This is a genomic window from Achromobacter sp. ISS7 (genome assembly GCF_056523125.1).
The window spans coordinates 6,636,317-6,746,218 of sequence record NZ_JAWRZD010000001.1 but is presented as its reverse complement, the minus strand read 5'-3'; the positions used below and the strand labels follow the sequence as shown (position 1 = coordinate 6,746,218).

Sequence of the window (109,902 nt, the reverse complement as noted above, 5' to 3'; positions counted from 1 at the left end):
TGTCTATTAAGAACATGGTCCCACGTTGTGCTTCGGGGTTGCTGTGTTCTAGCGGCGTGAAAAAGGAAAATGCGTTCACGGTACAGAAGGTGAGTATCGAAGTCTTCCCCTGGAATATCCTCCAAATGCATGAGTGCGATATCCAGATTGTTTTCTCGAATCGCCTGCAGCAGGGAAGAAGCGCCGGAGACCAGAATTGATTGTTGAAGTAAAGGTGTTTTTTCGGCAAGGGCGATGCTTAATGTGGGTGCTACGCCGGCAGTTCCTGGGAGTATCCCTAGCCGGAATTTCCCCTCTATACCCCGCCGTAGTGCGGAGATTTCTCGCTCCAGTCCTTTGCAGTCGTCATACATCTGCTGAGCCCAAGACAGTACGCGCATTCCTTCAGAAGTGAGCCCGTCGTAGCGTCGGCCATGACGCACGATCTCGACACCCATGTCTTCCTCCAATTGCTTGATGCCCGCGGAGAGTGTCGGCTGAGAAACATTGCAGCTTTTTGCCGCGTTGCCAAAATGGCCTTCACGGTGCAAAGCAAGCAAGTATTCAAAGTTTCTTACGATCATAGATTTTCTTCTGATAGAGTTGATTGAATTTTATACTTTTATGAAAAAACCTGTGCACGCTTCGATCTGCGTTCAACCTTGATCACGCAGGTGGCACGCATGAAAGGCTGTTGTGCGCAGTGCCCATTCAGTAGGCTCGGCTCGTCATCGGCGGCCAGCACCACAACGCACGGGACAGCCAATAGCGCGAACACAGGTGCTTCGCGCTGTAGGGCGAGTCGTCCTCATGTAGCTTAGCAGTTGGCGCGTTCTGGAAGGGAAGAAGCGGGAGTGGTGAAGCACGCAACCGCAAAAGGCGGTGCTAAGCTCTTGAGCTGCTCGGGTCGTGGCCGCGAGTCGTTGAAGCGGCCAGAGAATGGAGCCTGCCGTGGCCGTTGTGGAGTAGCTAGTACGCCATGCCCCCGGCGTTTCCTTGGCTGCGATTGACGGGCGTACCTGGCGGCAGATCAATAACAGCCATTTATGGATGAAGGAACGAGTGGAGTAAGGCAGATGAAGATATTCACGATTGGATTCACTAAGACCTCCGCGCGATCCTTCTTCACCAAATTAGGTGATTCTGGTGCCAAACGCCTAGTCGATGTTCGTCTGAATAATGTTTCGCAATTGGCCGGCTTCGCAAAGCGCGAGGATCTTCGGTATTTTTCCGAGGCGTTGTGTGGGATGGAATATGAGCACCTGCCAGCACTTGCTCCAACCAAGGACATGTTCGAGGCATATAAAATAAAAGGGGGAGATTGGGATATCTACGCGAGGAAGTTTCTGGATTTAATGTCGTCCCGAAAGATTGAGTCAATCGATAAAGAAAAGATTGATAACAGTTGCCTGCTTTGCAGCGAAGACAAGCCCCATCACTGCCATCGGAGGCTAGTGGCCGAGTACCTTGCAGGCAAATGGCCGAATGTTGAGATCGTGCATCTTTAGCAGGTGACGTAGCTCCACGCCTCCGGCGTCTCGTCTTGATGGCTGAGAGAGGCAAAGGCGCGCATCGGCGGGAGCCGCCGCCACACATGGGGCGTACAGAGCAATCTCGCCCGCCACGACTCGATGTCGGCGCTGAACGAGGCGAGTAGCTCCAGGTGCATTGGCAGACGGGCCGCTGGCTGACGTCGTGGCGCTCGGCGGATATGCACTGGGAAGCCCGCCCGTGTGTTGGGCTATCATGTTGGCGACGCCTACGCCCAGGTGGGGCGTGGCAGGATCGCCGTCATTTACACCCCAGTTTGGTACTGCTATAGGTCTTCCGAAATAGCCGATACATCAGGACAAATTGAAGTAGCTCAATTAGGAGATATCTAATGTCAACCGGTACGTTCATTCTGCACTCCAGCTATACGCCGGCGGGGGACCAGCCAGAGGCGATAGCGCGCCTGCTATCGGACATAGAAGAAGGTGCGACACACCAGACGCTGAAGGGTATCACCGGCTCTGGTAAGACCTTTACGATGGCCAATGTGATTCATCGTCTGAAGCGGCCCACGTTGATCTTGGCTCCTAACAAGACATTGACCGCGCAGCTTTATGGTGAAATGAAGCACTTCTTTCCTGAGAATGCTGTCGAGTACTTCGTTTCCTACTACGATTATTTTCAGCCCGAGATTTATATGCCGGGCACCGATCGTTTCATTCCAAAGGACTCGGCCATCAACGATCACCTTGAGCGCCTACGCCTGTCCACGACCAAATCCTTGATTGAGCGCCGCGATGTGATCGTCGTCGCTTCGGTGTCTTCAATCTACGGCCTGGGTGACCCGGAGGCGTACCGAGCGTTGCAGATCGCTCTGTCCCCTGGGGTCAAACTAAACCAGAGAGAGCTGATTCGTCGTTTGGCTCTGCTGCAATATGATCGCACTGAGCGCACTCTCAAACGTGCAACGTTTCGCGCTCAAGGTGATGTGATCGATATCTTTCCTGCTGATTCCGAGCATAGGGCAGTTCGGGTGGAACTGCTGGATGACTCTGTTGCGTCTGTTCAATGGCTAGACCCTGTTACAGGTAAAACGCTTGGGGCAATTGACCATTACTTGGTTTCGCCAAAGACGCTTTTTGCACCGCCCACGAATAAAATAGATTCCGCGTCCAAGAAGATACTCGCTGATATGGAAGAGCGGGTTGCCGAGCTGAACAGGAATAATCGCTTGGTCGAGGCAAACAGGCTGTACGAGCGGATCACGCATGACGTGGAGATGATGCGCGAGGTAGGCTATTGTTCGGGCATGGAAAATTATTCCTGCTACTTCAGCGAACGGGACCCGGCCTCGCCTCCGATCACATTGCTGGATTACCTGCCGAAAGATGGGCTTCTGTTCGTCGATGAATCCCACGTCATGGTGCCACAGATATCCGCAATGTACCGGGGGGATCAGGCGCGCAAGGAGACGTTGATAGATTACGGGTTCCGCTTGCCTTCGTCTAAGAACAATCGCCCGTTGAACTTTGGTGAATTTGAGAAGGTCAAGCCTCAGACCATCTTTGTTTCCGCTACTCCGGGAGACTACGAGCTGAGGGTGTCGAAAGACAGGGTTGTCGAACAAGTTATCAGACCAACGGGACTGCTTGATCCCAAGGTTGAGGTGCGGAAAGCGGACGGATACATAGATGACCTGCTTGCCGAAATATCGAAGTGCGTGAAGAAGAAAAATCGCGTGCTCGTGACTACGCTGACGAAGGTCAGTGCAGAAGAGCTAACGGATTTCTTGACGGACAACGGGATTCGAGCGCGCTACATGCATTCGGACATAAAAGCGGAGGATCGTGTTGAGATCATCAATGGCCTGCGCGCAGGAGAGTTCGATGTTTTGATTGGGATTAGTCTTTTGCGCGAAGGGCTGGATATTCCAGAGGCATCATTGGTTGCTATTCTCGATGCAGACCGTGCAGGATTCTTGCGTTCGGCCCATGCTCTCATTCAGATGATAGGTCGAGTCGCTCGGAATGAAAACGGCAAGGCGATCTTGTACGCCGACGCGGTGACTCCGGCGATGAAACAGGCGATCGATGAAACCAATAGGCGCAGGCAGCTTCAAATTGCCTTTAACGAGGAAAATGGGATTTCTCCGGCCTCGTCTGTGCGAAAACTAGCAGGAGAAGAGACGAATACGGAGGAGCCCACCGTTCACTCCGAGGCTTTCTGCGAGAATTTGTCCGACCTTTGCGATCAGATCACTGCCAAGGAACAGCAGCTACTCGAATTTACCGATACCGGTGACGAGCAGCGCGTCGAAGATATTCGTCGTCAGTTGGATGGTTTGTACCGGCAATTCATTTACATCTAATCGTTTGCCGGCATAGGGTTGCATGGCCGACCGATCTGCACCTGGCGCAAGCGGGCAGACGGTCGGCTCATCATTCAACCGGAGGGGCGAGCCGCCAAGGCTCAGTGCCCCGCTTTCCAGGGCGTGTGCCTTTCAGTGTCTTGCGACGTGTCAGCGCAAAGCTGGCAACGATCCAACGGCGACCAGCATTTCATCAAATACCGCTCGAACCCTTCCCGGAATGGGGCCACGCTGAGGCCGATAGACGTACAACCCCCATGCCGGAGGTTCTTCGCTCTCCAACACTCGCACGAGCTTCCCGCTGGCAATGTAGGGGGCGGCCATGTAGTCCGCCAGTTGCGCGAACGCGATCCCGGCCAGCGCCGCTCCCATTTCCATGTCGGCATTGTCGGCGACGAGAGTGGGTGCGGCAGGTGTCCACTGGCGTCCCGCCTTGAAGTGCCAAGGCCAGGGACGGCCGGTATTGATATCCAAGGCCACGGTAGCTGGCAGGCTGCTTAGCGCATCGATGTTTTCAGGTACGCCCACTTTCTTGATCAGGCGCGGAGCGGCAACGATCGGAAGTTTCATGTCGGCTGCCTTGCGTGCGACGAAGCGGCTATCACGCATGAATCCGACCCTGATTCCGACGTCAATCCCTTCGTCAACCGTATTGCTGATGCGATCGGACAGGCGCACATCCAGCGTGATGTCGGGATGACGCGCGGCCACGCGCTCCAGTGCCGGCAGCACCGCTCTGGTGCCCAAGCTGTGCGGTGCGGTGATGCGAACCGTACCGGACAGGGATGCCTGCTGGTCGGAGCCAGGCGTTCGCCACAGATCCTCGAACCGCTCCAATGCCGGGCGCACCTGGTCTAACAGCCCTTCGCCGAAGGCGGTGATGCGCACCTGGCGCGTGCTTCGATGAAACAACACCTCGCCGTAGTGTTGCTCCAGTTGCTGGATGGCACGGGTGACACCTTGCGGAGAAGTCCCCAGCCGGACGGCTGCATCGCGAAAACTGCTGCTTTCGGCCGCCACCCGAAAGATGCGCAGTAGTTCCATTTCCTTGTTCATGACGCACGCCTCATGGTCGGTTTCGCCGCTCGTTAATTGTTCCAGATGGTGGAATTATAAAATCGCAACAATTCCATATACAAGGGAGGCGCGGTTGCCCAGACTGACAGCACCCCGGAATGCTCCGCTCCGAACAACCCAACAAGGAACGCGAATGAACGCTGCGACTCTCATCACTGCCTACTACGACGCCTTCAACCGCGGTGACCGCGAGGCCATGCTGTCAATGTTGACCGATGACGTCGCGCACGATTTGAACCAGGGCGCTCGTGAGGTCGGTCGCGAAGCCTTCCGCGCCTTCCTGCAGCGCATGGACCGCTGCTATGGCGAGCAACTCCGCGGGATCGTGGTGATGGTCAGCGCCGACGGCCTGCGCGCAGGCGCGGAGTACGTGGTGCATGGCGAATACAAGGTGACGGACGACGGGCTGCCGGACGCCCAGGGCCAGCGCTACGTGCTGCCGGGTGGCGCGTTCTTCGAGATCCGCGATGGCAAGATCGCTCGTGTCACCAACTACTACAACCTCGGCGACTGGATCGCACAGGTCGGAGGGGACGCCTGAAATGACCAGCGACGTGCAGGTGCTGGTTCGTCGTGGGCCGGACATTGCCGAATGGTTCGACACCGTGGCACATCTGCGGGCGAAGGTCTTCCGCAGCTTTCCATACCTGTACGAGGGCGACATCGAATACGAGAAGCACTACCTTTCCATGTACGCCCGTTCGGCAGACAGCCTGTTGGTGCTCGTGCTCGCTGATGACGTGGTTGTGGGTGCGTCCACGGGGTTGCCGCTCGGCGATACGGAGCCGGCCTTCCAGGTACCGTTCGCCGATCGAGGAATCCCGATGGAGGCAGTGTTTTACTGCGGCGAATCAGTCCTGCTCCCAGCCTTTCGGGGCCTTGGCCTGGGCCATCGCTTCTTTGACGAACGCGAAGCGCATGCCCGTTCGTTGGGCGGCATGCAGTGGACATCGTTCGCGTCGGTGGATCGAGCAGACGACGATCCCCGGCGTCCTTCCAACTACCGCAGTAATGATGCCTTCTGGACCCGTCGTGGCTACGTGCGACAGTCGGACATGAAGGTTACGCTGCCCTGGAAGGAGGTGGGTGAGCCGACCGAAACCGAGCAGACGCTCACGATGTGGCTGCACTCTCTGGAGAACGCGAAGTGAAAGTAGCAGTTGCGAAATATGCAGTGGGTAAGCCGACGGACTTCGAGGCATTTGCTGCGCGGCAGCGACTGGTTCTGGAGGAGGCGCGCCGTGGCGGAGCGGAACTGGCCGTGTTGCCCGAGTATCTATCCCTCGAACTGGCTGCAACGTTCAAGCCTAGCATCCGCCGTGATTTCAACGCCTCTCTGGCCGCGCTGCAGGCCTTGCAGCCTGCTTGGCTGGCACTGTATGCCGACCTGTCGCGCGAGTTGTGCATGACCATTCAGGCCGGTACGTTTTTGACCCAGGTTGGTTTGGACCGCTACCGCAACCGAGCTTGGTGGTTTGCGCCTGACGGTACACGCGACTACCAGGACAAACTGCAGTTGACGGGGTTCGAGAAGGACACCGGCGTCATCGAAGGTGGCGACGAACTCAAGGTGTTCGACCTGAACGGTGTGCGTGCCGGCATCGCTGTTTGCTATGACAGTGAGTTTCCATTGCCCGTGCGAGCCCAGAGAGAGGCGGGAGTGCGCCTGCTGCTGGTCCCGAGCTGTACCGACACCCAAGCAGGTGCAACCCGGGTCCGTGTGGGCTGCATGGCGCGGGCGCTGGAGAACCGAATGTTCATCGCGCAGGCCGTGACGACCGGAGCTGCTGACTGGAGTCCGGCGTTGGACACGAACACTGGCGAGGCCACGATCTATGCACCAATGGATCGTGGATTCCCGGATGATGGCATTCTCGCGACGACTTGCGGCACGCAGACATGGGCGATCGGTGATCTTGACGTTGAAGCACTCGAACGAAACCAGGAACAGGCCCAGGTTGCGGTCGATCGTGACTGGGACGGCCAGATGTTGCCTGCACTGCGGAAGGCTCGGTATTCGGGTCGTCAGGTCGCCTAGCCGGTCTCATCTTGTTAGCTTCAGTTCGATGAGTCGGCTTAGATAGGCCACGTCTATCTGCGCATAGATTTTTCCAGTTTGACCAGTTTTGAACTTGCCCCGATGCTGTCGATACATGCAAGAAATATTCATTAATTTGAATGTTTTGCGCTTCTTGGGAACAAATCTGTACTAGCCTGTAAGCGTGCTCGAAGAGCACAGATTTTGTGGCGAAGTTCGGCCGCATATACTATGGGGGAGTATTGTATAATGCGGCTGTGTACCCAAGTAGAGAGGTGTTCGATGCCACACAGCCCTGACCCGTCCTGCCCTAGGTTGACACCTATGGGCCGGTATCCGTAGCAATTACGGACTGAGCACCCGATGAACTTCATCGGGTGTTTTGCATTGTAGGGATAGATGTGGGCGCTCGGTGTTGTAGATCTGGACAGACTGCCTGACCATGAGTCTGGCTTGGGCCAGATCAGCGGGTCTTTGGAGCAACAGCTCTCCCTTCAGGATTCCGTTGACCCGCTCGGCCAAGGCATTCTGGTAGCAGTCGTAGCCGTCGGTCATCGAGCAACGGATACCATGTCGGGCATGCAGGCGTTGGTAATACGTCGAGCAGTACTGGATGCCTCGATCCGAGTGGTGCACCAGCGGTTGGTTTGAACGCCGCGAGCGCAACGCCATCTCCAGCGCGCGGCGCACCCCTTCGGTCTGCAGATTCTCCGCTACGTGGTAGCCCACGATCTTGCGCGAGTAGGCGTCGGTCACCAGGCTCAAGTAGGTGCACCGCTGGGCGGTCGGCAGGTAGGTGATGTCAGCTACCCAGACCTGCTCGGGACCGGTCGCCACCACCTGGCCTTGACCCGCCTTGAGCAGGTTCGGGTGGCGCCAGAAGCGGTGATGGCTGTCCGTGGTCTTGTGATACGCCCGGTGCGGTCTGACTAGCATCCGGGCGCTACGCAGGATGTCGAACAGCGCATCGCGCCCCACCTTGATCCCCGCCTCGCGCAGCGGCTGGCGCAACACGTGATGCAGCTTGCGCGTGCCCAGCTTCGGTTGCCGTACCCGCAACGCTGTCACCATCGACACGACTTGGCACGCCTGCTGCTGGCGCTCTCGCTCCCTGTGCCTGCCCTTGTAGTAGGCCTGGCGGCTGTGACCCATGTAGCGGCAAGCCCTCGCCACGCTCAACCCTTGGACGAGCTTTTGCGTGAGGACTTGCCCGAAGGCTTTTTTACGACGCGCACCCCGTAGTCCTTCTCCAGCACGTTGACCACGGCCTCGAACAACTGCGCCTTCTCCCGCGCCTCCTTGAGCTGAACCTCCAACTCCTTGATCCGCTGCTCGGGCGTGAGCCCCTTGCCCTGACGATCCATATCCACTCCTCTGACCGTCGGCAGGCTCCAGCCACTCCAGCCCGGGCGACCATGCTTGCGCAGCCACACCAGCACCGTCGACCGACCTTGAATCCCATAGCGACGCTGCGCCTCTTTGTACGTCAGCTCGCCTTTTTCCACCTGCTCGACCACTGACAGTTTAAAAGCCAGACTGTAGTCACGCTGCGTCCGCTTGATCCTTGATTCCAATTGACTCTCCTTTTTTCTCTCAAAAAGGTGTCAACCAAATTCAGGACGGGTCACCCGGAAGAAAAGAAGCAAGCACTGACGCGCATCAGGCGCATCAAAGGTCAGGTAGCGACTCTTGAGCAAGCGCTTGATGCAGGTGCGGAATGTCCTGCAATTCTTCAGCAGCTTGCGGCCGTTCGTGGGGCAGTCAACGGATTGATGGCAACGGTTCTGGAGAGCTATCTGCGGGAAGAGTTTCCCAGTAGCGAAATCAGGAGCGATTCGCAGAACAAGTCCATTGACGAGACCATCTCTATCGTCCGCTCCTATCTGCGGTAGAGGCACCAGGGTGCCCTCGGTGAGGGCAAATTTAGTTAGCTAGTAAAGGAAGCGACATCATGAAATCACGTGCAGCAGTTGCCTTCGGGCCAGGAAAGCCGCTGGAAATCGTCGAGATCGACGTCGAGCCGCCGCGCAAGGGCGAGGTGCTCATCAAGATCACGAACACCGGCGTTTGCCATACCGACGCCTTCACCCTGTCGGGCGACGACCCCGAAGGTCTCTTCCCGGTCGTGCTGGGTCATGAAGGTGCGGGTATCGTCGTGGAGGTGGGTGAAGGTGTGACCAGCGTGAAGCCTGGCGATCACGTCATTCCCCTCTATACCGCCGAGTGCGGCGAGTGCCTGTTCTGCAAGTCCGGCAAGACCAACCTGTGTGTCGCGGTTCGTGCAACCCAGGGTAAGGGGCTGATGCCCGATGGTACGACTCGCTTCTCGTACAACGGTCAGCCGCTTTACCACTACATGGGCTGCTCGACCTTCAGCGAATACACGGTCGTCGCCGAAGTCTCGCTGGCCAAGATCAACCCGGACGCCAATCCCGAGCACGTCTGCCTGCTGGGCTGCGGCGTGACCACCGGCATCGGCGCCGTGCACAACACGGCCAAAGTGCAGCCGGGCGACTCGGTGGCCATCTTCGGCCTCGGCGGCATCGGTCTCGCCGCGATTCAGGGTGCACGCCAGGCCAAAGCGGGCCGCATCATCGCCATCGATACCAATCCGGCGAAGTTCGAGCTGGCTCGTACCTTCGGCGCGACCGAATGCCTCAATCCGAAGGACTTCGACAAGCCGATTCACGAGGTTCTCATCGAGATGACCGGCTGGGGTGTCGATCACACCTTCGAGTGCATCGGCAACGTCAACGTGATGCGTTCGGCTCTGGAAGCTGCCCATCGTGGCTGGGGCCAGTCGATCGTCATCGGTGTCGCCGGTGCCGGCAAGGAAATCTCGACCCGTCCGTTCCAGTTGGTCACCGGCCGGACTTGGAAGGGCTCTGCTTTCGGCGGGGTCAAGGGGCGTACCCAACTTCCGGGCATGGTGGAAGACGCAATGAAAGGCGAGATCGATCTCGCCCCGTTCGTCACCCACACCATGGGTCTCGACGAGATCAACCACGCCTTCGACCTGATGCATGAAGGCAAGTCGATTCGCACGGTGATCCACTACTGATCACCCACTATCCATTCAACACCAACCATCAAGGAAACTAACCATGTCCACTCCTGTCATTTCCGGCGACGGCATCTTCTCGCACGTCTTCATCGGCGCCGCCGACGTCCAGAAGTCGGCCGCGTTCTACGACGCCGCCCTGGGTGCTCTCGGCATCAAGAACCTCGGTCCTTTCGGCAACGGATGGGTGCTTTTCGGTCGCGAAAAGCCGGCTTTCATCATCGCCCGTCCGGGCAATGGTGAAGCGCCTTCGAGCAACGGCGTGACGGTCGGCTTTGCGGCCGCCACTCCCGCCGAAGTGGATGCCTTCCACGCCGCCGGCCTTGCCGCAGGCGGCACCGACGAGGGCCAGCCTGGCCCGCGTGGCCACCTGCCGGGTGCCTATGCGGCCTACCTGCGTGATCCGGCGGGCAACAAGGTCTGCTCGTACACCTTCGTCTGAAAGCTAGGAAGCTGAGGGCGTTCTGAAAGGGCCAGCACAAGCCTCTACACGGCGAGCCTATTAGACGGACCGTGTAGAGCGGTGTCTGCTCATGAAGATCGGCCCGCAGCCATGTGCGAAACGCATGGCTGCGGGCATTTGCTTTGAAGCGTGTTTTTCAACCAAGAAGAAATGAGGTCGTTATGAAAGAGCCGGCCAACATAAATACGACGACCGTACAACCCACCCCGACCGCCACCGTGTACGGCATGCCGGCCTACACCGATCGTGCTGCCGCCGTGGGTGAAGTGCATGCGCGCCCGCATCTGTTGATTCAGGCCCCGCGCGGCATATTGCAGCTCGCTTTCATGACCGAAGGCGACCAGGCCAAGGATCAGATGGCGATGAGCGAGTTGTCTCATCGCTTCGGCGTTGCCGAACCCGACCATGCTACGCCGCTTCACGGCGTGACATGGGACGAAGGAGACCTGCACTGTGAAAAGCACACCGAGTTCTCGACGTATCTCTGGTGCGCTTCGCTGGATTCCGAGACGGGAGAGCCGTGCGGCGAAAACCCGTTCAGGCATGGATTTGTGCCTCCCGGCCCGGTCGTATCCGGCATCCGTTTGAGACTTCTTCCGTGGACGCCGGAAACGGAGAAGGAGGCCGATCGCTTCGATCCTGCCAGCCTGTGCTACTCGCTGGTGGAGAACGGCTCTGCCGCCATTCTGACCGACTTCCGACAGGATGAGGATGGCCTGACGCAGATCCTCGTCCTGGCCCGCGATTTGACCCCGGCGCGGGCGGGTGCGCTGGCTCAACGTCTGCTGGAGATCGAGACCTACCGTACCTTGGCGTTGCTGTCCCTGCCGTTGACACGATCGATGACGTCGGAGCTGCGACGCATGGAGTCGCGCCTTGCGGCGATCACCGACGAGATGTGTACGAGCTTGGTGGAACGGCGCGACAGCGACGTGCTGCTGTCCGAATTGACCGGCCTGGCTGCCGAGCTGGAAGCTGGAGTTGCGGCGAATCTCTATCGCTTCGGTGCCAGCCGTGCCTACTACGAGATCGTCGAGGAAAGGCTGGCAGCGCTTTCGGAAGAGGCCGTATCCGGGTACTGCACCTGGGCGGATTTCCTGCAGCGCCGCATCGCTCCAGCCATGCGGACATGCCAATCCGTAAAGGAGCGCCAGGCCAAGCTCTCAGACAAGCTGACCCGGGCCATCGCGTTGCTGCGTTCCTGGATCGACGTTGAGCTTGAACGCCAGAACCGCGATCTGCTGGCGTCGATGAACAACCGGGCCAAGATGCAATTGCGCCTTCAGCAGACCGTCGAAGGCCTGTCGGTCGCGGCAATTTCTTATTACGTCGTGAGTCTTCTCGGCTACTTGCTCAAGGGCATTCCGATGGTTCACGACAGCGTGGCGCCGGTGATGGCGGTTCTGGTGCCTGCGGTGATGCTGACGATCTGGTGGATCGTGCGCAGGATCAGGCATGCCCACGGCGACACGGTGGCGGAAGAGAAATCTTCCTGACGAGCTGCCGTCTTGGCGCGCGAGAGCTGCGCCGTTCCTTTGAACATAGGAGAACTACATGGAACGCATCGAACATCACGCCAGCTTTGATGGTTGGCAGGACGTTTATCAGCATGAATCGACGACGCTCGGTTGCACGATGAAGGTCGGCGTCTATCTGCCTCCGCAGGCGCAGCACGGCAAAGTGCCGGTGCTGTACTGGCTTTCGGGCCTGACCTGCACCGAGCAGAACTTCATCACCAAGTCCGCCGTCCAGCGCTACGCGGCCGAACATGGCATTGCCGTCGTCGCGCCCGATAGCAGCGCTCGCGGCGAAGGCGTTGCCGACGATCCTGCCTATGACCTCGGACAGGGCGCGGGGTTCTACGTCAATGCCACACAGGAACCCTGGGCTGCGAATCATCGGATGTACGACTACGTCGTGCAGGAACTGCCGGCGCTGATCGAGGCCCACTTTCCCGTGACAGCGGAGCGGAGCATCAGCGGCCATTCCATGGGAGGACACGGTGCTCTGGTCATCGCCCTGCGCAACCCGGGCCGTTATCGAAGCGTCTCGGCCTTCTCGCCCATCGTCGCCCCCACCCAGGTTCCCTGGGGGCACAAGGCCTTCGAGGCGTACCTGGGCAGCGATCGGGAGGTGTGGAAACAGTACGACACCGTGGAGCTGATTCGCACCGTGCAGGAGCGTTTGCCGTTGCTGGTGGACCAGGGCTTGGGCGACGAGTTCCTGGAGAGCCAGCTTCAGCCCGACCTGCTGCGCAAGGCCTGCGACGAGACGGGGCACCCGCTCACGTTGAATCTGCGCCCAGGCTACGACCACAGCTACTACTTCATTGCCAGTTTCATTGGCGAGCATATGGCACACCACGCATCGGCGCTGAAACGCTGAGAGAGAGGAGATCAGGTCATGACAAAGACCTCCAAAAACCGACATCACGTCGTCATTATCGGAGCGGGCTTCGGCGGGATCGAGGTTGCCAACCAGCTTGCTGGTGCCGAGGTCGATGTGACGATCATCGATCGGCGCAATCATCACCTGTTCCAACCCTTGCTTTACCAGGTTGCAGGGGCGTCACTTTCGACATCCGAGATCGCCTGGCCTATTCGCTATCTCTTCCGAAATCGCCCGGAAGTGAACACCTTGATGGCGGAAGTGGAAGGTATCGACCAGGACGCGCGTCAGGTCATTCTCAACAATGGATTGCGGCAAACCTACGACACGCTCGTGCTCGCGACAGGCGCTACCCATGCCTACTTCGGACACGACGAATGGGGGGCTTTCGCGCCGGGGTTGAAGACGCTGGAAGATGCCACGACCATTCGGGGCCGAATCCTCGCGGCTTTCGAGGAGGCTGAGCGCACGAGCGATCCTCAGCAGCGTGCCGCGCTGCAGACGTTCGTCATCATCGGTGGTGGTCCCACCGGGGTTGAATTGGCCGGAACCATCGCCGAGCTTGCACGAGACACGCTGGCGCGTGACTTTCGCTCGATCGACCCGAGCACGTCGCGGGTTGTACTGATCGAGGCTGGCCCGCGTCTGTTGTCCGTCTTTCCAGAGGATCTTTCGGCCTATACGCGCCAGGCGCTCGAAAAGCTCGGCGTCGAGGTCGTGCTGGGTACGCCGGTCACCGAATGCTCGGCCGATGGCGTGGTGTACGGTGGCAAGCCCCTTTCGGCCAAGACCATCGTCTGGGCCGCCGGAGTCCAGGCGTCTCCCGCGGCTCGCTGGCTGGGCGCTGCGTCTGATCGTGCGGGTCGGGTGGTCGTTGGCCCTGACCTGACGGTGGCCGGTCGGCCGGAGGTCTTCGCCATCGGCGATACAGCCTCGTGCACCATGGCCGATGGGAAGCCCGTGCCGGGCATCGCCCCGGCCGCCAAACAGCAAGGGAAGTACGTCGCCAACCTCATTGGACGGCGTTTGAAGGGCAAGCCCGCTGACGGACCTTTCAAATACCGGCATCAGGGGAACCTGGCCACCATCGGCCGCAGCCTGGCGGTGATTGACATGGGGCGGGTGAAGCTGCGTGGTGCCTTTGCGTGGTGGATCTGGAAGCTGGCGCACATCTACTTTCTGATCGGTACGCGAAATCGTCTCAGCGTCGCTTTGAGCTGGGTATGGAACCACAGCATCGGCTACCGCGGCTCTCGCATCATCATGCATGCGATTAGCGACAAAGAGCCCGCGGCGTTGGACAAATCCGGCTCCCTGGATTGAGGTGCCAACGTTATCGGAACGTCAACTATCAGAAATGCCAGGGAGAGGAACTTGACCGATCTATTCACGACAAAGCCCAAGCCTCCCTTGGCCGAACTCCTGCGGCCCAAGACGCTGGATGAATTCGTCGGGCAACGGCACTTGCTCGGCCCCGGCAAGCCGCTTCGTCTCGCGTTCGAGGCGGGCAAGTTGCACTCGTTCATCCTCTGGGGGCCGCCAGGCGTGGGCAAGACCACCCTGGGGCGCCTGGCCGCCAGTGCGACCGACAGCCGATTCATCGCCATCTCGGCCGTGCTTGCCGGGGTGAAGGACATCCGGCAAGCCATCGACGAGGCCCAGGCAGAACTGGACAACCATGGTCGATCGACGGTGCTTTTCGTCGATGAGATCCATCGCTTCAACAAGGCGCAGCAGGATGCCCTACTGCCCCATGTCGAGTCGGGGCTCCTGACCCTGGTGGGGGGGACGACCGAGCATCCGGGGCTGGCGGTCAATTCCGCGCTGCTCTCGCGCGCGCAGGTCTATACCCTCGAACCGCTGTCCGGCGACGAACTGAACCAGCTCTACGAACGCGCACTGCCGCATCTCCAGGGCGTCACGTTGGACGCGGACGCGCTGGATCTGCTCAAGGGCTTTGCCGATGGCGATGGCAGGCGCTTCCTCAATCTGCTTGAGCAGGTGACGAATGCTGCGTCGGGCGCGGGCAAGGCCGTGGTCGATGGCGAGTTTGCCAAACTGTCCACCAGCCCATCACTGCGCAGGTTCGACAAGGGCGGCGACGAGTTCTACTGGCAGCTCTCCGCCTTCCACAAGTCGCTGCGGGGCTCCGACCCCGACGCGGCCCTGTACTGGCTGGCCCGCATCCTCGACGGCAGCGGCGACGTCAGCCAGGTGACGCGCCGCATGATCGTGGTGGCCAGCGAAGACATCGGCAATGCCGACCCGCAGGCGCTGCAACTGGCGCTCAATGCCGCGCTGGCTTATGAGAGGCTGGGTTCCCCCGAAGGCGAAATACCGATTGCCCACGCGGCGACCTACCTTGCTGCCGCCCCCAAGTCGAACGCTGCCTATGCCGCCTGGAACAAGGCGAAGGCCTTCGTCAAGAACAACGGCTCCCTGCCTGTGCCTCTCCATCTTCGCAATGCGCCGACGAAGCTGATGCAGCAGATGGGGTATCACGAAGGCTACCGCTACGCCCATGACGAGCCCAACGGCTATGCCGCTGGGCAAAGCTACTTTCCCGAGGGCGTGGCGCGGCCGGGCTGGTATCAGCCAACGGACAGAGGTGTTGAGCGCAGGCTGGGAGAAAGGCTTACTTGGCTGCGCTCGCTGGATGATGGGACGCTGCCAGAGGCGGACGCCTGACTGGTCGTCTCCGAAACCGGCTCATCGCGACTTCACGAACTACAGGAACAGGATAAGAACATGTCAGCCACTTCTTTCGGTGCATCCTCGGCGAAGATCAGCCGGGGACGCGTTGCCCGCTATCTGCGCACGGAGTCTGGTGCTGCGGTGCTGCTGGTGATCGTCACGGTCGTGGCGCTGGCGTGGGCGAACTCGCCGCTATCCGATGCCTATTTCGAGTTGTGGCACCTGGACGTCGGGTTTGACTTCGGGCCGCTGGGCCTGCACATGGACCTGCATCACTGGGTCAACGACGGCCTGATGGTGGTCTTCTTCTTCCTGATCGGCCTGGAGGTGCGTCAGGAGTTCGCCCACGGATCGCTCCGGGATCGCAGCCGTGCCCGTCTCGCTCTGATCGCGGGGGTCGCGGGTGTCGTGCTTCCCGCGCTGGTGTATGTCCTGATCGTGGGGCTGGCCGGAAGTGAGGGCCTGCACGGGTGGGGGGCGGTGGTCGGCACCGATACGGCATTCATGCTGGGCACCCTGGCGATCGTCGGCCCGCGGCTATCCGGTCAGTTGCGCGTGTTCCTGCTCACCCTGACCGTGGTCGATGACTTCCTCGCCGTGTCCATCATCGGCATCGTCTATAGCGATGAGATTCGGATCGTCCCGTTGTTGATCGCCCTCGCCAGTCTCGTTGCGTTGTGGCGGCTAGGGCGCACCCGCCAGTGGCGGGCAATGCCGTATGTGCTGATCGTGATCGTGCTGTGGCTCGCAACCGTGTACTCCGGCATCCATGCCTCTCTCGCCGGGATGGCCGCGGGGCTGCTGATCCCCGCCTACGCGACGCAACGTCACAAGGTCGTCGCGGCAAAACAACTGTTCCGCGACTTCTGGCAGTCTCCGAGTGCCGCATCGGCCCGCGCGGTGGACTGCGGGCTGTCCCGGGGTATCTCGGTGAACGAGCGATTGCACGAGTTCCTGCGGCTGCCGACGGCGCTGCTGATCGTGCCGGTGTTCGCCTTGGCGAACGCCGGAGTGGACGTGCGTGGCGGGCTGCTCGCCGAGGCCTTCGGCTCGCCAGTCACGTGGGGCGTCATCGCAGGGCTCGTGCTCGGCAAGCTCCTGGGCATCGGGCTCATCACTCTCATCGCCGTCCGTCTCGGCCTGGGCCGGCTGCCCGAGGGCGTCGGGGTGGGCAGCGTGTTCGGTGGTGCGGCACTGTCCGGGATCGGGTTCACCGTGTCGCTGCTGATCATCGGGCTCGCGTTCGGCACGACCTCCGACTTGGGCCGCCAGGCGACGGTCGGCGTGCTCGTGTCGATGGTGTTCGCCACGTTGCTCGGGTGGCTGATCTTCAAGGTCGCCGCCCAGCGGTGGGGTGAGAAGACCGCTGACCTGCCGATGGTGCTTGAGCCACCGGTCGATCCGGAGATCGATCACATCCGCGGGCCGGAGGACGCCCAGCTCACACTCGTCGAGTACGTGGACTTCGAGTGCGCGTACTGTGCGCACGCCACCGGTTCGTGGGACGATCTGCGCGCCCACTTCGGGGACGACCTGCGGTATGTGGTGCGCCATCTGCCGCACCACCCGCACGGGCCGATTGCCGCGCGGGCGTCCGAGGCAGCGGCGAACCAGGGGATGTTCTGGCCGTGGCTGGACTTCGTGTTCACCCGTCAGCATGCGCTGGAGCGCGAGCATCTGATCGGCTACGCCGCCGAGCTTGGGCTCGACGTCGAACGGTTCATCGCGGATCTCGACAGCACCGCGGTGATCGAGCGTGTCGAGCGCGACCTCGCCAGTGCCGTCGCCAGCGGTGCGCACGCCACGCCGACGTTCTTCGTCGAGGGTCGTCGTCTGCGCGGCAGCTACGACGCCCGCACTGTCACCGCGGCGCTCGAAGCCAGTCGCCGCGGCCCCCGAACTCAGGAAGTCCCGTCCTGAGCGGGACGAACTACAGGATAAGAACATGCCAAACAATTCTTTCGGTGAATCCTCTTGTACCGCTGCGGCCAGCGGCATGGTGGAAGTGCGCGGCGCGCGCGAGAACAACCTCAAAGAGGTGGACGTTTCCATCCCGCGTAACGCGCTGGTGGTGTTCTCCGGCGTTTCCGGCTCCGGCAAGTCCTCGCTGGCCTTCGGCACCATCTACGCCGAGGCGCAGCGGCGCTACTTCGAGTCGGTGGCCCCCTATGCGCGGCGCCTGATCGACCAGGCCGGCGTGCCGGACGTCGATGCGATCGACGGCCTGCCGCCGGCGGTGGCGTTGCAACAGCAGCGGGGCTCCAGCAACGCGCGTTCCTCCGTGGGCAGTGTGACCACCCTGTCCAGCCTGGTGCGGATGATGTATTCGCGCGCCGGCGCCTACCCAGCCAACCAGCCGATGCTGTACGCCGAGGATTTTTCGCCCAACACGCCGCAGGGAGCGTGCCCGACCTGCCACGGCCTGGGCCATGTGTACGAGGTGACCGAGGCCATCATGGTGCCCGATCCCTCCCTGAGCATCCGCGAGCGGGCGATCGCCTCCTGGCCCCCCGCCTGGCAAGGCCAGAACCTGCGCGACATCCTGGTCAGCATGGGCTACGACGTTGACCGACCGTGGAAGGACCTGCCGAAGAAGGACCGCGACTGGATTCTGTTCACCGAGGAAACACCGACAGTGCCGGTGTACGCCGGCTTCACGCCCGCCGAGACCCGCACGGCGCTCAAGCGCAAGATGGAGCCGAGCTACATGGGCACCTTCACCGGCGCCCGGCGGTATGTGCTGCACACCTTTGCCAATACCCAAAGCGCACTGATGAGAAAGCGCGTGTCCCGGTTCATGGAGGGCAAGCCGTGCCCCACCTGCCACGGCAAGCGGCTCAAGCCCGAGGCGCTGTCGGTCACCTTCGCCGGCGTGGACATCGGCGCGTTCATGCAGATGCCGCTGGACCAGTTGGCGGCCTTGCTCGAACCCATTGCCCAGGGCGATTTCCGCGCCCATGCAGCGGGGGCGGCTACGGACAAGGAAGCGACCCGACGCGACCGTGCCGAACGCGCGGCCTCCGGCCGTGCCGTCCATGCGGTATCGCCCGACGTGCGCCGCACCTCCGCGCTGTCGGAAGAAAAGCGCCTCGCCGCGCAGCGCCTGGCCGGCGGTGTGATGGCGCGCCTGCGTCAACTGCGTGGGCTGGGCCTGGGTTACCTGACGCTGGACCGGGCCACGCCGACGCTTTCGGCCGGCGAGTTGCAGCGCCTGCGGCTGGCCACGCAATTGAGTTCCCTGCTGTTCGGTGTTGTGTACGTGCTCGACGAGCCCTCGGCGGGGTTGCACCCCTCCGACAGCCAGGCGCTGTACGACGCGCTCGACCGGCTGCGTGACGCGGGCAACTCGGTGTTCGTGGTCGAGCACGACCTGGACCTGATGCGCCGCGCGCAATGGCTGGTGGATGTGGGGCCGGATGCCGGGGAGCGTGGCGGCCGCGTGCTCTACAGCGGCGAGCCGGACGGCCTGCGCAAGATTGCCGAATCGCGCACCGCCCGCTATCTGTTCGACGAAATCGCCGCGCCGGGAAGCCGGGCACGCGAAGCGACCGGCTGGCTGGAGCTGCAGGGCATCCATCGTCACAACCTGCATGGCGTGGACGCACGCATTCCGCTGGGCGTGCTGACGGCCGTCACCGGCATCTCCGGCTCGGGCAAGTCCAGCCTCGTCGCGCAGGCGCTGCCGGAGCTGGTGCTACTGCACCTGGGCCACGAGCCCGAGGACGACGCGGCCGAAAGCGCCACCAGCGAAGGGCCGGCAGTGATCGAAGCGACTGGCGGTCATCTGGCGGGCGACGTGGACGCCATACAGCGCCTGGTGCAGGTGGACCAGAAGCCGATCGGGCGCACGCCCCGGTCCAACCTGGCCACCTACACCGGCCTGTTCGACCACGTGCGCAAGCTGTTCGCCGCCACGCCCGATGCGCGACGCCGCCGCTATGACGCCGGGCGCTTCTCGTTCAACGTGGCTAAGGGGCGTTGCGAGACCTGCGAGGGCGAGGGCTTCGTCAGTGTGGAGTTGCTGTTCATGCCCAGCGTGTACGCCCCGTGTCCGACGTGCCATGGCGCACGCTACAACGAGGCCACGCTGAAGGTGCAATGGAACGGGCGCAACATCGCCGAGGTGCTGCAGATGACCGTGGACGAAGCCAGCGAATTCTTTGCGGGTGAAGACGCCGTGGCCCGGCCCCTGCAATTGCTGCGCGATATCGGATTGGGCTATCTGCGCCTGGGGCAACCGGCCACGGAACTTTCCGGTGGCGAGGCGCAGCGCATCAAGCTGGCGACCGAGCTTCAGCGCAGCCAGCGCGGCCGAAGCCTGTACGTGCTCGACGAGCCAACCACCGGGCTGCATGCGTCCGATGCCGACCGGCTGCTGGTGCAGTTGCAGCGCCTGGTCGATGCCGGCAACACCGTGGTGATGATCGAGCACGATATGCGCGCGGTGGCTCAGGCCGATTGGGTGATCGACGTGGGGCCTGGTGCAGGCGCTGCCGGCGGCAGCATCGTGGTGGCGGGCTCCCCTCAGCAGGTGGCCCGAACGTCTGGCAGCCGAACCGCTCCGTTCCTTGCGCAGGAGTTGGCGCGGGCCGAGTAGCTCAGTTCGCCAAATGTTGCCAGCTTTCGCGGGGTATTGATCGTCGCCAAACGACGGTGGCGATCAATGCCCGAATCGCGTCATCCTTCCTGAGTCAGAGCAAGATAGGGATTGTTGGGCGGTATTTCGGGGAATGCCAAGGACCCATCTTCAAGGAGGTAGCCATGCAGTCGGCGGGACTTCCTCGGGCCCGTGACTTCACAGGTCCAAATGTTCAGGCCATTGGGGTGCTTGCGATGTAGCTGCAGCTTCTCGAAGCGCTTCTGCACCCACTGCCAATCCTGTTGATTCTCCTGCTTGGCGAGCGCGGCCACTTCGGGATGCTCCTGCGCATAGCGTTGGAACACACCCGGGCTGACCAGGTAGGCCGTGTCATTCACCGTATGCACGAGCGCCTTCGCGTCGTTGATGATGAGCCGTCGTGAGGTGATTCCCTGCTTCAGCCAAACCATGAACTGTTCCGTGGATGGCTTCGTTGCCGATGACCCAGGCGTAGGCGCGGGTACAGGTGATGGAATGGACGTCGCGGCTGTTGCTGGCGCGGGAGGGTGGAGGAACTCTTCGGCATCCTGTCCAACGCCGGCCGACTCACCTAAGCCCACCATCGCGAGCAAGTCCTCCATGACGTCGGGCACGGGCTGGGCCGCGGGCGGTGAAACGATGGTGGTGCTGTCGTCCTCCCAAATTGGAGGCTCTTGACCTCCCTGCGCTGGGTTCACCGAGACGGTTGGCACGGGAGCCGACATGCTGGCGTCGTTTTCTGCGGGCGTCGCGTCGATCTCTACCGTGCCTGCGAAAGGTGCTGGTCGCTCGCCAGACTCCCAGATCAGCGCGGGAGCGAGACGCAACAGGGTGAACGAATGGGACCAGCCGGTCGTGCTGGTGACGGTCGCGCGCCAGACCGCTTTGCCGTCCGAGGTGGGCTGGAGCATGCCGTGGTCCTGCAGCACGTTGAACACGGCGGTGTTGTTCGCAGGAATGCCATCGATCCCCTGAGACAGGAGGTGTGCGCGCAGTTTGTCCGAGACCGTCTTGCTCACCAGCCACAAACCATCCTCGGTGAGCCAGCCATCGGAGGCTTCCGGCTGGTTCAGCTTCAACTGTTCCTTGAGCAGGTAGCGCAACCCGTCCAGCAGCTTGCGTTGCAGTGCGTGCTTAGGCGCGGCCATGGCGCGCGCCGGATCGCCGCCCAGCTCCTGGGCCACCGACGCCCGGTCTGCTTGCACGACGAGTTCCCCCAGTACACCGGCATGTTCGTACTGACCGGCCAGCACATAGAGCAGCGGTGCCCAGAGAGCCGGATAGTCGCTGAGCCAGTCCAGGACGTGGCGGTCGAGCAGTTGGCGATAGAGCAAGCCTGTTGCGGCGCTGTGCAGGCGGTATTCGCGGTCGTCACGGTAGCGAAATCGGTACGCCTGGTGCAGCGGGCCATGCCACGGATGCCAAGTACTGCCGTCGGCCAGTTCGACGTGTAGATCGACGGCGATCTTGCCAATATCGTGGAGCAGCGCAGCATAGGCGACGGCGGCGGTCCAGGCTTCGGACTGCGCCGCCTGGTCTTCGGGACTGGCACCGATGGGCAGCAGATGGGACTGCCGCAGTTTCAGGCTGTAGGCCACGATCTCCAGGCCGTGGTCGAGCATGCCGCCCGGATAGGCATGGTGATGCGCTTCGGAGGCCGGAAAGGCTTGGACCAGTTCGGCGTAGCGTTCCAGGGGCGTGCGGTACAGGGTGACGAATTGCCGGTGTGAGAGCGACGTGCGCTGCCAGATGTGCTCCAGCAGCTTCTGCCGGCGTGGGGTGGCCAGCAGCGATGCGGCCGACTCAGGACGCAGCAGCCCTTTCGGGAGGTCGGTGACGGGTGATGGCGTCGGTGCGGCAGCGACCGGGGGCCGTTTTCGCTGGAACAGGGAGAGCATGTGAGGTGTCCTAATGACGGGCCGACCGGGAGGCCTTTTGGCCTTTTCGAGGTAGGGCCTTTCCCCTTGCACCCCATTCCCTTGCCATTTCGACCCTTTGGCCTTTAACCGTTTCGGTATAGCGGGGCCTGGATCGCGGCTCCACCGTCAATGTGGAACCCGCTCGAATGCATTGGACGGCGACCAGGCGCTGGCCTCGGTCTATGCTGCGAAGGCGCTGCTTCCGCCGGGTAGGTTGCTTTCTAGGCGTCAAAGTTGACAAACGCGACAAAGGCGACTAGAGTGAAACCTGTCTCAAACCTACTTGGGAGATGACCATGCCCACTGCCATTGAATTCATTGCCGACCGTCTGCCGCGCGTCACGGTGGAAGATGTACGCCGCTTCGCGGATACCGTCGAAATCCGGGATGCCACGGCTTTCGCGGCCGAGTTGCAGGCGTTCGTCCACGAGCGCGTGGAAGCGGTAACACTGCCCGCCAACTTGCAGGGGGAGACCGTTGGGCAGGCCCTTGCACGCAAGGCGGCCGCGCTGCGCGCCGACACGCGCTGGGCACCGAATGAAACCGACGTCCAGCGAGGCCGTGCGGTGCTACTGGAAACCTTCAACCAGCCGCACAACCTGCCGCCCGCGGAGTTCGCCAAGCTGGCGGACAAGTCGCGCCAGCAGATCTACAAGGACATCCTCGCGCGTCGGCTGCTGGCGCTGAACGTGGGGCCGCGCGGTCAGAAGCTGCCCGACTGGCAGCTCGACCCGGTAAAGCAGCAGTTGACCCAAACCGTGCTTCAGGAGGTCGAGGGTATCGATCACTGGACGATCTACCGCGCACTGTCCGAACCGCTCGAAGGCTTGGGCGGTCGCTCGCCGGTGGATGCGGTGACGCATGGCACGATCGACGCCGTGGCCGAGGCCGTGTTTAACGTGCTGGGCGTTCAGGTGCATTGAAGCGAGACTGCCATGAACCACGAGCTGCCTTCTTTTCTGATCGATGCCGGTGAACTGCTCCAGCATGTGAGCCGCGTCGTCTATCGGGGCAGCCCGCTGTACTATGGTCGCAGCAGCACCAATCGCTACGACGACCCGGCCCGAGCCTACGGCGTGCTCTACCTGGGGCGCGACCTGCCCACGGCGTTGATGGAGTCGGTGTTTCACAAGCATCAGTGGCTTGATGACGCGAAGCGCTCGATCGCATTGAAAGAAGTCCAGGGCAGGATGGTGCGCGCTGTAGGGGTGGTGGCCGACGTGCTTCTGGCCGATCTCACGGCACCGAGCGTCATGGCGGGCTACTTTGGCCTGAACCTGGAGCAGTTGGCCAGCCGCGACTACACGCACACGCAGCAGGTGTCCGCTCAGGTGCATGCGATGGTCGGCGACGACGGCCAACCTCTGTTCGACGGAGTGCTCTATCCGTCGCGCAACAACTATCCCGCCAAGAGCATCGCCCTGTTCGAGCGTGCGGGAGCGAAGGTCAGCGTCATCGAGGACATCGATCTGGTTGACCATGTGGATTGGCCGCGTTTCGTTGCCACCTACCGCATCGGCGTGGAACCCGACCCGGGCCCGGTGGAACCGGATGACGAAGCGTCCTGAAGCAGCGAGAAAACACATTGAAGCCTGAAACGGAATGAAGTGGAGCACCCTGGAATAGACATCCCTCAGTAGCAGGAGACGACCATGAACACCACAACTCGTACCAGCACCGCAGAACGTATCGGCCGCGCATTTGGCCGTGTATGGCGTGCCTATGCGCGTGGCGAACGGCGGGTATCGAATTGGTTGATGGTCAAAGGGGTGCCTTCGGTTGGTGCCACAGTGCTGCTGTGGGCGGTCAAGCTGGCTGTGCTGGGCGCGCTGCTCTACGTCGCCTTCTGGTTCGCACTCGTGTTGTTGGGAGTCGTGGTGGCGGGATGGGCTGCTGCTGCCAATACCTCGGATGAAGACGAGTGGCCTTTCACCGACCTCACCGAACTGCGCAAGACGCCGGGCTACGATCCCAACCTGTACAACGATACGTCGCACGAGTTGTACACCGACGACTGACCGGCGCCGCGCTACTTCAGCTTACCTCCGGTAAGGGCCCCAGCGCCCTTACCGCCTGCTTGGCCGGCACTCTTGCTGCCATCCGAAAGCCCTTGGATGACGTGTCCAGCCCGAATCCCAACCCAAGTAAGGCTCGCAAGCCAAAAACCCGGCAAGACCAGGAACATCGTGCCCATGACGAACATCAGGAGCAGGTCGCCAAAGGCATTGTTCAACCCCACCAGCGGATCGAAGTTAGTGTGCGGCCGGTTCCAGCCGAAGCCCCACCCATAGAGCGCATCGAGGATGGTGCTGTCGATCCAGCGAGCGAGTTGGAACCAGAAATCGGTGAAGAACAGCGCGAACTGCACGACGCTGACGGTGACGACCGTCTTCAGGTCATAGGTGCCGACGACCAGCACGAGCGGGATGCAGATGACCAGCGCCATCTTGAGCAAGGCAAGCACCATGGGCAGCGCCTGGCGCACCACGTCCATGGCAGGGAATGCGGCAAGTGCCCCGACCGCCATTCCTACGTCCCCCGTGGCCCGCGTCACGATGTTCGGCAGGGTCTTGTCGATCTGGCCGCCGTAGTCGGTATAGACCGAACCCTGGTTGAGCTTCTGCTGTCGCGGTGACGCGATGGTACGGACCACCGAATCGTCCACCTCGGTACGGCTGAGGAACCCGGCCCAGCCCGCCAAGCGATTCAACAGGCTGGGGTCCACCTGGCTCAGCAGCCGTGCTCGCAGGCCGTTGCTGCCATCGGCCCACCACTGCCTGCAAGTCGGGTAGCCGCCGCCACTGGCCACCTGCGCAAGCCCTGCGTCGCGAGTGTCGTCATAGGGCCATGACTCGCGCGCCGTGCTGGAGCGGTAGCTGTCGTAGTAGCCGCCGGTGTCCGTGAAAAACCTCGAACCGATCCATGTCACGTCGTTCATTTGAGCTTCGTCCAGCTCCGGTCGCGCCATGAACAATTTAGCGCGTGCTGGCCCGTAGCAGTCGTGTGTGAAATCGGCCACTTCCTGAGCCAGCACCGGGTCGTTGATGCGGGTAGCGTCGATCTCCATGCGCATCTGTCGCAGGTCTGTTCCGCACGGGATCGCTGCCACCGAGGCACTGGTGACGGCGCGCGAGAGCGCGTGCATGAATGCCCACCAGACCGGCACCTTGGCACTCTGGTTGTTGATGGTGCTGAAGGACTGGGACCAGCCGGTATCCGTGGGCTGCGGCACGCTGACCTGGCATTGAGCCGAGCGCGAGCTGTCGTACTGAATGGTGTTGAGGTCCACGTCGATGAAGGGGATGCCGGCGAACATCACGACCACGATGGCGACGAACACCCGGTTCTCAATGCGTGCGGCCGAGAGCACGCCCTTATTGCCTTCGTCTGCACCCTCCCCACGGGCCTTGAGCCATTCCTGCACGATGATCGCCACGAAGGGCAGTGCGAATACCCCGCTGGATACCAGTACCGCCCAGATGCCGTTGTTGACGATCCAGGAAACCAGGGTCAGGTAGTACTCCAGGTAGTCGGTCGCGAAAAGCGTCATGGCTCGGATCTCCCCTCAGCCCTGCATCAACAGGCTGGCTTCAAGCGCCACGATGGCAACGACGCCGGCGATCTCGCTGCGCACCAGGCGGCGCCGCGCTTGCGCGTCGTCCTCGCGCGCCAGCAGTCGGCGACGCATCCAGACCCAGCCGTAGGCCGTCGCGCCGTACAGGCACAGCCGCCAGACCAGGAAGTAGCCCGCTGCTGCCGCCAGCCAACGCTCCCAGCCTGCGACGCTTCCGACGAGGTAGATGCCAACGATGTTGGCGCACACGGCGACGGCCGCGAGTACCACCGTCCACAGCAGCGCCTTTGCTGCGCGCCGGCTGAACAGCCAGCGCGGGCGCAGCCAGGCCGCACGCATCGGGCTCATGGCCGGCCTCCCGGATTGCCCTTCTGCAACTGATCGAGGCGGTCAGGCACCGGATCGCCTTCGTAGATCCCACGCGAGCCCGCCGCGCGCGTGCCGTGGCGCTGGATGATCGCCATGGGCGAATTGTTTGCCAGCTCCCGGCGCAGCTCCAGCTCGGTCTTGAGGTTGCGGATCTCGCGATCGAGCGTGTCGCTCTCGTGGTTCACAGCTTCCACGGCGAGCTGGTTGGCCGCCACGTTGGGCTCTTTCTTGCCGGTCAGCAGCGTGCGTTGCAGCAGTAGCGCTTTCTCCAGCACCGACGCCAGCGCAACCTCGGACGCCAGGCGCTGCGACAGCAGGTGCTGGTCCGGCTCGTCGCGCAGTGCCTCGATCACTCCGCGTGTGATGGGCAGCGACGCGCTGCCGGCCTCGCGCAGGTTTTCGGGCGTCGTGTTCTTCGCCTTGGAGACCAGGTCCTGGAGCGCCTGCAGCTTGGCATCGTACTCATCCTGGATCAGCGGCGTCAGCCCGACGCCGGGCACCGTCTCCGTCTTGGTGCAGGCGTCGCAGGTGCGCTGCTCCTTCTCGCCGAGCACCCGCGTCGCCCACTCGACGGCCGCTTGCGGCGTGGTCCAGGTCTGGCACGACAGGCTCGCGCAACTTGCCGGTGCGATTGCCGATGTGTCGGTCACACCGCGGCCATTGACCAGGTTGTAGCCCGCGCGGGTGACGTCGCCGACCACCTTGATCGCGGGCTGACCGGAGCCGCCGGCATTGCTTCCCCCGACCCAAGGCACGCCGTCGTTGCCACGGCGCGTCTCGGCTTGCTCGACGGCCGAGACGGCATCCGTGCTCGAAACAGCATCGCGCAGTGCCAACCCCTCTGCCATCTGGCTCCAGCCGAGCTGGCCGCCGGCCGTTTCGGCCATCTTTTCGGCCATGGCGCGGCACGTCAGCTTCGAGCGGTCGAAATCCAGCCGCGCTTGCAGAACGCCGTTGGTGAGCAGGTTGTAGAGGCCCGGATCAGCCCGTTGGATGATCAACGCCGGCAGGGAGGCCACAGCACTCGTAGCACTCTGGATCACCGAGGACATGATCTGCTGAAAGCCATTGGTCACGCCGTTGAGCTGATTTTTCAACGTGGTCTGGATGCTCATGTCACCGCAGATCAGATTGCTGTTCCAGCCGACACCCACGCCGAGCGAGCGCATGCCGGCTGCGCGACCCATCGAAACGGCGCTGCCGCCGCCGATGGAGTACATGACGTCATCGCCGATGACGTTGCCGCTGGTCTGGTAGCCCAGTTGGCCCCAGGCCACGCCGCTTGCCAGAACCAACGCGCCGGTGAGCGCCAAACAGATCCTCTTGCCACGAGCCGGAGGGGAGAACTGCATAGAGTCGAAACGCTTCATCGCGGCACCTCAAAGGAAATCAACGCTTCCAAGGAACACCTGTCCACGGCGTTCGCAGCAGGCATACGGCCGCCACAGTGCCCAGGCGTAGTCGCCTTGCTGGGCCTGGGTCAGGAAGCCGGTGCGTGGGAAAACCGTGCAAGACGAGGACAGGACGGGCGTGAGTTCCTGCCACTTGCCAGTCGAGGCATCACCCTCCATCAGCGCGCCGGCGGGCCAGTAGCCATCGCGGGCGTTGGCAAGCAGCGGCTGGTACACGTGCAACTGCCCCCGGCGAGTGACGATATCTCCCGCACGCTGGGCCACCACGGCCCCCGATTTGTGGTCGTCGGTCTGGTGCAGGAAGCCGCCGCGGGGATACACGTTGCCCCAAAGGTTCATCGTGGTGCGTGCGCCGACCTCGCGCATGCCGGGAATCAATGCCTCCGGGTAGGCCATCTCGGGCACGTTGTAGCGCCAGGCAAGCGTGTCCAAGGTGCTGAGCAGATACGGCATGAATGCCGTTCCTGCGCCCTCGCAGAAGTAGCCCGAGGACGAAACAAACTGGTTGAACACCTCGACGCCGGGATGGCCGATCACGTCGGCGTTCTTGAATTTCGCAAGATTGTTTTCGTGATCCTCGTTCGTCGTTCCATCGCCCCCCGCTTGGGCGGACGGATTGGCCGTACTCATCGCCCGGACTTCGACCCACGGGTTCTCGCCCGTGTTGCTGTAGCTGGAGACGACCGCATCGGGGATGTAGTGGCGCACCTTGACAGAGGTGCGCACCGTGCATCCTCCCCAGGTGCAGTAGAGCCAGTAGCAGATACCTACCACCCGGTACTCCAAGCAATCGGGCGAGGCCACCGAGGCAACGATGGCGGTGGTGTTCAAGGCGTAGCTACCCGTGGCGCTGAGCAGCAGCAAGGAAGCCACGCCGGCCCGCATGCGGCGCATCAGGTCGAATGGTCGCGTCATGGCTGGGTCCTCCGACGCTGCTCGATGCGCGCGACAGCGCGGGCCACATCCGGCTCGCCATAGACCACGTAGCGCTGATCCACCACGACAGCCGGGATGCTGGTGATGCCCAGGCTCCATGCGTCGGTGACGCCCTGGTATGCGGAAGCGATGCGGCGCTGTAGGTCGGCGCCGCCTTGGCTCAGCCGACGCTTGACGGTGGCCGCCGCCTGTTCGGGGGCGGCGGGCAGTTCCGCAGAAAGCTCCGCTTCAATCCGGCGGGCTTCGTCCAGCTCGATCAGCCGCTCGCCGCCCATGGTCTTGACCGGGTGGTGGCTGTCGGTGACGACCAGTACGTCGGCTGCGAAGGCGACGGGGCTGAACACGGCCAGGGACGCCGGCAGCGCCACGACGAGACCAAGGGTTCGCCAGCCCGACGCGAACGTGGAAAAGGATGCCGGCATGTCGCGTGCCCCGAAAGTTGATCAGGGCCATAGTCAAACGCGAACCCGATGCCACCCCAACAAACAATGCGCATCGCGGGCTGCCCGCATACCTGCTTGTCCCGCGCCATAAAAAAACGGAGGCCGAAGCCTCCGCGGGGATCAATGAAGCAATGCGACCGTTACAGCAGGCCTGACTCCGCAAAGGAGAACGGGGAACCTTGGCCTACGATGATGTGATCCAGTACCCGTACATCGATGAGCGCCAGCGCGGCCTGCAGTTGCTGGGTCAGCACACGATCCGCGCTCGACGGCTCGGAGATGCCCGAGGGGTGCTGGTGCGCGAAGACCACCGCGGCGGCGTTCAACTCCAGCACACGCTGTACGACGACACGTGGATAAACAGAAGTCGAGTTGATCGTGCCCCTGAACAATGGCTCGTAGGCCAGCACCTGGTGCATGCTGTCCAGGAACACAGCGGCGAATATCTCGTTGGGTTCAGCGACCAGTTTCACGCGCAGATAGTCCCGCACAGCGGCCGGTCGGCTGAGGCACGGTCCAGCTTTGAAAACCCGCCTCTCCAGCAGCACGATGGCTTGCTGGATGATCCAGTCCTCGTGTTGGGCAGCGGTGACGGAAAGCGACTCCGGGCAGGAGTCGTTGACGACAAAAGACATGGCGAACCTCCAGACGGTGAGATCGGAGGGCGCGCGCCCTAGGAGGGCCAGCCCTCCTAGGGAACGAACAAGGTGCATCCATCACCGCGGCAGCGGCGATCGTTCGCGACCAGGATGCGAGGCGAACGGGTTGCGGTCAGCGCAGCGGACTGCGCCGTAGCCTTGAAGACCGGGGCTACCTGGGCATGTCGCCGACGACGTCGGCAGGCATTTCGGATGTGGGTGTGCCGGTCGGACCGTCAGCCGTCAGCATGTCCATGGCAGACAACAAGGCGTCGCCCTCGATTGGTCCCTGCAGCAGGATGGCCTGGCCCGTCTCGCGATCAAGCAGACGCAGTGACGGTGTGGCGGTAACGCCGCTCTTGGTGGCTTCCGCGGCCTGGGCGCGGATAGCGGCACTGGACCTTTCGCTTGACATGCACTGCTCGATGGCTGGCGTCGATTCGGGGTAGCGCAAGCCATCCGGCAAGCCCAGGCCGTCGCTGCGCGTGTGGGCATAGACCCATTCGACCGCCTGCCAGAACGCGGCATGCCCGCCAGCTTCGGCTGCGCATTCGGCCAGACGTGCCTCGGCCGACGCGGCCGGCTCGTGCGCGGCTAGCGGCTGGTGGTGCCATTGCAGCGCCACGTCGGCGTTGGTGCCCACCCACCGTTTGAGCTGCGGAAAATATTCCCGGCAGAACGGGCACTCCAGGTCGGCATAGAGCGTCAGCGTGAAACGGCCTTTGGGGTTGCCCATTAGCCAGGGCGGCCCGGCCACCGGTGCCATGCTGACCGGCGTGGGCGGCTGCGGCGGGGATTCGCCGGGCGACCTCGGCACAAGCCAGATCAGCAGCAGCGCGACCAGCACAGCAACCAATGCCCAGGGCCAGCGGGGCCGCCCGTTGCGGCGGCGGAACGCCTGGACCTGCATCGGAATGGAAGGACGTTTCTGTTCCATGGCGTTCTCCGTCTTACGACAGTTCCAAGGCCGGCGACTCGATGCCGCGCGCCTGGTCGATCTTCTCGGCCACCTTGAAGGCCGCTTCCAGTTCGGTGCAGCCGTAGTGCTGCATGAGCTGGTAGCGCTCGGCCTTCTCTTCGGGTTCGGTCTGCGCCAACGCCAAGTACAGGCTGGGCGGCACGGCACGGAACAGCACTTCCATGCTCTTGGAAAGGATGACGCCCTCGGTGAACTTGCCCGCTTCTTTGCGCGCCGAGAGCATCAGCGCTTTCTGCGCGGGCGAGAGTTCGCGGAAGCGTGCAATCTTCTCGACCTCATCGGGCGGCATCGACAGGCAGATCCACCACTCAATCATGTTGAGCATGGGCTCCGCGGCACGCGGCAGATCGTCGATATTTTGTGTAGCCAGCCAGAACCAGGCCCCTAGCTTGCGCCACATTTTTGTAATTTTTACAACGTAGGGCGCGAGCAGCGGGTTCTTCGTGATGATGTGGCCTTCGTCGGTCACATTGATGATCGGACGGCCCAGGTACTGGTCGCGCTCGGCGATGTTGTTCACCGTGCTGATCAGGCTGATGTAGGCGATGGAGAGCTGCGCGTTGTAGCCCTCCCGGGCATAGGTCGCGAGATCCACCAGCGTGATGTCGGCCTCGGGCCACGGCGTGCCATCGCGATCGAACATCTCGCCGTCCGTGCCTTGGCAGAACATGTCCATCGCGTCCGCCATCTCCAGCAGCCGCACGCGCCGCATCTCGGGCAGCGTCGGGTCCTGGCCGCGCGTGCGCAGCGCGTTGCGCACGTCGCGCGTGAGCACCGTGCGTTTCTCGGCCACGCAGTGTTCGGCGGCATCGAGGATGCACTGGCGGATCAGCGAGCGATCGGCCCGCGTCATCCGGGCTTCTTCCTTGTCCTCGCCGCCTGTGATCATCAGCCGTGCCGTGATCTCCAGTTCACCCAGCACGTCGCGCTGCTCGTCCTCCTCCATGACCGAGGAATCGGCTGGCAATTCTTCATCCAGTGCATCGGCATCAAGCGTCTGCACGTTGCTGGGCGTTTCGATCAGCCGGCGAGCGTCGGCGAACGGCGCCAGGCTGATGCCTGAGCCAGGAGCCAGCTTGACCCGGTTTACGGTCAGACCCAGGCGCTTGGCGAAGTCGCTGAACAAGCCGAAGCTGTTGCCGGCTTCCACGATGAACAGCCGCGGCCGGTAGATGGCCGTGACCTGATTCAAGAGGTTGTTGAGCGTTGCGCTCTTGCCCGAGCCGGTGGGGCCGAATAGGAACAGATGGGCGTTCATCTGCCTGTCCAAGCGGTTCAGCGGATCAAACGTGATCGGCCCGCCACCGCGGTTGAAGAACGTGTTGCCCGGATGGCCCGTACCCTGGCTGCGTCCCCACGCCGGCGAGAGATTCGCCACATGCTGGGCGAACATCAGTTGGGTGAACCAGTTCCGCCGATCCTGCGCAGGGTTGTAGCAGCACGGTAGCCAGCGCAGGTAGCTGTTGAGCGGCGCAACTTCATCGTCCTCGCGCACGGGCTGCAACCCCGCGTTGAGCATCACGTTGGCGAGGTCCAGGCCGCGCCTGTCAAGCTCGGCTTCGTCGCGCCCGCGCAGATAGAAGGCCAGCGTGCCGCGGTAGAGCTTGTGCGCGCTGCCGATGAGCGAGCGCGCCTCCTGCACATCCTTGAGCGTCTGCTCCGATGCCAGTGTTTCGCCGACAGCCTTCTTCGCCAGGTGATTCAGGTGCGATTCGAGGATGTCCTGGGGCGTCGCCACCATGGTCAGACACATCGTGGTGTCTTCGGGCATCTGATCGAAAAGCGTGTTGATCGCATCGCCCTTGCGGGTTTCGCCAGTCAGGTGTCCCGTACCGGGCGGCATGCGTAGTCGGTCGGTGACCAGCACACGGTGCGGCATGCCGTCGAAGTACCAGGTACCGTGCCCGGCATCGGAGCGAGGCTGACCGAAGAACAGCCGTTGGCTGAAATCCCGACCACTCGCCAGCTCGATCTCGCCTTCCTCCACCTCGTCGGGATAGCGGGCCAGCGCATAGAAGCGCTCTCGATTCTCAGCGCTTGGCCCGAGCATCGTTGGGCGTGGGTTGAACCACCGCAGCAACCAGTCGTGAACATCGGCCGCGACCATGCGCCGGGCCTGGATGCCGGCGTTCGCCAGGCCGCCGCAAAGGCGATCGCAGACGATGTTCAGCATTTGCTCGGGTGTCTGGCCACGGCGGTTCGCCTGGCCGGTGGCCCGGCGATAGACCACCATGCGCACGCGCCGCGTCTGGCCGCGCCAGCGCAACCGCGTGACCACCGTGTCCTCGAACAGGCCGCCGGGCTTGGCCACCGCGCGCAGGTGGTGGCCGAAGAAGCGAAGATAGAACTCGGTGAAGGCTGTGCCGCGAGCGCGCGGCTGCACGTAGTTGCGCAGGGTCTGCATGTACTGGTCGAAGCTGGGTTCGTCCTGGGCGTAGAGCTGGAGCACCCAGGGGTTCTCGTCCAGCTCATCGAACGAATCCTGGAGCGCGTTTTCGAGCGCATCGCGGGCATGCGCGAGCCAGCCAGGCTCCCGACCTTCGGTGCCCAGCGGGACCAGCTCGTAGAAGGCTGCGACCGATTGCCCGTCCTCCAGCAGCATGGACTTCGACGGCGGCAGGAACTCCACCCACGGCAGCAGCTCCGCGAACGACTGCGCGACGTCGTACAGCGCCTGCTCGTCCGCCACGGTCGCCGGCTTGCGGCCCTGGATCGTCGCTCCGGGTTCGGCGATGCCGGCTTGGCGCAACGCCTCGACGTGGCGCTGCCAGCCGTCCGGCTGCTCGTCATTGCCACCATCGGATGCAGCCAGCTTCGGCCAAGGGAGTTTCCAGCGCATCAGTAGTCCTCCACGCGCTCGCCCGGCATGGCGTACTGCACGCGCTGGTACAGGGGGAAGACTGTCGTGTAGCCCGGAACAGGCACGGGGTCGGTACCCGCCAGGTGCGGGTACACATACATGACAAGATCGGGGTTCGGGAGGCGGTGGAACTGGCGATAGACCTCGTTTCGCGCCGTGCGCGTGTAGCGCATCTGTTCGGCGGGCGCGGCCTCCACGTCGGCCTCGGTCAGCGGCCGGCGCAGGCTCTGGCGTGCATCGAGCAATTGCCTGCGCGCCACCTGGCCGGCGCCACCGCTGCCGTCGCCGGCGTTCTGCTGCCAGATGTCCATCATCGTGCTGTCGCCGTGCGGGAGCAGCTTTTCCTTGCTGGTGGCACAGCCGCCGAGCACCGCGACGGCGAGGGCCAGCGCCAGGCCCTTATTCAAGTTCGAGAGCATGGCTTTCTCCTGCGCGGTGATCGACCTTGCGGCCTTCGGGATCGAAGTCGATGGCAAGCGGCTTTTCGAGGTGGACGGCGACCTTCGCGCCGGGCTGGACATAGACGGCGGCGAAGGCCTGGCCGTATAGCTTGTTCACCCAGTCGGCCATGTCGCGCACGCCACCGGCCAGGATGCGGCCCACGGCTTCATTGCCCGAGATGCCGACGCTCCCGATGGAGCCGTCGGCGCCGACGTAGGACATCTGGCCGCTGTCGCTGTCGATCAGCGAAGCGACGCCGGCACCGGCGGCGGTAATCAGGGCTTGCGAGCCGAGGTACTGCTGGGCGTTGCTGCGCCGCTCCCCGCTGACGCAGGGAATGCCGTATGGGTCGCTGATCCAGCCCAGGCCGTCTCGCTGCTGGTTGTTCTGCTGGTTGCCGTCGCGGTCTTCGGGGATGGTGCGGATCGTGCCGTCGTGGAAGACGAAGGTGATGCTGCGCACCTGGCCGCGCACGCACGAGAGCGTCCAATCTCCCGATGCGGTGCCGCTGAACACGGCACCGGCCACGTCGGGAATGTCGATGCCATTGGCGGTCAGGTTGTCCGGTCCGACCAACACCTTGAAGGGGTATGGATCGTTAACGGTTCCGTCGATCGGCACGCGGCCGATCAGCGCCGTCATCGCCACCGACCCCATCAGCGTCGAATTGGTCGGTACGGTATAGACCGCCTTGGCGCTCTTGACGCCTGCTGCGCGTGCGCCCGCGTTCGCCACGGTTTCCGCCGTGGTTTCCAACGTGCTCTGCGCGGGGCCGAAGCTCGTCGGGAAGCTCATGCCGCTACCCGTGCCACGACTGCTGTTCCGCCCCTCGGCCTTCCTCGCATCGTCGGGTTCGACCCATCGCACGCCGCCTTCCATGCCGGCCTCGTCGCCGTCGCGCAGCCCCAGACCCACCGGCAGGTCGGCATGGCCGCCGCCACGTCCGCCGATACTGTCCAGACGCCGCTGCAGGTCGGCAAGCAACCCTTCGGTCTGCTGGCGCGCGCTGGCTGCCTGCTCTTGGTCGCGACGCAGGTTGGTACGCTCGGAGTCGAGGGCCGAATTGATGCGCTGATCAATGGAGTTCTCGCGCTGGCGCAGTCGCTGGTTTTCTTCGCGCTGGGATTTGTTGTCCGAGAGCGCGGTCTGAAGCTCGGTGCGCAACTGCTTCACTTGGGCAACGAGCGTCGCCACGGTGTCGCGCGGGGTATCGCCCTCGATGCCCAACGCCTTCATTTCCGCTGGCGTGAGCTTGGCACCGGCATCCGCGGCCGGTGGCGCCGAACTGCTGCCACCCGAGAACAGCCGGATGGCAACGAACAGCACCAGCAAGGCAACCGGGACCATCAGCCACTTCAGGAGTCCATTACTGCGCATGGCGGGCCTCCTTGCGGTCTTCCGGTTGCGGGAGATGCACGGCCGGGTCGAAGCGGTTGATCGCCGGTAGCAGCGATTGCGCCAGGCCGCGCCCGCGCGTCACCAGGTACAGGACGGTCGTGTCCTCGGGCGTGCCACGCGGGCCAAGTGCCTCGTGTTGGAAGGTGGCGGTGAGGAAATCGCCTTGCAGGATGCGCGGATCGAGAGTGATCCAGCCGCTGCTGTTGTTGGTCAGTCGCACGGCAGTGACCCACTGGTCTTCCAGACGCCACGACGCGAGCGCGACCGCGCGCACGGGCAGCGTCGGCATCAGCGTGCCGAGGTCGAGGTCACGACGCAGGTTCACCCGCATGACGCCGGGCAACGGCTCCACAGTGCGCAGCGGAGCGTAGAGGTTCTGCGCGGCGAAGCGCGTCAGGACAACCGGCACCGGGGTCTCGCGTCGCGCCGCCCGCGCACCTGCCTGGTCCTGGGCGCGCGCCGGAGCTTCGTTGTCATCGCCGGGCTGATCGCCATAGCGCGCCGGGGTGCTGTTGCCCTCGACGATGCGCACTGGTTCCAGCTCGGCTTCGCCGTCCTTGGCTGGCTCCGCCGCAATGTCCAGCAGGATCAGCGCGCCCGTGTCGGCGTCCTGCAATTGCAGCCGCGTGGGCTCGATCGGCTCGCTGGCGCGCAGGTACACCGCGCCGCCCGCGCTCTGCACCCGTAGGCGCTCGCCGACGCCCGAGGGTACGCCCACGCGGACGTTGCGGTCGATGAACACGATACGCTCCTGGCCGACCTTCAGCGGCACCGCCAACGGCATACGTTCCCAGCGCAGGATCTCCACCGCCTGGACAGCAGGAGCCGCGGCCACGGCCAACAGCCCCAGCAGCGTGAGTACAGGATGCTTCATGGGGTTTCTCCTTGGGGCGCTTGCGGAGACAGGCCACCAGACGCCGGGCGCGTCGGCTCCGGCGTGCTGATGCGCTGGGGCGCGCCCTCATAGCAGTCGAGCGCCAGGCCGAACGGGTTGCGGGCAGGATCGACGTCCACCCGCGTGACCTTCACGGGATAGCGCACCAGAGCGCGCTTGACTTGCTCGGCGCCGTAGTACTCGTCGGCGGTGATGTCCAGCGTCACTACCCAGTCGCGGTCGGAAACCACGCGCACGCGGGCCGTGGGGTCGTCGCCGTAGCCGCGGCCGGGGATTTCGTAGATGCCGCGCACGCGCTGGCGCAACTCGCCCGTGCTGCGGCGGTAGTCGTAGTCCGCGCGCAGGAAGGCCTGGCAGGATGGGGTGAGGTACGGCGAGAGCGTGTGGAGGTTGCGCGCGTAGTCCTCTTCGCCATTCGTCGGCCAGCGGTTGAGCGTCTGGAACACGTAGAACGTGAACGCATAGACCGATTCGGGCGGCACTTCCCACCACTTCCTGGTACTGCCGGAGCGCAGGTCAGGCGGAACGTGGATGGTCAGATCGCGGGGAGCGCTCCACCAGCCGCCACCCATGACCAGGGCGACGATGATCAGGGCGCCAGCACCCAGGCGAAGCGTCTTGATGTGCGCCTGCAGGTGGGTGATCTCGTTCTTGAAGCGGCTCATCGTGCGCTCCTTCGGGTGGTCCAGAAGCCGGAGCGCGAGATCAGCACATGGCCGCCTACCCAGCCCGCCATCAGCGGATGGCGTGTGGCAATGCGCCATTGCAGTTGCCGATACAGCCAGGTGTCGGGACGCCCGCGCTTGAGGCGGCGAAGAATGCCGCCGCCGATGAACACGCCGAAGGCCACGCCCAGGACGACGAACGTGGGTGCTAGCGCGATCGTGCGGAACACCCACGACAGCGGTGCGCCGACCAGCAGACCGGCGGCGCCGGACAGGCCGCAGCAGATCCACAACTCGTCGGCGGTGAGACCGCGCACCACAACGGGATGTCGATTGAGCCGGTGCGGAAGGAACGTGACCGTCCCGTCCGCACGGACGTGCTGCTGCTCGGACATACCGGCCTCGCTTACAGGATGCCGGTGGCTTCGGTGAGCAGCCAGATGCCGATCACGAGCAAGACGGCGCCGATGGCGACCGTGAGGCCGAACTGGCCCCACGTCTTGCGGCCTGTGTGGATTTCCGCGTAGGTCCCGTAGGCGTGGTAGCACACGCCGATGAACATGGACGCCACCACCAGCAGAGCCACGAGCATGATGATGTCGTAGCCGTAGTTGCGGATCGTTTCCATGATGCCGTTGCCTGTGCCGCGGGTCGGGTTCTCCAACTGCGGCAGACCCTGCGCGAACGACAGGGCGGGCAGCGCTGCGGTGCCCAGGGCCACGGTGGCGCGCTGGGCAAGACGGGAAGTGAGGATGCAGTTTTGCATGGTCATGCCTTTCAGGTCAGGAGAGGAGGAAGAAAGTCAGGACGAGGTACATCGCGACGAATCGGATGCAGACGCCGAGGAACTGGCGCTGGTTGAGGCGGCTTTCGGACCACCCCACGTAGGCCGTTCGCATGGCCCAGACGCCCCAGACGAGCAGGACCGCGAACACGACGCCGACCAGGACGGTCGCCATCGCTGAAGGCGCGATGCCGCTGTTGGCTTGAAATGCCGAGACCTGGGCGCCGTTCATGGCTTGCCCTCCGTGGTCGTCGGCGGTGATGGCGGGACGACCCGCTCCGTGCGGTAGTCGCCGATCAGTTCGGAGGCGTCGCGCGGCTGGGCGCGCGACGGTGTGAGATGGGCCTGGATGCCGGCGCGCACGCGCGCCAGGTCAGCCAGCAGCCTCGGGTAATCGAAGTGGTAGCGCTCGCCCGGCTGGATGGGGGCATGCGTAGCGCTGTCGGCGACGGTGCGCTCCAGCGCGTCGAGCTGGCGCAGCGCTGCGACCAACTCCTGACGCTGCGCCGGGGACTCGGCCAACGCCATCGAGGACTGACCCAGTACAAGGGCCGTCACGAGAAAAGTGGGCACGCCGCGATGCGCGGCGCGCAGCCAGATCGGAGCCAACATCGCGCCATTCCTGTGTGATCAGCAATGGCTAGATCGTGGAGATCGGGGCTGTTTCAGGCCGCAAACAATAGGAACCTGCAGATGACCGGATTGATCTGCTAGAGGTACTTCTTGAAGCTGCCCGCAGTCAGGCTCACGGCCAGTCCCAGCAAGGCGGCGCTCGGCAACAGGATCAGCAATGGATGCACCGAGATCGGCAGCGCCAGGTACGTGATCCACGGCAGCACGGCCAGCGGCATGAGGCTGGCTTTTGCACGGTGGTAGATGAACCCGGATTCGCGGCCCGCGCCGAACCTGCGCACGTCGCGTCGCACCAGACCGTCAATCAGACCGACGAAGGCGGCCGTGAAGATCAGTGGCAGCGTGAGCACCAGGACCAGCAGGCGCACTAGGAAGGTCAGCGTCGTGAAGGCTGCGGCGATGAGGTAGCTCTCGGCCCAGACATAGACTTGGCTGATGTAGTAGCGGAAGTTGCGCGCCTGCTCGTGGCTGGGCGCGCGGACGCGCTCGGCGGTCTGGCTCATGCGCGCCAGCAGCCCCGAGCGAACGAACACCCATTCGTAGCCTGTATCCACCAACTCGTGCGCCGTGCGCCCTGGCTCCTGCACGACCACGCTGCGCGTGAAGTGGCTGGACAGGTGCCCAAGCTCGTACTGCAACATCTGCTGGGAATGGCGCCAGCCCTGATCCTTCCAGAACAGGTGCATGCCGACGCACTCCACCACGATCGAGAACAGCAGCGAGCCAATCAATACCCCGAGCAGGCGAAATGGCAAGGTGATGGTGCCGACGATCAGACCCTGGCGCTGGTTCTGCTCCCGCTGCGCGGTCGAGGCGGCGTCCTTCATGGCGCGGCCTCGTCGGTACTGTGGTCGGTGTCGGTGGCCACCGCAGCAGGCTCGGCTGGAGCAGCATCGTCCAGCAGGTCATCGGGCAAGGCCGCATCCTGCAAGGCAGGGGAGCTGGTGAAATCCCACCACTGCGTGGCCTCGCTGTAGCTCTGGCGCATGTATCCGGCCAGTTGCTGCAGATCCGCCGGCATCACTTCATCCGGGTCTGGTGTCGGCAGCGGCATGCGAACCTTCCAAAGCTGGCCGCCTTGCAGCAGCGCGAAGCACTGGCCTTTTGGCAGGCCGACTACGTGCGATGGCTCGATCATCGGCACGCTGGACATGCTGATGCGGTCCTGGGTGTTCGACGTGAAATCCGTCGCGCCACGGATGTCCGAGCTATCGGTCGCCCCGGAGACGATGGTGGTGGTATAGACCTCGACCTTCGGCAACTGCCGCGTCAGCAGTTCGGCGGTGGCCGTCTCGCGCACGCGCAGCATGAACAGGTTGTTGAAGTTGCCGATCACCTGGCCAGCTTTCGCGCGGTTGCCGATGCGGGCCTCGATATCCGAGAGGGTCTGTGTGTACGCCGTGACCTGTAGCCCGGCACCGCCGCCCTTGTTGATCAGGGGCACGAATTCGTCACCCATGAGTTCATTGAATTCGTCCGCATGGACATTGATCGGCACGCGCGTGCCAGCGGATGCGCCCGGCAGGCCATCGTCGATCCCGTGCTTGTAGATATGGCCCGCGACCGAAACCAGGTCGGAGAACATGGAGTTGCCGACCGCTGCGGCAACCTCGGCGTCGGACAGCGCGTCCAGTCCCACATAGACGATGGCGCGCTTCCTGATGACTTGCATCCAATCGAAGATCGGGCGCGGGTCGGTCAGGTCGGAGTAATTCGGGGCCAGGAGCTGGGCGATCTTGCCGCTGGTGAGCTTTTCCAGCAGCGGCAGCAACGATGCGACGATCTTGTCGAAGTAGGTCTTGTCGTACCGAACTGCCGAGCGCAAGCCGTCGAGCACCGGGTCGTAGTTGCGCGCCTGGGAAAGGTACTGCTCCAGCGCGACCACGCGCTTCTCGCGCCCGATCATGTTGCGCGGGATGTTCTTCTCGTTGAGCTTGGCCTCGATCTGGACGATCACCTCCCAGGCCTTGGGCTCGGTCTTGGCGAAGTAGTGCTGGGCGTACTCGATAAACAGTGCGTCGATGTTGATGACGTGCCGCTGGATCAGCATGTAGTCCGGGCGCTGCCCCAGTTCCACCAAAGCGCGGGCAATGATGTTGACGAAGCGCCACGCGAACTCCCGGAAGGCCGCGCTGTTGCCTTCACCGGAGAGTTGCCCTGCGATACGGGTGGCGACTTCCGAGATGCGACCGAAGCGTCCTACCGCGTTGTAGCGGGCGCTGATTTCCGGCCAACCGAGGTGGAAGATGTAGAACTCGCCTTCACGGCCTGCGCGCTGGGCTTCGACGTACATCCGCTTCAGGAGATCCGCGTCGCCCTTGGGATCGATAACGATCACGACCTCGTGCTCGCCGGCAGCGTTCTTGCGACGGATGTCCTGAGTCACAAACAGCTCGGCCAGCCGCGTCTTGCCCACGCGCGTCGTGCCCAGCACCAGCGAATGTCCGACGCGCTCACCCAGCGGCAGGCTGACGTCCACCTCGTCGGGTTCGATGCCATGCAGCCGCGGCAGGCCACCTACAGGTGGCAGCGGGCGCACAGGGTTGAACGGAACGTCCCAGCCCGTGAGAGCGGAGAGCCGGGACAGCGGGAACGGCGCAAACTCCAGCCGTTCCTCCAGCCGACGCGCCAGGCGATAGGCCGGTGTCGGCTCCGCGTAGCGGCGAAACTCCGGCCGGTATGTCTGCATGAGCCTATGGGTGTGCTTCTGCTCCCACAGGAATCCGCGCCCGATGAAAAGCCGCTGCTGGCTGACGGGCACATCCTTGCTCGTCATCACGTAACGCGGCAGGCGGCGGATGTTGCGCCTATAACGCAGGATGACGCGAGCGTCGCGGTAGCGGATCGCGCCGTAGGCGCCGAACGCCAGGGCGCTGCCGACGCCCATGGCCGGACTCAGCGCGAGCGACCACGGGGCCACCAGGGACAGAAACGCGGCGCCTGCACACGCTGCGACGGTGTATAGCTCCACCGCTGGGCGTAGCAGAACCTCGACCGGCTGTTTCCCCGACATGGCTTCATTGCTCGATGCCGGTGGCCGTGATCAGCGCCGGGTAATGCCGCAGGCCTAGGCGATCGGCCAGGTCGTCTCCGGCTACGGGCGCGAGCGGCACGCCCGGCACCAGGGCACGCAGCCCTGCCAGGCCCTGCGCGGTCTCGACATTGACCACTAGGCCGACCGCGCCGCGTTCGCGCAAAGCAACGCCGCGGCGCTGCAACCAGGCCCGGGAGGCGTCGTCGTCGCCGATGACCACGAACGGCCGCAGGCCGGGCGCTTCGATCACGCGCCGAGCGACGGTGCCAGGCGTGAGTTTGGTGCTGCGCACCGGCAGCATCGCTGCCTCGTCCGCGGGTGTGGCGGGAACCTGTGGCGTCGGAATGGGCGGCCGGGCCGGGACATCGGCGCGCGGCTGGAGGTTGAGGGCCTCGTAGTACGGCAGCGCCGACGTGCCACCGCGATCTTCGACCACGATCAGCGGATCGCCGGCACGCGATGCCAGCGGCAGACCCGCCAGCAGCACAAGCAGGCCCCGCAGGGCCAGATGGGATTTCGTCATGGGGAAGTCTCCTGGCGCGTGGCGAGCACCGCGGCGTTTGGGCGTGCGCCCTGCACACGCGCGAGATGGCGCGACACGCTGCGCCGGTAGCGGGCGGCGGGCTCGCCGCCCGCAGGACGGTGGTAGCGGCCGATCGCCAACAGCCAGTCTTCGCCGGACGTGTGCTGCTCCTTCAGGATCTCAGCGGCGATGGCGAGGTTGCGATAGGGGTCCAGCAGGTCGCACGCGCTGGTGAAGCGGTGCTTGTGGTAACCGAGGTTGATCTGGCCCAGGCCTGCATCGATGCGCGTGTGGGGCGTGGCGCGCATTGCCTGTTGCAAGCCCGAGCAGGCGTCGGCGCGCGTGGCGAAGCGGCGCGACTGGCCGGCGACATTGAGGGACCACGGCCACGGGACGATGCGCCCGTTGCGCCGAACACCGCTCTCCTGCAAGGCCACGGCGAAGAGCACGGTCGAGGGGATGCCCGCCCGCTGTGCGGCGAGTTGGTAGGCCGGTGGTGGAACCTCCTGGGCATGGACGGCGCAGGCGCACAGGCCGGTAGCAAGCACCAGTGCGCGCAGGAGCTGCGAGACGGAGGTGGCCGCTACGGCTGACGCTGCCATTGGCCGTTCACCTCGCGCACAGCCGCGGGCAAGTCACCGGGCAGGCCCAGCGACAGCCAGCGGCCGCCGTCGTGGTTGAGGGTAATGCTGCCGCTGCGCACGCGCGCCGGGTCGATCTGCGCGCGCTTGGCCCAGTCGCGGATGCGTGCATCGTCCTGGCGGCTGCCCACCATATACAGGTCGAACTCGGCACCCGAGGATTGCAGGCGCTGCACGAGCTGCCCACAGGCCGCGCAGCCGTCCTTGACGAACACCGCCATTCGGCCGCTGCCGCGCGCGGTGCCGGCGCCCGGCCCGTCGTCGGGCAGGTTCACGCGCTGCATGCCGGGGTTCAGGCGCTGCCAGGCTTCGTCGTAGGCGCGTTGGTAGGCGAGCAACTTCTCGACGCGGCGTGCTTCGATTTGCACCTGCAGCTCTGCATAGCGCCGCCGTTCTTCGTCGGTCCGTGCCTCGATGCCTAGGGCAGACAGCGGGTCCAGGTTGGGCGAGTAGATTCCCAGCGGCCCATCCATCAGCTCGCGGTAACGCACCCATTCCTGGGGTTGGAGGCCCCAGTTGCTTGCTACTCGGTCGTCCAGGACGCGGGCGGCCAGCGGGCGCTCCTGGCTCTGCGCATTGCGAGCGGGAGCCGTGGCTGACTGCTGCGCCCACGCGGGCCACTGGACTGAAGCCAGTAGGAGTGCGGAAAGGATGATCGACGGCTTCATGTGGTGTGCTCCGATCAGGGAATCGCCACGCGACGGGTCTGGTCGCCGGCTTGGAACACCGCGGCGCTGCCATCGATTGCCTGCAAGCGCCATGGGCCGACCGCATCACCGGGCAGCAGCACCTGAAGCTGGTCGGGCGTGAAGTCCCCACTGCTCGGCGCGACGGACACGCTGCGCTGGCCGGCGCGCAGTTCGGCGCCGACGATGCGGAACGGCAATGGCGGCGGTTCAGACTTGGCGGCGGGCTTGCTCGATGTGCGCGGCTGGACGGGGGCTGCTGCACGCGCGGCGGTCTGGCGCGTCTTGATCTGCTCGATCTCCGCGCGCAGCGCCTGAAGGTCGTCGGCGGCTGCGTAGCCGCTCAGTGTTTTCTCAACCTGGGAAGCGCGTGCTTCCAGGATTTGGCGGGTGTCTTTGAGGTCCGCCGCCGTTGCGACGGCCGGACGCTGCTGGATGGTCTCGATGGCCTCGGCCAGGGCCACCGCCTGCGCTTCGAGGCGTTGCAGACGGGAATCGAGCCGTTCCTGGTCGGCCTGGTCGCTCATCGCCTGGTAGCCGAGGGCCACGATGACGCTTAGACCGAGCAGCCAGAGCCAGAGCATGCTTTGCACCACCACGGCGGCGGTCGGGCGACGCGAAGATTGCGGAGCGTTCACGGCTGGCCTCCTGGAGTGGAAGGCATCAGCGGGAAGGTCTGCACCGCATCGGCGGCGGTCGGTTCGGGCATGGGTTCGGCGGCCACGCTGTCGCCGGGCCGCTCGAAGCAAATCTGTCGTGCGCGGTCATCCGCGTGCAGTTCCCAGGCCGGACCAGCCAGGGTGAGCAGCGCATCGCGCAAGGTCATGGGACCGAGATGCAGGTGCGCCGCCGGGAGCGGCAGCTCATACAGCTCGATCACGGCATGCGCCGTTTGGCACAGGCTGTAGCCGCTGCGCTTGAGCACATGCCGCAGCCCATCGCCGACCGTGGCGCGGGCATCCTCGGGCATCGACACGTCGATGGTCTGCAACAGCAGGTCGCGCTGCGCCGCTGTAGGGGCCAGTTCGACCAGCGTGTAGCGGGCGTAGCGCACGACCGGGATGTACTCGGGCGCTTCGGGTTCGGGCGCGGCCGAGACTTCCTCGATGGTGTCGGGCGCGACCGGCGCAGTCGTCGTCGCGCAGCCACCGGCCAGCACCGACCAAAGCAGGCCGAAAAATCCCGCCAGCAGGCGGCGTTCGGGATGGTGAAACCAGGGTGGAGAGGGGCACATAGCTCGGCGTCCTGAAACATCGAGCCCTCACCATCGCCGCTCGGGCTACGAGCGGCAGCAAACAATGCGAACCAGACAGCGCCCGATTTGCCGGCAGCGCCTTCACCAAAGAAAGGCCCCAAGTTGGGGCCTGTGAAAATGGGTCTCTTATTTCTCGTCGTCGATGCCCATGCGCTCACGCATTTCGGCGAGGAACGCCTCGGGGGCCATCAGACCATAGCGTGCCAGGCGCACAGGGATGTCCTCCGCATCGAGGTTCCCATCTTCGATGCGCTGCCGCAGGAAATCCGCAATCTCGGCTTCCAGCTTCCGTTGGGTGTCGATGGCTTCGGACGGTTGGGTGTTGGTATTCATGGAAATCTCCTTGGGATGAAAAAAGCGCAGCCACGTCCACGGAGAACGTGGGCGTGGCTGCAAGGTGGGAACAACAGAAATGCCGGCGGCGCTAGGCCGGCTTGTGGCGTGGGAATCAGGCGGCGACCAGTTGCCGGGCCAGTGCGACCTCGACGGAATCACCATCCTGGTTCAGGACATCCAGCCCCGATTCGGGTACATCGCCCGAGGTGGACTGCGAGACCATGATCTTCTTGGCCATCAGTTCGAGGCATGTCATCTGCGAGGAACCGGCGTAGCCGAGATAGATCACGCGCACGGGGTGCTTCTGCCCGATGCGCCAGGAGCGGCGGGCCGCCTGCTGGAGCGAGTACACGTTGTAGCCCGACTGCATGAACACGATTGTCGGGAAATCCAACAGGTCCAATCCCGTCTTGACCAACTCGGGGTTGGTGATGAGCACGTCGATGCCACGATCCAGTTGCTCGGCAATCCAGTCCTCGCGGCGGCTTGCATCCACGCTCGCGCGCAGCACCGCCACCTTGAAACCTTCCTGCTCCAGCAGTACCTTCAGGCGCGACGTGGTGTCGCGCGTGCCGGTATAGACCGTGTAGGCGAGGACCTTGCGGCCCTGCGCCTTCTCCTGTTTGCAGATATCGATCAGCTCACGCTCCTTGGGGCTGATCTCGAACTCGTTGAACTGAGCCGGGACGAACGCCAAGGTGTTGCGCGTGCGCGGATGCACCACGGTTTCCGACCGGAAGCAGCAATCCGGCCAGGCCAGCAGCACGTTGAGGACCACACCCAGCAGAGTCGTATCGCGTCGCGCCAGAGCCTGTTTCAGCTCCGCGGTCAGCCGGCCCGCCAGATCGCGGTAGGCCGCGGCTTGCGCCGTGTCCATCGCGACTTCGCGGAACTCTTCGTCATACGGCGGCAGGACGTTGCCGCCGATGTCCTTGAGCTTGAGGAAGATCGTGAACGGCAGGATGCAGCGCAAGACGCCCTTGGGGCCGAAGCCCGGGGCTTTGACCGTGCGCACCGATACCTTGGTGCCCTTGGCCGTCTTGTGCGCCGTGCCGGCGCTCTCGGAGTAGATGTCCTTCAAGACCCCGTGATCGCGCATGAACGCCATCGCGGCCGAGGTCATGCTGCCGCTCGTGGTCGGGCGGTAGCCGTCTTCGATCATCCGCCCGGGAAGGGCTCGGAACAGCAGGTAGAACAGGTCGTCCCCGTAGCCGCCCATCAACGTGCCGGTCAGCAGCAAGGTTTTGCGAGCCTTCGCCGCCAGCACGCCCATGGCTTGGCCCTGGGCACTGCCGCCGTTCTTGTACTCGTGTGCCTCGTCGGCGATGAGCAGGTCGAACGTGCCTTGCGGCAGGTATCTCTTGATGAACTCGGACGGCTGATAGCCGCCCTCGCCAAACCCGAACTCCATGTTGGCCATCGCGCGTTCCATGCGCGTGGCCTGACGGTCGGAGAACACCAGTTCGCCGTTGCCGTCCATGAGGTTGATGAACTCATGGATGTTGTCGCCGAGCATCGAGGCCAGGAAGCCGTCGCCGAACTTCTGCATCAGCTTCTGCGCGGTGACTTCCCCGATGGTCGGGATGCGCTTCAAGGCTTTGAGGACGGCCGAGGACTGATCGCTGCCGGACAGGCTTCTCGGGCGGATCAGCGTCCACAGGGGGGCGGCGCAGTGGCTGCACTTCCTGCGGGATTCCTCGGCTTCGAGTTCGACCGGGTTGACCGGCTCGCCGTCGAGATCGGTGATGACCGTGCCGCAGTCCGGGCACGCTGCCACGTTGCCGTGGCGGGTACGCCGCTGAGTGAAGACAGGCTTCCAGTGGAACCCCATCCGCATCCTGACGCGCCCCAGGACAAAGAACTCCTGGCCCGTGGGCTGCACGCCCAACTGCTCGCGTAGCTTGATGAGCTTGACCAAGGTATCGGGGCCGTTGAGCACCCACACCTTGGCGCCTGCTACCGTCTCCTGGATCTCGCGCCGCCACTTGTAAACAAGGTGCGGCGGCGAAAGAACCAAGGTGCGGCGGTAGCCTTCGGCGTTGAGCACGGCGGCCGTGGCGATGCCGACGGTCGTCTTGCCGCAGCCCATTTCGCCATTGACGATCGCGGCATGTTCGCCACGGTCAATCAGCAGCTCGGCGGCGGCATGGACGACTTCGGCCTGGGCCTGGAACAGCTTGCGCTTGAGGCTGGCGACGATGAGCTGGCGATGTGCCTGCGGTTGGCCGGTATAGACCGGCGGATTAGCGCTGTTGAGGGCGTCGAGCAGTTCGTCGCCGAACTCGCCGACGAAATCCTGAAGGCTCAGGGTCAGAGGGGAAGATTCCGCATCGAGCAGTTCGCCCTGTACGGGCGCGGCTTCAGCGGCATTGGTTTCGAGATCGAGGGACATGGTGATGCTCCAAAGAAAATGGGGCATGCACCACCCCCAGTGGGGCAGTGGCATGCCCCGTGGTGGGAAGTAAATCGGCGCGTGGCCGAAGGTGGTTGAAGGTGCTGGCCTGGATGGCCAGCGGGTGAACCGTGCTCAGTCCTCGGACGGCAGAACGATGACGGTGGCGCGGCGCTCCGCGTCGGTAACGATGCGAATGGCCAGCCCCGGGTGGATCACGTAGTGCGATGCCAGCGAAGCACCTGATTGAAGCGCGGTGCTGTTGGCCTGCCATTGCTGGACGTTGACGTCGCCCCAGTCACCACGGGTGTGGCGCCTGAAGTACGGGATCGGGTCGAGGCGACCCGAGCGGACCAGGCGGTCAATGCCTTTGCTGAAGATAAGCGCCCCGATGGGGAACGCCAGCCTCTGGCAGTAGGTTTCGATGCGATGTGATGCCATGGGCTCCTCCTTGAAAGGTTATTGAGCCACGACACCCCTGGCGGAGTGAAGTGGCTCCGTCAGGTGGATGAGAATGACGATGTGGGGCCGTCAAATCAGATCTTGCTCCTCGGATAGCTGGACCACCGTGGTTTCATGGTCCTCGCTGGTCTTGACGATCAGTGCCAGGTCCGGCGTGATCCTGAACTGCGAGATCATTAGGTTGTCCTGTTGGATTGCGACGTTGTTGGCTTGGCGGGTGGCCTCGTCGATCTCGCCCCAGTCACCGCGCACGTGGCGCTGGACATAGGCCAAGGGGTCGATCAGGCCTTTGCGTGCCAACCAATGCACCTTCTCGCTCAACTTCAGCGTACCCGGTGCGAACAACGGTTGCTTCTGCGGCGCGGGCCGCTTGAACGGGTTTGCGAACATGGTGTTTCTCCTTCGATGTGGGAATAGCAGGACGGCAGCGCGTCCGGTGAGTCAGCGGATGGTCAACACCTCGCCCCGTGTCGCGGAGCCAGGCGTCATGTCCCACGCGCGGATGACGGGCACAAACTTGTCGGTGAGGATGCGGGTCTCGGCGATCGAGCCGTCTTCGCGTTCGGTGAATTCACGCTGGAGCGTCTTGTCCTTGTGGGTGTCACCTTTGACGACGAGCACGCGCCCGGTCTTGGAGCGCACAACCCCCGAGATCGCGCCCGCGGCCAGAGCCAGGGCGAGATGCCAGTGGGACAAAGCCCGCGCCGGTGGACGCAGCGACTGCTGCGCGGCCCCCAGGTGCGTGTCCAGCGACGGCCAGAGGCCTTGCAGCCTGCCAACCTCGTCGGCGAACTGCTCGGGCTCCATCGTCACGCGGAAGAAATGCTCCGGCTCGGCCGGACTGGCGGGGACGATGTACGGCAGGAACGGCCAATCGCTCGGCAGCTCCTCGGCTTCGACTTCGCCAAGCCCAACCTGCAGCAGCAGATTGCGCACGGCCTTGACGCCATCGGGAGCCTGTTCACGCTGTCGCACCCTTCGGCCGAAGATCACCACCTGCTTGAATTGCGTTTCCACCGCTCGGTAGATGCGCAGGTCCGTGTAGTGGCGTGTCAGCCAACCGACCAACTCCGCGTCGAGCACGTAGCCGGGGACGATGAAGACCAGCACGCCGCCGTACTGCAACAGCGACAGCGAACGCTGATAGAACAGCTTTTCGAGGCGGGCACGGCCCTGGCCTTGGTAGCCGATGTTGCCGTTGACGTCCTTGGACAGGTCGCCATACGGCGGGTTGAGCCAGAGCAACCCGAAGGATTGCTTGGAGACCATCGTGTCCATCAGGTCCGCGTGCAGGCAGTGATCGACCAGGCCGCGGGCATGACGTGCCCGCTCCGGGTCGAACTCGACGGCGAACGCCTTGGCCTGCTCGCGCCCGAGGGCATGGGCGGCTTCGGCGATCGCCACGCCTTCGCCGGCGCAGGGATCGAGGATGCACATCGGCCCGTCGCTGGGCATCAGTGCGTTGAGGGCTCTTTCGAGCGTGGGTTCGTCGGTCGGGTAGTAACCGTTCTTGGCGAAATTGCGGGCAAGCCGCGGGAACATGAGGGCCATGGAAGTCTCCTGGTTGGCGGGGAGGAATGGCGGAAGCACGCCAAGGCGTGCCTCCGCAGGTGGGTCAAGCCGCTACCGCTTCCGGCGTCCAAATCTTGGCCGGATACGGATAGGCGGTGAGTACGTCACTTCGGATCAGGGAACCCAGCGCCAGGGTCAGCGCCGGCACGTCGATGGCGAGCCGATGGCCTTCCAACGGCCCGAGGGCGAACGGAAGGCGGGCCAGCATCTCGCGGGTTTGCAGCAGTTCCAGCACGGTCTCGCGCCAGTGGTCGAGCAGCGGCAACGGGCAGGTGTCCCGCACCAGCATCCACAGGCGGTCAAGCCGGTGGGAGCTGTCGCGTGGCAGCAATGCCAGCGCGCTGGCGTTGGCCTTGTCGGGCTTCACGCAACGCCGGTCGAACAGCCACACGTTGGACAGCGAACCGAACAGCGTTCGCCGGTAGGCGCGGGTCATGCGCTTTTCCAGGCGATCGACGTTGCCGACGAACACCGGGACGCTGCCGCCCTGGTCGGTGATGACGTGGAACTGGTCCAGTCCTTGCTCGTCGCGCCCGAGGGTCAGGCGAGCGAGGAACTGCTGGACGGCGGTGTCGCGCGCCCAGATGGACAGGAAGATCAGGTTGCCCTGGTCATCGCCGACGCAGGCGTCGGCCATCACGTCCGGGCATTCGTCGATGCGGTACAGCGTGGAAGAAGTGTTTGCGGGCATGGTGGTGTCCTCGGATGAACGGGAACAGCACCGCCCGCCGGGGCAAGTACTGCCCCAGGGGGTGGAAGAAAATCGCTCAGTCCGGCTCGAACTGCCGGGTGTGCGGGTTGAAGTGAAGCGCCTCGTCCACCGCGGTGATCGGCGTGAAGCCGTCCAGGTAGATGTTGTTGAGGTACTGGTCGCGGTAGGTCAGCGCCTGCCGCGCCTGTTCCTCGGTAAGGCCGTTGCTGATGAAGTACTCCTGCATTTCCTCGTCGGAAGACACTTCGTCGTTGGACAAACTGCCTTCAACGAGTTTCAACAGTGAGGCGGGGAGCGCAGCCAGGATCGGGTCCATGTCGGTTCCTCCTGACTCAGGCCAACAGCGCCGCGGCGGGTGCCGTGGATGCCGTGGGGGTGCGCCGCCGCGCGTGGTAGGCGCGAACGCCTGCACGCCAGTCGGCGGACTGCTCCGGCGTCATGTCGAGGTAGCTCAACGGGCACGAGTAGTAGTACGGGTGCATGGACTCGTCCAAGGGCTTGTAGCCCCATTGGCTGCCGCTGCGCTCCAGAAGATCGCAGCGGATGTAGCGCAGGGACTGGCCCGGTGCGAGATCACGATGCACGCCTTCGGCCCTGGCCGTCACTTCCGCGACGGACCAGAGGACGTTGCCGCGCAGCGTGTGGGCGATGACCTTCACGCTGGCGCGCTCGGTCTCCTGCGGTGCGATCAGTTCCGCGATCAGTTCAGACCGCGATTGGGGAGAGAAATACCAGCCCATGAGAGGCCTCCTGAAGAATGTAGAGCCAGAGGCCTCCCCGTGGGGAAGAACCCCCAGCGGGTGATGGAATGCCGCGTGTGCGGCGATGGAATGCAGTGCGGGCTAGGAACCGCAACCGGCCGGGCAGCAACCCAGCGTGATCCCATGCGAACAGCAGCCGTTTTCAGCGAGCCAGTCCTGGGTTTCCTGCCGTTCGGCGGGTGTTGCGTAGTCCCATTCCTGGGTCGCGATTTCCAGCGCATGAACGCGCTGGCTTTCCGGCAATCGACTGGCTTGCGCGTCGATCTCCGAGCTGAAAAGCGTGACCCAGTGATCCCAGGACAGGCCGCAACCACGTTGGGCATGCTCGGCGGCCGTCTTGCAAACGGCGCGCCACGCGGTTTCGTCCAGCGCGGAACGGGGTGTATCGCAAGTGATGATGGACATGATGGAGACCTCCAGAAGAAAGCCGAGGCCACCCCCGCATGGGGAAGGAACCCCGGCGGGTGGATGAAGAACACCGCGGATGCGGTGTCTGCAATCACGCAGGTTGCAGTTCGGCCTGGCGGCTCCACTCCTGCGTCTTGAAGTCCAGCGCGTAGCCCAGTTCGCCCAGGCGGGCGATCTGCGCGCGCAGGGTGCGGCGGTCGATGGTCGAATCCAGCTTCACAGACTCGCCCAGCGGCCACAACAGGCCGAACAGCGCGGCGTCGCCATCCTCGGTGCTGCCGGGGGCAGCAGCCGCAGCAGGCGGCGCGTCCACGCCGAAGGGCGTGGTATCGACCAGCGGGTCCGCGGACGTCTGCACGGGTGCAGGTTTGGCGGACCTGGATGCCTTGGCGGGCTTGGCCGGCGTTGTCGCAGGCTGTGTCCCTTGCTCTTCATCGAGCGGATCGACTTCCTGCGGAGCAAAGCTATGTGCTTCGGCCTTGCTCAGCTTGTCGATGCCGAAAAGTGTCATACCGTCCAGGTTGGCGCGCATCTCGAAACGCATGCTGCCGTCGCTGATCGGATAGCCTTTGAGGAAGATGTAGCGAAGAACGAATTCCCCTTGGTACTTGCCCTCGGGGTATTGCTCCAACTCCGCGTCTTTAATCGTGAACTTGCCGAGTTGGCATTCGAGCTTGCCAACGTTGAACTTTCCGTTGCGGCCGTGAATGGTGCGCAGCGCGAGCTGGCCCGGGACGATGATGGGCGTGGCCGATTTCTCGGGTGCCGATGTGACTGCCATGATGCTTCTCCTTGAGGAATAGGAAAAAGGCAAGGCCCCGTGAGGGGCCATGCCGGATCAGAACGAAGCAGCCAATGCCGGCTCCTGCTCTTCGACTTCACCTGCGGGCTCGCGCTCGGCGGACTCGATAGGCTGGTCGGCAGCGGTGTCGGCGGCATCCTCGGCTTCGGGCGCGGGTGCGTCCTCGGCCTGCGGCGCCTCGGCTTGCGCCTGGCTCGTCGGATAGACCTGGGTGCCGTCGATCTTGATCAGACCGATGTGGATCAGCGTCGATTCCAGGCTCGCTCCCGGCTCCCCGGCGCGCTCACCCTTGGTGCGGATGTACGGATCGATCTTCATGTCGTTCAACTTGAAGGCGATCAGCACCTTGCGGTCCCCTTCGATGGCCTGCACGCACCGGCGAACCAGGTGCTCGGCTTCAGGGGTGGCGACGATGGTGTCGAAGTACCGATAGTCCGGTTCACCGACAGGCCCGGCCAGAGCCGCGACGCAGCACGACAGGAACGGATCGCCATCCTTGGGGGTGACGTCCTTCGGACGGCTGAGGTAGCCGATGCCGCGGGTGATCAGCTCGTGCTGCTTGATGGAAGCCAGTTCGGCCCGGTCAAGCGGCTCGGCCTTGAGCAGTCGCGCCTTGAGGGACGCGGCGGCTTCACCCTTGCGCTCGCCCTTGTCGCGGATGTACGCATCGCCCCACAGGTCGCCGAGGCGGAAGCGCACCAGCGGGCGCTGCTTGGGATCGTCAACGCCGATGTAGCGCTGGACGAGGTTCTTGGCCTCGGCACCCGAGACCTTGACGTCGAAGTAGCGGTAGCTGGGGTCCCTGGCGGGGCCGACCAGCGCGGCAACGGTGCATGCCAGGAAAGGCTGCGCACGGCGGCCGCCCCGGACAGGCACTTCACGGACACGCTGGATGTAGCCGATGCCCGAGGTGTGGAGGTCGAAATACGATTTCTCGTTGGACGTGGTGTTCATGGTGAATCTCCATAGGGAAGAAGCGGAGACACACCAGCCCCACGCATGCGGGGAAAGGTGCGTAACCCCGCGGTGGGTCGATAAGGCGAAAGCATCCGCCACCAGAGACTGGTGGCCGCTCGCGGATGGATGCGGTGCGAGCTGGCTCGGTCACGCAGTGGGAACTGCGACGCAACCTCGAAGACCGATGGTTGCCTGGCATGTCGCTGACAACGTCAGCAGGCATGGGGTCAGCATGGCCGGGCCTCGCGCGCGCGACAGCAATCAATCGGCATCCGGGCGCTTCCCATTTTTTCCAGGCTGCCCAGTTCCGCCCAAAAGAAAGCCCCCGAAATGGGGGCTTCAAGGGGTATGCGGACATTTTTGGACTACGCCGATTCCACCGCCGCCAGTGACAGATACGTAGCGGTGGCGGACAGCTCCAGATCATCTGAGCTTTGCAGAATGCGAGTGAAAACGCTGTCTTTCGGGTCGAAGAACTCGCCGAAATCGTCGCCGCCAAGCTCGGCGCGTGCCAGTTCCCACCAGTCATCGAACGGGTCGGTATCCGGGTTGCAGCCGACGGCATAGGCCAGCAGCTTCACGCGGCCATCGGGGCGGCGCTCTCCGCGCTCGGCGAGGAAGTACACGCCCTGGTCCTTGGCCAGGGCGACGCGGCATTGGTTGGCGATGGCCTCGGCAAGCACGGGGCGCAGGTCGGAGCCTCTGAATCGCAGTGACATGGTTGAAATCTCCTGTATGGATGAAGAAAAAAGCCCTCCACCGAAACGGATGGAAGGCTTGTGGGGCAGTCGCCGGTAGGCTGTGGACTGATCAGTCGTGCCGCTAGGCTTCCTGTCTGGCGCGTCAGGCTGGAACCGCCTGACGTTGACGAGAGGCTTTGGCGTCGATCACGCTCACGCCGATCAGGCGCCAGCGCCCGTCGTCGATGAGCCGCTCCAGCACTTCACCGAGCATGTCGAAATACACCTCGTCGTGCCTATCGATCAACTCACCGTCGCGGTGCAGCTCCACCACGTAGGTGTCGCCGCCACGGTCGTAGAGGATCGTCACCTGACCCTCGAACTTGGTGGTTGAGACCGTGAAGCTGATCGCCGGCGGGGTCTCGATGATCTTGGAGGGCTTGGGATCGACCCAGGCGAAGTCGCGGGCACCTGCATCGACCAGCATGTGGGTGATGCACCGGAACCCGTCGGGCGCGGGCATCTCCTCCAACTGCTCGATGAGTTGGCCCAGCTCCATGCACTGCGGCTCGGGAATTGGCAGCTTGGCGGGTGCTTTGCCAAGGATATGCCTCGTGATGGTGTAAGGCGTGCCATCCGAAGTCTTCTCGGTGACGACTTCCGGGGTGTCCGCGCGCAGCCCGTCGAAACGTCGCCGGGCGTAGGGTTGGACATGGACCTTGGCGCCCTCGCTGGGAACGGTGGTCACCAGGTTGGGATCGAGCACGGCGAACTCGGAAGGCTTGAGCTTGACGACGATGGCATCGTCGGTCGCGGAGACCACCTTGCCGTTGAAGGGCTGAGGGTCGATGGCGAAGCCCAACGTCGAGGACTGCGGCTGATCATCGAATACGCGGTATTTGAACGAACGCACGTTGCGAGGCATATGGCCCGCGACAAGCGAAGGCATCATGGATTTGATGAGGGAACGGTCCATGGGAATCTCCTTGAGGAAGAACAAGGGATTCCCCGCCCGCAAGGGAGAGGTCCCTTGTGGGTGGCGTGAACGGACGGGGTACGTCCATAGGAAGAAACGACCAGCACGGTTTCCCGCACTTGCAGCCTTGAAGGTCTCGGCTGCCAGGGCATGTGTCGGCAACGCCGACGAACATGGAGCAAGGATGGCTCTGGAATGGGCGGCCTGCCCGCAAGAAATCGCACAGCGTCGCACCCGCTTTCCTGCGCTGCGGACAAGAAAAAGCCCCTCGAAAGGGGCTTGGTTGGGTCAGGCTTCGTACACGAAGTAGTGCTCGCGCTGACGTGGGAAGAAGACATGCTTCCATGTATCGCCGCTGGTGTTGCCACCGTCGAAGACGACCATTTCGTAGTCGTCAATGTCGGTGTCCACCAGGTCGGCGCTGGCGATATGGCGCATGTGCAGCGTGCCGCTCATGCGCTCGAATACCAGGATCTGGCCGATGGCGTCGTCCTGGCCCATGGCATTGACGCAGGCGCCGAGCTGGTGCTCGAAGTCTGGCGTGCGCGAGATGAGGTCGGGGAACATGAGGTTGCTCCTATGAAAATGGATCAGCCCGGTTCCGGGAGGGAGACGGGCCGGTATGGGGGAGAACAAAGAGGAAGGATGTTGCGTCGAGCGGCTGCTAGGATTCGGCCAACGGCAGGCCCAACAGCACGGGTGCGTCGGCGTCGAGAATCAGGATGCGCACATCGGCCTGGCCAGCCAGTTCAATGACGTTCGCCAGGTCATCCGGCATACCCTTGCTTCGGTGCTCCTGGCGAAGCTGCTCCGCACTGATGCCCTCGGCGTGGTCCAGGTTCTTGTCCGTCCAGGGGGTGGAGATCAGCTTGATGCCGATCGCCGGGCTGTACGGAACCCGGAACGCGATGAACAGGAAGGCCTCCGGCGTGGCGAGGTCTGCCAGGTTGGCGAGGTATTGGCTGGTTTCCTCGCTTATGTGCGCGCTGCTGATTTCCCAGCACCGGCTGTAATAGCCGGTCTCGAAACTCAGGCGCTGTACGACCTCCCGCGCTGCCTCTGCCGAATAGGCGTCGCCGACGTGGATGGGGCGGCCGTCGAAGTCATCGCCATGGATGGCATAGACCACGGCGCCGATTACGCCTTCGCCGCTGACACCTTCTCCGGCATCGCATTCGGCCAGTACCTCGGCACTCACGGGTTCGGGACCATTCCTGACTACGGCGAAATCGCTGGTGACGATGCACGAGGATGAAATCATTTCCTCGTCGGAAAGGTGCTTTTGGCTCGGGTGGATGATTCGCCAGACATGCGGGCTTCCATCCTCGTAGCTGATGCACAGCGTGCGGACGATTTTCAGATTCCAGTATCCGCGGAGAAAGGGATTGGGTTTCAGGGACATGGGAACTCTCCAGATTTGAATAATGGAGCCAATCCCCGCCACCGGGAATTGGACCCGGTGGGTTGAAAGTGGAAAATGCGTCAGTCGGCGCTGATCGTTGACGTCTGAGCCAGCCGTTCGGCGATGCGATGGCGCACATTTAGGCGAAATTGCTCATCGGTGATGCCGGCAAGCAGGTTGGCGGCCTCCAGCGCGATCAACGCTGAGGCCTCTTCGATGTCGGCGGCCAGGATGGTGTTGCGCAGTTGATCGCCGAGTTGAAGCGCCTGCGAGGACGTTCTGAAGACCTGGACCTCGCGGCTCAGGTAGCAGCCGTTGCCGCCGAACTCGAATAGCCTTGGCTTGCTGCAATACCAGCAGCCCTCAAACTGTATGGCGGTCAGGTTATGGCCATCATCGAAGCGGGTAGCGATCAGAAGCAGGGCTTCCAGGTCCGCGCTGTCCTCGAAGTGGTGGTGCTCTATCAGGTTCTCCAGCTCCCCGTCCTGGTCAGCACCGAAGTGCGCGGCCAGCCGTTCAAGCAGAGGCGGAATCGACAACTCTTCGTCGTCGGGCATGGGGATTCCGAGTTGTGTGGCCAGGTTTTCCAGACCGTCCAGCACATCTGTCCAGCGTGGATCATTGGTCTCGGCGATCTGGGCGATGTAGGCCTGCCCATTGCCGGGATGGTTTTCGTCGAGCGCGAAGGCATCGAACAGTGCCTTGATGACGGGAGTAACGCGGTCGAGCACGAGAACGCCCGTGCCTTCGTAGTAGTTGTTTGCCATGCTGGCTCCTTTCGAGAAGAGCGGAGCCAGCCCCTGCGGACGATGGCATCCGCAGGGAATAGCCCAGGGCCGTTGGCGCCGGGCGATGGGGAAGAAAAATTGAGGGACATGGCCTTATGAGCGCATGTCCCTCACGGGAGGATCGAGAAGACAGTGGCGTGCCGGAGACCGACTCACCAACCGCTGTAGTTCACCAGCAGGTCGGCGATGACCTTGCGGCGTTCCAGATCGAGACCGTCGAAGTCCGACAGCCCGTGGAAGTGGCAGCGCTTGAGCATGGCACCGCCCTCGCGCGCGTTGTAGAAGCTGACCATGGCGGACAGGAACATGCGTTCGCCGCTGCTCAGGACGCCGAGGGCATCGTTGAGCCGCAGCATGTCGGGACGCAAATCCCACTTGGTGTTGGCCCGGTTCAGGCCTTCACGGGTGCCGTCGCCGAACCACTCGGGACCAGCAATCTCGACACCGCGCTTCCAGGCCTCGAAGAAGGCTTGGGGCGCGGCAGCGAAATGCTGCTCTTCCCGCATGATCTGATCGACGACTTCCCGCGGCAGTAGCTGGTTCATGATGTGATTTCTCCAGTTGGATCAGGGAATGGCGAGCTGGGACCAGCCGCCTCTTTCGAGGGCGCGTTGAGCCGCGGCATAGCTGCGGAAGTACTCGCGGGATTCCCGCGAAACGGGACCTTCGGTATCGCGCGTGCCGATGTAGTGGCCGGCGGCGCTTTGCAAGACTTCGAGCGGCAGGAACTTGCCGCAGTAGGTCAGGGCCAACTGGCCGAAAGAGGCTTGCTGGGACATGGACGGGCTCCTTGGAAAAGCGGGGCCTTGTCCCTCACGGGATGGCAGCTCCCGCACGCGGTTGATAAAAAGCATCAGCGTCACGGGGACGCTCATCCGCAGAATTGATGCGATGCGGACTGGTGGGTGACGCGGGAGAGACCCGCGGCAGCCTGGAACCCTGGCTGCTGGCATGTGCTGACGAATCAGCGAACATGCGGGCAGCTTCTTGCGAGGGCCGTGCTGCGTCAGTTGGAAAACCGCATCCGGCACAGCCCCGATTGATGGGCTCAGAGAAAAGAAAAGCCCCGCGTCGAGTGCGGGGCTGTCAGGAGGGTGCGGTGGTGCTGGGTCAGTCGGGCTTGTCGCCCAGGACATGCTGCTTCCACAGGTCGAATGCCTGCTCGGGCGGCAGCTCGGCGAGGATGACGATGGGCTGGGCCTGCCGGGCGCGCAGCGAAGCGAAGTACGACTTGCGGTCGGCGATGGCCTTGAGCTTGATGCCCTTGATGAACAGCAGTTTGCGGTCCTTGATGAACAGCACCTTGTTGCCGATGTCGCGGTTGAACGCGGCTCGCACCTTGCGTTCCGCGTGCATGGCATCGGCCAGCTCATCGACCAGGAAGTCGAGCGTCATGGCGATGTAATGAGGGTCTTCACCCTCGTGGCCCAGGTCGAGCGGCGCAGGCGGCAGGCCCTTGGCGAAGGCTTCGGCCTGCGCCAGCAGCGCCGCCTTGCCGTTGAGTGCGTGGAGGAACGTCGAGCCGCCGTGGCCGTCGTTGCGGGCCTCGGCGATGGGAATGCCGTCGAACACGATGGTCGCGGTGAAGCACAGCGTTTCCTCGCTGGCGAAGTCGGCCACCTTGAGGTTCTTCAGCGTGATGCGGTCTTGCTTGGTGATGGTTTCCATGGGAGATCCTGAAATCGACCGGGTGGCGACATGCCCCTAACGGGACGTGGCGACCATCCCGTGGGTTGGAGAAAGGAGGCATCGATGCCCCGGTGGGCAGCGTTCGCCGGTGAGATGCCGAAGCGAACTGGTGGGTGGCGTGGGCGGAACCCACGGCAGCCTTGACACCCTGGCTGCGGGCTGCTGCCGATACATCGGCAATGCAGGGAGAGAATGGCGCGGCCGGCAGGCTGCGTCGTCGATCAATCCGAATCGGTCAAGTCCGTCTTGTGCAGGCACTGCACCAGCCGGTTGCCCAGCCAAGCCATGCACGGGACGGCCATGGAGTTGCCAATCGCCTTGTAGCGCGGAGCGTCTGCGGCAGGCTTGCCGCGATACGGGATCAGCGTGTAGTCGTCGGGCATGCCCTGCAGCCGCTCGCACTCCATGGGCATCAGCCGCCGCACCCGCCATTGCGACCAGTCCGCTGCACCGGATTCATTCCAGTCGTAGCGGAAATGTGCCTCGAAGTCGGGGGCCAGGACATGGGGCTTGTCTGCGCCGCCGCCGCTGGTACGCAACGCCGCTGCAACGCTTCCGCCCAGTTCGGCGGCAAGACCCTGCGTCCGTCCCCGCAGGGCAACGCAGGCCACCATCGGCACACCGTAGCCCGGCTTGCCGTTGGACAGGACGGTGCAAGACACCTGTCCATGCCCCGACTCGAAGCGCACTTCGCCGCGGTTGTTCTGCGCGAAGGCGATGGCGGGTACGACGCCTGCGTTCGCATGGCTGTTGCGATGCCCGCCGGCACGCAGCGTCGGCGTCAGGTCGATCGTGGCGTCCGCGCCGCTGCCCTGGGCGGTGAAGGCGATGATCGGCACGCCCTTTCCCGTACCGTCCTCGCTGCTGCCCTTGCCGTTGTTGGCGGTGTCGAGGGTGTGGGCGATGCTGCCGGCGATGGACTGCACCATGAACGTCTCGGTGCGGATGTCGTGCTTGGGACCCGCGGCCATCAGGCATGCCGCAACATCGACGGGGCCGATGCCGCCGCTGAATCCGAACGTCGTCGTGACCTTGCCGTAGGGCTGGTTCAGTCCAGCGAATCCTGCGTATCCGCCTGCTGCAGCAGCACCCGATCCAGCAGCGCGGGCAGCTTCTTGCCACGGCGCGCGGCCCGCAGAAGAATCCCCGCGCAGGCCTGTGCGCTCAAAAAGTACTTCGGAGGGATCGAGGTCATCACCACCACATGCCACAAGAAACACGCGCTTGCGGCGTTGGGCGACACCGAAATATTGAGCGTCGAGCACGCGCCAGGCGATGCGGCGGCGGGGTCCAGACACACAACCAGCGTGCGCCCATTTTTCCCCTGGCGGCTGGAGCGCACGGCTTTCTCCGGCCAGTGCTCCCAGGAAATGCCCGAAGGCATTGCTGCGGTCGTTGAGGACGCCGGGGACGTTTTCCCAGACGAGCGTTGCCGGCGGGCGGCGGTCTTGGTGGCGGGTTTGGTCGATGGCATTTGCAAGCTCCACATAGGCAAGGGTCAAGGCGCCGCGCGGGTCGTTCAGCCCCTGGCGCGCGCCGGCAACGCTGAACGACTGGCACGGCGTGCCGCCGACCAGGATGTCGGGCGCCGGCACGATGCCGGCGCGCACCTGACGGGCGATCGCGGTCATGTCGCCCAGGTTGGGCACATGGGGGTAACGGTGGGCGAGCACGGCGCTCGGGAACGGCTCGATCTCGGCGAACCACGCGGCTTTGAGGCCGAGGGGTTGCCATGCGAGGCTCACGGCCTCGATGCCGCTGCACACGCTGCCGTACAGCAGTGGCGCGGCCTGGGGCGCACCGCGAAGGGTGCAAGGTTGCGGGTTCATGTCGGGTCTCCTGTTCGTGTGGCCCGGGGCGGGCCGGGACGTTGATAGGCAGGAGAAAGGCGCCGAAGGCCCTGCGGCCTTCGGCTCGGGAGGACAGAACCACCCGTGGGCTGGTGCAGGCCCGGTCGTCGCTAGAACCGTCTGCTCATCAGCAATCACACCCGGCGCATGTCGTGGTTCGCGCCGGCATCGTCTGGCGCACATCCGCGCACAAAGGGAGCCCGTTTTTGCGCCGGCGGGCACCGGCACCGAATACCGCTGACCACGAAGGGTCTCCGGGTGGCTCGCGCAGCTTGGCAAGCCACCGGGGGACCCTTCGCAGAGGCGGGAGAAATGCAGATCAGCAGAACGCGCAGGAGGCGGTTCGCGGAGAAGCTACCTTCAGGTCCCGCGGCCGGGGACGGCCAGGCGGGACGCGCACACGGACAAGAAGGCGTTGCGCGCTGGGCGTCCCGCAGGGCGTGCGGAACACAGGCCGCGCCGCCGATGGCGGGCACGGCTCACGGGGAACGGGGTCGGTCAGGAGCCTTTGCGGCCGCTGCGGCGCGGGCGCGAGGCACCACGCCTGGACGTGCCGGATTCGACCGGCAGCGTGCCTTTGCAGTCGGGGTAGCGACTGCACGACCAGAATGGGCCGCTCTTGCCGGTGCGCTGGCGCGTCGGTGCGCCGCACTGTGGGCAAGGCGGTCCGTGGGGAACCTTGATGGACAGGGACGTGCTGCCGTACTGCGCGATCAACTGTGAGATCCATGCAGCCTGCTTGCCGATGAATACGTCCAGCGTGAGCTGTCCAGCTTCGATCATGTCCAGCGCCTGTTCCCAGACGGCGGTTGTCCCTGGGTCGGCAATCGCTGTGGGCACCGCGTCGATCAGGGTGAAGGCCGCATCCGAGGCACGGATGGCGCGGCCCTTCTTCACGAGGTAGCCCCGCGTCAGCAGGCCACTGATGATGTTGGCCCGCGTCGCTTCGGTGCCGATGCCGACCGTATCCTTGAGCTTCTGTTTCAGGCGCGGGTCCGAGACCAGTTTGGCGACGCCCTTCATGGACTTGACCAACTCGCCCTGCGTATAGGGTCGAGGGGGCAGCGTCTTGAGCGCCTTCAGATCGACGTCGGCCACCTGACATGCCAGGCCCTCGCGCAGCGCGGGCAGTACCTGGCTGCGCGCCGCAGGGTCGCCATCCTCCTCGGATTGCGGTTCGGCCAGCACCAGGTGCCAACCCTTGACGACGACCTGCTTGCCGGTGGCCGCCAGCGTCTGCTGGCCGCAGGAGAGGTTCGCCACAGTGCGGTCGAACTCGTGGTGAGGAAGGAATTGCGCCAGGTAATGCGCCCGGATCAGCCGATACACTGCCAGTTCTTTCTCACTCATGGTCGAGAGGTTCGCCGGTTCGAGCGTCGGGATGATGCCGTGGTGAGCAGACACCTTCGCGTCGTTCCAGGCGCGTGAGCGTTGAGTGCGGTCGAGCTGGTCCATGATCGGTCGCAGCAAGGGATCGGTCTTGACCAGGCTGTCGAGGACCGTTGGCACCTCGGCGAACATGCTTTCGGGCAGGTAGCCCGAATCGGAGCGCGGGTACGTCGTGGCCTTGTGCGTCTCGTATAGGGCCTGAGCAATGTCTAAGGTCTCCTGCACATCGAGCCCAAGCTGCCTGGAACACACCTCCTGCAAGGTCCCCAGGTCGAACGGCAGCGGCGGGCCTTCCCGCACGCGCTCGGTTTCGACCGCCACCACCTGGGCGCTGTCCGCGGCGCGGATCTGCTGCGCGGCGTGCTGCGCGATGGGCTGCTGCAGGCAGCGGCCGGCGTCGTCGGTGCATGTGTTCGGGGGAACCCACTGCGCGGTGAAAGCCTGGCCACCAGCGGACAGGGACACGTCGATGGCCCAGTACGGCACGGACACGAAGGCGGCGATCTCGCGGTCGCGGTCCACGACCAGTTTGAGCGTGGGGGTCTGGACGCGGCCGACCGACAGCACGCCGTCGTAGCCAGCCTGTCGTCCCAGCACCGTGAACAAGCGGCTGAGGTTCATGCCGACGAGCCAGTCCGCCCGAGAGCGTGCCAGCGCCGAGTAGTACATCGGCAACGTCTCGGCCGATGGCCGGAGCTTGCCGAGTGCCGCGCGGATGGAAGCATCGTTGAGCGCCGACAACCACAGCCGTTCGATGGGGCCGCGGTAGCCGCACAGGTCGATGATCTCGCGGGCGATCAACTCGCCCTCGCGGTCGGCATCTGTGGCGATGACAAGCTGGGTCGCCTTAGCCAGAAGCGCCTTGACGACCTTGAACTGCGTGGCGGTCTTCGGTTTGACCTCGACCCGCCAGTGCTGAGGAATGATGGGCAACTGCTCGATGGACCAGCGCTTCAACTGCTCGTCGTAGGCTTCGGGCGCTGCGGCTTCTACGAGATGGCCGATGCACCAGGTGACGGTGACGCCGGAACCGTTGAGGCAGCCTTCAGCGCGCTGCGTGGCACCGAGAATCCGGCCAATGTCTTTGCCCTGGGAGGGCTTCTCGCACAAGAACAGCCGCATGTCCGTCCATCCCGATTCCCGTTGTTCATGGAGTTGCTGGAATCGAGGATGCCGAGCGCCACCTGGGGCAGCAGCAAACAAGCCGCATGCGGCGGTGACCGCTTTCACGGGATGGAATGGCTTGTGCGGGGGTGGCGCGTGGCCGCAGGTGTGCGGACCGGGAGCCGCGATATGAGGGAGCGCGTGAAAGTCGGTGGACGTTGGTGGAGCTATCCCCTGGGGATAGCTCGCGAGCGCATGGAGGGCGGCGAAGACGTGCGACCGCCCTCCATGCCGGTTCACTTCCTGCGCTTGGATTCTTTCGGCGCAGCCGGTTCCTGCGCGGCCTGGGGCTTGGGCTCTGCCTCTTGCGGCTTCGGGCTGAGGGTCACGGATTCGATGCGGTACGGCAGGATGCCGACGCTGCGCGCGTTGATCTGCCAGGTCTCGCGCGGCTGATCCTCGTTATCCGTCCAGGGTTCGCGCTCCATGCGGCCGACGACCAGCACGCGCATGCCTTTCTGGTACAGGTCCTTCCAGTGCTCGGCGTCGCGGTGCCAGATTTCCACCGGCGCCCAGAAGCCGCCCCGGTCCTCGAACGTGCCATCCTTCTTCGGCACAGGGTTGTCGAAATAGACGTTCAGGCGTAGCAGGCGACTGGGTTCGTCGTTGCCGTTGGGGAATTCGCGGTACTCCGGTGGCGAACCGATGTTGCCTTCGCCGGAAAAATGCGTGCTCATGATGTGATCTCCGTGGTGGTTGAAATACCCGTGCCTCGTCGGCGCCGGGAGCGTGCTGGGTGCCCGGCGCAATCACCGATCGCGCATTGCGGCGGGAATGGGCGTGAGCCGGCGCAGGTAGGCGTCGTCCGCCTCGGCCGCCTTGCTGGCGCATTCCTGCGCCTGCCTGCCCAAGGTGTGCAGCAGGCTGATCTGCATGTTCAACGTGATGCGCTGCAGCTCGATCGCGTGCAGGTCGGCCAGCAGGTTGACGGGTGTGCTGCTGCTGGCGACCAGCTCCCGCCACAGCGCCACGCCCATGGCCGACCTGTCGTGTCTGCGCCAGCGCAAGAAGACGGTTCCTGCGCCAGTGGTCTGTTGGGCCAGTTCGATGGGCAGCAGGTGGAAGGGGTGCCCGCATGCCTGCTCCAGTACCTGTCGCTGTGCCAGGGCAATCAACTCGTCGCGCATGGCGAAGCACTGGCTGGCCCAGGCCTCGAAGTCCCCTTTACCCTTAAAAGGCTTTAAAAGGCCTTTTAGATAGGCCGCGTGTTCCAGCCGCATGAAGGCACCCTGTTGCAGGCCTCGGAAGTAGCGGGTCGGTGGGTTCGGATCGCTCATGCCGGCTCGTCCTCGCCGGCTGCGGCTTCGGGCGACTCTGCGGTGGTGGTTTCATCGCCGAGCAGTGATGCTTCGGCAGGACCGTCGCCGCGCTGCTTCAGGCCACGGCGCACGATGGGCGGCGCAAACTTCGACCGGCGCGTGCCTTCCAGCACGTCCTGCGGCAGTTCGCCATACTTCTCCAGCGCTGCCCGCGCTGCGGCATTCTTCGACGCGAAGTCATCGCGTGTGCAGCCCGAATAGCGATACTGCTGGGCCAGCGAGAACAGGCTGCGCAATGAATGTGCGCCCTCGTTGAGCCAGCGTTCCAAGGTGCTGCGGTCAATGAGCGCGGTGTGATGGGCGAGGATCAGCTTGCGGGCGATGTCGTCGTAGTCGGCCAGGAGATAGACCGCGGCAAAGCCGAGCTGCGCGTTGACGAAGAGCGGGAGCTTGACCGGCTGCACGTTGAGGTTTTCGCCCAGGCTGAGCGCCGGCGGCACACTCGCCAGCGCCTGGTCCACCTGCTCGCGCAGCGATTGCAGCGTGACCTTGGTGTGGTCGAGCTTGTCCTCGATGCGCAGCATCCACCAGTCCGAGTACGGATCGTCTTGTTCTGAGCCCCGCCGCATCTTGTTCATCTGAGCGATATAGCCATTCAGGCCGACGATGCCCGGTCGCCCCTCGGCGGCGGCGCGGCCATGCCAGATGCGGGAAGCGTGATGGGTGTGCAGGGTCAGCGACATCGCACTGCGCAGGGAGCCGAGATTCAGTTGCAGAGGTTCATTGGTTGCCATGGTGTCTGCTCGTTGTTGGAAAAGGAGCGGCCAGCTTCGACAGGAAGCGGAAGGCAGTCAGTCAAGAATCCGAATCCCGGCGGGCCCCGGTTTAGGGCGTGGCGGTTGCATGCGGCGCGAGCTATCCCCAGGGGATAGCTCCATGGAGCGCTAACGAACGCTGCACGCCGAGATCAGGGGGGACAACGCCGATGCTGCGGCAGATGGTCGATCCCAGGCCTGCGACAGCTTGGCGTTGTGCCCAGCAGCGGAACTATCCCCAGGGGATAGCTCTACTGGCGGCCATGGGCATCTAGTTTCACCGCCTGGCATGCCGACTCATTTGCTGGCGAGCAGATTGCGTAGCCGCTCGATGTGCTGCTTGGCGACTTCTGGCGGCACTGGCTTACCCTGCGGCTGAGGTGGCGGTGCTGGTGGTGGTCGCTCGTTTGGTGGGACGGATGCCGATGGCGCGTCTTTCTTGGCCCAGGCATTGAACTCGCCATGGATGGCGCGCTGGATGATGCCGAACAGATACCCCGCAGGATTGCGTATGCCATGACTGCTGCATCGTGTGGCCCATTCGTCCAGCACGGCCTGTCTCAGCGCGGCATCAACCTGCTGCAATGCCACCCTGGCACCTGTCTGCTGCTCTGCCTTCAGTTCCGTGAAGCGCTTGGGCCATTGCAGATCGCCCAGCGCGCGCGCCTGCGCGGTAGTACGTACTTCATTAATACGACTACTACGTACTGTACGGGCCTGCTTCGGATTCCGAAGAGAGGCGTTTGGCACGGGTTTCGCCCCTGCTTCGGATTCCGAAGATGGGTCATCCGCATTCCGAAGAAGGCTCGATACTCCTTCTTCGGAATCGTGGGCGGCGTCCTCCTGTGGATAACTTGCGGCGGCCGTGATGCCTTGGCTGGCGAGGCGTTCTGCCAGAACCTGCAGCCGCGACGGCAATGTGCGCCCGGAGAGCAGCGGATCTTCCGCGATCTCCTTAAGGGTGTTCAGGCCGACCATCTGGACGGCCTTGGCCGAATGGCCGAGGGACTGGCTGACCAGTGCCAGGTAGTCGGCGTCGAGCTGCATGGCCTCGAAGGGCGTCAGCGGTTCATCGTGCAGAACGTAGAGGTTGCCGAGGATGCGGCCGGTCTTGGGGTCACGCCGTCGCCGCACCAGGCTCAACCATCGGGTGAGGCGCAACAGCGTCAACGCTCGGGCCACGGTTTCATGCGAGGCCTGCCCGGCGCAGGGCATCGATGCCAGCCAGGGTCGAAGCTGCTCATACGTCGGGAAGGCTGTCACGCCATCGTCGTTGAGCATCAGCCGGAACACCTGCCAGGCGTTGCGCTCCAGCGGCGTAAGGCGACGGTCGAGGAACAGTCGCCGCGGCACGGTCTCATGCCGGTTGCCGCTGAAGAGGAAGGCATCGCCGGACGTGGCGGGCGTCGGCGCAGGCATAGGTGCTGGCGCACTGGGCTTGGGCACGAGGTCTTTCAAGGCGGCGTCGAACAGGTCCGCGAGTGCGACGGGGCCACGGCGTGGTGCGGTGTCGTCCACGGCCATGGCTCAACCCAATCCTTGATCGACCCAGCTCTTGATCGAGGCCCAGACCACCGACAGAGGCAGCGACATGCCTTCGGCCAAGTCCATGGCGGCGTCGAGAATGGAGGTTTCGTCTTCGAGATCGACATTCCTGCTGCCGGTCACGGCCTTCCATTGCCGCCACAGATCCGTGTCCTGTTTCTCGTCCAGCACGGGGTGGCGGCCCTTGCGCTTGGGCAGGCCGAGGATTTCGCGGCGAAGCGCCACCTCTTGGTGGGTCAGGCCATAGAACCGACTGACCATCTCGGTGCTCGCACCCAGCCTGAGCATGCGATCGACCGTGGCGATTTCCTTCTCCACGTCCTGCGCCTGCTTGAGTAGTCGCCGGAGCACTTCGCGGTTGACCGTCACCGAGCACCAGGAGACGTTGGCGTTGGCGAGCACGCTGATCAGCGCGGGATGCTTGAGGGCGTCCAGTTCTTCCTCACCAAACCCCATCAGTTTGCACCGGCGCAGTTGCCCATTGCGCAGGTCATAGAGGGCCTGCGCGATGACGGCCTGGTTGAGTGGGTGTGGTGCGGACATGCTGGCCTCCCTCGCTCACGTTCCAAGGTCCGCAGCGCCGGCTTCAAGATCGAGCAGGCGCCGGGCCAGCCGCAGCAGCCGGAACAGCTTGACCAGCGCGGTGTCGCTCAATCGCTGGGCCGCATCACCCTGGCCGTGCAGCAATGCCGGCAGGTCGATGACGATTTGCCCGTCGTGCAGACCGACGTCGGCGGGCCGCTGACCGGCCAGGCACGCCAACAATGCGAGGACGGAACGGCCCAGCGGCGCCGGACTTTGGGTGCGGGCCCGGCAGGCGAAACCGATACCCTCTGCACGGTCATCAATGCACTCGTCCAGGTCTGCCTCGCTCGCGATTTCGCGGGCGAACTGTGCGATGTGGATGCGCAAGCGCTCGGCAGTATCCAAGCCGGGATCGATGTACCAGACATCGGAGATCGGATAGAGCCCGCCAGCCTGCACGGGGATGGACTGCAAGACGCTCGCCGAGAAGTCGGGAGGCAGCGCATCGCCCAACTGATCGGCGACCATGCGCTGGATGGACTGGAGCCGTTCGGTCGTCGGTGCCGGCGAAACGATGTGCTCCCGAAGCAGATCGCTCCCCGCCGCAGGGCTGGCCGGACCCGCCTGACTGGTATCCGTGTCGCTCTCGCGCGCAGGTCGGCCTGCAGGCGGCGCTGCCGATGCAGCCCCTGCGGTGGGTGGCGCGGTGTTGGCAGTTGGGCGCGCGATGGTTTCCGACTCCGGCTCCGGCAACGCAGGCGGCGTCGAGGGCGGCGTTGGGTCGCTGATCAAGGCGCGCTGCCGGCTTTCGGATTCGGTCATGTCCAGGGCGAGCACGTCGTAATTGACACCCAGCAACTCGGCCATCTGGCCGATCAGCTCGTCCTGTACGCGCTGCGCGGAGAACTCGTCGGCCTGGACGTCGAATTGCGACAGCGCTTCCTGGAAAAATTCGTCGAAGTCCTGAACCAGGGAGCGGCCCTTGGCGTAGCGCTCCCACGCGAGCATGCAGGCTTTGCGCATGACCGACAGGCGTTCGACCTGATGGCGACCGAGGCCGCCATAGAGCACGGTGGGGATCGCGGGCAGGAGATACTGCACCGCGTCGTTCATGCGGCTGATGTGCGACTGTTGTACCGGGAAGCCATCGGCAGCGAGGCGGCGGGCCAGCTCGGACTGGCTCAAGGTAGTGCCGCTTTCTTGCTCGTAGAACTCGCGTGCCTTCTCGACGCCGAGGGCGCGCTCGATGAACGTGAGGCCCCCGCGTAATTCATTCTCGGCCAGGTGGCCGGTCAGCATGACGACTTCGCCGCGGCTGGGCCACGGCCGGAACAGGCACGATATACGGAAAAACCGCTCGTCCTTGGTCTCTGACCATAGTTCGCGCAGGATCGCCAGCCGCGTATTTCCGCCGTTGCGGATGATGTAGTGGTCCTCACCTGGTCGGCGAGTGATGGCCGGCGCCGCGTCCAGACCGCGCTCGCGGATGGACGCCTTGATTTCCTCGTAGGCCGGGTTGCGTTTTTTCCTGGGATCGTGGTCGTAGGGGCGCAACTGATCTAGGGTCACGACCATGGGTGTGTCGGCGATCGGGTCGCTCAAGGTCGAGGCTGACGGGCCGCTGCGCTCGAACCCGGCCGCGAGCAGCTTGCCAGCCATCTGCTGGGAGGTGATCTCAGCCATGGCCGCCTCCCTGCGCTTGGTATCGGGCCTCGCGCTCGGCGCGGCGGATTTGCGCACGGGCATTCAGGGTCGCCCGGTGGTCACTGGCCGTCGAGCTGGTGTAGATCGCGGCGCAGCCAGGCTTGGTGAACTTGAGGTGGCCGCCAGGCGTGCGTTTGACGTGCCAACCTTCGCCAACCGCGAACTCGATCAGGGCGCGAAGCCGCTTGTGGCCTCGGGCAAGCTCATGTGCGTTCGCCATGGAACCTCCCGGCATCAAGAGGGTGTGGCGGACGGCCGGACACCATGGCAAATCGGTGCCGCCATTGCGGAAATAGTTCGTCTGCGAGGCCGCGCATGGTGTCGAGCGCGGCGGGGGCGACTCTGCCCGGCGGCTGGCGGTATTCGACCCGATGCACTGGCAATCCGCGCGTAGCTGCACGCGGATACGCCTCGATGGCCGGCACGTCGGTGGCCAGCACGCGGATGCCGGCATGGTCCTGGAAAAGATCGCGCAGGGCCTGCTGGATCAGCCGTGCATTGGCTGACACAGGGTGGACGCGATTGATGAGCAGATGCAGAGGTGGAGGCTCGATGCCCAGGTGCCGGTAGGGCGCAATGTCTTCGAGCAACTGCATGGTGCCGCGCCGCAGCTCGCGCGCCGCGAGGATTTCCGGGGTCACGGGCGACAGCGCGAGGTTGGAGGCGAGTACCGCCATCTCCAGCAGCACCGATCGCGCGCCTTGGGTGTCGATCAGTACCAGGTCATAGAGAGGCGCCAGGACCGGCAAGAGATGGCGCAACCGCAGGCGGCCATCCGGCGCGTGCAGCAGCAAGGTGTTCAGCTCGCCTCGGTGGTCGTTGGAGAGCACCAAGTCCAGGCCCGCGACGATCGTGCGGGACACAAGCAGCCCGAGGTCGCGCTCGTTGAAGGCCAGCAACTCGTAGATGCCACCAGGTGCGCGGTGACCTAGCTCGTAGTACGAGGACAAGGTGGGCTGCACGTCGAGGTCGAGCAGTAGCACACGCAGCCCCGCGTCGGCGGCAAGCCCGCCGAGGTTCGCGGCCGTGGTGGTCTTGCCGACGCCACCTTTTGTTGAAATGATGGATACGACCTGCATGGCGTTCTCCGTGTGAGGATGGGAAGTCCGCTGGAGAACGGGTCAGGCCCGGTTGTTGACGCGCTCGGCGATCCACTGATCGATCTCGATGGAGTCCCAGCCGACCGCGCGCACGCCCAGGCGCAGCGCCTTCGGGAACAAGCCTTTGCGCATCAGGTTGTAGATGTGGGCGCGTTTGAAACCGGACTTGGTTTCGACTTCATCAAGCCGCAGGATGCGGCGCTCGCTTGCGGGCAGTGCAGGTGTTTGCGACATGGCGGTCACTCCTGAACGCTCAGTGGCGTTTGTTGGCGTGACCTCCATTCAATAGACATGGATGGGAAAAGACATTGCAAATGCAATCTCCGCGATTGCACATACAAGATGGAAAACCTCAGACTGTCGCGCTACGCAGCCGGCGTCTGGCCGTGGCGAACTTGCCGTTTAGCGTCCGCTCCGCGATCCCCATGGCGCCGCTGTGATGGGCGACCAATGCACTGACCACCGCCTCCTGCGTCTTGAAGCTGGAGTACGGCACGCCCGAAGGCGACTGGCCGAGCATCAGGTCCAGCATGCTGCCGATAATGTTCAGGTAGGTGGCTTCGGCGCGATCACTGATCAGGCACTGTGCGCCAGCAGAGGGCGCCATCTGCTTGAGAAGCGCCCCGTGCTTTTCCTGCAACTCATGCAGTTGGCGTTTGTACTGGTCCAAGGTGGATTTCAGGGCCAGGCGCTCGACTAGCATCGCCTGCCCAGTTTCCAGCGAGATGAAGGGATGGGTGATGCGCTCGCTTCGGGAGAAGAGGAAGCCCGGTCGTTGCTCGGGATAGTGTTGGCGCATCCAGCGCTTCAGATCGACGTGGCGCACCGTCAGATCAGGGGAGTCGATCAGCGTGGAATCGCGCGTCGTGATGCCGTTCTGCCCGAAGGGCAGTTCTCCATTGAGGATGCCGTCGAAGATACGTTCGGTGCAAAGTCTCAGCTCGGCGCAACGTGGGCAGTCCAACGACTGCGGCAGGCGCCTTGGCGACGAAATCGAAGCCAGGATCACCTGCTCGTATCGCAGCAGCCCGGCCCAGCGGATGGACGCTTCGATCGGGCGATAGAACACCTTTGATGTTGGTGCATCATTCTTGTTCTCGTGCATGCTCCGTCTCCTTCCAGGAGAAGAACTACATGACCGACTCCTTTGTCACCGACCTCATGGTCGGCCTGTCGTCTGTGCAGGAAGTGGGCACCGAAGGCCGCTTCGTCATGTGGTTTGAATACTGCTCACCAGTTCGCGCAACTGGTAGTCGTCGTGTGCTCGATGTGCAAAAATTCATCGATTAGAAGGTCGAGCATCGGGACGTAGGCTCGACAGTGACGCTCACGCTATCAGGGTCGTGAGAAGTTACGGTTTCTGCAAAACCGTCTAGGTATGACCTGATATGCCAGCGGTCTCAGGAGGCGTTAAGGGGCCGCAATCGTCGTCGAATGTCCAGCCGGACGCAGCAAACCCGCGTCTGTCATGCTTGCCCCGTCATCCTGATATATCGACAAAGAATCGTGTGCGGAAACGCGGTGGCCAGCGTGCGCGTTCTTTCAAAGGAGCTTGAGCAGAAGGTCCTTGTGAGTTGTGGTGCAGGCGTTCCCAGCATCCGACCTGTGCCATCACCAGAACCATCTGCCTGATCGTCTTCACGATGATGGATGCGGGGCAGACAACCGGGCGTGGATGATGAGTTCGAGGCAGTCGCCTACGACGATGTACCGATCGTGGGTCTGGTGTACTGAGTGCAGCTCTTTGGACGTCTGTGGAACTCTTTGGACGAATTTGTTGCCGAGGACGAAAAACAAGGCTACAATTGAGGTCTTCGCTGGCCAGTCCAACGAAGAAAGTGTTTGGGAAACAACGACTTACTGTCCTAGTACACGTCTCGTCTCCCGCTCCAGCAGATGCACCGTTTCATGAACGTCGCCGCATCGTTGGAATCATCCGCCGGATTTGCTTATTGAAACGGATCGCCAGGCATCATCGGCGCCGGTTTCCTCAACGACAGATTCCTGTCGATCTCTTTCCCCGGTTTTGCCTTGCGTCGTGACGCCAGCCTCGTCGTCATCACCCTGGTCATGCGTCTTGCCCGCGATGGGTCATCGATGCGCGCCTTCCGACGACCTCCACGGGACTTCCGGGCCGCGGCGCATCGCCATGGCTACTTTTTTTGCCGGGCATGCCGGCGGACCCGCACAAGTCCTAAAAACTGTGTATAATCGCTGTCTTTGGTGGACACGGCCTCTTTCAAAAGAAGCCTCGGTTGAAACCCCCGGTTAACCCGAAGCGGTCAAACCCGGTTCATCAAACGCAGTGCCCCCGCGGGAGTAGCTCAGTTGGTAGAGCGCAACCTTGCCAAGGTTGAGGTCGCGAGTTCGAGACTCGTCTCCCGCTCCAAATACAAAAAGGAAGCACCGGCCTATACCGAGCTTCCTTTTTTCTTGCAGTACTGGCGCAATGGCAGAGTGGTTATGCAGCGGATTGCAAATCCGTGTACGTCGGTTCGATTCCGGCTTGCGCCTCCAGTATTTCTCCCCCCTGCATCTCGTTACCCATCCCTACGCCCAGTCAATCGTTTGATTGCTAAGGTGACGCCGTTTTCATTCGACGACGATCCCATGCACAGCAATCAAAAAACGCGACGCGCCCGCCCCTGCCTGCTCGCCCTGTCCGCCGCCACGCTGATGACGTTGGCGCCGCTGGCCGCCGAGGCCGATTCCGACCGCCATCACCGCCATGGCCATGGCCATGGTCATGGCCGCGGCGAGTATAAAGAGAAGTACTGGGACGGCGCCTGTGAGGTCGAGCGCAAGTGGAAGCGCAACGGCGACTACCGCGAAAAGCGCAAATGCCGCGACGACTACCGCTACGGCTACGCGCCCCAGCCCGTGCTGGTGCCGGCCATGCCCGCGCCCGCCATCATCATCAACCCGCCCCCCATCATCATCCGCCCCTGACCATGGATCCCTCGGTGAAAGACGCCATCGCCCGCTGGCCCGACGTGCCCGCGGTGTTCGGCTGGCTGTCGCTGGATCCGCGCGGCCGCTGGCGCCTGCATCCGCAAGGACAGGCCGCCGCGGGCGGGCCGGGCGAGTCCATCACCAATACCCAGATCCAGGGTTTCATCGACCGCAATTACGAACGTGACGACGCCGGCCGCTGGTTCTTCCAGAACGGCCCGCAGCGCGTCTTCGTGCGGCTCGATGCCGCGCCGTACGTGCTGCGTCTCGATGACGCCGACCACGCCCTGCTCACGCACACCGGCCAAGCGGTAAGCGCGATCAGCGGCTGGTGGCTGGATGACGCCGGACAGTTGTACGCCATGGCATCGCAGGGACCCGGCGTGGTGCTGGACCGCGACCTGCCGCCCCTGATGGAACGGCTCGTCACGGAAGACGGAGCCGCCCTGCTGGACGCCATCGATCGCCTGGCGCCTGCGCAATCGCTGCGCATCGCGCTGCCGGGCGTCTACGACCTGGCGCCGTTGCGCCTGATCGATCGTACGCAGGTACCCGCCACGCTGGGCTTCCAGGCCAACCCCACCGCCTGATCCGGCACGTTCGCGCAACACGGCGCGCCGGCGGCAAACCGGACGGGTCAGAACATGCCGTTGCTGTTGGCGGACTGCTCGGGAATCGGCTGCACCGCGTCCCAGTGCTCGACGATCTTGCCCTGCTCCAGCCGGAAGATGTCGACGATGGCGTTGCCGCGCGAGCCCGGTTCGCGCACCGCGTGCACATGCAGGATCACATAATCGCCATCGGTGAAGACGCGCTTGATCTCGCTTTTCGATTGCGGATACCTGTCGCGCAGGAACGCGACGAACTTGCGGAATCCCTCGGGCCCGTCGGCGGCGTTGGGATTGTGCTGGATGTAGCGGTCGCCCAGGTATTTCACCGCGGCGTCCGCGTCTTTCTGGTTCAGGCCTTTCTCGTAGAAGGCCAGCACGGCCGCCTTGTTGGCGGCCTCCTGTTCGGGCGAGGCCTGGGCTGCGGGCGACAGGGCCGCGGCAAGCAGGGCGACGCCGAGAATGCGCGTGATGAACGACATGGGATCTCCAGAAAAGCCGAGGCGGCCGGCCCATTCTAGGTGCCGGCCGCCTCGGGGACGATGTCCAATCCAGTAGACAGTGTGATGCGCCAGGCGATCAGCCGCGACGGCTCTTGATCAGCGCGAACTTGCCATCGCCCAGCAGCGCCAGCGCCGCGGCCGCCACGGCCAGGAACACCGGGTATTCCCAGCCGCCGCCCGGGTTGCTGAAGCCCCAGCCGTTGCCGAAGTGCACGGTGGACGCGACGAACAGCTGCACCGCGGCGACCGCGGCGATCCAGCGCGGGAACACGCCCAGGATCAGCAGCGCGCCGGCGCCGATCTCGAAGAAGGTCACCGGATACGCCAGCCAGCTCGCGAAGCCGATCTTGGCGAAGAACTGCGCGGTGCCCGGCAGGGTGAACACCAGCAGCTTGGTCAGGCCGTGGGCCAGGAACATCACGCCCAGCGCGATGCGGAGCAGGAGCGCCGCATAAGGCGCGGTACGGGTATCGGTCATTGCATTCTCCGTGAGCGAATCGCCCAGGACGGGAAGATTCTTCATGGCCGCTATTCTTGCGATTCCAAAAACAAAGATAAACATGCAAAATCGCAACTTATTGTTCCCCGTTAGGTAACAATCATGGACACCCACACCGCCATGCAGACCTTTGCCCGGGTCGTGGAACTGGGCTCGTTCGCGGCCGCCGCGGACAAGATGGGCCAGGCGCGCTCCGTGGTCACGCGCCAGATCGCGCACCTGGAAGAAAAGTACGGCGTGCGGCTGCTGAACCGCACCACCCGCAAGCTCAGCATGACCGACGCCGGCCGCGCCTTCTACGAACGGGTGCGGCCGATCCTGGCCGAAGTGGCCGACCTGGAGCTGTCGCTGCAGGCCGAGGGCCAGGCCCCCAGCGGACGCCTGCGCGTCAGCGCGCCGGTGTCGTTCGGCATCCTGCACCTGGGGCCGGCCATCGCCGAATACCTGCTGCGCTATCCCGACGTCATCATCGACCTGGACCTGAACGACCGCGTGGTCGACCTGGTCGAGGATGGCTACGACGTCGCGGTGCGCATCGGCCCGCTGCAGGATTCTTCGCTGGTGGCGCGGCCGCTGGCGCCGCAGCAGTTGCTGGTGTGCGCCGCGCCCGCCTACCTGGAACGCCATGGCGTGCCGCGCACGCCGGACGACCTGAAACAGCACCGCTGCCTGCATTACGCCTACGCCAGCACCGGCAATGAATGGCATTTCGAGAAGGACGGGGTCACCCACCTGGTGCGGGTCAACGCCGCCCTGCGCGCCAACAATGGCGACGTCCTGCGCACCGCCGCGCTGGCCGGGCATGGCGTGATCCTGCAGCCGGAATTCCTGGTGGGCGAGGACGTGCGCGCCGGCCGCCTGACCGCCCTGCTGCAGGACTACGCCCACACGCCGATCTCCATGTACGCCGCCTATCCGCACCGGCGCTTCCTCTCGCCCAAGGTGCGTTCCTTCGTCGAACACCTGGAAGAACGCTTCGGCAGCCGCGCGCCGATGGCGCCCGCGCGGCGCGCCAGCCGTCGCCGCAGCCGTTAGAATCGTAGCCATGACCGCCAAATCGCCCCTCGAATACTTCCCCGCGCCGCGCCGTGCGAACTTCTGCAGCCAATGCGGCTCGCCCGTGAACCGCCGGGTGCCCGAGGGCGACAACCGCGAACGCGACATCTGCGACCACTGCGGCGCGATCCACTACCAGAACCCGCGCCTGGTGGTGGGCACGGTGCCGGTGCTGGACAACCGCGTGCTGCTGTGCCGGCGCGCGATCGAACCGCGCTACAACACCTGGACGCTGCCGGCCGGCTTCATGGAGCTGGGCGAGAGCACCGCGCAGGGCGCCGGCCGCGAGACGCTGGAGGAATCCGGCGCGCGCATCCGGCTGGGCGAGATCTACACCATCATCGACGTGCCGCAGATCGAGCAGGTGCACGTGTTCTACCTGGCCGAGGTGCTGGGCCCCGAGCTGGATCCCGGCCCGGAAAGCCTGGAAGCCCGCTTCTACGACGAGGCCGACATTCCCTGGGACGACCTGGCGTTCCGCACCGTGGCGACCACGCTGCAACGCTATTTCGAGGACCGCAAGCGCGGCACGTTCGGCCCTCACCACTACACCCTAGAATCGCACCGTTGAAGCTGCCCTGGCTTGCCGCCGACACGCCGTTTCCGCCGGCGGAATTCGCCCTGACGGATCCGGACGGCCTGCTGGCGGCGGGCGCCGACCTGTCCACGCCGCGCCTGATCCAGGCCTACTCGAACGGCATCTTTCCCTGGTATTCCGAGGGCGAGCCGATCCTGTGGTGGAGCCCGGATCCGCGCATGGTGCTGGCCTGTCGCGACTTCGCGCCCTCGCACTCGCTGCGCAAGCTGCTGCGCCAGATCGCCAGCCACGAACACGAGGCCGCGCCGCGCATCGAGGTGCGGGTCGACACGGCCTTCGCCACGGTGATGGCGCACTGCGCCGCGCCGCGCGACGGGCAGCCGGGCACCTGGATCACCACCGCCATGCGGCAGGCCTACCTCGCCTGGCACCAGGCCGGCTACGTCCACAGCATCGAAACCTGGATCGACGGCGAACTGGCCGGCGGCCTGTATGGCATCAACCTGGGCTGCATGTTCTTCGGTGAATCGATGTTCACGCTCGTGCCCAACGCCTCCAAGATCGCGCTGGCCTACCTGGTGCGCTACGTCAGCACGCAGGGCGTGCAGTGGATCGACTGCCAGCAGCAGACCCGCCATCTCGCCAGCCTGGGCGCGCGGCCGGTGCCGCGCTCGCGCTTCCTGGAACACGTGCGCGCGGCCGCCGTGCAACCGCCGCTGGCCTGGGCGCCCGGACGGCTGGACAGCACGGGCCGGCTGCTGCCCCTGGCGCCTGCCGACCCGGCCTGACGGCCGCCCCGCCACCTGGCGCCGCGTTCCGTCCCCACCCACATCACAAGCCGGGTTAGGCGTTAATATGTAGTCGTCCCCGTCACGGACTTGGCGCCGGACACCGGGATCCACATGAGCCAGCTCAAAGAATTACCTTTCTCCACGCTGCAGTTCTACGCGACCGCTCCCTACCCTTGCAGCTATCTGCCGGGACGCCAGGCACGGTCGCAGGTCGCCGCGCCCGGCCACCTGATCAACGCCGGCACCTACTCGCAACTGGTCGAGCAGGGTTTCCGCCGCAGCGGCCTGTTCACCTACCGCCCGCACTGCGACAGCTGCCACGCCTGTGTGCCGGTGCGGGTCGACACCGCCAGCTTCGCGCCCAACCGCAGCCAGCGCCGCGCCTGGCGCGACCATCGCAACCTGCAATCGTTCGTGGCCGAGCTGGCCTGGTCGCCCGAGCACTACCGGCTCTATACCCGCTACCAGCAGGGTCGCCATCCCGGCGGCGGCATGGACGAGGACAGCCGCACGCAGTACGCGCAGTTCCTGCTGACCAGCCGCGTCAACACCCGCCTGGTCGAATTCCGCGACCCCGCGGGCGTGCTGATGATGGTCTCGATCATCGACGTGCTGGACGACGGCCTGTCGTCCGTCTACACCTTCTACGATCCCGACGTGCCGGGCAGCCTGGGCACCTACAGCATCCTCTGGCAGATCGAGCAGTGCCGCACGCTCAACCTGCCATGGCTGTACCTGGGCTACTGGATCGCCGACAGCCAGAAAATGTCGTACAAGGCCAGCTTCCATCCGGCCCAATACCTGATCGACGGCGCCTGGGGCGAACCGCCCGCGCCCGCCACGCCGCCCGGCCCGGCCGCCTGATCCGCGCCGGCGACCGCCGCCCGCAAGGCCGGCCAAAGACGCTTTACAATCCCGCTCCATGTCGATCCTCTTCCACGCCTATCCCCTGGCCCGCCCGGCGCTGTTCGCCATGGACGCGGAAACCGCCCACGAAGTCACCCTGTCGGGACTGCAGCGGGCCTACGAATGCGGCGCCACGCGCAAGCTGCTGCACGCGCAGCCGAAGGCGCCCTGCACCCTGATGGGCATGCAGCTGGCCAACCCCATCGGGCTGGCGGCGGGACTGGACAAGAACGGCGCCTACATCGACGCGCTCGGCAATCTGGGGTTCGGTTTCGTCGAGGTCGGCACGGTGACGCCGCGGGCGCAGCCGGGCAACCCCAAGCCGCGCATGTTCCGCCTGCCGCGCGCCAACGCGCTGATCAACCGCCTGGGCTTCAACAACCAGGGGCTGGACGCGTTCCTGGCCAACGTGCAGCGCAGCCAGTGGCGCAAGCAGGGTGGCATCCTCGGCCTGAACATCGGCAAGAACGCCGACACCCCGATCGAGCGCGCGGCCGACGACTACCTGATCGGCCTGGCCGGCGTCTACCCGCACGCCGACTACGTGACGGTGAACATCTCGTCGCCCAACACCAAGAATCTGCGCGCCCTGCAAGGCGGCGACGAACTGTCGGCGCTGCTGGCGCAACTGGCGGACAAGCGCCGCGCGCTGGAAGACCAGCACCAGCGCCGCGTGCCGATGGCGGTCAAGATCGCGCCCGACCTGACCACGGAACAGATCGACGCCATCGCCGACGCGCTGCCGCGCCACGGCATCGATGGCGTCATCGCCACCAACACCACGCTGTCGCGCGACGCGGTCACCGGCCTGGCGCACGCCGAGGAAGCCGGCGGCCTGTCCGGCGCGCCGGTGCATGAATTGTCGCTGGCGGTGATCCGCAGGCTGAAGGAACGCCTGGGCGACAGCCTGGCGATCATCGGCGTGGGCGGTGTGCTGTCGGGCCGCCAGGCCCAGGAAAAGATGCAGGCCGGCGCCGACGCGGTGCAGCTGTATACGGGCCTGATCTACCGCGGCCCGGCCCTGGTGGGCGAGTGCGTGCGGGCCGTCGCCCGCTGATCGCCGGCGCGCCCCGGAAAACGGGCAAAAAAAGAGGCCACCCGAAGGGTGGCCCTAATTCCAGCTCTGCTCTGTCACTCAACAGTACTACATAACTGCAATTTGCGCAGCATCGCGCGCCAAATACTTAGGCGCTGCGACGGCTGCGGCTGGCGACCTTGGTGGCGGCGTCGGCGGCATCCGTCGCTGCCTTGAAGGTCGCGTTGGCGGCGGCATTCAGGTTCGACTCGGCGACTTCGGCGGCCTGCTTGGCGGCCTTGGTCAGCGAATCGTAGGCGCTGTTGGCGGTGGCCAGCGAGGACTTGATCAGGGCGACCGCGCTTTCCGAACCCGTGGGGGCGTTCTTGGAGAACTGCTCGACGGCGTCGGTCAGTTGCTGTTGGCCTTCGGCGATTTGCTCTTCGGTCAGCTTGACCAGGTTGCCCTGCACGCCGGCGACGATGTCATACACGTGCTTGGTGTAGGCCAGGGCCTTTTCGGCGCCCGGTTGCAGCAGGCCGGAGGCGAACGCCGCGGCTTCCTGCGGGTCCTTCACTTCGGCGGCTTGCTGCGACTTCTGGGCGACTTCGTCCAGGGTGGCGCGCACGACCTTCAGGTTCAGCTCGACCAGCTTTTCGAAGCCGGCGAACACGGCCGACTGGGCGGCCACGAAAGTGTTGATGCTGGCTTTTTGACGGTCCAGGACTTGTTGCGGGATAGCGCTCATAGAATTGCTCCTTTAGGGGTAACCGGAGGCTCTCCGGCGAATAAGGATGGTGTCTGCGACGAAATAAGGAACGTGCGCGGAAACTGGTACTACAAGCTACCGCCGGCCCGTTTGATGCACTGCACAATTGACATTCTACGGGCCTAAAAAACCTTGTCAAGCAATATTGGTGCAACGCAACAACTATTTGCACATTAACAGTGCAGGCGCCGGTGCGGGGTTGATCCAGCACAAGCATTTCCCATGATTCGGGAAATACCGGACATGACGGCGTATCAATTCTTTTCTACACTGCTTGCACGCTGATGACAGACAAACACAAACGATAAGTCAGCGGTCAAAAACACATCGCAGCAAGCAAAACCCTGCAATTGGAGACTTCATGACCCTCATCCCCCGCACGCTTTCGGCCCTCCTCGCGGCCAGCGCCATGCTCGCGGCCGGCGCCGCCCACGCGGAATTCCCGGAACGCCCCATCAACATGGTGGTGCCTTTCGCCGCCGGCGGTCCGACGGACAACGTCGCGCGTTCGCTGGCTGAAGCCATGCGGCATTCGCTGGGCCAGACCGTCGTGGTCGAGAACAAGGGCGGTGCGGGCGGCACCATCGGCACCACGCAGGTGGCCCGCGCGCAACCGGACGGTTATTCCGTGCTGCTGATGCACGCCGGCTTCTCGACCGCGCCGTCGCTCTACAAGAATCCGGGTTACGACCCCTACAAGAGCTTCGAGCCGATCGGCCTGGTCGTTGACGTGCCGATGACCATCATCGCGCGCTCGGACTTCCCGCCCAACAACATCCAGGAACTGGCCGACTACGTCAAAAAGAACAAGGACAAGGTCTCGCTGGCCAACGCCGGCATCGGCGCCGCCAGCCACCTGTGCGGCACCATGCTGGTCGAGGCCCTGGGCGTGCAATTGCTGACGATCCCCTACAAGGGCACCGCGCCGGCCATGAACGACCTGCTGGGCAAGCAGGTGGACCTGCTGTGCGATCAGACCACCAACACCACGCAGCAGATCGACAGCGGCAAGGTCAAGGCCTACGCCGTCACCAGCCTGCAGCGCGTGCCCACCCTGCCCAAGCTGCCGACCATGGACGAGTCCGGCTTCAAGGGCTTCGAAGTGGGTATCTGGCACGGTATGTGGGTGCCGAAGGGCACGCCCAAGCCGGTGGTCGACAAGCTGGTCAAGAGCCTGCAGGCCGGCCTGGCGGATCCGAAGTTCCAGGAACGCATGAAGCAGCTGGGCGCCACGGTGCTGACCGCCGACGCCAACCCGCAGGCCCTGGATGCCAAGGTCAAGCAGCAGGTGCCGCAGTGGGCCGAGCTGTTCAAGAAGGCTGGCGTCGAACAGCAGTAATTCAGGGCGGGCCCCGCCAACCGGGGCCTGCGCTGCGCATCGCGGCTGCCGGACATCCTGTCTCCGCTCATGAAAAAGCCCCTCGGTTGCTGAAACCGCGGGGCTTTTTCATTTCAGGATGCCTCCAGCACCGGACTTCGCTGGACTACGCCACAGCCAGATACAGCAGGTTTATCAAGGACTTAGGCGAGTTCAACATATGCCGGTGCTTTCCGAAACTTGACCCGACTTCCCCTCTGTTGGCCCCTAGAAGGCTCCTGGGAACCGGGTCTCTCCGAGGAGTCATCATGGCAAAGATCAAGCTCACCAAGTCCGCTGTCGATGCGGCACAACCCCAGGCGCAGGCCGTCGAACTCCGGGACACGTTGGTGCCCGGCTTCTTGTGCAAGATTACCCCATCGGGTCGCAAGGTGTTCATGCTCCAGTACCGGACGAACGCCGGCGAGCGCCGCAAGCCCGCGCTCGGTCAGTACGGAGAGCTGACTGTCGAACAGGCCCGATCCTTGGCACAGGAGTGGCTGGCTCAGGTACGTCGGGGCGGTGATCCCGGCGCAGCCAAGGCCGAAGCGCGCAAAGCACCTACCGTCGAGGAGCTGTGCAAGAAGTTCATGGAGGATCACTCCAAGAAGCGCAACAAGCCCAGCACCCAGGTCGGCTATCAGCGCGTCATCGACCGCTGCATCATCCCGCTGCTGGGCCGCAAGAAGGTCCAGGACGTGAAGCGCCCCGACATTGCCGGGCTGATGGAAAAGTTTTCGTACAAGCCCACCGAGGCGAACAAGGCGTTCAGCATCTTGCGCAAGATGTTCAATCTGGCCGAGGTGTGGGGCTACCGGCCCGATGGCAGCAACCCCTGCCGGCATATCCAGTTGTTTCCGGCTGGCAAGTCCACCCATCTCATCAGCGACGAGGACATGGGCAAGCTGTTCCGACAGCTTGACAAGATCGAGGCCGAAGGGCTGGAGAACTACGTGGTCCCGTTGGCGATCCGCCTGCAGTTCGAGTTCGCTGGCCGCCGTGGCGAAATCGTCTCGCTCGAATGGGAATGGGTCGATCTGGAGAACCGGCGGGTCGTCTGGCCTGACAGCAAGACCGGCGGCATGTCCAAGCCCATGAGCGAGGAAGCCTACCGGCTGCTTTCGACAGCGCCGCACAAGGAAGGCGCTCGCTATGTGCTACCGTCGCCGCGCCATCCGGGACAACACCTGACCACAGGCGAGTATTACGGCGGCTGGAGCCGTGCACTCAAAGCTGCGGGGGCAACGCACGTGGGGACGCACGGCATTCGACACCGCTCGGCGACCGACATTGCGAACTCGGGCATTCCGGTCAAGGTCGGCATGGCACTCACGGCGCACAAGACCGTGGTGATGTTCATGCGCTATGTCCACACCGAGGACAAGCCGGTCCGGGAGGCCGCCGAACTGGTGGCGAGTCGGCGCAAGGCGATCACCGGCGCCAAGCAGCAGCCTGCCGAAGCGACGGCATGACCAGGCACCAGGGATTTGCGTCGTCCGCAGCGCCGTCGGCGCTGCTGGGCGATCCGGCTTCAATCCCTGCCTTACCATAGGCATCAGGATTTCCGAGACGCTGTCTCGGAGTTCGAGCGACTTGCGAGCGGCCTGACGGCTGCTACGCTAGGGCTATCGCTGCGCCGGCTTCCTGAAACCCCCGTTCAAGCAAGACGGGTCTCAATTCCTCCAGCGCATTGGCCGGTACACCGAGCCACAGAAGATTGCGGGCGCGAGTCACGGCAACATAGCCGATGCGCCCGACTTCGGTGTCTACGCCGGCCAGCAGCGCATTGGCGTGTTCCCGGTTCGCCAAGTACAGCACAGCATCAAGGCTTTCGCCCTTCGCCTGATGGACTGTGTCCACTCGGATGCGCGGTGCGTCGTCGTTCGCTGCCAAGTCAGCGGCGGTGATCAGCGGCGCATTGGGCAACCCCCTTTTTGCGAGCTTGTTGCCCAGGTTGTTGGTGCTCGCCAAGCCGTGGTCTTGTGCGATTTGCGCCAGCAATGTCCTCGTCCGTTCCAGCAGCAGCGGATGCCACTGCGTGTCCCCGGTCAATGTCGCGGCCGGCAGCCCCGAATCCCGATTGCGTGTGAATGCCCAAACGAGCCGTCGCAGCATTCGATCATCCGGGTAGCGCGCGGGCTGCGTGATCCTTGCCACCAGTCCCTGCGGCGGGTTGGCAAGTAGACCGACGATGCCGGAAGCCACCAGCTTGAACGCGGCGAGATAGTCCTGGTGCCGGTCGCGCAGGATGGCGGCCTGTGCGAGAGCCTTGACGGTTCCCTGGCCTGGCGCCCCTTCGTTGCCGCCGAGCTTGTTGGCCATGTCCCGGGCGCGGCACAGCACGGCCGAGCTTTCCAGCTTCAGGTCGGCCGCCAGCACCGCCGCCTGGAAAGCAGCGATGAGGTTCTCGCGTTCGGCGTTCCGGTAGGGCACGAAGAAAGCGCCATGCGTCGTATCGGGCACTAACCTGTCCGCGGTGTCTGCCCGCGTTGACAGCATATTGGCCAAATCCAGAATCGCTGGCACAGACCGGAAGTTCCTGGTCAGGTGGAGACTGTTGACACCTTCCCGCTGACCGTACCGTGTCAGGAACGCCCCATTGGCACCGGCGAACTCGTAGATGCCTTGGTTTGGATCACCGATCAACGAGACCTGGCAGCCCGCACCGACAAGCTGCTCGATGATGGCCTGATGAGCCGTACCGATGTCCTGCGCTTCGTCGATCAGAATGTGCGGATAGCGGCGGACCAGGGCGCGCAGGATGCCGGGCTGTTCTACCAATGTGCGGTAGCACCAGTAGCGCCCGAGGTTGTGTGTATAGGCACCTACCTGTCCAAGACGATGCACAAGGCGCGTCGCTTGCATGGTATCCAGCCTGAGCGTCCGGTCGTTGTCCGCGTAGCAGAAATAGGCACCGTTGTTGTCGATGCCAACCTGCATCTGCGTGATCTCGCGAGGATACGTGTTCGTCTGGAACCTGAAGCCGCCCAGGAACGCTTCACCGCCCATCACAAGGAATGCGGCCTGCTGCGCACCCATCGTTCGATATGCGTGTGGGCGCAGCACGTTGCCGGTGATGAAGGTGTCTAGCGTGTCGATCTCAACGCGGCCGTGGGCGACTCTGGAGGGCACCTCCTGGACCATATTCTGGTATTCGCGCCGAAAGGTATCCACGGCGACATTGGAGAACGACAGGAGAGCGACGCGACCGCGGTCGTCACCGAGCTGTCGGCGCATCTGCGCCAGCCGGCGTACAGCGGTGAACGTCTTGCCGCTGCCAGCGCAGGCAATTACGGACATCGGTGCGATTGGTGCGCCGATGACCTGCAACTGCTCGTCGGACGGCTGGGTCACTACTCGGGCTCCTTGACTTGACAGGCGTGGGTGATTGCCTCGCGGATGTAGTCCGGCACTACGCACGCGGCGCCATCGGCAATCACCTGCGCGAGTGCCTGGCCGAAGCGGCCTTTCTGCACATTGTTCTGCGGGCGCTCAAACATGCCGCTGAAAAGGGCGCGCGCCTTGGCCGCATCGCCTTCCGCGGCTTCGACCGCTACTGCGACGGTTTCGCCGATCTTCGGATGCAGTTCCTTGAGAGCCGCCAGCATCGCGACACGGTTGTCGGCATGCAGGGCCAAGTCGTATTCGAATGTCTTGAGACCGTGGAATACCTTGACGAAGGTATCCTCGCCTTCCTTCATCTTGGCGGTGTTGTCCGACACCTTCACAGCAGTACCGGGCGCGGGGTAGGCCGCCTGCGGTTCTCCGTCGCCGTCGGGTTCGCCGACCGGGTCCGCGTCTGTTATGACAGCGACCGGGATCTTCAGTGCCTTTTCGCCGAACAGCGGCAGGAACGAGTCGAAGTTCAATCCTTCGACGCTGATCAGGCTGACACCGTGTTCGCGCAGCCTATGCCCGCACTTCTCCGCCAACACGCTCACCAGCATCAACTCGGCCGCACCTTCGACGAAGATGACACGGCGGGCAAAGAACAACTCGGCACGGGTCACGTCGAGGTAACGTTCCAGCTTCTCCCGCTTCCCCTTGCCGAAGGCGATCGTACGCGGAAAGAATGTCTCCACGGAGCTCCCCGTATCGACCAGGCAGGCAAGGCTGTCGAGATCGGCGATGCTGGCGAAGTTGGGGGAGTGGCTTGTAACGAACAACTGGACAGGCTTCTCGCCCTCGACGGCCTTGATAGTCCCCAGATAGTCCAGCAGTACCGCCTGAAGTTGCGGGTGCAGGTGCGCCTCCGGCTCCTCGATGATCAGGCCTCGATAGCTTGCTTCCGGGTTCTTGGCCAGCTCACTGAGCACGACGGCCATGAAGATCAAGTTGTTGAAGCCGAGCCCGTTCTGCTCAATCTCGAACGTGTCCACCACCAGCGACAGGCGCGACGCCAGCCGCTGAAAGTCGCTACCGCTCAGGCCAAGATCCAGAATTTGGGCAAGCTGCGGCCCAAGCATCGTACCGTGCCGGTTCTTGATGGCTGTGTGAGTGTTGACGACAGGCTCGTGCTTCTTCAACTCCTCGTCGAGCTTCTTCAGCGCGTCATTGATGCCATCGCGTCCCGCGTCGTCAGCCAGGAGCTGAAACAACCGGGCCAATTGGCTGGTGCGACTGGGCTTGAGTCCTTGCGAAGCGTCCCGCAGCGGGGGCAGATAGACACCGCGCAAGTTCTCCATCATGTCTGCGGTCAAGCCCATGTCCTCGTGGTCGCCACACCAGCGCTAGGCACGCAGCCTTCCCGTCTTGTCGGCTTCCGAGTAACGGATGGTGATATGCGCTTCGAGCTTGCCGAGTGCGTCGGGCTTCAGCGCCGCCAGGAAATCGGCCTCGTCATCCGGGTCCAAATCACGAAAGACGTACTGGAACTCGATGTCGCCCGCCGGAGCACCGCCCTTGGGCCGGTGCATATCCTCGCTGTCGAGGCGAGGGTACGGCTCATCATGCCCCGCAAGCAGCGCACGCAGTGCATCGACGACAGCGGTCTTGCCGACGTTGTTAGAGCCGACCAGAACGTTCAGTCCTGGCTGGAAGCTCAGATCAACTTTCTGTAGTTTCCTGAAGTTGGATATTCTCAGTTGTGCCAGATACACCGATGATGTCCTCCTGCGGCCTGTTTCGTGAGTCGGTCGGCAGCCAAGATTGTCGTGTCGGTGTCACGACAATTGGCTTCCGAGAGCACACGTGGTTCGGCCGACCACCACTACTCCATTGATCTCCAACTATCCGAGCAAAGCGCGTAGGTTGTCGCGAACGAGGTTGGCCACATTGGTCGCAGGCAGCCCATGCAAACGGCCCAGCGACTCCACTACGCCCGCCACATCGGCCGGCTGCGAGGGTCTGTCGCCGGCGCGAGTGAAGGGACCGTCGGTTTCCGTCAGCATCCGATCCAGCGGGATGGTCTGCATCATTGGCGCGTGTTTCTCATTGCCAAGCATTCCTGCGTTGATCGAGAAGTAGCAGCCCAACTCCAGCGCACGCTTCGCCTCGCTCTTTGTCCCGGTGAACCAATGAAGAACGATCTTGCCGCGCTCGGGTGGCAGATGCGTCTCGACAAGATCAAGCACCGCCTTGGCTGACCTGATGCTGTGGACCGTGATCACTTTCCCACCGGCCTGAGCGCAGCGCTGCAACACATGCTGGAATACGCGCTTCTGCGCATCGAGTGACTTGAAGAACCGGGGGCCGGCGTCCAATCCGACCTCACCGATGTAGCGCGTCTCCGCAAGGTATCGATCCCACAATTCGATTTCGTTTTCACGCTCCGCGACCAACTGCGGATGCAGCCCCAGTGCCGCTCGAACATGCTTCGTTCGCTGCGCGAGTTCGTGATTGCGAGGCCAGGCGCGCGGTGTTGTCGTCACCGCCAGCGTGAACACGCCGGCCGCCTCCGCGTCCCGAACTGCCACGGCATGGTCCGGGTAGAGATCGAGGTGGCAGTGGAAGTCCACGAGGCCGGTTGAAGAGATCATGCACGCATCCTCGTCAACTCGGTTTCGCCTCGGTGCCATCAATGAGCCGCGCAACTTCGCCAAGGCCGCGCCGATAGACATCGGCAAGCTCATCCAGATGCTCGGCTTCTTCAGCAAGCGAGCCCGGTTTGTGAATCAAGAGGTTTGCGAGCTGCGGTTTTTCCCTCAAGCGCTCGATCGCGTACTGAAACGACCTGACCTGTACTCCGGTCGCTTGGCGCGTATCCAACGGCTGGGCGTGAAGGTCGGATACGGTGTACGTCGTCGGATCGCTTCCCGTACCCCATGCTGCCTCCAACGCTGCGCGGCGGATCAGACATGGCAGACAGTAGCCGCAGTGCTCGATGCCATGCCCTAGCCATCGGGCTTTGGCGGGGGACGAGCACGACAACGAATCTGGCGCCAGCTTCTTCAAGAGGGCCGGGTTGCGGCAGGCTGCGGCCATCTCGCCCTTCGTCTTGTCCCAGTACGGATTCTGAACTTCGCCGTTGATGCCGAGTTCGCCGAGTAGGTCGTTCCACCTTGCCATGTAGTAAGGATGCGTAGTTCGAGTGCTGTTCGAGCCCAGCCGCAAAGGGTCCAATGGCACATTCAGAGCGATCAGACCATTCTCGGGTACGCGCAGTACAAAGCGGTGCCCCAGCCCAGTGCCCGCGAACACGCCGAGTGCGAAGAACAGGAACGACCTGCCGCGCGTGCTGTCTTCCGAGCCAACGTCGGCCACCAAACCTTTCTTGAAGGTCATGCCGACACGCAGCCGCTCGAAAGACGACTTGACATACTGCTTTCTCAAACCCGTGAACAATTTGCCTTGCGCGTCGCTGATTGAACCTTCACCAAAGTGACTGATCAGTAACGGCGTGGCACCATCCTCCAACAGGTCGATGGCGCCAATCAGGCTGTCCAGTCCTCCGGAAAACAGGCTGACGGAATCAAAGGGGAGAGCGATCAGGCTCGGAGGAACTGTCTGGGCGATCGTCGCGAAGCGAGCCGGACGTGCTCTGAAGCCAATCGTCCAGCGATCGCCTGTCAAGAAGTCAAGCGACTTCTTCAGCGTCGGTGCTGCTGCGCTCCAGCGAGCTGGATCGCTGACTGGAACAACCAGCCGTATTTCGCGCGTCCACGAATCCTGTGACTGCTCGGCACGAGAGATGCGTGTGTCGGCCGCATGGACATGAGCTGCCAGCACCAGCAGGTCGATGCCGATCTCCGAGGGGAATACGCCGATCTTCTTCAGGCTGGTGAGCGCGCCACCGAGACCGTGGTCCAAGGACTTTTCGCCGATGACCAATTGCAGGTAGGTTCGCTGCTCATCGGCGCCTACCGTTACATCAACGTGGTCGTCAGGGCCGAAACGGCCAGCCAGGAGTTGCCGCTTCATTGATTGGCCTCCGCATCACCCAAGGTCTGCAAGATCGCGAATGCGGACTCGTACACTGCGTCCACGAAGCCCTGAATTCGTTCGGGCGTGAGATTGGGTGTCTCTGCCCTGGCACGAGTGACCGCGTCGCTTACCCCGCCTCGGATGAAGTCGCGCAACTGCTGCTCGACGCGGTGTGCAGCCTGCGCGTCCGCTGGCATGGTCACGGCCTTGGTGCCGATGTCGTTGCAGATGCGCGCCTCGATCGCATGGGTGGCATACAGCTCGAAAACCGTCTGCATCTGATCCGGGGTGAACGTGGCAAGGTCGGTGAGACCTTCACTCGCCAGTTCAACGATGGTTTCGATGTAGGCCTCGCGGGCGATGCCTTCGTCAACCGTTCCCGCGCCCGGACAGATGTAGTCGGCCAGGCCCACGAAAATTTCGGTGATCGGGCGACCCGCCAACGATTCCAGGTCCAGCGCTCGCAACGCCTCGCGCACACCCCGCGTTTGCGCATCGGTCAGGAAGCCGAGGAGCCGCGCGCCGGAACCCCGAGAGGCGCCCATGCGTTGGGCAGCCTGGCGCGCGCCCCCGGCGGACGTCGAGACGTACCTTGAGACGGCGCGGCCCAGGCTGGCCCGGTCGCTACCGCCGGAGCCCGCGAATCGTGTGAGGTTAGAGCGAGCACCGGCGAAGCGTTGCGGGTCCGCAGTCCGGGGAATGGGCGGGCGGTTCGGCGGCACCGGTGGCGCAGTACCATCCGCGGGCGCCTGGCCGTCCGGACCTGCCCCATTGCCCGGAGGGGCAGCAGGAGCGTCACCGCCACCGGCGTCGCCCAGCCATGAAGGAACAAGCGGTGTTCCGCCGCCAGGGCCGCCGTAAGCTGTCGAGGTTCCCATCAACGGCCTCCCTTCAGATCCCTGAGCACTGCTTCGGCGCTTGCCTTGAGGCCGGGGTTGTTGGTGACCTTGCCCCAGTCTCCCAGCAGCTTCGTCAGGCGCGTGGCACATTCGGTGTCTTTGATGACACCCTGCCAGCCGCTGACCGCCCAAGGCCCGCACTTGCCGCTTGGCAGTGCCTCCAGGAAATCCATCAAGCGGGTCTGAAGGCCGGGCTGGGCCTTTACGAGGACAACGAGGCCTTCGACACCCGCCGGCCTGGTGTCGAAGGCTCCCGTGCTCATGATCTTGCTGCGCACGGCCTCAAACACCTTCTCGGCTTCGGGCTGCACGAGCTGCTTCAACTCGGCGTCGTAGCCTTGGACGGTCATCTTGCCCCCGAACAGCTTCTCCACCACGCCAGCCAAGTGACCCAACACAGACACCGGGCCGAAGTAGTCCTTCTTGTCCTTTGTCACGAACAGGTAGGGGCGCAGATCGAGCCCCGACAGCTTCGGCGAAAGGTGCGCCCAGTCGCGCACCGTCTCCAGCGACTTCCACTCGGTCAACACGGCGCTGTCGGGTGCGGGCGGGGGCTCGCTGGTCTTATGTCCCTTGGGCTCACTCTCTTTGTCACCAGCCGTCGCCAAACCCGTTTCCAGCGCTTCCAGGTCTTCGCACAGCCCTTGCGGATGGACCGCCGCAACGAACGCGATCTGCTCGAACAACCTCGGGATGAAGCGCTCCGCGAGCATGAGCTTCGCAAGCACGGGGAGCTTGATGTCGTCGCCGAAACCGCGTGCGATCGCGGTGCGCTCGCGCAACAACAGCGTGTTGAGAAAGCGCTTGATCTGTCTCGGGTTGCCCTTCGTACCACTGGCCAGGATGGGACCGATCTGGTCGCTGAGCGCAAGCGCATTGTTCGCCTTCTCGGCCTGCTTGCCGAGTGTCGCCTTGACAGTCGCTACGTCCAGACCGCCGCTGGTCCAAGGCCGCTTCAGCTTTTCCCTAGCGACGGCGATCAGCTTCCCATAGTCTGCGTCGTTCTCGCCGATCTCGGCGCCGGTTAGCAACAGCGTGACGTAGATCCGCGTCTCGGCCTCTCCCAAAGCCGGGATGCGGAACGGAACCTGGATGAGCTTTTCGAGATAGTTGCGGGCGTAGTCGCGCGGGCCGGTGCTGTCGGGCAGATCGGGGAAGTGTTTGCGCACCGCGTACTCGATCATCGCCTCGTCGGCCGCGACGACGAACGCCGTCCGCGCCGTGAACACGAACAGCCGGATGGCTTCGAGCGTTTCAATGGCGGTGTCGGGCAGGCAACGGTCGAGGTCATCGATCAGGACAACGAGCTGCTTGATGCCTGCGTCTTTCAAGAGCTGGTCGAACGCCTTGCGGAACGCCTCCACTTCCTCCGGCACATTCTTGGACTCGTCCGGCTTCAGCAGGGCCTTGGCCTCATCGATGGCCGTCGAGATGTTCTCTTTTGTCACGAGCTTGGCGGGGTCTGCCACCAGCGCTTCGAGCGAGCCGACGACGGCTCCGATTTGCTCGGGCGTCGGGATTCCCGTGAAGGCGGTCAAGGCCAAACCACCGGCTCTCTTGGCGACCTTCAGCCAGTCGATGCGGCGGAAGACATCCTTGACGGCCACAGCCGCCTTGTTCAACGCTGGTCGTTTCTCGACCAGGCCCGTGACGATCCCTTCGATCAGAGCTATCTTCGCGTCCTCAAAGCCTTGAAAACGCCACCCATTGAATTTGAGGCACAGGACATCGTTCTTGTCTGCAAAGCCCGCCTCGATCATTTCGAGCACGCTGGACTTGCCCGCCCCCCAGTCGCCGTGCACGCCGATCGTCACCGGATGATCGGGCTTGGCACGAAGCAGCCCGACGATCGTGGCAGCGATGGCCTCGTTGTTCAGCAGGTCGACTTTGGTTTCGTTGTCGGTCAGGATCATTTCCCTTGTCCTCTTCCTCGGTCCGCGTTCGGCAACGCCATCAGCACCGAGCGGATCGCCTTGCATATCGCGTCGCGTGGTCCGTGCAGCCTGAGTCCTATTGTCAGTTCGAGCTGCACACCGATGCCGCGTCGTCCCCGATTGCAAATGTTCTTCGGGTCTGTGGCGGGAAACGGGTGATCCTCGCTTTGGGCATCGACTCCGATCCCATGCATCGCTTCTCTGATCGCCAGCTTCAAAGGTCCATCAAGCCCGCCGAGAAGAACTCGTTGATCATCGCCGCCGCATCCGTGAATCGCAACGACGTAATCGCACTTGGACAGGAGTTCCAAACAACGCGGCTCGTCGAACCGATGGCTTGTCAGATGCAACGTTGAATAGTTGCCGGACTGCCTAATTCCTTCAAAGGAGTAGAGATTGAAGTCTCCTCCAGCAACGCCGCAGGCGATGTCCGACGTGTACTGCTCGATCCTTCCTCCATGTGGCGCAATGACAGCGATCGACGACGCCGCGACCGGACGCACAAGCACTCTGTAGTCCTCACCTTCGGCTTGGGCTTTGGCTAGATCGGCATAGCCCCTATAGCTGGAGGCGAGGCTGCTCATTCTTGATTCCAGTGGATCTTTGACAGGTTCTTGGGTGACATAGCGATCGCCTGCATCTCAGAGCTTCTTCTCGGCACCGGATATGGGATGGACGTAGATGAGCCCTTTGGTTTGTGCCGCCTTGACTTTGCGATCGATCATCTCCCGCAAACTCAGGTGCCCTTCCAGTACCAAGATCAGATCCTCGCCGTCGATGAATAGCGTTTGAATTTCCTTGCCCATTACGAGGCTGCGAATAACCTCTGAACTAAAGCCATTCACTGAAATGAACAGGCCGCGTCCGTATAGTTTGCCCGCCACTTTGCCGGCAAACTGGTAGACGGGCTCGTTGCTTGCAGACCGTTCCTGCCACTTCGCTTCAATCAGATAGTGTTCCCCGTCGAACTTCACTGCGCCATCGACCTGCTCTCCGTTTACGCGGAAAGCCTCGGTGGCCTCCAGATGAGAGAGGCGTGACAACTCGGCCAAGATCCGTTCCAGCGCGTACCCGCGCTGCTGCCGTGAGGTCTTGTCGGCGAGGAGATCGAGGTATTCGGCGCGCAGTTGATCGAGCGACGCCGTGGGTTGCTGGCGAGCTGCCTCCTGTGCAGCTCTGCGCTCGCGATCGGCCTTGATCTTGGCGTCTCGAATTTCCTGCAGTTGGCGGAGATGCTCCAGATTCTTGTTGGCTGTGTTGCGGTCCAGCTTGCGTAGCTTGTCGAAGTAGTACGGGTCGAAATGCGACCAGCTCAGTAGCGATTGCAGCATCGCCCGGAACGGGCCAAGGCCGTTGTCAGAACGTGCTGCGAGTGCGGAGAACAGAGCATCGACCACTTCATGCCGCTTGAGCGCATGCTCGCCCTCGAGCTGCAAAGGCGCGATCTCCGCCTTCGTGCATCCGTGCTTCTCGAAGAAGCCCACGATATCCTTGCGTGGCCAGAACAGGGACAGGATGCAGTCCTTCATACAGCCTTTGATGTCAGCGGGAAAGCTCATGTCGCTGACCCTTGATCGATCCTGGCCAGCAGTTGCTCTATCACGTCACTGGCCTGCCGCTGCCGCAGTGCCCGTGCTTCGCGCAGATCTGGCTCGTCGCTTTCACCGAGCTCGAACCTGGCGACCGATACGGGGCCATCCTTGCGATAGCCCTCGGTTTTCTCGTCGCCCGTGAAACGGCTGCGCAGGATCACCAGCGAGGCCTCGATGACGGCACCGTGCTTGCCGCGCCGCTCGTTGCGGAAGGCTTCGGCCACGGCGGCCATGCCCTCGGGCGCGTGCTCGATGCAATAGACCAGGTCGTGCGCGTCCTTGCGCTCGAAGCGCTGATCGAACGCGAAGGACTTCAAGCAGGTGAAGCTGACGAGATTGGCGTGCTTGATCTTCTCGGTGGCGATGCCGTTGCCGCCCAGCAGTTCGGCCTGGATCTCGGTGACTTGGTACAGGTCGAAGACGATGGACGAGTGCGGGATGTTCAGGGCCGAGATCGTCCCTTCGGTCGGCAGCGGTTGTACCTTGCCGCCAACGAGGTCCGGCGCATCCGCCAGCAGTTCCAGCACCATCAGCGCACCATGCTCGGTGCGGGTCTGCCAACGCCACGAGAGCTTCTTCCCGGCTTCGTTCTCGGCACGCTCGAAGCCCATCTTCTTGAGGTTGTCCTCCAGCGTGTGATAGGCCTCGGTGTCGGCCAGGATTTGCAAATCGATCACGATGTCCACATCCAGCGTGCCGGCGTGCGCCGGCACCGCGGGTGGCCGTGCGGCGACGAGATACCGCGGCGTGAGCCCGCCGACCAGGTAGACCGAATCCTTCCACGGTCCGAGACCGCGCAGCAGCGTCACGAGGACACGTTCGCAGTCCACGGTGTACTGGTCGCTGTAGCCGTCGAGCGTTGCGGGCTTGGCCATCAGAAGCCGATCCTTTCTTTGCGGAAGTGCTCGGCCATTTCCTTGGAGCGGCCTTCGCCACGCAGCAGGTCGAGATAGATCTGAATTGGGCTCGCCAGCCATAGGCCGTCGATCTGCTCGCGAAACAGCAGTTCGCCTGACGACTTGGCTTCGATGACCCCCAAATTGGCGCCCTCATTGACGACACGCGCGTCCAGGTCACCGATCGCGGCATCGGCGTTCGCGCCGATCAGCACGCGCACCCGCACTTGGGAGACATGAGAAATGAACGGCGCATAGCGCTGCGCGGCGGCTTCGTGGCTGATCGCGTACTGGACCTCGTGCGCGTCGAAGACCTGGCCGATTCGCGTCGCCAGCGTGTCTGCCTTCGTGCCCGGCACGTAGTACCGCCGCACAGGTGACGGACGGATGGTGGCGAGCTGCTTGGCCCATGCGTCCAGCAAGGCCGCCGGCTCGCGAAGGTGGCGCTCCTTCCCCGGGCCTTGCCCACGCGCTACCAGCCAGTCGAAGCGCTCCAGTTCGGTCAGCACTTGGGAGGCGGTGGCGGGCGACACCGTCGCCTGCTGTGCCAACTCGGTGACGCCGAACCACTTCTGATGCCGCACCAGCAGGGCGTGAAGCACCTGGGCACGTCGCCCGGTGAACAGCGTCCGCACCGACTTCGCCAGGGCTTTGGGGGGCGGCTTGTCGATATAGAGGTACGCACCGGGGGCGGGTAGGTACAGGCTGCCGCCGCTGTCGTAGTAGCCGACGCGCTCGCTTCTGAGCAGTTCCTTCGCGCCGGGGGAGATGGACTCGGCGACGAGGAGTGGCAAGGGGTTCTCCCGCTGCCCGGTGGGCCTCCCGTGGCTCGCCGCCCGGAGTTGCCAGATTACTTGGCGGACATCTCGCGGAAAGACGACCTTCTTGGCTTCAAGCAACAGGACGAAGGGCTTCCCAGCAACGTGCAAATCGACCTGGGCGTCGTACCCGCGATCGCTGTGCTGGGCGGCTGGCTCCTGGGCGAGGTCGGCCTCTACCTCGGGTAGCTCCCGCAGGGCGTCAACCAAGCGCGCGATCAACTCTCGTTCAGTCAGGGTGGACTCAAACATGCGGCGTGGAGCCTTGTTCACTGTTCAGTAAATATGCGAACTCTACCGAAAATTCAGCCGAATGGCAATTTTTACTGTGCAGTGAAAGAGCGACGGCAGCCTACAGCCCATGCCGAGCCCCCTGTCGGGCGTCACGGCGTTCCGTCGGCGGGCTGGCGGGCTGGCGGGCTGCGCTTCGTGCCGAATCGCGGCCATTCGGCTTTGACCCCTGACGCCTCCGGCCCTCCCGGGCCTGCGCGCTCCGCTTACCGGAAACCCCGCATGCGTGGGGTGGTGTGAGGGGGCGGTCTTGCTGTGTCCCTTCACCGTATCACGGCGTTCTCGCCGTCAAGGGCGGCGCGTGCCAGCACGCTTGCGGCCCGTGGCCGTCTCCGACCCCTGACTGCTGCGCTACGCCGTGCTGGCGACGGTTCCGGGCAATTCCGCCCGTGCAACCGGAGATCGTCATGAACGACAAATCACACATTTCCCTCGAACAGCATGTTTGCCTCGTTTGCGGCACGGCGTTCGATACCGGCGCCGTCCTGTTGGACAAGCGCCTGCGCGCGAGCATGGAGCGCCATACGGCAACCGGCTGGGGGCTTTGCCCCGAGCATCAGAAACTGTCCGACGACGGCTTTGTCGCGCTGGTCGAATGCGATCCGCAGCGCAGCGGCTCGCAGGCCGGCGGGCGCATGAAGCCCGAGCAGGCATATCGCACGGGCCGCCTGGCCCATCTGCGACGCACGGTGTTCGCGCAGGTGTTCAACGTGCCGATCGCGGACGAGCAGGCTTGCGTGTTCGTTGAGCCTGGCGTGATCGACCAGTTGCAGTCGATGGCGGCGCCGGCGGCGAACTGATCGCGCCGCGCTGCCTTCGGTGCGTCGTCCCTGCGGGGGCGGCGCACCTTTTTTCTGCTGCGCTCGTTGCCGATACCTTCGCGCCTGGTGCGCTGCGCGCTTCGCTTGCCTCCAGGGGAAAGCCCTGCGGGCTATCCCCGCCGCGCGATGCTTGGCGCCCCTCAAAGACCGCCGAACCGGCTGCGCCGGATCGGCCAGACCACGGCAGTCGCTGTCGAACCTGTTTCCCGATGACGGGCGCATGAGCTTGTGCATCAAGCATTGAAGGCTGTGCGTCCCCGGCCAAGAAACATGGCCGGTCGCGCTGTCGTGCGCGTGGCGCATCGAGCCGCCTGCGGCGTCTCGCCCCTGACGGGCTTCCATCGTTCCCTCGCTCCGCTCGGCTGACGCCTCCGGCCCGGATTCCAGATCCGGGCCTGCGCGCTTCGCTTGCGTGCGGTCGGCACACAGGGATGGCCGTTGCCATGTCCAGCCGTCTTCCCTGACTTCATCACCTTGTCCGCGACTGTAGCCCGCGGCCGTGTGCCGTCAAGGCGCGCAGGGCCGTGTCCTCGGCTTCGCCTGCGGGCCGCACCAACCCTGCGCTTGTCTCCTTGACGGCCCCCGTCCGCGCGCTCCTGACCGTCGCGGGCGATGAACTCAGGAAAGACGGTGGCAACAGGGCCAACCGGGTTCCTCGTGCCGACCGCACCGAACAGCCGAAAGGCTGGGCTTCCGAATCTAGGAATCCGGTGTGCGGTGAACAGCAAACCCTTTTTTCTTTGTCAGGAGAAATGCCATGCAACTCGCATCCCGCTTCGCTTCCCGCTCCCCGGTGCTGCGTTCGGAACGTCCCTTGTCCGATGACCAAATCCGGGCCGTGGCCCCGTCGATCTTCGCCGAGGCACCGCACGAAAGCCGCTCCGAGCGGTACAGCTACATCCCCACCGCGACTGTGCTGCAAGAACTGCGCGGGGAAGGCTTCGAGCCTTTCATGGTGACGCAAACCCGCGTGCGCCACGACGACCGCCGCGACTACACCAAGCACATGATCCGGCTGCGCCACGCGAGCCAGATCAACGGCCGCGAGGCCAACGAAATCATCCTGCTGAACTCCCATGACGGCACCAGCAGCTATCAGATGCTGGCCGGGATGTTCCGCTTCGTTTGCAGCAATGGCCTTGTCTGCGGCGACACCGTGGCCGACGTGCGCGTGCCGCACAAGGGCGACGTAGCCGGGCACGTCATCGAAGGCGCTTACGAAGTCCTGCACGGCTTCGACCGGGCGCAGGAATCGCGCGATGCCATGCGCGCCATCACGCTGGACGCCGGGGAATCGGAAGTGTTCGCCCGCGCTGCGCTGGCGTTGAAGTACGACGAGGACAGGCCCGCGCCCATCACGGAATCGCAAATCCTGATGCCGCGCCGCCACGACGACGACCGCCGCGACCTGTGGAGCGTGTTCAACCGCACGCAGGAGAACTTGACCAAAGGCGGCCTGTCCGCCCGCGCCGCGAATGGCCGCCGCCAGACCACCCGGCCCGTGCAGGGCATCGACCAGAGCGTGCGCCTGAACCGCGCCCTGCGGCTGCTGGCCGATGGCCGATGGCCTGCGCCAGTTGAAAGCCTGAATCCCCCTTGCTTCCCAACCCGGCAGGGGCAGGCAGCAGCCCTTGCCGCTTCTCTCGCTGCTGCATCCCTGAACCGATAGGAGTTATCACCATGAACGCCATACTCAAAACCGAAGCCGTCGCCATCGAAGCCGCCGCGCCGCTGGAAGTGGCCGACCCGACCAAGAACCTGATCTTGGTTCCCCTCTCGCAGTTGCTGCCGCGCCGCTCCAAGCGCAACGTCCGCACGACCCCACGCCAGTCCATCCCCGAACTGGCCGCGAGCATTGCCCGCATCGGCCTGCTGCAAAACCTGATCGTCATCCTCGCCGCCGATGGCGAGCAATACGAAGTCGTCGCAGGCGACCGCCGCCTGACCGCCTTGAAGCTGCTGGCAAAGAAGAAGCGCATCGCCGCCGACTACGAAGTGCCGTGCCTGCTAGTGGCGGATGCTTCGGCCCGTACCGTGAGCCTCGCCGAGAACGTGCAGCGCGAGAACATGCACCCCGCCGACCAGTTCGCGGCCTTCGCCGCGCTGGTCAAGGAAGGACGCCCCATCGAGGACATTGCCGCCGACTTCGGCGTGTCCCCGCTGGTGGTACAGCGCCGCTTGAAGCTGGCGAACGTCTCGCCGCGCCTCATGGCCGATTACCGGGCCGGAGGCGTCACGCTGGAACAGTTGATGGCCTTGACCATCACCGACGACCACGCCGCGCAGGAAGCCGCGTTCTATGGTGCGCCGGAATGGCAGCGCAGCCCGTCCAAGCTGCGCGAGCGCCTGACCGAGCGCGAAATCGACGCTGCGCACGCGCTGGTGCGCTTCGTCGGGCTGGACGCCTACCGGCAGGCAGGCGGCGGCATCCGCCGCGACCTGTTCGCGGAAGGCGATGCCGGAACCTACCTCACCGATACCGCAGTGCTGGAAACGCTGGTACGCGACAAGCTGGCAACGCTGGCCGAGGACGTGCGCGCCGAGGGCTGGGCATGGGTGGAGGCCGTGCCGCATCTGGCCTACGAGGAACGGCAGGCTTTCCAGAATGCCCCGCGCCATCGCCGCGAGCCGACCACCCGCGAGGCCCGCCGCATTGCCTCGCTGCAAACCCGCCTCGACAAGATCGACGCCGAACTGGAAGAAGCCTGCGACGCCGAGGACGAGGCCAAGGCCGAGAAACTGGAACAGCGGCGCGATCAGGTGGTCGGCGAACTGCAAGACGCGGAGGACGCCTTGCAAGGCTATGCCCCCGAGGTGCGCGAGGTGGCCGGTGCCATCGTCACCATCGACCGCAACGGCGAGGCCGTCATTCATCGCGGCTTGCTGCGCGAAGCCGAGGCCAAGGCGCTGCGCACGCTGGAAAAGCTGCGGCGCGGTTTCGGCAGTGCCGAAGGCGAAGCCGCCGACGACGAGCACGAGGACACCGACGACGCGCCCAAGGCCGCGAGCCTGTCCGACCGGCTCGCGCAGCGGTTGAGCGCCCACCGCACGGCGGCGCTGCAAATCGAAGTCGCACGGCATCCGCACGTCGCGCTGGCCGCGCTGGTGCATGGCATGGTGCAGACCGTCTTGCAGGAAAGCCACTACGGCCACGACCTGCCGCTGGGCGTGCGCCTCACGGCGCAAGACCGGCTGGAAGGCATGGCCCCGGACTGGCCGGAATCGCCTGCCGCCGTGGCGCTGCGCGAACTGCAACAGGTAGCCGGTGAAGCCTTGCCGGAGGACGGCGCCGAACTGTTCGCCGCGCTGCTGGCGAAGTCGCAAGACGAACTGGTGCGGCTGCTGGCCGTGTGCGTGGCTTCCACGGTGGACGTGGTGACGCCCCGTGCCACGCCGCACCAGCCCGGCAAGGAACTGGCGCAGGCCGTGGGCCTCGACATGGCCGCATGGTGGAAGCCGACCGCAGAAGGCTACTTCAAGCACGTTTCCAAGGCCGTGATTCTGGATGCCGTGGGCGCGTTTGCACCGGAATCCGTCACCCGGCTGGCGAAGCTCAAGAAGGCCGACATTGCCAGCGAGGCCGAGCGGCTGGCCGATGGCACCGGCTGGATGCCCGCCATCTTCAAGGCCGAAGGCCCGCAGGAGGCCGCGCAGGAAGAAGGCCCGGAGCAGGATGCCCCGGAGGATACCGAGGCAATGGCGGATGACCCCGCCGAGGCACTGGCCGCTTGACCCGCGCCGAAGGCAAGCGCCCCGGCCTCGACCGGGGCGCTTCGCTTTGTGTGGTGGCGCATCGAGACGAAGGAATAACCGCGATCAGCACCGCGCCCAGGCCGTTCCGCCCTGGGCGCGGTGGACGCGAAATCCGGGTGCGACAGTCGCCGCGCCCGGTGTTCAATAGCCGAATTAGAACGCCGCCGCCTTCGCGCTGGCTCAGGCGGCGGCGTTGAAGGCATCGCTGTAGTGCGCGATGCCTTCCGGCACTGTCCCATGCAGGGCCAGCGCCATGAAATAGCCGGGCGGCACGCCCGGCAGTTGCAAGCCCGCATGGGCCTGGAAGCCAAAGCGCGTGTAGTACGTTGGATCGCCCAGCAGCACGCAGCCTGCGGCCTGCATAGCCCGCAGTTCAGACAGCGCCTGTTCCATCAGGCGCGAACCGATGCCTTGCCCCTGCCTTGGCGGCAGGACGGAGATCGGCCCCAACCCATACCAGCCCTCGGTCTTTCGCCCGTGCTCATGGGTGATCGTTACTGGCGACAGCGCGACGTGATCGACGACGCGCCCATATTCTTCGGCCACGATGGAAAGCGTCAGTTCGTTGGCGGCACGCAAGGCGCGCACGATGAATTGCTCGGTGTGGCTGGTGTGTGGTGCATCAGCGAACGCGGCGATGGTCACGGCCTCGATGGCGGCAATGTCGTCCGGGGTTTCGTGTCGGAGCTGGAGGGTCATGGGCTTGTCTTCGATTGCTTCCTGAAAATATAGAACGGCCTGGGCGTGTCGGCGCACTGCGCCGCCGGGCTTTCGGGCTGCGCCCCGTGCCGCCTTTGCCGTCACGGCCATTCGGCTTCAATCCCTCACGCCTTCGCGTCTGCGGCGCTGCGCGCTTCGCTTGCCTCCAGGGGAAAGTCCTGCGGGCTATCCCCGCCGCGCGATGCTTGGCGCCCCTCGATGCGGCCGAATCGGCTGCGCCGGATCGGCCCGGCCAGCGCCCCGCCCCGATGGGCGGGGCGCTGGCGAACACGCTGGCGCTTGCTGCGGCAGGTTGTGCAGGTGCGTGCCGTCCTCAACGCTGGCGGTTCCTGCCCATCACGTCACGAAGGACGGTTCACGGACAACCCGCCCGGCATCGCTATGGAGCTTCAACGCCACGCCTCAAGAGCGGCGCCGCAAGGTGCGGCGGGGGCGTTCTCGCTTGTCGTCGGGTGGTTGACCTGGCCCGCGTCAGTGGGCGAGCCGGAGAAGCCTTCATGCGGGGATGCCGAGTCGGCCCCATCTCCTTTCGGAGCGGTTCGGCCCAAGGCGTCCTTGTCTCGTTGTGAATCCTGGTGGGGGCGCGGCTGCGCCTCGGGCTTATGGCTGCAACCGTCCGGCGAAAACAATTTCCCCTGCGCTGCGCGCATTCCTCGCGGGACAAATTCTTTTCGCCTTCCGGTTCTCCACTGCGTTGCGACCGCAAGCGGTGCAGCCAGCCCGTCCCCCGCCGGCCGGATCACAACAAGGACGCGATGGGCGCGAACCTTGTTCAACCGAAAGGAGAAACATCATGGCCAACATCGGCACCTTCACCGCAGACAAAGACGGCTTCACCGGCACGCTTCGCACCCTGACGCTCAACGTCAAGGTCAAGCTGGTTCCCAACGACAAGGGCGACACCGAGAACGCCCCGGACTTCCGCCTTCAGGCGGCCGGCCACGACATCGGCGCGGCGTGGAAGAAGACCAGCGAAGCCGGGCGGCCCTACGTGTCCGTATCCCTCGACGATCCTTCGTTCCCGGCGACGGTCTATGCCCGCCTGATCGAGAACGAGGACGAGGACGGTACGCACGACCTGATCTGGTCGCGCAGCAAGCCCAAGGCGGCGTGACCGCCGCAGCGCCCCGCCCATCGCGGCGGGGCGCTGTGCTGCTGTTCGCAGCACATCACCACGTCACGCGCGCGGCTTCGCCGCGTCGCGTTCCTTCAACACCGCCTCCAGCTCCTGGCGCACCTGCGCCAGGAGCTCGTCGGCCTTGTGCGAGCTGTCGCCAGCGTAGGCCAGAGTCAGCAGCGTGAGCGGGTGGATCTCCATCACCTCGCACAGCTCGGCCAGCTTATGCAGGGTCGGGCTTTTAAGGTCGCGTTCGAGGGTGCTCATATAGGTGCGACTGGACACGTCAGAGAAGGCTTCCTGGCTCAAGCCACGCGCCTTTCTAACTGTCTTCAATGCCTTCGCCAATGAGTTCCCAGCCGCCACCTATGGTTTCCCTCGAAAAACCAAGATGACAGCCCATTGCGCTCTATAGGGCTACAATCTATAGTGTTCATTTGGTGTTCTACGTTTTTGTGCCTTTACGGAAATCCGCATCGGCGGGTTCCAGCAAAGCCACGCAAGCGCATCCGTGCTTGCGCACGAAGGCGTAAATCCGGTTTGGCGGTTCTGCGCTTCAACGTGAAACCGCATCCGTGCATCATTGGATTTGTGGGATTGCCGACCATGCCCCAGCCACTCGCCACCGTCCCGGAGCGCGCGCAACTGCTCGCCAACGGCGAGGCCCGCGCCGCTGGCCGGGCCATCGACCCGGTGCCCGTGGTGCGGCTGTTCACGCCGGACGCGCATGTGACCTGGCTGCTGGCCGCACTCGATCCCGCCGATGGCGATACCGCCTGGGGTCTCATCGACCTGGGAATCGGGATGCCGGCGCAGGGAACCGTCAAGCTGTCCGAGCTGGCCGGCATCGTCGGGCCGCGCCAGCAGCCCGTGCTGCGCGACCGCTATTTCCGCCCCACACGCACGCTGTCGGAATACACCCGGCTGGCCGAGCGCGACGGCGCGATCCCGGACTGAATACGGCCGACTGTGACTTTTTCAGTCTGGCGTCATACCGGGCAGGTCTTAATCAGCATTCTTGCGGCGTAGCCCCACCAGTCTGATCCAAATAGACATGATGCCCAGCGCGGGCTGCGGCAGGCTGGCCTGTGCAGCACTCCAAGTTCGGGGCGCTGCCGCCGCATCATTGAGACGAATATCGCAACGCATCGGAGCCAATCGGTCTTGACAACCCCATTCGCCTTTTTAACCCATGACGCTCTGACGATGGCGATGTAGCGCGTAGTTCTTCCGTGGCGGCGAGTCCTGTTCGCAGGAGGAGGCGTCATGGTCAATCCTCATCACCTCGCGTATTGGTATCCGACTGCCGCATACCTGTATGTCTTTTGGCTGGATGCGCTCGCGCTCGCTTGGGAGTATTTGCGCAGGCATCCCGACTACCGGCTCGACTGGCTTCGCCGTCATCGCGGGCCAGACACAGCGCATCGCTGGGGTTTGCGCCTACTGGAAGACCCGGCGCTCGATGCGCGCGACGCGCATCCGGCCTGGCTGCCCGGCCATGCCGCCGTGGTGAAGCTCTACCCCGATGCCGATCCGCCACAGGATGCGGCGACCTTCGCGTTCTGGCGCATCCCCGGTCACAAGCAACTGCTCCATGACGGCAAAGGGCTGGCGCTGATCGCGCGCAGCCCAGGTCATTGCCTGCGCTTCGCGCTCGCGCCCGGCCTGGAAGACGGCATGGCCGTGGCCTATGCCCACCGCGGCGAGGCTGCCGCGCCTACGCGCGGTCATGCGCTCCAAGCGGCACTGGCGGCGGCCAAGCCCAGGCCGACACCTACCGCGCTGCTGGAACTGCACAGCTTGCAGGCGCTCGACGCGACCCTGGCGGGCGCGTCCTTGCGTGAAGTCGCGGAAGGACTGTTCGGCGTAGATGCCGCAGCCGATTGGTACAGCGATGGCGGGCTGCGCTCCAAGGTGCGCCGCCTGGTGCATCGCGGCGATGCGTTGATGCGCGGCGGCTACCGCCGGTTAGCACAGCTTCCGCCGCTTGAGAAGGGTCGTTTTGATGTGGATGCAAAACGGCCCTGATCTAAAACCCCTCGCTTCTTGAGACTGCCTCCATCCGGTCGCGCTGTGTGGCCGGGCGCTTTCAACCGATGGAGGTTCACACCATGCGTCCCGCTCCCTTGCGGCCTGCCGCCACTGTCTCGACCGCTGCCGCGCAGCCCCAACGCTATCTCACCAACGACGAAGCCGCCGAGTACCTGCGCTTGTCGCCGCGCACGCTGGAAAAGCAGCGCGTGATCGGCGGCGGCCCGCGCTTTCGCAAGTTCGGCCGGCGCGTCATGTACGCCGTGGCCGACCTCGATGCCTGGGCTGCCGACCGCAGCTTCGAGACGACTTCCGATCCCGAATACGCCGAGCACCACTCGGCCGACAGCCGTGCGCGCTGATCGGCGGCGCGCGGCAGGCCATCGCCATGTCCAGCACCGCGCTGCCGTCCCGGCAGCGGCCGTTGCAGGAGCGCGAACAACTCGACCTGTTCCGCGCCTTGCCCGGCGACATGGCGCCGCGCGACAGCCAGGATTTGATGGCCTATCCGTTCTTCTCGCTCGGCAAGTCCAAGCGGGTCAAGCCCATCGACTTCCGCGCGGGCAACGTCACGATCCGCGTGGAAGGCACGCAGGAGCACGGCATCGCCACGATTTGGGATGCGGACGTGCTGATATGGGCGGCCTCGCAGATCGTGGAAGCGAAGGACGCGGGCCTGCGGCCGTCGCGGCTGATGCAGGCCACGCCCTACGAGATTCTGCGCTTCATCGGGCGCGGCAAGTCGCTGCGCGACTACCAGCGCCTCAAGGCCGCGCTGGATCGCCTGCAATCGACCACGGTGGCCACGTCCATCCGCGAGACGACCGGGCGGCGCCTGCACCGTTTCTCGTGGATCAACGAATGGAAGGAACTGGCCGATGCCAGCGGCACGCCGCTGGGCATCGAGCTGATCCTGCCGGACTGGTTTTACGCGGGGGTGTTGGATGCTGCGCTGGTGCTGACCATCGACCCGGCGTACTTCCGGCTCACCGGCGGCATCGAGCGTTGGCTGTACCGCCTGGTGCGCAAGCACGGCGGCAAGCAGGCATACGGCTGGCAGTTCGACTTTCGCTACCTGCACCAGAAATCCGGCAGCACCGCCAAGCCTTACGACTTCGCCTGCGACCTGCGCGCGCTGGTCGCGCGGCAGTCGCTGCCCGGCTATGTCCTGGGCATCGAGCGGATGCCCGACAACGGCATGGAGTTGCTGACGTTCCGGCCCGTGCCGCAGACGGCACGGGGATAACTCCGGGAAAACTTGTGAATGGTGTCGTGCTATCAGGCGTGCGGGGTATCGTGCTATCAGGCGTGGGACTATCGTGCTATCAGGCGTGCCGATCGGCCGCAAACCCGCGCCAGCATTGGGTTTCGCGCCCCTCTAACTTCCCTAACTTAAATTCTCTAACTTTTAGTAGGGAAACGCCGCTGCGGTGGACAACCACCACGCGGCCACAAACGGCAGGCAATACCAGCCGGCAGCCGACAGGTTTTGCAGGCCAATCAAGGCAAGGCTTTCCAAGAGGGAGGGCCGCGCCATGATCGTCGCTCTGCTCAACCAGAAAGGCGGCGTGGGCAAGACCACGCTCGCCACACACATCGCCGGCGAGCTGGCGATGCGCGGCCAGCACGTCGTCCTGCTGGACGCCGACCCGCAGGGTTCATCGCTGGACTGGACACAGCGCAGAAGCCAGCAGGGTTTGCCAAGGTTGTTCAGCGCCGTGGGCCTGGCACGCGAAACGCTGCATCAGGAAGCACCAGAACTCGCCAGGCGGGCCGATCACGTCGTCATCGACGGCCCGCCACGCATCGCGGCACTGGCGCGCTCCGCGCTGCTGGCGGCCGAGCGCGTGCTGATCCCCGTGCAACCCAGCCCCTACGACCTGCGGGCCAGCGCCGAGATGGTGGCGCTGATCCGCGAGGCCCAGGTGTTCCGGCCTGCGCTGCGCGCGGCCTTCGTCATCAACCGGCGCGTCAGCACCACGATCATCGGGCGCGAGGCGCGGCAGTCGCTGGCCGACCAACCGCTGCCGGCGCTGCGCGCCGAGGTTCGCCAGCGCATCGTCTTCGCCGACAGCGTGGCCGCCGGTCGGCTCGCACGCGAGACGGCGCCGGACAGCGCCGCCGCGCGTGAAATCACCGCGCTGGTGGACGAACTGCTGCGGTGGCCGACATGACCGAGAAGCCGCCACCGAACAGCAGACGCACGGCAAAGCGCGTCGGCATCGGCGCGCGTCCGCCCGCGAATCCGCAAGCCGAGGCGTGGATTCGCCAAGGCGACGCCGATGCGCTGGGCAAGGGCGACCTCTACACCGCCCGCCTGACCCTCGACATCACGCCCGCGCTGCGCGCGCGCATCAAGGTGTCGGCCTTCACGCAAGGCGTGACCGTGGCCGATCTGCTGCGCGGCCTGCTGGAGCGGGAGTTTCCCGAGCATCGCAGGGAGAACACCCCATGACCGCATCCGCTTCGCCTGCCGCTGGCGCGGCTACGGCTGCGCTCGCAGCTCCTTCCGGCCATCCTGCCAGGGCGCCGCTGACGCGCGTGGCACTGGCCTACATCGAACCGCGCTTCAAGCTCTACCTGCGCTTCGGCGAACCTGCGCGCACGCACCAGCTCGACCGCTGGCGGCGCTGCGCGGTGTTCCTGCCGCGTGCAATGTTCTGCCGCGTGCGCTGGGAAGCAAACGACTACGGCACGATCCGCTGGCAACTCATGGTGATGCAAGCCGCCACGCCGCTGGACGACATGCAGCGCATCCCCGGTGTGCGGCCGGGCGCACGCCTGCTGCTGCACGCCGAAGGCGAAAACACGGTGCGGGCCGTGCTGGAACGCATCGACGGCATCGAAGGGCAAGGCATCGTCGCCATCGACGTGTCACCCGCGTACTGGCGCACGCTGGGCAACCGTCTGGCGGCCCGCCTGGCGCTGCCCGAATACACCGCCGAGCGGCACGCCGCCTGGCTGGCCGGAAGGGCGCTGCCATGACGACCCAATCCAACACCACATGCACGCACGAAGTCGCGCCGCATCCTCGCTCGCGCCTGCGCGTTCGCATCGTGCTGGCGGGCTTCGCTGCCGTCGGCCTCGCTGCGCTGGCCTGGGCGGTGTTCGTGTCGCCGCTGCCGCGTCTGACCTACAACCCGTCCGACAGCGTGGCGGTCGGCTGGTATCGCATCGAACCGTTCGACCCGCGCACCGCCTCGCTGCCACGTCCGTTGTCCGTGGACAGCATCGTGCTGGTGCCGCTGCCCGACAGGGCCGCCATGCTGGCTGCGCAGCGCGGCTACCTGCCGACCCGCGTTCCGCTGCTCAAACGTGTGGGCGCAGTCGCGCCGCAACACGTTTGCATCGTCGCCGGGCAGGTACGCATCGACGGCGTGCCTGCGGCCGCCGCGCTGCCTACTGACCGGCTGGGCCGGCCGCTGCCATCCTTGCAGCTTTGCCGCCGCCTCGAACCCGGCGAACTGTTCCTGTTGAGCGTGACCAATCCGGCATCGTTCGACAGCCGTTATTTCGGCCCGGTCAGCGCATCCGCCGTGATCGGCGTCGCGGACCCGGTCTGGCTGGAGACACGCCCATGATGGCCGCCGATTCACTGCACGTTGCCGTGCCTCTCATCGTGCCATCGGGCATGCCGTTCCGGCTGCCGCCGCCGTGTCGTCGCGCGTGCAGCGCGGGCGCATTCGCGCCGCGCTTCGCGCAACATCCGGCGCAGCCGTCCAGCGTGCAGGCGTCTTGCCTCGAACGCGCCTGGCCTGCGGCCATTGGCGCGTTCGCCGGCGTGCTGGCTGCAAGCAGCACAGCGCCGCCGGGCCGCCGACGCCCGGAGCGACAGCGAAGGGCAAAGGCGGAAGGCAAGACAAAAGGACGCGGCACCGGGCCGCGTCGAAAGCCTGTCTGCACATGGGGGTGGCGCGGCACGGAGCGGCTTCGCCGCCGTGCCGCTTGGGGCGCGAAGCCCGCGCCGATGCGGGCATGTCTGCGTGCTTCGCACGACCGGACACGCCGGAGCTTACAGGGAACGCAGCCATGAGCGACCGCCGCGACGACGATTTCCGCATCCGCCCCAGCGCCCCGAAGAACCGGGGCCAGGGCTTCGTCTCCAAGGTGCTCAAGCAGGCGGGCAAAGCCAGCAGCGGCAAGTCCTCGGTGCGCCGTCCCGCATCCAGCGGCAGCGGCGCACGCGCTGGCCAGCGCCCAGGCTCGCGCCTCGGGCGCGGCCACACAGCGGCTCGCTTCGCGGGCGCGAAGCTCACGCCCATGTCGCGGCGCGTGACCATCAAGACGCTGCTGGTCAATCAGCGCAACGCCAGCCCGCAATCGCTCGCCAAGCACCTGCGCTACATCGAGCGCGACGGCGCCGGCCGCGATGGCGAGCCGGGCCGGGCCTACGGGCCGCAGGCCGACGACGCCGACCTCGACGCTTTCAAGGAACGCTGCGCCGACGACAGGCACCATTTCCGCTTCATCGTCTCGCCCGAGGACGGCGCCGAACTGGACGACCTGCGCACCTACACCCGGCATCTGGTGAGCCGCATGGAAGCCGACCTGGGCACGCGGCTGGATTGGGTGGCGGTGGATCACTGGAACACCGACAACCCGCACACTCACCTGATCGTGCGCGGGCGTGACGACACCGGCAAAGACCTCATCATCGCGGGCGACTACATCGCGCACGGCTTTCGCCATCGCGCCGCCGAGCTGGCGACCGAATGGCTGGGGCCACGCACCGAGCTGGAGATCCAGCAGACCTTGCAGCGCGAGGTGGCGCAAGAGCGATGGACGAGCCTGGATCGCACCCTGCAACGCGAGGCCGGCGAGGACGGCCGAGTGCAGATCGGACGCTTCAACGAACCGCGGCTGCAACGCCAGCGCCTACTGTTGATCGGTCGCCTGCAACGCTTGCAGCGCATGGGCCTCGCCGACGAGATGCAGCCGGGCACCTGGGCCGTCCATGCCGACGCGGAAAAGACTCTGCGCGCGCTGGGCGAGCGTGGCGACATCATCCGCACCATACAGCGGGCCATGCGCGGCGAGCCGCGCGAGCTGGCGGTGTTCGAGCCGAGCGACGACGGCCGAACCATCATCGGCCGCGTGGCCGCGAAGGGGCTGGCCGACGAGCTGCGCGACCGGGGCTATCTGGTCATCGACGGCGTGGACGGCAAGGCCCACTACGTCGCGCTGAACGCCCGCGACGAGCTGGCGAACTATCCGATCGGCGCCGTGGTGGAAGTGAAGGGATCGGCCGACGTGCGCGCGGCCGACAAGAACATCGCCGCGCTGGCGAGTGATGGCCTCTACCGTGCCGACCATCACTTGGCCGTGGCGCAGGGTCAGGCCGTGCCGGGCCGCGACCCGCACGAAGTCGTAGCAGCCCACGTCCGGCGCCTGGAAGCCCTGCGCCGGGCGGGCATCGTGGAGCGCGTGGCCGAGGGGCTATGGAAAGTGCCGGACGATCTGCCCGAGCGTGGCCGCCAGTACGACGCGCAGCGCCTAGGCGGTGTGGCCGTGGAGCTGAAATCGCACCTGCCGATTGAGCGGCAGGCCCGCGTGATAGGTGCCACCTGGCTCGACCAGCAACTGATCGGCGGCGGCTCGGGGCTGGGCGACCTGGGCTTTGGCGCAGACGCCAAGCAGGCGATGCAGCAACGCGCCGACTTCCTGGCCGAACTGGGGCTGGCCGAGCGACGCGGACAGCGCGCGATCCTGGCGCGCAACCTGCTGGGCACGCTGCGCAATCGGGAGCTGGCGCAGGCCGCCAAGGGCATTGCGGCCGAAACCGGCCTGGAACACCGGCCTGTGGGCGACGGTCAGCGCGTGGCCGGCATCTACCGGCGCAGCGTCATGCTCGCCAGTGGACGCTACGCGATGCTGGACGATGGCATGGGGTTCAGCCTGGTACCGTGGAAGCCCGTGATCGAGCAACGGCTGGGACAGCAGATTGCCGCAACGGTGCGCGGTGGTGGCGTGTCGTGGGAGATGGGGCGGCAGCGCGGGCTGTCAATCAGCTAGTGCTAACTCATGTATTTCGCTTTGTTTGCAAACCTCCGTCAATTCCGAGAGCGCGCAGTGCCAATGTGATTTCAACTCACGTATCGCGTTGTTTCCACGTTCAGTCAGAACAATTTCGATAACTCTGCGGTCATGCGTGCGATCCAAACGCTCTTGCGCCGTTCTTTGGATCATGCCCTTATTCTCAAGACGGTCTAATAGCCTAGTAACCGAGGCAGAATCGACTGCCAGGCTACGAGCCAAAGTGCTAGGCGTACATGCTGGAGTGACCGACATCTGGTGTAGCGCCATCACCTGCACAGCGGTCAAACCAAACGGAGCAGCCACGCGATTCAGCACTTGATTCCTTGCTGTGAAAAGCCGCGTGATGGCCGTAGAAAGCGCCATCACCCTAAGGGCAACGTCTGATTTCTCCGTGCCGGTTGCCCCATTCGGCATCATGATCGGGAGCGTCTACTGGGCGCTTCCTCACCGCAACCATAGGCACGCATGAATGTCACCACGGCTGCGTTCGCCCACTGGTCAATCTGCGCCGAGGAAGGTGCGGCATCCGGATGAGTCAGGCACTGAAGCTGGGGTTCGCCGCGAACCAAGTTGATGAACAGGCTCGCGGCAGTGTCACGGCCAATTTCTCCAAGATCGACTTCGCCGGACGCTGCCGCTCTGGCCAGTTGTTCGGACACCATCGTCGTCATCACCTGCGGGCCGGCCAGATAGAACGTCCGTGCGAGCTGGGGAAAGCGTGGGCCTTCGGCGATCACGACGCGGAAGACAGCCAGCCCGCCCGGAGACAGCACGATGTTCAAGTAGGCCCGAGCCAACAGGGTCAACGTTTCTCGCAGCTTCCCCGGGCGGAACTCGATGCCCTGCACCGTGTTCGTGAACGCTGCACATTCGGCTTCGATTACCGCGGTGAAGAGTGCTTCCTTGTTCGCGTAGTGCGCGTAAACCGTGGACTTGGACACGCCAGCCTCGCGCTGGATCATGTCGGTTGTTGCCGCGCTGAACCCATGGGTCAGGAAGACGTTTCGCGCAGCGCGCAGAACGGTGAGAGCCTTGGCGTTCAGCTCGCCGCTGCTCGGCGGCGGGGCGGTCATGACTTGGTTGGTTCG

Annotated in this window: 116 protein-coding genes, 2 tRNA genes and 1 pseudogene (1 of these 119 running past the window's edge); 42 read left to right on the top strand and 77 right to left on the bottom strand. The window is 64.2% G+C overall.

Annotated features, from left to right (window positions below):
* Positions 1–563, bottom strand: the 5' portion of a protein-coding gene (locus AC1HFW_RS30700; RefSeq protein ID WP_009459599.1) for a LysR family transcriptional regulator. The gene continues 379 nt to the left of window position 1, outside the view; only the first 563 of its 942 coding nucleotides appear in the window; it begins with the start codon at positions 561–563; its stop codon lies beyond the left edge, outside the window.
* 492 nt (positions 564–1,055) lie between these two features.
* Between AC1HFW_RS30700 and AC1HFW_RS30695 the strand changes: the two genes are divergently transcribed.
* Positions 1,056–1,487: a DUF488 domain-containing protein gene (locus AC1HFW_RS30695; protein WP_009459601.1), complete on the top strand. Its 432-nt coding sequence runs from the start codon at positions 1,056–1,058 to the stop codon at positions 1,485–1,487.
* A gap of 374 nt (positions 1,488–1,861) precedes the next feature.
* A complete protein-coding gene (uvrB, locus tag AC1HFW_RS30690; RefSeq protein ID WP_009459603.1) occupies positions 1,862–3,838 on the top strand; it encodes an excinuclease ABC subunit UvrB in 1,977 nt (658 codons plus the stop codon).
* A 150-nt stretch (positions 3,839–3,988) separates the two neighbouring features.
* Here the strand turns inward: uvrB and AC1HFW_RS30685 are convergent, their stop codons facing one another.
* Positions 3,989–4,894 carry a LysR family transcriptional regulator gene (locus AC1HFW_RS30685; RefSeq protein WP_009459605.1) on the bottom strand — a complete coding sequence of 302 codons (906 nt, stop codon included), beginning with the start codon at positions 4,892–4,894 and terminating at the stop codon, positions 3,989–3,991.
* A 154-nt stretch (positions 4,895–5,048) separates the two neighbouring features.
* Here AC1HFW_RS30685 and AC1HFW_RS30680 point away from each other — a divergent pair, with 154 nt between their 5' ends.
* The 3 genes from AC1HFW_RS30680 to AC1HFW_RS30670 are packed head-to-tail and all read left to right on the top strand — an operon-like array spanning position 5,049 to position 6,953.
* Complete coding sequence (locus tag AC1HFW_RS30680; protein ID WP_009459611.1) at positions 5,049–5,456, top strand: ketosteroid isomerase-related protein; 408 nt, start codon at positions 5,049–5,051, stop codon at positions 5,454–5,456.
* Between the two features lies 1 nt (position 5,457).
* A complete protein-coding gene (locus AC1HFW_RS30675) occupies positions 5,458–6,066 on the top strand; it encodes a GNAT family acetyltransferase (RefSeq protein WP_009459619.1) in 609 nt (202 codons plus the stop codon).
* The gene (locus AC1HFW_RS30670; RefSeq protein ID WP_009459621.1) at positions 6,063–6,953 is read left to right on the top strand and encodes a carbon-nitrogen hydrolase family protein; all 891 of its coding nucleotides are present in this window, start codon (positions 6,063–6,065) and stop codon (positions 6,951–6,953) included. The genes AC1HFW_RS30675 and AC1HFW_RS30670 overlap by 4 nt, the downstream gene beginning before the upstream one ends.
* Positions 6,954–7,298: 345 nt before the next feature.
* Here the strand turns inward: AC1HFW_RS30670 and AC1HFW_RS30665 are convergent.
* Positions 7,299–8,527 (bottom strand): IS3 family transposase gene (locus AC1HFW_RS30665; RefSeq protein ID WP_479286325.1). Its coding sequence is split into 2 segments (ribosomal slippage): positions 7,299–8,177 and positions 8,180–8,527, totalling 1,227 coding nucleotides; the frame shifts between segments, so codons are not numbered across the junction.
* Here AC1HFW_RS30665 and frmR point away from each other — a divergent pair.
* The 9 genes from frmR (at position 8,528) to AC1HFW_RS30620 (ending at position 20,156) form a co-directional block, all read left to right on the top strand.
* Positions 8,528–8,845 (top strand): formaldehyde-responsive transcriptional repressor FrmR, encoded by a 318-nt coding sequence (gene frmR / locus AC1HFW_RS30660; RefSeq protein WP_479286323.1) that lies wholly within the window; start codon positions 8,528–8,530, stop codon positions 8,843–8,845.
* Positions 8,846–8,904: 59 nt separating this feature from the next.
* Positions 8,905–10,014 (top strand): S-(hydroxymethyl)glutathione dehydrogenase/class III alcohol dehydrogenase, encoded by a 1,110-nt coding sequence (locus tag AC1HFW_RS30655; RefSeq protein ID WP_011871467.1) that lies wholly within the window; start codon positions 8,905–8,907, stop codon positions 10,012–10,014.
* A gap of 43 nt (positions 10,015–10,057) precedes the next feature.
* The gene (locus tag AC1HFW_RS30650) at positions 10,058–10,456 is read left to right on the top strand and encodes a VOC family protein (protein ID WP_009459624.1); all 399 of its coding nucleotides are present in this window, start codon (positions 10,058–10,060) and stop codon (positions 10,454–10,456) included.
* A 182-nt stretch (positions 10,457–10,638) separates the two neighbouring features.
* Entirely contained in the window at positions 10,639–11,973 is a 1,335-nt protein-coding gene (locus AC1HFW_RS30645) for a DUF3422 family protein (protein WP_019726353.1), read from the top strand.
* A gap of 58 nt (positions 11,974–12,031) precedes the next feature.
* Positions 12,032–12,862, top strand: coding sequence for an S-formylglutathione hydrolase (gene fghA, locus AC1HFW_RS30640; RefSeq protein ID WP_007182551.1), 831 nt, complete (start codon positions 12,032–12,034; stop codon positions 12,860–12,862).
* 18 nt (positions 12,863–12,880) lie between these two features.
* Positions 12,881–14,188: an NAD(P)/FAD-dependent oxidoreductase gene (locus tag AC1HFW_RS30635; protein ID WP_019726352.1), complete on the top strand. Its 1,308-nt coding sequence runs from the start codon at positions 12,881–12,883 to the stop codon at positions 14,186–14,188.
* Between the two features lie 51 nt (positions 14,189–14,239).
* Positions 14,240–15,553 (top strand): replication-associated recombination protein A, encoded by a 1,314-nt coding sequence (locus AC1HFW_RS30630; protein WP_009459628.1) that lies wholly within the window; start codon positions 14,240–14,242, stop codon positions 15,551–15,553.
* A 60-nt stretch (positions 15,554–15,613) separates the two neighbouring features.
* Positions 15,614–17,479: a Na+/H+ antiporter NhaA gene (gene nhaA, locus AC1HFW_RS30625; RefSeq protein WP_019726351.1), complete on the top strand. Its 1,866-nt coding sequence runs from the start codon at positions 15,614–15,616 to the stop codon at positions 17,477–17,479.
* Positions 17,480–17,504: 25 nt separating this feature from the next.
* Positions 17,505–20,156, top strand: a complete 2,652-nt coding sequence (locus tag AC1HFW_RS30620; protein WP_019726350.1) for an excinuclease ABC subunit UvrA — start codon at positions 17,505–17,507, stop codon at positions 20,154–20,156.
* A gap of 80 nt (positions 20,157–20,236) precedes the next feature.
* Here AC1HFW_RS30620 and mobH read toward each other — a convergent pair whose 3' ends face one another.
* The gene (mobH, locus tag AC1HFW_RS30615; protein ID WP_019726349.1) at positions 20,237–22,075 is read right to left on the bottom strand and encodes a MobH family relaxase; all 1,839 of its coding nucleotides are present in this window, start codon (positions 22,073–22,075) and stop codon (positions 20,237–20,239) included.
* Between the two features lie 317 nt (positions 22,076–22,392).
* Here mobH and AC1HFW_RS30610 point away from each other — a divergent pair, with 317 nt between their 5' ends.
* The 3 genes from AC1HFW_RS30610 to AC1HFW_RS30600 all read left to right on the top strand — a co-directional run bounded on the left by AC1HFW_RS30610 (position 22,393) and on the right by AC1HFW_RS30600 (position 24,114).
* The gene (locus AC1HFW_RS30610; RefSeq protein WP_009459635.1) at positions 22,393–23,019 is read left to right on the top strand and encodes a hypothetical protein; all 627 of its coding nucleotides are present in this window, start codon (positions 22,393–22,395) and stop codon (positions 23,017–23,019) included.
* 12 nt (positions 23,020–23,031) lie between these two features.
* The gene (locus AC1HFW_RS30605) at positions 23,032–23,664 is read left to right on the top strand and encodes an RES family NAD+ phosphorylase (protein WP_009459636.1); all 633 of its coding nucleotides are present in this window, start codon (positions 23,032–23,034) and stop codon (positions 23,662–23,664) included.
* A gap of 84 nt (positions 23,665–23,748) precedes the next feature.
* Positions 23,749–24,114 (top strand): DUF3742 family protein, encoded by a 366-nt coding sequence (locus AC1HFW_RS30600; protein WP_009459638.1) that lies wholly within the window; start codon positions 23,749–23,751, stop codon positions 24,112–24,114.
* Between the two features lie 11 nt (positions 24,115–24,125).
* Here the strand turns inward: AC1HFW_RS30600 and AC1HFW_RS30595 are convergent, their stop codons facing one another.
* From AC1HFW_RS30595 to AC1HFW_RS30330, 54 genes are all read right to left on the bottom strand, one after another.
* Positions 24,126–25,646: a conjugal transfer protein TraG N-terminal domain-containing protein gene (locus tag AC1HFW_RS30595; RefSeq protein ID WP_019726345.1), complete on the bottom strand. Its 1,521-nt coding sequence runs from the start codon at positions 25,644–25,646 to the stop codon at positions 24,126–24,128.
* Positions 25,647–25,661: 15 nt separating this feature from the next.
* Positions 25,662–26,018 (bottom strand): hypothetical protein, encoded by a 357-nt coding sequence (locus tag AC1HFW_RS30590; protein ID WP_009459645.1) that lies wholly within the window; start codon positions 26,016–26,018, stop codon positions 25,662–25,664.
* Positions 26,015–27,409 (bottom strand): integrating conjugative element protein, encoded by a 1,395-nt coding sequence (locus AC1HFW_RS30585; protein WP_009459646.1) that lies wholly within the window; start codon positions 27,407–27,409, stop codon positions 26,015–26,017. The genes AC1HFW_RS30590 and AC1HFW_RS30585 overlap by 4 nt, the downstream gene beginning before the upstream one ends.
* A 9-nt stretch (positions 27,410–27,418) precedes the next feature.
* Positions 27,419–28,366 (bottom strand): TIGR03756 family integrating conjugative element protein, encoded by a 948-nt coding sequence (locus AC1HFW_RS30580; RefSeq protein WP_019726343.1) that lies wholly within the window; start codon positions 28,364–28,366, stop codon positions 27,419–27,421.
* On the bottom strand, positions 28,363–28,809 hold the full coding sequence (locus AC1HFW_RS30575; protein WP_009459649.1) for a TIGR03757 family integrating conjugative element protein: 447 nt from the start codon (positions 28,807–28,809) through the stop codon (positions 28,363–28,365). The genes AC1HFW_RS30580 and AC1HFW_RS30575 overlap by 4 nt, the downstream gene beginning before the upstream one ends.
* Before the next feature lie 161 nt (positions 28,810–28,970).
* Positions 28,971–29,465: a RadC family protein gene (gene radC / locus AC1HFW_RS30570; RefSeq protein ID WP_009459650.1), complete on the bottom strand. Its 495-nt coding sequence runs from the start codon at positions 29,463–29,465 to the stop codon at positions 28,971–28,973.
* A gap of 175 nt (positions 29,466–29,640) precedes the next feature.
* A complete protein-coding gene (locus AC1HFW_RS30565) occupies positions 29,641–30,405 on the bottom strand; it encodes a DsbA family protein (protein ID WP_009459652.1) in 765 nt (254 codons plus the stop codon).
* A gap of 13 nt (positions 30,406–30,418) precedes the next feature.
* Complete coding sequence (locus AC1HFW_RS30560; RefSeq protein ID WP_019726341.1) at positions 30,419–33,286, bottom strand: conjugative transfer ATPase; 2,868 nt, start codon at positions 33,284–33,286, stop codon at positions 30,419–30,421.
* On the bottom strand, positions 33,286–33,726 hold the full coding sequence (locus tag AC1HFW_RS30555) for a TIGR03751 family conjugal transfer lipoprotein (RefSeq protein WP_009459662.1): 441 nt from the start codon (positions 33,724–33,726) through the stop codon (positions 33,286–33,288). Before AC1HFW_RS30555 ends, AC1HFW_RS30560 begins: the two co-directional genes overlap by 1 nt.
* Positions 33,707–35,125, bottom strand: coding sequence for a TIGR03752 family integrating conjugative element protein (locus AC1HFW_RS30550; RefSeq protein WP_009459664.1), 1,419 nt, complete (start codon positions 35,123–35,125; stop codon positions 33,707–33,709). The genes AC1HFW_RS30555 and AC1HFW_RS30550 overlap by 20 nt, the downstream gene beginning before the upstream one ends.
* On the bottom strand, positions 35,115–36,020 hold the full coding sequence (locus AC1HFW_RS30545; protein WP_009459665.1) for a TIGR03749 family integrating conjugative element protein: 906 nt from the start codon (positions 36,018–36,020) through the stop codon (positions 35,115–35,117). Before AC1HFW_RS30545 ends, AC1HFW_RS30550 begins: the two co-directional genes overlap by 11 nt.
* Complete coding sequence (locus tag AC1HFW_RS30540; RefSeq protein WP_009459666.1) at positions 36,017–36,706, bottom strand: PFL_4703 family integrating conjugative element protein; 690 nt, start codon at positions 36,704–36,706, stop codon at positions 36,017–36,019. The genes AC1HFW_RS30545 and AC1HFW_RS30540 overlap by 4 nt, the downstream gene beginning before the upstream one ends.
* On the bottom strand, positions 36,703–37,101 hold the full coding sequence (locus tag AC1HFW_RS30535; protein ID WP_009459668.1) for a TIGR03750 family conjugal transfer protein: 399 nt from the start codon (positions 37,099–37,101) through the stop codon (positions 36,703–36,705). The genes AC1HFW_RS30540 and AC1HFW_RS30535 overlap by 4 nt, the downstream gene beginning before the upstream one ends.
* 11 nt (positions 37,102–37,112) lie before the next feature.
* Positions 37,113–37,472, bottom strand: coding sequence for a TIGR03745 family integrating conjugative element membrane protein (locus AC1HFW_RS30530; protein WP_009459670.1), 360 nt, complete (start codon positions 37,470–37,472; stop codon positions 37,113–37,115).
* 16 nt (positions 37,473–37,488) lie between these two features.
* Positions 37,489–37,722 carry a TIGR03758 family integrating conjugative element protein gene (locus AC1HFW_RS30525; RefSeq protein ID WP_009459672.1) on the bottom strand — a complete coding sequence of 78 codons (234 nt, stop codon included), beginning with the start codon at positions 37,720–37,722 and terminating at the stop codon, positions 37,489–37,491.
* Entirely contained in the window at positions 37,719–38,102 is a 384-nt protein-coding gene (locus AC1HFW_RS30520; RefSeq protein ID WP_009459674.1) for an integrative conjugative element protein, RAQPRD family, read from the bottom strand. Before AC1HFW_RS30520 ends, AC1HFW_RS30525 begins: the two co-directional genes overlap by 4 nt.
* A 98-nt stretch (positions 38,103–38,200) precedes the next feature.
* Complete coding sequence (locus AC1HFW_RS30515) at positions 38,201–38,950, bottom strand: TIGR03747 family integrating conjugative element membrane protein (RefSeq protein WP_009459676.1); 750 nt, start codon at positions 38,948–38,950, stop codon at positions 38,201–38,203.
* Positions 38,947–41,136 carry a type IV conjugative transfer system coupling protein TraD gene (gene traD, locus AC1HFW_RS30510; RefSeq protein WP_009459677.1) on the bottom strand — a complete coding sequence of 730 codons (2,190 nt, stop codon included), beginning with the start codon at positions 41,134–41,136 and terminating at the stop codon, positions 38,947–38,949. The genes AC1HFW_RS30515 and traD overlap by 4 nt, the downstream gene beginning before the upstream one ends.
* A 4-nt stretch (positions 41,137–41,140) precedes the next feature.
* Complete coding sequence (locus tag AC1HFW_RS30505; protein ID WP_009459678.1) at positions 41,141–41,680, bottom strand: integrating conjugative element protein; 540 nt, start codon at positions 41,678–41,680, stop codon at positions 41,141–41,143.
* Positions 41,677–42,282 (bottom strand): transglycosylase SLT domain-containing protein, encoded by a 606-nt coding sequence (locus AC1HFW_RS30500; protein WP_009459679.1) that lies wholly within the window; start codon positions 42,280–42,282, stop codon positions 41,677–41,679. The genes AC1HFW_RS30505 and AC1HFW_RS30500 overlap by 4 nt, the downstream gene beginning before the upstream one ends.
* Entirely contained in the window at positions 42,264–42,989 is a 726-nt protein-coding gene (locus tag AC1HFW_RS30495; RefSeq protein WP_009459680.1) for a TIGR03759 family integrating conjugative element protein, read from the bottom strand. Before AC1HFW_RS30495 ends, AC1HFW_RS30500 begins: the two co-directional genes overlap by 19 nt.
* Positions 42,990–43,003: 14 nt before the next feature.
* Positions 43,004–43,645 carry a hypothetical protein gene (locus AC1HFW_RS30490; protein WP_009459681.1) on the bottom strand — a complete coding sequence of 214 codons (642 nt, stop codon included), beginning with the start codon at positions 43,643–43,645 and terminating at the stop codon, positions 43,004–43,006.
* Positions 43,642–44,241: a PFGI-1 class ICE element type IV pilus protein PilL2 gene (gene pilL2, locus AC1HFW_RS30485; protein WP_009459682.1), complete on the bottom strand. Its 600-nt coding sequence runs from the start codon at positions 44,239–44,241 to the stop codon at positions 43,642–43,644. The genes AC1HFW_RS30490 and pilL2 overlap by 4 nt, the downstream gene beginning before the upstream one ends.
* A gap of 147 nt (positions 44,242–44,388) precedes the next feature.
* Positions 44,389–44,595 (bottom strand): hypothetical protein, encoded by a 207-nt coding sequence (locus tag AC1HFW_RS30480; protein WP_009459683.1) that lies wholly within the window; start codon positions 44,593–44,595, stop codon positions 44,389–44,391.
* Positions 44,596–44,710: 115 nt separating this feature from the next.
* Positions 44,711–46,990, bottom strand: coding sequence for a helicase-related protein (locus tag AC1HFW_RS30475; protein WP_019726337.1), 2,280 nt, complete (start codon positions 46,988–46,990; stop codon positions 44,711–44,713).
* Positions 46,991–47,125: 135 nt separating this feature from the next.
* Positions 47,126–47,431: a hypothetical protein gene (locus AC1HFW_RS30470; protein WP_009459685.1), complete on the bottom strand. Its 306-nt coding sequence runs from the start codon at positions 47,429–47,431 to the stop codon at positions 47,126–47,128.
* A 90-nt stretch (positions 47,432–47,521) separates the two neighbouring features.
* A complete protein-coding gene (locus AC1HFW_RS30465) occupies positions 47,522–47,842 on the bottom strand; it encodes a hypothetical protein (RefSeq protein WP_009459687.1) in 321 nt (106 codons plus the stop codon).
* Between the two features lie 51 nt (positions 47,843–47,893).
* On the bottom strand, positions 47,894–49,042 hold the full coding sequence (locus tag AC1HFW_RS30460; protein WP_219805742.1) for a DUF6094 domain-containing protein: 1,149 nt from the start codon (positions 49,040–49,042) through the stop codon (positions 47,894–47,896).
* Positions 49,043–49,067: 25 nt separating this feature from the next.
* Positions 49,068–49,715, bottom strand: coding sequence for a hypothetical protein (locus tag AC1HFW_RS30455; RefSeq protein ID WP_019726336.1), 648 nt, complete (start codon positions 49,713–49,715; stop codon positions 49,068–49,070).
* Between the two features lie 76 nt (positions 49,716–49,791).
* Positions 49,792–50,052 carry a hypothetical protein gene (locus tag AC1HFW_RS30450; protein WP_009459691.1) on the bottom strand — a complete coding sequence of 87 codons (261 nt, stop codon included), beginning with the start codon at positions 50,050–50,052 and terminating at the stop codon, positions 49,792–49,794.
* Between the two features lie 16 nt (positions 50,053–50,068).
* Positions 50,069–50,476: a hypothetical protein gene (locus AC1HFW_RS30445; protein WP_009459693.1), complete on the bottom strand. Its 408-nt coding sequence runs from the start codon at positions 50,474–50,476 to the stop codon at positions 50,069–50,071.
* A 102-nt stretch (positions 50,477–50,578) separates the two neighbouring features.
* Positions 50,579–50,902, bottom strand: coding sequence for a hypothetical protein (locus AC1HFW_RS30440; protein WP_009459695.1), 324 nt, complete (start codon positions 50,900–50,902; stop codon positions 50,579–50,581).
* Positions 50,903–50,996: 94 nt separating this feature from the next.
* Positions 50,997–51,686, bottom strand: coding sequence for a DUF3275 family protein (locus AC1HFW_RS30435; protein WP_009459697.1), 690 nt, complete (start codon positions 51,684–51,686; stop codon positions 50,997–50,999).
* 57 nt (positions 51,687–51,743) lie between these two features.
* Entirely contained in the window at positions 51,744–52,661 is a 918-nt protein-coding gene (locus AC1HFW_RS30430) for a DUF3577 domain-containing protein (protein ID WP_009459698.1), read from the bottom strand.
* A gap of 368 nt (positions 52,662–53,029) precedes the next feature.
* Positions 53,030–53,383, bottom strand: a complete 354-nt coding sequence (locus AC1HFW_RS30425; protein ID WP_009459699.1) for a DUF3085 domain-containing protein — start codon at positions 53,381–53,383, stop codon at positions 53,030–53,032.
* 124 nt (positions 53,384–53,507) lie between these two features.
* The gene (locus AC1HFW_RS30420) at positions 53,508–54,320 is read right to left on the bottom strand and encodes a hypothetical protein (RefSeq protein ID WP_019726335.1); all 813 of its coding nucleotides are present in this window, start codon (positions 54,318–54,320) and stop codon (positions 53,508–53,510) included.
* A gap of 288 nt (positions 54,321–54,608) precedes the next feature.
* Positions 54,609–54,887, bottom strand: a complete 279-nt coding sequence (locus AC1HFW_RS30415) for a hypothetical protein (protein WP_009459701.1) — start codon at positions 54,885–54,887, stop codon at positions 54,609–54,611.
* Positions 54,888–54,984: 97 nt separating this feature from the next.
* Positions 54,985–55,722 (bottom strand): DUF5983 family protein, encoded by a 738-nt coding sequence (locus tag AC1HFW_RS30410; RefSeq protein ID WP_009459707.1) that lies wholly within the window; start codon positions 55,720–55,722, stop codon positions 54,985–54,987.
* 80 nt (positions 55,723–55,802) lie between these two features.
* A complete protein-coding gene (locus tag AC1HFW_RS30405) occupies positions 55,803–56,489 on the bottom strand; it encodes a hypothetical protein (protein ID WP_009459708.1) in 687 nt (228 codons plus the stop codon).
* 173 nt (positions 56,490–56,662) lie between these two features.
* Entirely contained in the window at positions 56,663–57,055 is a 393-nt protein-coding gene (locus AC1HFW_RS30400) for a hypothetical protein (protein ID WP_009459709.1), read from the bottom strand.
* 21 nt (positions 57,056–57,076) lie between these two features.
* Positions 57,077–57,289 (bottom strand): hypothetical protein, encoded by a 213-nt coding sequence (locus AC1HFW_RS30395; RefSeq protein ID WP_003290186.1) that lies wholly within the window; start codon positions 57,287–57,289, stop codon positions 57,077–57,079.
* 331 nt (positions 57,290–57,620) lie between these two features.
* Positions 57,621–58,178 carry a hypothetical protein gene (locus tag AC1HFW_RS30390; RefSeq protein WP_009459715.1) on the bottom strand — a complete coding sequence of 186 codons (558 nt, stop codon included), beginning with the start codon at positions 58,176–58,178 and terminating at the stop codon, positions 57,621–57,623.
* A gap of 242 nt (positions 58,179–58,420) precedes the next feature.
* On the bottom strand, positions 58,421–60,028 hold the full coding sequence (locus tag AC1HFW_RS30385) for a DNA cytosine methyltransferase (protein ID WP_009459716.1): 1,608 nt from the start codon (positions 60,026–60,028) through the stop codon (positions 58,421–58,423).
* Positions 60,029–60,547: 519 nt separating this feature from the next.
* Positions 60,548–62,560 (bottom strand): DNA topoisomerase III, encoded by a 2,013-nt coding sequence (locus AC1HFW_RS30380; RefSeq protein ID WP_009459717.1) that lies wholly within the window; start codon positions 62,558–62,560, stop codon positions 60,548–60,550.
* A gap of 278 nt (positions 62,561–62,838) precedes the next feature.
* Positions 62,839–63,279: a single-stranded DNA-binding protein gene (locus tag AC1HFW_RS30375; RefSeq protein ID WP_019726334.1), complete on the bottom strand. Its 441-nt coding sequence runs from the start codon at positions 63,277–63,279 to the stop codon at positions 62,839–62,841.
* A gap of 72 nt (positions 63,280–63,351) precedes the next feature.
* Positions 63,352–63,879 (bottom strand): DUF3158 family protein, encoded by a 528-nt coding sequence (locus AC1HFW_RS30370; RefSeq protein WP_009459718.1) that lies wholly within the window; start codon positions 63,877–63,879, stop codon positions 63,352–63,354.
* Positions 63,876–64,655, bottom strand: coding sequence for a PFL_4669 family integrating conjugative element protein (locus AC1HFW_RS30365; RefSeq protein ID WP_009459719.1), 780 nt, complete (start codon positions 64,653–64,655; stop codon positions 63,876–63,878). The genes AC1HFW_RS30370 and AC1HFW_RS30365 overlap by 4 nt, the downstream gene beginning before the upstream one ends.
* A 318-nt stretch (positions 64,656–64,973) precedes the next feature.
* Positions 64,974–66,200 carry an STY4528 family pathogenicity island replication protein gene (locus tag AC1HFW_RS30360; RefSeq protein ID WP_009459721.1) on the bottom strand — a complete coding sequence of 409 codons (1,227 nt, stop codon included), beginning with the start codon at positions 66,198–66,200 and terminating at the stop codon, positions 64,974–64,976.
* 3 nt (positions 66,201–66,203) lie between these two features.
* Positions 66,204–66,764, bottom strand: a complete 561-nt coding sequence (locus AC1HFW_RS30355) for a DUF2857 domain-containing protein (protein ID WP_009459723.1) — start codon at positions 66,762–66,764, stop codon at positions 66,204–66,206.
* A 15-nt stretch (positions 66,765–66,779) separates the two neighbouring features.
* On the bottom strand, positions 66,780–68,429 hold the full coding sequence (locus tag AC1HFW_RS30350; protein ID WP_009459725.1) for a ParB family protein: 1,650 nt from the start codon (positions 68,427–68,429) through the stop codon (positions 66,780–66,782).
* Positions 68,422–68,670 carry a hypothetical protein gene (locus AC1HFW_RS30345; protein WP_019726333.1) on the bottom strand — a complete coding sequence of 83 codons (249 nt, stop codon included), beginning with the start codon at positions 68,668–68,670 and terminating at the stop codon, positions 68,422–68,424. Before AC1HFW_RS30345 ends, AC1HFW_RS30350 begins: the two co-directional genes overlap by 8 nt.
* Positions 68,654–69,529, bottom strand: a complete 876-nt coding sequence (locus tag AC1HFW_RS30340; protein ID WP_009459727.1) for a ParA family protein — start codon at positions 69,527–69,529, stop codon at positions 68,654–68,656. The genes AC1HFW_RS30345 and AC1HFW_RS30340 overlap by 17 nt, the downstream gene beginning before the upstream one ends.
* A gap of 42 nt (positions 69,530–69,571) precedes the next feature.
* Entirely contained in the window at positions 69,572–69,784 is a 213-nt protein-coding gene (locus tag AC1HFW_RS30335) for an AlpA family transcriptional regulator (protein ID WP_009459729.1), read from the bottom strand.
* 118 nt (positions 69,785–69,902) lie between these two features.
* Positions 69,903–70,655: a hypothetical protein gene (locus AC1HFW_RS30330; RefSeq protein WP_019726332.1), complete on the bottom strand. Its 753-nt coding sequence runs from the start codon at positions 70,653–70,655 to the stop codon at positions 69,903–69,905.
* A gap of 29 nt (positions 70,656–70,684) precedes the next feature.
* On the opposite strand from AC1HFW_RS30330, the gene AC1HFW_RS30325 reads away from it, so the two are divergent.
* The 5 genes from AC1HFW_RS30325 to AC1HFW_RS30305 all read left to right on the top strand — a co-directional run bounded on the left by AC1HFW_RS30325 (position 70,685) and on the right by AC1HFW_RS30305 (position 73,092).
* Positions 70,685–70,840, top strand: a complete 156-nt coding sequence (locus AC1HFW_RS30325) for a hypothetical protein (protein WP_019726331.1) — start codon at positions 70,685–70,687, stop codon at positions 70,838–70,840.
* A 1,023-nt stretch (positions 70,841–71,863) separates the two neighbouring features.
* Positions 71,864–71,939 (top strand) — tRNA-Gly (locus tag AC1HFW_RS30320).
* 54 nt (positions 71,940–71,993) lie between these two features.
* Positions 71,994–72,067: transfer RNA gene (locus AC1HFW_RS30315), tRNA-Cys, on the top strand.
* Positions 72,068–72,160: 93 nt separating this feature from the next.
* On the top strand, positions 72,161–72,499 hold the full coding sequence (locus tag AC1HFW_RS30310) for a hypothetical protein (protein WP_479286299.1): 339 nt from the start codon (positions 72,161–72,163) through the stop codon (positions 72,497–72,499).
* Between the two features lie 2 nt (positions 72,500–72,501).
* Complete coding sequence (locus AC1HFW_RS30305; RefSeq protein ID WP_479286297.1) at positions 72,502–73,092, top strand: DUF2946 family protein; 591 nt, start codon at positions 72,502–72,504, stop codon at positions 73,090–73,092.
* 47 nt (positions 73,093–73,139) lie between these two features.
* Here the strand turns inward: AC1HFW_RS30305 and AC1HFW_RS30300 are convergent, their stop codons facing one another.
* On the bottom strand, positions 73,140–73,592 hold the full coding sequence (locus AC1HFW_RS30300) for a nuclear transport factor 2 family protein (RefSeq protein ID WP_479286295.1): 453 nt from the start codon (positions 73,590–73,592) through the stop codon (positions 73,140–73,142).
* 97 nt (positions 73,593–73,689) lie between these two features.
* Positions 73,690–74,091 (bottom strand): DoxX family protein, encoded by a 402-nt coding sequence (locus AC1HFW_RS30295; protein WP_061074398.1) that lies wholly within the window; start codon positions 74,089–74,091, stop codon positions 73,690–73,692.
* Between the two features lie 123 nt (positions 74,092–74,214).
* On the opposite strand from AC1HFW_RS30295, the gene AC1HFW_RS30290 reads away from it, so the two are divergent.
* The 5 genes from AC1HFW_RS30290 (at position 74,215) to AC1HFW_RS30270 (ending at position 78,460) form a co-directional block, all read left to right on the top strand.
* Positions 74,215–75,147 carry a LysR family transcriptional regulator gene (locus AC1HFW_RS30290; protein WP_006393200.1) on the top strand — a complete coding sequence of 311 codons (933 nt, stop codon included), beginning with the start codon at positions 74,215–74,217 and terminating at the stop codon, positions 75,145–75,147.
* A gap of 10 nt (positions 75,148–75,157) precedes the next feature.
* The gene (locus AC1HFW_RS30285; RefSeq protein ID WP_006393199.1) at positions 75,158–75,739 is read left to right on the top strand and encodes an NUDIX hydrolase; all 582 of its coding nucleotides are present in this window, start codon (positions 75,158–75,160) and stop codon (positions 75,737–75,739) included.
* A complete protein-coding gene (gene aat, locus AC1HFW_RS30280; RefSeq protein WP_479286293.1) occupies positions 75,736–76,494 on the top strand; it encodes a leucyl/phenylalanyl-tRNA--protein transferase in 759 nt (252 codons plus the stop codon). The genes AC1HFW_RS30285 and aat overlap by 4 nt, the downstream gene beginning before the upstream one ends.
* 114 nt (positions 76,495–76,608) lie before the next feature.
* Positions 76,609–77,361 (top strand): arginyltransferase, encoded by a 753-nt coding sequence (locus AC1HFW_RS30275; protein ID WP_006393197.1) that lies wholly within the window; start codon positions 76,609–76,611, stop codon positions 77,359–77,361.
* 58 nt (positions 77,362–77,419) lie between these two features.
* Entirely contained in the window at positions 77,420–78,460 is a 1,041-nt protein-coding gene (locus AC1HFW_RS30270) for a quinone-dependent dihydroorotate dehydrogenase (protein ID WP_006393196.1), read from the top strand.
* Positions 78,461–78,587: 127 nt separating this feature from the next.
* Here AC1HFW_RS30270 and phaP read toward each other — a convergent pair whose 3' ends face one another.
* Entirely contained in the window at positions 78,588–79,166 is a 579-nt protein-coding gene (phaP, locus tag AC1HFW_RS30265) for a TIGR01841 family phasin (RefSeq protein ID WP_006393195.1), read from the bottom strand.
* Between the two features lie 382 nt (positions 79,167–79,548).
* Here phaP and AC1HFW_RS30260 point away from each other — a divergent pair, with 382 nt between their 5' ends.
* Both AC1HFW_RS30260 and AC1HFW_RS30255 read left to right on the top strand, forming a co-directional pair.
* Entirely contained in the window at positions 79,549–80,526 is a 978-nt protein-coding gene (locus AC1HFW_RS30260; protein WP_006393194.1) for a tripartite tricarboxylate transporter substrate binding protein BugD, read from the top strand.
* Positions 80,527–80,813: 287 nt separating this feature from the next.
* The gene (locus AC1HFW_RS30255) at positions 80,814–82,016 is read left to right on the top strand and encodes a tyrosine-type recombinase/integrase (RefSeq protein ID WP_035480906.1); all 1,203 of its coding nucleotides are present in this window, start codon (positions 80,814–80,816) and stop codon (positions 82,014–82,016) included.
* 142 nt (positions 82,017–82,158) lie between these two features.
* Here the strand turns inward: AC1HFW_RS30255 and AC1HFW_RS30250 are convergent, their stop codons facing one another.
* The 11 genes from AC1HFW_RS30250 to AC1HFW_RS30200 all read right to left on the bottom strand — a co-directional run bounded on the left by AC1HFW_RS30250 (position 82,159) and on the right by AC1HFW_RS30200 (position 94,297).
* Positions 82,159–83,898, bottom strand: coding sequence for a UvrD-helicase domain-containing protein (locus AC1HFW_RS30250; protein WP_035480908.1), 1,740 nt, complete (start codon positions 83,896–83,898; stop codon positions 82,159–82,161).
* Entirely contained in the window at positions 83,898–85,244 is a 1,347-nt protein-coding gene (locus AC1HFW_RS30245; protein WP_479286289.1) for an ATP-dependent nuclease, read from the bottom strand. Before AC1HFW_RS30245 ends, AC1HFW_RS30250 begins: the two co-directional genes overlap by 1 nt.
* 30 nt (positions 85,245–85,274) lie before the next feature.
* Positions 85,275–85,643 (bottom strand): ATP-dependent nuclease, encoded by a 369-nt coding sequence (locus AC1HFW_RS30240; protein WP_479286288.1) that lies wholly within the window; start codon positions 85,641–85,643, stop codon positions 85,275–85,277.
* A 129-nt stretch (positions 85,644–85,772) separates the two neighbouring features.
* Positions 85,773–86,522: a Qat anti-phage system TatD family nuclease QatD gene (gene qatD / locus AC1HFW_RS30235; RefSeq protein WP_035483945.1), complete on the bottom strand. Its 750-nt coding sequence runs from the start codon at positions 86,520–86,522 to the stop codon at positions 85,773–85,775.
* A 13-nt stretch (positions 86,523–86,535) separates the two neighbouring features.
* The gene (qatC, locus tag AC1HFW_RS30230; RefSeq protein ID WP_035483948.1) at positions 86,536–87,903 is read right to left on the bottom strand and encodes a Qat anti-phage system QueC-like protein QatC; all 1,368 of its coding nucleotides are present in this window, start codon (positions 87,901–87,903) and stop codon (positions 86,536–86,538) included.
* Positions 87,900–88,784 (bottom strand): Qat anti-phage system associated protein QatB, encoded by an 885-nt coding sequence (gene qatB / locus AC1HFW_RS30225; protein WP_035483950.1) that lies wholly within the window; start codon positions 88,782–88,784, stop codon positions 87,900–87,902. Before qatB ends, qatC begins: the two co-directional genes overlap by 4 nt.
* A complete protein-coding gene (qatA, locus tag AC1HFW_RS30220) occupies positions 88,784–90,718 on the bottom strand; it encodes a Qat anti-phage system ATPase QatA (RefSeq protein WP_035483953.1) in 1,935 nt (644 codons plus the stop codon). Before qatA ends, qatB begins: the two co-directional genes overlap by 1 nt.
* Complete coding sequence (locus tag AC1HFW_RS30215) at positions 90,715–91,323, bottom strand: poly-gamma-glutamate hydrolase family protein (RefSeq protein ID WP_051224672.1); 609 nt, start codon at positions 91,321–91,323, stop codon at positions 90,715–90,717. Before AC1HFW_RS30215 ends, qatA begins: the two co-directional genes overlap by 4 nt.
* A gap of 57 nt (positions 91,324–91,380) precedes the next feature.
* On the bottom strand, positions 91,381–92,298 hold the full coding sequence (locus tag AC1HFW_RS30210) for a restriction endonuclease (protein ID WP_035483956.1): 918 nt from the start codon (positions 92,296–92,298) through the stop codon (positions 91,381–91,383).
* Positions 92,295–93,206, bottom strand: coding sequence for a nucleotidyl transferase AbiEii/AbiGii toxin family protein (locus tag AC1HFW_RS30205; protein WP_035483958.1), 912 nt, complete (start codon positions 93,204–93,206; stop codon positions 92,295–92,297). The genes AC1HFW_RS30210 and AC1HFW_RS30205 overlap by 4 nt, the downstream gene beginning before the upstream one ends.
* On the bottom strand, positions 93,206–94,297 hold the full coding sequence (locus tag AC1HFW_RS30200) for a hypothetical protein (RefSeq protein WP_035483961.1): 1,092 nt from the start codon (positions 94,295–94,297) through the stop codon (positions 93,206–93,208). The genes AC1HFW_RS30205 and AC1HFW_RS30200 overlap by 1 nt, the downstream gene beginning before the upstream one ends.
* A gap of 446 nt (positions 94,298–94,743) precedes the next feature.
* Between AC1HFW_RS30200 and AC1HFW_RS30195 the strand changes: the two genes are divergently transcribed.
* The 3 genes and pseudogenes from AC1HFW_RS30195 to AC1HFW_RS30185 all read left to right on the top strand — a co-directional run bounded on the left by AC1HFW_RS30195 (position 94,744) and on the right by AC1HFW_RS30185 (position 98,889).
* The gene (locus AC1HFW_RS30195) at positions 94,744–95,136 is read left to right on the top strand and encodes a hypothetical protein (RefSeq protein ID WP_035483964.1); all 393 of its coding nucleotides are present in this window, start codon (positions 94,744–94,746) and stop codon (positions 95,134–95,136) included.
* Between the two features lie 778 nt (positions 95,137–95,914).
* Positions 95,915–96,718: pseudogene (locus AC1HFW_RS30190) on the top strand (DUF932 domain-containing protein); the annotation flags it as partial.
* A 119-nt stretch (positions 96,719–96,837) separates the two neighbouring features.
* Positions 96,838–98,889 carry a ParB/RepB/Spo0J family partition protein gene (locus AC1HFW_RS30185; protein WP_052814406.1) on the top strand — a complete coding sequence of 684 codons (2,052 nt, stop codon included), beginning with the start codon at positions 96,838–96,840 and terminating at the stop codon, positions 98,887–98,889.
* A 201-nt stretch (positions 98,890–99,090) separates the two neighbouring features.
* On the opposite strand, the gene AC1HFW_RS30180 is transcribed toward AC1HFW_RS30185, so the two are convergent.
* Positions 99,091–99,609: a GNAT family N-acetyltransferase gene (locus AC1HFW_RS30180; RefSeq protein WP_035479616.1), complete on the bottom strand. Its 519-nt coding sequence runs from the start codon at positions 99,607–99,609 to the stop codon at positions 99,091–99,093.
* An 814-nt stretch (positions 99,610–100,423) separates the two neighbouring features.
* Here AC1HFW_RS30180 and AC1HFW_RS30175 point away from each other — a divergent pair.
* Entirely contained in the window at positions 100,424–100,744 is a 321-nt protein-coding gene (locus AC1HFW_RS30175) for a DUF736 domain-containing protein (RefSeq protein WP_034008064.1), read from the top strand.
* A gap of 63 nt (positions 100,745–100,807) precedes the next feature.
* Here the strand turns inward: AC1HFW_RS30175 and AC1HFW_RS30170 are convergent, their stop codons facing one another.
* Entirely contained in the window at positions 100,808–101,113 is a 306-nt protein-coding gene (locus tag AC1HFW_RS30170; protein ID WP_034008067.1) for a helix-turn-helix domain-containing protein, read from the bottom strand.
* Between the two features lie 240 nt (positions 101,114–101,353).
* On the opposite strand from AC1HFW_RS30170, the gene AC1HFW_RS30165 reads away from it, so the two are divergent.
* The 4 genes from AC1HFW_RS30165 (at position 101,354) to AC1HFW_RS30150 (ending at position 104,024) form a co-directional block, all read left to right on the top strand.
* Positions 101,354–101,704 carry a DUF2958 domain-containing protein gene (locus AC1HFW_RS30165; protein ID WP_034008069.1) on the top strand — a complete coding sequence of 117 codons (351 nt, stop codon included), beginning with the start codon at positions 101,354–101,356 and terminating at the stop codon, positions 101,702–101,704.
* 309 nt (positions 101,705–102,013) lie between these two features.
* Positions 102,014–102,775 (top strand): DUF2285 domain-containing protein, encoded by a 762-nt coding sequence (locus AC1HFW_RS30160; protein ID WP_034008072.1) that lies wholly within the window; start codon positions 102,014–102,016, stop codon positions 102,773–102,775.
* Between the two features lie 83 nt (positions 102,776–102,858).
* Positions 102,859–103,140, top strand: coding sequence for a helix-turn-helix transcriptional regulator (locus AC1HFW_RS30155; protein WP_003107109.1), 282 nt, complete (start codon positions 102,859–102,861; stop codon positions 103,138–103,140).
* A gap of 26 nt (positions 103,141–103,166) precedes the next feature.
* The gene (locus AC1HFW_RS30150; RefSeq protein ID WP_035479500.1) at positions 103,167–104,024 is read left to right on the top strand and encodes a replication initiator protein A; all 858 of its coding nucleotides are present in this window, start codon (positions 103,167–103,169) and stop codon (positions 104,022–104,024) included.
* Positions 104,025–104,186: 162 nt separating this feature from the next.
* Here AC1HFW_RS30150 and AC1HFW_RS30145 read toward each other — a convergent pair whose 3' ends face one another.
* Positions 104,187–104,315, bottom strand: a complete 129-nt coding sequence (locus tag AC1HFW_RS30145) for a hypothetical protein (protein WP_256380743.1) — start codon at positions 104,313–104,315, stop codon at positions 104,187–104,189.
* Here AC1HFW_RS30145 and parA point away from each other — a divergent pair.
* From parA to AC1HFW_RS30120, 5 genes are all read left to right on the top strand, one after another.
* Complete coding sequence (gene parA / locus AC1HFW_RS30140; RefSeq protein WP_034008074.1) at positions 104,314–104,952, top strand: ParA family partition ATPase; 639 nt, start codon at positions 104,314–104,316, stop codon at positions 104,950–104,952. The genes AC1HFW_RS30145 and parA overlap by 2 nt on opposite strands.
* Complete coding sequence (locus AC1HFW_RS30135) at positions 104,949–105,233, top strand: hypothetical protein (RefSeq protein WP_034008121.1); 285 nt, start codon at positions 104,949–104,951, stop codon at positions 105,231–105,233. The genes parA and AC1HFW_RS30135 overlap by 4 nt, the downstream gene beginning before the upstream one ends.
* A complete protein-coding gene (locus AC1HFW_RS30130; RefSeq protein WP_034008076.1) occupies positions 105,230–105,763 on the top strand; it encodes a DUF2840 domain-containing protein in 534 nt (177 codons plus the stop codon). The genes AC1HFW_RS30135 and AC1HFW_RS30130 overlap by 4 nt, the downstream gene beginning before the upstream one ends.
* A complete protein-coding gene (locus AC1HFW_RS30125; RefSeq protein WP_034008077.1) occupies positions 105,760–106,359 on the top strand; it encodes a S26 family signal peptidase in 600 nt (199 codons plus the stop codon). Before AC1HFW_RS30130 ends, AC1HFW_RS30125 begins: the two co-directional genes overlap by 4 nt.
* Before the next feature lie 448 nt (positions 106,360–106,807).
* Positions 106,808–108,790: a relaxase/mobilization nuclease domain-containing protein gene (locus AC1HFW_RS30120; protein WP_035481257.1), complete on the top strand. Its 1,983-nt coding sequence runs from the start codon at positions 106,808–106,810 to the stop codon at positions 108,788–108,790.
* Here the strand turns inward: AC1HFW_RS30120 and AC1HFW_RS30115 are convergent.
* Both AC1HFW_RS30115 and AC1HFW_RS30110 read right to left on the bottom strand, forming a co-directional pair.
* Positions 108,779–109,231, bottom strand: coding sequence for a MarR family winged helix-turn-helix transcriptional regulator (locus AC1HFW_RS30115; RefSeq protein ID WP_202904314.1), 453 nt, complete (start codon positions 109,229–109,231; stop codon positions 108,779–108,781). The two genes, AC1HFW_RS30120 and AC1HFW_RS30115, sit on opposite strands and share 12 nt — an antisense overlap.
* Entirely contained in the window at positions 109,228–109,887 is a 660-nt protein-coding gene (locus AC1HFW_RS30110; protein WP_074921864.1) for a TetR/AcrR family transcriptional regulator, read from the bottom strand. The genes AC1HFW_RS30115 and AC1HFW_RS30110 overlap by 4 nt, the downstream gene beginning before the upstream one ends.
* Positions 109,888–109,902: the final 15 nt, after the last annotated feature.

Excerpts from the sequence above, each read along its gene's own strand:
- AC1HFW_RS30450 (WP_009459691.1), bottom strand. The coding sequence starts at position 50,052 with ATGGACCCGATCCTGGCTGCGCTCCCCGCCTCACTGTTGAAACTCGTT.
- AC1HFW_RS30260 (WP_006393194.1), top strand. The coding sequence starts at position 79,549 with ATGACCCTCATCCCCCGCACGCTTTCGGCCCTCCTCGCGGCCAGCGCC.
- AC1HFW_RS30390 (WP_009459715.1), bottom strand. The coding sequence starts at position 58,178 with ATGGAAACCATCACCAAGCAAGACCGCATCACGCTGAAGAACCTCAAG.
- AC1HFW_RS30365 (WP_009459719.1), bottom strand. The coding sequence starts at position 64,655 with ATGGCAACCAATGAACCTCTGCAACTGAATCTCGGCTCCCTGCGCAGT.
- AC1HFW_RS30560 (WP_019726341.1), bottom strand. The coding sequence starts at position 33,286 with ATGCGCTGGAAACTCCCTTGGCCGAAGCTGGCTGCATCCGATGGTGGC.
- AC1HFW_RS30425 (WP_009459699.1), bottom strand. The coding sequence starts at position 53,383 with ATGTCACTGCGATTCAGAGGCTCCGACCTGCGCCCCGTGCTTGCCGAG.
- AC1HFW_RS30405 (WP_009459708.1), bottom strand. The coding sequence starts at position 56,489 with ATGGCAAACAACTACTACGAAGGCACGGGCGTTCTCGTGCTCGACCGC.
- AC1HFW_RS30435 (WP_009459697.1), bottom strand. The coding sequence starts at position 51,686 with ATGGCAGTCACATCGGCACCCGAGAAATCGGCCACGCCCATCATCGTC.
- AC1HFW_RS30675 (WP_009459619.1), top strand. The coding sequence starts at position 5,458 with ATGACCAGCGACGTGCAGGTGCTGGTTCGTCGTGGGCCGGACATTGCC.
- AC1HFW_RS30130 (WP_034008076.1), top strand. The coding sequence starts at position 105,230 with ATGACCGCATCCGCTTCGCCTGCCGCTGGCGCGGCTACGGCTGCGCTC.
- AC1HFW_RS30340 (WP_009459727.1), bottom strand. The coding sequence starts at position 69,529 with ATGCAGGTCGTATCCATCATTTCAACAAAAGGTGGCGTCGGCAAGACC.
- AC1HFW_RS30475 (WP_019726337.1), bottom strand. The coding sequence starts at position 46,990 with ATGTCCCTCGATCTCGAAACCAATGCCGCTGAAGCCGCGCCCGTACAG.
- AC1HFW_RS30565 (WP_009459652.1), bottom strand. The coding sequence starts at position 30,405 with ATGGAACAGAAACGTCCTTCCATTCCGATGCAGGTCCAGGCGTTCCGC.
- qatD (WP_035483945.1), bottom strand. The coding sequence starts at position 86,522 with ATGATCTCTTCAACCGGCCTCGTGGACTTCCACTGCCACCTCGATCTC.
- AC1HFW_RS30620 (WP_019726350.1), top strand. The coding sequence starts at position 17,505 with ATGCCAAACAATTCTTTCGGTGAATCCTCTTGTACCGCTGCGGCCAGC.
- AC1HFW_RS30580 (WP_019726343.1), bottom strand. The coding sequence starts at position 28,366 with ATGACGCGACCATTCGACCTGATGCGCCGCATGCGGGCCGGCGTGGCT.
- AC1HFW_RS30655 (WP_011871467.1), top strand. The coding sequence starts at position 8,905 with ATGAAATCACGTGCAGCAGTTGCCTTCGGGCCAGGAAAGCCGCTGGAA.
- AC1HFW_RS30595 (WP_019726345.1), bottom strand. The coding sequence starts at position 25,646 with ATGACGCTTTTCGCGACCGACTACCTGGAGTACTACCTGACCCTGGTT.
- mobH (WP_019726349.1), bottom strand. The coding sequence starts at position 22,075 with ATGCTCTCCCTGTTCCAGCGAAAACGGCCCCCGGTCGCTGCCGCACCG.
- AC1HFW_RS30420 (WP_019726335.1), bottom strand. The coding sequence starts at position 54,320 with ATGGACCGTTCCCTCATCAAATCCATGATGCCTTCGCTTGTCGCGGGC.
- AC1HFW_RS30470 (WP_009459685.1), bottom strand. The coding sequence starts at position 47,431 with ATGGCATCACATCGCATCGAAACCTACTGCCAGAGGCTGGCGTTCCCC.
- AC1HFW_RS30155 (WP_003107109.1), top strand. The coding sequence starts at position 102,859 with ATGCGTCCCGCTCCCTTGCGGCCTGCCGCCACTGTCTCGACCGCTGCC.
- AC1HFW_RS30325 (WP_019726331.1), top strand. The coding sequence starts at position 70,685 with ATGACCGACTCCTTTGTCACCGACCTCATGGTCGGCCTGTCGTCTGTG.
- AC1HFW_RS30455 (WP_019726336.1), bottom strand. The coding sequence starts at position 49,715 with ATGCCCGCAAACACTTCTTCCACGCTGTACCGCATCGACGAATGCCCG.
- AC1HFW_RS30300 (WP_479286295.1), bottom strand. The coding sequence starts at position 73,592 with ATGTCGTTCATCACGCGCATTCTCGGCGTCGCCCTGCTTGCCGCGGCC.
- AC1HFW_RS30500 (WP_009459679.1), bottom strand. The coding sequence starts at position 42,282 with ATGGCAGCGTCAGCCGTAGCGGCCACCTCCGTCTCGCAGCTCCTGCGC.
- AC1HFW_RS30695 (WP_009459601.1), top strand. The coding sequence starts at position 1,056 with ATGAAGATATTCACGATTGGATTCACTAAGACCTCCGCGCGATCCTTC.
- AC1HFW_RS30440 (WP_009459695.1), bottom strand. The coding sequence starts at position 50,902 with ATGTCCATCATCACTTGCGATACACCCCGTTCCGCGCTGGACGAAACC.
- phaP (WP_006393195.1), bottom strand. The coding sequence starts at position 79,166 with ATGAGCGCTATCCCGCAACAAGTCCTGGACCGTCAAAAAGCCAGCATC.
- AC1HFW_RS30410 (WP_009459707.1), bottom strand. The coding sequence starts at position 55,722 with ATGTCCCTGAAACCCAATCCCTTTCTCCGCGGATACTGGAATCTGAAA.
- AC1HFW_RS30165 (WP_034008069.1), top strand. The coding sequence starts at position 101,354 with ATGCCCCAGCCACTCGCCACCGTCCCGGAGCGCGCGCAACTGCTCGCC.
- AC1HFW_RS30120 (WP_035481257.1), top strand. The coding sequence starts at position 106,808 with ATGAGCGACCGCCGCGACGACGATTTCCGCATCCGCCCCAGCGCCCCG.
- AC1HFW_RS30445 (WP_009459693.1), bottom strand. The coding sequence starts at position 50,476 with ATGGGCTGGTATTTCTCTCCCCAATCGCGGTCTGAACTGATCGCGGAA.
- AC1HFW_RS30350 (WP_009459725.1), bottom strand. The coding sequence starts at position 68,429 with ATGGCTGAGATCACCTCCCAGCAGATGGCTGGCAAGCTGCTCGCGGCC.
- AC1HFW_RS30295 (WP_061074398.1), bottom strand. The coding sequence starts at position 74,091 with ATGACCGATACCCGTACCGCGCCTTATGCGGCGCTCCTGCTCCGCATC.
- AC1HFW_RS30575 (WP_009459649.1), bottom strand. The coding sequence starts at position 28,809 with ATGCCGGCATCCTTTTCCACGTTCGCGTCGGGCTGGCGAACCCTTGGT.
- AC1HFW_RS30395 (WP_003290186.1), bottom strand. The coding sequence starts at position 57,289 with ATGTCCCAGCAAGCCTCTTTCGGCCAGTTGGCCCTGACCTACTGCGGC.
- AC1HFW_RS30345 (WP_019726333.1), bottom strand. The coding sequence starts at position 68,670 with ATGGCGAACGCACATGAGCTTGCCCGAGGCCACAAGCGGCTTCGCGCC.
- AC1HFW_RS30600 (WP_009459638.1), top strand. The coding sequence starts at position 23,749 with ATGAACACCACAACTCGTACCAGCACCGCAGAACGTATCGGCCGCGCA.
- AC1HFW_RS30160 (WP_034008072.1), top strand. The coding sequence starts at position 102,014 with ATGGTCAATCCTCATCACCTCGCGTATTGGTATCCGACTGCCGCATAC.
- AC1HFW_RS30520 (WP_009459674.1), bottom strand. The coding sequence starts at position 38,102 with ATGTTGGCTCCGATCTGGCTGCGCGCCGCGCATCGCGGCGTGCCCACT.
- AC1HFW_RS30430 (WP_009459698.1), bottom strand. The coding sequence starts at position 52,661 with ATGAACACCACGTCCAACGAGAAATCGTATTTCGACCTCCACACCTCG.
- AC1HFW_RS30210 (WP_035483956.1), bottom strand. The coding sequence starts at position 92,298 with ATGAGCTTTCCCGCTGACATCAAAGGCTGTATGAAGGACTGCATCCTG.
- AC1HFW_RS30545 (WP_009459665.1), bottom strand. The coding sequence starts at position 36,020 with ATGAAGCATCCTGTACTCACGCTGCTGGGGCTGTTGGCCGTGGCCGCG.
- AC1HFW_RS30635 (WP_019726352.1), top strand. The coding sequence starts at position 12,881 with ATGACAAAGACCTCCAAAAACCGACATCACGTCGTCATTATCGGAGCG.
- AC1HFW_RS30110 (WP_074921864.1), bottom strand. The coding sequence starts at position 109,887 with ATGACCGCCCCGCCGCCGAGCAGCGGCGAGCTGAACGCCAAGGCTCTC.
- AC1HFW_RS30215 (WP_051224672.1), bottom strand. The coding sequence starts at position 91,323 with ATGAGCAGCCTCGCCTCCAGCTATAGGGGCTATGCCGATCTAGCCAAA.
- AC1HFW_RS30195 (WP_035483964.1), top strand. The coding sequence starts at position 94,744 with ATGAACGACAAATCACACATTTCCCTCGAACAGCATGTTTGCCTCGTT.
- AC1HFW_RS30495 (WP_009459680.1), bottom strand. The coding sequence starts at position 42,989 with ATGAAGCCGTCGATCATCCTTTCCGCACTCCTACTGGCTTCAGTCCAG.
- AC1HFW_RS30370 (WP_009459718.1), bottom strand. The coding sequence starts at position 63,879 with ATGAGCGATCCGAACCCACCGACCCGCTACTTCCGAGGCCTGCAACAG.
- AC1HFW_RS30205 (WP_035483958.1), bottom strand. The coding sequence starts at position 93,206 with ATGGCCAAGCCCGCAACGCTCGACGGCTACAGCGACCAGTACACCGTG.
- AC1HFW_RS30415 (WP_009459701.1), bottom strand. The coding sequence starts at position 54,887 with ATGTTCCCCGACCTCATCTCGCGCACGCCAGACTTCGAGCACCAGCTC.
- AC1HFW_RS30585 (WP_009459646.1), bottom strand. The coding sequence starts at position 27,409 with ATGAAGCGTTTCGACTCTATGCAGTTCTCCCCTCCGGCTCGTGGCAAG.
- AC1HFW_RS30540 (WP_009459666.1), bottom strand. The coding sequence starts at position 36,706 with ATGAGCCGCTTCAAGAACGAGATCACCCACCTGCAGGCGCACATCAAG.
- AC1HFW_RS30605 (WP_009459636.1), top strand. The coding sequence starts at position 23,032 with ATGAACCACGAGCTGCCTTCTTTTCTGATCGATGCCGGTGAACTGCTC.
- AC1HFW_RS30375 (WP_019726334.1), bottom strand. The coding sequence starts at position 63,279 with ATGAGCACGCATTTTTCCGGCGAAGGCAACATCGGTTCGCCACCGGAG.
- AC1HFW_RS30515 (WP_009459676.1), bottom strand. The coding sequence starts at position 38,950 with ATGAAGGACGCCGCCTCGACCGCGCAGCGGGAGCAGAACCAGCGCCAG.
- uvrB (WP_009459603.1), top strand. The coding sequence starts at position 1,862 with ATGTCAACCGGTACGTTCATTCTGCACTCCAGCTATACGCCGGCGGGG.
- AC1HFW_RS30355 (WP_009459723.1), bottom strand. The coding sequence starts at position 66,764 with ATGTCCGCACCACACCCACTCAACCAGGCCGTCATCGCGCAGGCCCTC.
- pilL2 (WP_009459682.1), bottom strand. The coding sequence starts at position 44,241 with ATGTGCCCCTCTCCACCCTGGTTTCACCATCCCGAACGCCGCCTGCTG.
- nhaA (WP_019726351.1), top strand. The coding sequence starts at position 15,614 with ATGTCAGCCACTTCTTTCGGTGCATCCTCGGCGAAGATCAGCCGGGGA.
- AC1HFW_RS30185 (WP_052814406.1), top strand. The coding sequence starts at position 96,838 with ATGAACGCCATACTCAAAACCGAAGCCGTCGCCATCGAAGCCGCCGCG.
- AC1HFW_RS30150 (WP_035479500.1), top strand. The coding sequence starts at position 103,167 with ATGTCCAGCACCGCGCTGCCGTCCCGGCAGCGGCCGTTGCAGGAGCGC.
- AC1HFW_RS30650 (WP_009459624.1), top strand. The coding sequence starts at position 10,058 with ATGTCCACTCCTGTCATTTCCGGCGACGGCATCTTCTCGCACGTCTTC.
- AC1HFW_RS30535 (WP_009459668.1), bottom strand. The coding sequence starts at position 37,101 with ATGTCCGAGCAGCAGCACGTCCGTGCGGACGGGACGGTCACGTTCCTT.
- qatA (WP_035483953.1), bottom strand. The coding sequence starts at position 90,718 with ATGATCCTGACCGACAACGAAACCAAAGTCGACCTGCTGAACAACGAG.
- AC1HFW_RS30135 (WP_034008121.1), top strand. The coding sequence starts at position 104,949 with ATGACCGAGAAGCCGCCACCGAACAGCAGACGCACGGCAAAGCGCGTC.
- AC1HFW_RS30555 (WP_009459662.1), bottom strand. The coding sequence starts at position 33,726 with ATGCTCTCGAACTTGAATAAGGGCCTGGCGCTGGCCCTCGCCGTCGCG.
- fghA (WP_007182551.1), top strand. The coding sequence starts at position 12,032 with ATGGAACGCATCGAACATCACGCCAGCTTTGATGGTTGGCAGGACGTT.
- AC1HFW_RS30530 (WP_009459670.1), bottom strand. The coding sequence starts at position 37,472 with ATGCAAAACTGCATCCTCACTTCCCGTCTTGCCCAGCGCGCCACCGTG.
- AC1HFW_RS30180 (WP_035479616.1), bottom strand. The coding sequence starts at position 99,609 with ATGACCCTCCAGCTCCGACACGAAACCCCGGACGACATTGCCGCCATC.
- AC1HFW_RS30125 (WP_034008077.1), top strand. The coding sequence starts at position 105,760 with ATGACGACCCAATCCAACACCACATGCACGCACGAAGTCGCGCCGCAT.
- AC1HFW_RS30115 (WP_202904314.1), bottom strand. The coding sequence starts at position 109,231 with ATGATGCCGAATGGGGCAACCGGCACGGAGAAATCAGACGTTGCCCTT.
- qatC (WP_035483948.1), bottom strand. The coding sequence starts at position 87,903 with ATGAAGCGGCAACTCCTGGCTGGCCGTTTCGGCCCTGACGACCACGTT.
- AC1HFW_RS30310 (WP_479286299.1), top strand. The coding sequence starts at position 72,161 with ATGCACAGCAATCAAAAAACGCGACGCGCCCGCCCCTGCCTGCTCGCC.
- AC1HFW_RS30610 (WP_009459635.1), top strand. The coding sequence starts at position 22,393 with ATGCCCACTGCCATTGAATTCATTGCCGACCGTCTGCCGCGCGTCACG.
- AC1HFW_RS30590 (WP_009459645.1), bottom strand. The coding sequence starts at position 26,018 with ATGAGCCCGATGCGTGCGGCCTGGCTGCGCCCGCGCTGGCTGTTCAGC.
- AC1HFW_RS30645 (WP_019726353.1), top strand. The coding sequence starts at position 10,639 with ATGAAAGAGCCGGCCAACATAAATACGACGACCGTACAACCCACCCCG.
- AC1HFW_RS30335 (WP_009459729.1), bottom strand. The coding sequence starts at position 69,784 with ATGTCGCAAACACCTGCACTGCCCGCAAGCGAGCGCCGCATCCTGCGG.
- radC (WP_009459650.1), bottom strand. The coding sequence starts at position 29,465 with ATGTCTTTTGTCGTCAACGACTCCTGCCCGGAGTCGCTTTCCGTCACC.
- AC1HFW_RS30290 (WP_006393200.1), top strand. The coding sequence starts at position 74,215 with ATGGACACCCACACCGCCATGCAGACCTTTGCCCGGGTCGTGGAACTG.
- AC1HFW_RS30305 (WP_479286297.1), top strand. The coding sequence starts at position 72,502 with ATGGATCCCTCGGTGAAAGACGCCATCGCCCGCTGGCCCGACGTGCCC.
- AC1HFW_RS30385 (WP_009459716.1), bottom strand. The coding sequence starts at position 60,028 with ATGAACCCGCAACCTTGCACCCTTCGCGGTGCGCCCCAGGCCGCGCCA.
- AC1HFW_RS30685 (WP_009459605.1), bottom strand. The coding sequence starts at position 4,894 with ATGAACAAGGAAATGGAACTACTGCGCATCTTTCGGGTGGCGGCCGAA.
- AC1HFW_RS30330 (WP_019726332.1), bottom strand. The coding sequence starts at position 70,655 with ATGCACGAGAACAAGAATGATGCACCAACATCAAAGGTGTTCTATCGC.
- AC1HFW_RS30550 (WP_009459664.1), bottom strand. The coding sequence starts at position 35,125 with ATGCGCAGTAATGGACTCCTGAAGTGGCTGATGGTCCCGGTTGCCTTG.
- parA (WP_034008074.1), top strand. The coding sequence starts at position 104,314 with ATGATCGTCGCTCTGCTCAACCAGAAAGGCGGCGTGGGCAAGACCACG.
- AC1HFW_RS30360 (WP_009459721.1), bottom strand. The coding sequence starts at position 66,200 with ATGGCCGTGGACGACACCGCACCACGCCGTGGCCCCGTCGCACTCGCG.
- qatB (WP_035483950.1), bottom strand. The coding sequence starts at position 88,784 with ATGGGAACCTCGACAGCTTACGGCGGCCCTGGCGGCGGAACACCGCTT.
- AC1HFW_RS30175 (WP_034008064.1), top strand. The coding sequence starts at position 100,424 with ATGGCCAACATCGGCACCTTCACCGCAGACAAAGACGGCTTCACCGGC.
- AC1HFW_RS30400 (WP_009459709.1), bottom strand. The coding sequence starts at position 57,055 with ATGAACCAGCTACTGCCGCGGGAAGTCGTCGATCAGATCATGCGGGAA.
- AC1HFW_RS30255 (WP_035480906.1), top strand. The coding sequence starts at position 80,814 with ATGGCAAAGATCAAGCTCACCAAGTCCGCTGTCGATGCGGCACAACCC.
- AC1HFW_RS30285 (WP_006393199.1), top strand. The coding sequence starts at position 75,158 with ATGACCGCCAAATCGCCCCTCGAATACTTCCCCGCGCCGCGCCGTGCG.
- AC1HFW_RS30270 (WP_006393196.1), top strand. The coding sequence starts at position 77,420 with ATGTCGATCCTCTTCCACGCCTATCCCCTGGCCCGCCCGGCGCTGTTC.
- AC1HFW_RS30525 (WP_009459672.1), bottom strand. The coding sequence starts at position 37,722 with ATGAACGGCGCCCAGGTCTCGGCATTTCAAGCCAACAGCGGCATCGCG.
- AC1HFW_RS30680 (WP_009459611.1), top strand. The coding sequence starts at position 5,049 with ATGAACGCTGCGACTCTCATCACTGCCTACTACGACGCCTTCAACCGC.
- traD (WP_009459677.1), bottom strand. The coding sequence starts at position 41,136 with ATGTCGGGGAAACAGCCGGTCGAGGTTCTGCTACGCCCAGCGGTGGAG.
- AC1HFW_RS30480 (WP_009459683.1), bottom strand. The coding sequence starts at position 44,595 with ATGAATACCAACACCCAACCGTCCGAAGCCATCGACACCCAACGGAAG.
- AC1HFW_RS30505 (WP_009459678.1), bottom strand. The coding sequence starts at position 41,680 with ATGACGAAATCCCATCTGGCCCTGCGGGGCCTGCTTGTGCTGCTGGCG.
- AC1HFW_RS30380 (WP_009459717.1), bottom strand. The coding sequence starts at position 62,560 with ATGCGGCTGTTCTTGTGCGAGAAGCCCTCCCAGGGCAAAGACATTGGC.
- AC1HFW_RS30275 (WP_006393197.1), top strand. The coding sequence starts at position 76,609 with ATGAGCCAGCTCAAAGAATTACCTTTCTCCACGCTGCAGTTCTACGCG.
- AC1HFW_RS30465 (WP_009459687.1), bottom strand. The coding sequence starts at position 47,842 with ATGTTCGCAAACCCGTTCAAGCGGCCCGCGCCGCAGAAGCAACCGTTG.
- AC1HFW_RS30145 (WP_256380743.1), bottom strand. The coding sequence starts at position 104,315 with ATGGCGCGGCCCTCCCTCTTGGAAAGCCTTGCCTTGATTGGCCTGCAA.
- AC1HFW_RS30200 (WP_035483961.1), bottom strand. The coding sequence starts at position 94,297 with ATGTTTGAGTCCACCCTGACTGAACGAGAGTTGATCGCGCGCTTGGTT.